Annotated in this window: 89 protein-coding genes, 3 tRNA genes and 2 pseudogenes (2 of these 94 running past the window's edge); 49 read left to right on the top strand and 45 right to left on the bottom strand. The window is 72.9% G+C overall.

What is annotated here, in order from left to right; genetic code table 11:
* From WMF31_RS20615 to WMF31_RS20605, 3 genes are all read left to right on the top strand, one after another.
* Positions 1-1,392, top strand: the 3' portion of a protein-coding gene (locus tag WMF31_RS20615) for a hypothetical protein (RefSeq protein ID WP_436603590.1). 54 nt of this gene lie to the left of the window's left edge; 1,392 of the gene's 1,446 nt are visible here — the last part of the coding sequence; the start codon falls outside the window, past its left edge; the stop codon is at positions 1,390-1,392.
* Positions 1,393-1,506: 114 nt separating this feature from the next.
* The gene (locus WMF31_RS20610) at positions 1,507-2,277 is read left to right on the top strand and encodes a PP2C family protein-serine/threonine phosphatase (RefSeq protein WP_436603589.1); all 771 of its coding nucleotides are present in this window, start codon (positions 1,507-1,509) and stop codon (positions 2,275-2,277) included.
* Positions 2,278-2,443: 166 nt separating this feature from the next.
* A complete protein-coding gene (locus WMF31_RS20605) occupies positions 2,444-3,226 on the top strand; it encodes a hypothetical protein (RefSeq protein ID WP_436603588.1) in 783 nt (260 codons plus the stop codon).
* A 10-nt stretch (positions 3,227-3,236) separates the two neighbouring features.
* Here the strand turns inward: WMF31_RS20605 and WMF31_RS20600 are convergent, their stop codons facing one another.
* Complete coding sequence (locus WMF31_RS20600) at positions 3,237-4,742, bottom strand: PGRS family protein (RefSeq protein WP_436603587.1); 1,506 nt, start codon at positions 4,740-4,742, stop codon at positions 3,237-3,239.
* A 369-nt stretch (positions 4,743-5,111) separates the two neighbouring features.
* Between WMF31_RS20600 and WMF31_RS20595 the strand changes: the two genes are divergently transcribed.
* Positions 5,112-5,594, top strand: a complete 483-nt coding sequence (locus tag WMF31_RS20595; protein WP_436603586.1) for a hypothetical protein — start codon at positions 5,112-5,114, stop codon at positions 5,592-5,594.
* Positions 5,595-5,654: 60 nt separating this feature from the next.
* Here the strand turns inward: WMF31_RS20595 and WMF31_RS20590 are convergent, their stop codons facing one another.
* The gene (locus WMF31_RS20590; RefSeq protein WP_436603585.1) at positions 5,655-7,514 is read right to left on the bottom strand and encodes an acyl-CoA dehydrogenase; all 1,860 of its coding nucleotides are present in this window, start codon (positions 7,512-7,514) and stop codon (positions 5,655-5,657) included.
* A 282-nt stretch (positions 7,515-7,796) separates the two neighbouring features.
* Here WMF31_RS20590 and greB point away from each other — a divergent pair, with 282 nt between their 5' ends.
* Together greB and gloA are read left to right on the top strand one after the other, a co-directional pair.
* Positions 7,797-8,270: a transcription elongation factor GreB gene (gene greB / locus WMF31_RS20585; protein ID WP_129347849.1), complete on the top strand. Its 474-nt coding sequence runs from the start codon at positions 7,797-7,799 to the stop codon at positions 8,268-8,270.
* Positions 8,271-8,313: 43 nt separating this feature from the next.
* Entirely contained in the window at positions 8,314-8,709 is a 396-nt protein-coding gene (gene gloA / locus WMF31_RS20580; RefSeq protein ID WP_436603584.1) for a lactoylglutathione lyase, read from the top strand.
* A 50-nt stretch (positions 8,710-8,759) separates the two neighbouring features.
* Here the strand turns inward: gloA and WMF31_RS20575 are convergent, their stop codons facing one another.
* On the bottom strand, positions 8,760-9,659 hold the full coding sequence (locus WMF31_RS20575; RefSeq protein ID WP_436603583.1) for a hypothetical protein: 900 nt from the start codon (positions 9,657-9,659) through the stop codon (positions 8,760-8,762).
* A gap of 334 nt (positions 9,660-9,993) precedes the next feature.
* On the opposite strand from WMF31_RS20575, the gene WMF31_RS20570 reads away from it, so the two are divergent.
* A complete protein-coding gene (locus WMF31_RS20570; protein ID WP_436603582.1) occupies positions 9,994-10,305 on the top strand; it encodes a YciI family protein in 312 nt (103 codons plus the stop codon).
* A gap of 37 nt (positions 10,306-10,342) precedes the next feature.
* On the opposite strand, the gene WMF31_RS20565 is transcribed toward WMF31_RS20570, so the two are convergent.
* Positions 10,343-12,859, bottom strand: coding sequence for a hypothetical protein (locus WMF31_RS20565; RefSeq protein WP_436603581.1), 2,517 nt, complete (start codon positions 12,857-12,859; stop codon positions 10,343-10,345).
* Between the two features lie 412 nt (positions 12,860-13,271).
* Here WMF31_RS20565 and WMF31_RS20560 point away from each other — a divergent pair, with 412 nt between their 5' ends.
* Both WMF31_RS20560 and WMF31_RS20555 read left to right on the top strand, forming a co-directional pair.
* Entirely contained in the window at positions 13,272-13,880 is a 609-nt protein-coding gene (locus WMF31_RS20560) for a hypothetical protein (protein ID WP_436603580.1), read from the top strand.
* Between the two features lie 96 nt (positions 13,881-13,976).
* Complete coding sequence (locus WMF31_RS20555) at positions 13,977-15,125, top strand: P1 family peptidase (RefSeq protein WP_436603579.1); 1,149 nt, start codon at positions 13,977-13,979, stop codon at positions 15,123-15,125.
* Between the two features lie 125 nt (positions 15,126-15,250).
* On the opposite strand, the gene WMF31_RS20550 is transcribed toward WMF31_RS20555, so the two are convergent.
* Positions 15,251-15,667, bottom strand: coding sequence for a hypothetical protein (locus WMF31_RS20550; RefSeq protein ID WP_436603578.1), 417 nt, complete (start codon positions 15,665-15,667; stop codon positions 15,251-15,253).
* 76 nt (positions 15,668-15,743) lie between these two features.
* Here WMF31_RS20550 and WMF31_RS20545 point away from each other — a divergent pair, with 76 nt between their 5' ends.
* A complete protein-coding gene (locus WMF31_RS20545) occupies positions 15,744-15,992 on the top strand; it encodes a P1 family peptidase (protein WP_436603577.1) in 249 nt (82 codons plus the stop codon).
* Positions 15,993-16,022: 30 nt separating this feature from the next.
* On the opposite strand, the gene WMF31_RS20540 is transcribed toward WMF31_RS20545, so the two are convergent.
* Positions 16,023-16,166, bottom strand: coding sequence for a hypothetical protein (locus WMF31_RS20540; RefSeq protein ID WP_436603576.1), 144 nt, complete (start codon positions 16,164-16,166; stop codon positions 16,023-16,025).
* A gap of 22 nt (positions 16,167-16,188) precedes the next feature.
* Between WMF31_RS20540 and WMF31_RS20535 the strand changes: the two genes are divergently transcribed.
* Both WMF31_RS20535 and WMF31_RS20530 read left to right on the top strand, forming a co-directional pair.
* Positions 16,189-16,698, top strand: coding sequence for a MarR family winged helix-turn-helix transcriptional regulator (locus tag WMF31_RS20535; protein WP_436603575.1), 510 nt, complete (start codon positions 16,189-16,191; stop codon positions 16,696-16,698).
* Entirely contained in the window at positions 16,695-17,252 is a 558-nt protein-coding gene (locus WMF31_RS20530; RefSeq protein WP_436603574.1) for a cytochrome c, read from the top strand. Before WMF31_RS20535 ends, WMF31_RS20530 begins: the two co-directional genes overlap by 4 nt.
* A 77-nt stretch (positions 17,253-17,329) precedes the next feature.
* Here the strand turns inward: WMF31_RS20530 and WMF31_RS20525 are convergent, their stop codons facing one another.
* On the bottom strand, positions 17,330-18,616 hold the full coding sequence (locus tag WMF31_RS20525; RefSeq protein WP_436603573.1) for a glycosyltransferase family 4 protein: 1,287 nt from the start codon (positions 18,614-18,616) through the stop codon (positions 17,330-17,332).
* Between the two features lie 325 nt (positions 18,617-18,941).
* On the opposite strand from WMF31_RS20525, the gene WMF31_RS20520 reads away from it, so the two are divergent.
* The 3 genes from WMF31_RS20520 (at position 18,942) to WMF31_RS20510 (ending at position 23,879) form a co-directional block, all read left to right on the top strand.
* Positions 18,942-20,411 carry a hypothetical protein gene (locus WMF31_RS20520; RefSeq protein ID WP_436603572.1) on the top strand — a complete coding sequence of 490 codons (1,470 nt, stop codon included), beginning with the start codon at positions 18,942-18,944 and terminating at the stop codon, positions 20,409-20,411.
* 420 nt (positions 20,412-20,831) lie between these two features.
* Positions 20,832-22,193 carry a TIGR03013 family XrtA/PEP-CTERM system glycosyltransferase gene (locus WMF31_RS20515; RefSeq protein ID WP_436603571.1) on the top strand — a complete coding sequence of 454 codons (1,362 nt, stop codon included), beginning with the start codon at positions 20,832-20,834 and terminating at the stop codon, positions 22,191-22,193.
* Positions 22,194-22,340: 147 nt separating this feature from the next.
* Positions 22,341-23,879, top strand: a complete 1,539-nt coding sequence (locus WMF31_RS20510) for a hypothetical protein (protein ID WP_436603570.1) — start codon at positions 22,341-22,343, stop codon at positions 23,877-23,879.
* 2 nt (positions 23,880-23,881) lie between these two features.
* Here the strand turns inward: WMF31_RS20510 and WMF31_RS20505 are convergent, their stop codons facing one another.
* Entirely contained in the window at positions 23,882-24,571 is a 690-nt protein-coding gene (locus WMF31_RS20505; RefSeq protein ID WP_436603569.1) for a PA14 domain-containing protein, read from the bottom strand.
* A gap of 261 nt (positions 24,572-24,832) precedes the next feature.
* Between WMF31_RS20505 and WMF31_RS20500 the strand changes: the two genes are divergently transcribed.
* Positions 24,833-29,275 (top strand): PAS domain S-box protein, encoded by a 4,443-nt coding sequence (locus tag WMF31_RS20500; protein WP_436603568.1) that lies wholly within the window; start codon positions 24,833-24,835, stop codon positions 29,273-29,275.
* A gap of 112 nt (positions 29,276-29,387) precedes the next feature.
* On the opposite strand, the gene WMF31_RS20495 is transcribed toward WMF31_RS20500, so the two are convergent.
* The 3 genes from WMF31_RS20495 to WMF31_RS20485 all read right to left on the bottom strand — a co-directional run bounded on the left by WMF31_RS20495 (position 29,388) and on the right by WMF31_RS20485 (position 29,847).
* Positions 29,388-29,464, bottom strand: a tRNA-Asp gene (locus tag WMF31_RS20495).
* Between the two features lie 184 nt (positions 29,465-29,648).
* Positions 29,649-29,725: transfer RNA gene (locus WMF31_RS20490), tRNA-Asp, on the bottom strand.
* A 50-nt stretch (positions 29,726-29,775) separates the two neighbouring features.
* Positions 29,776-29,847, bottom strand: a tRNA-Val gene (locus WMF31_RS20485).
* A gap of 271 nt (positions 29,848-30,118) precedes the next feature.
* On the opposite strand from WMF31_RS20485, the gene WMF31_RS20480 reads away from it, so the two are divergent.
* The 3 genes from WMF31_RS20480 (at position 30,119) to WMF31_RS20470 (ending at position 33,156) form a co-directional block, all read left to right on the top strand.
* A complete protein-coding gene (locus WMF31_RS20480) occupies positions 30,119-31,102 on the top strand; it encodes an ATP-grasp domain-containing protein (protein WP_436603567.1) in 984 nt (327 codons plus the stop codon).
* The gene (locus WMF31_RS20475) at positions 31,099-32,226 is read left to right on the top strand and encodes a carboxylate-amine ligase (RefSeq protein WP_436603566.1); all 1,128 of its coding nucleotides are present in this window, start codon (positions 31,099-31,101) and stop codon (positions 32,224-32,226) included. The genes WMF31_RS20480 and WMF31_RS20475 overlap by 4 nt, the downstream gene beginning before the upstream one ends.
* A 126-nt stretch (positions 32,227-32,352) precedes the next feature.
* Positions 32,353-33,156: a hypothetical protein gene (locus WMF31_RS20470; RefSeq protein ID WP_436603565.1), complete on the top strand. Its 804-nt coding sequence runs from the start codon at positions 32,353-32,355 to the stop codon at positions 33,154-33,156.
* Between the two features lie 87 nt (positions 33,157-33,243).
* On the opposite strand, the gene WMF31_RS20465 is transcribed toward WMF31_RS20470, so the two are convergent.
* The gene (locus WMF31_RS20465) at positions 33,244-34,674 is read right to left on the bottom strand and encodes a serine/threonine protein kinase (RefSeq protein WP_436603564.1); all 1,431 of its coding nucleotides are present in this window, start codon (positions 34,672-34,674) and stop codon (positions 33,244-33,246) included.
* Positions 34,675-35,204: 530 nt separating this feature from the next.
* Between WMF31_RS20465 and WMF31_RS20460 the strand changes: the two genes are divergently transcribed.
* Positions 35,205-36,830: a hypothetical protein gene (locus WMF31_RS20460; RefSeq protein ID WP_436603563.1), complete on the top strand. Its 1,626-nt coding sequence runs from the start codon at positions 35,205-35,207 to the stop codon at positions 36,828-36,830.
* Between the two features lie 71 nt (positions 36,831-36,901).
* Positions 36,902-37,486, top strand: a complete 585-nt coding sequence (locus WMF31_RS20455) for a GNAT family N-acetyltransferase (RefSeq protein WP_436603562.1) — start codon at positions 36,902-36,904, stop codon at positions 37,484-37,486.
* Positions 37,487-37,923: 437 nt separating this feature from the next.
* Here the strand turns inward: WMF31_RS20455 and WMF31_RS20450 are convergent, their stop codons facing one another.
* The 6 genes from WMF31_RS20450 to WMF31_RS20425 all read right to left on the bottom strand — a co-directional run bounded on the left by WMF31_RS20450 (position 37,924) and on the right by WMF31_RS20425 (position 45,782).
* Positions 37,924-39,198 (bottom strand): outer membrane protein assembly factor BamB family protein, encoded by a 1,275-nt coding sequence (locus WMF31_RS20450; RefSeq protein WP_436603561.1) that lies wholly within the window; start codon positions 39,196-39,198, stop codon positions 37,924-37,926.
* Positions 39,185-40,489 (bottom strand): hypothetical protein, encoded by a 1,305-nt coding sequence (locus tag WMF31_RS20445; protein ID WP_436603560.1) that lies wholly within the window; start codon positions 40,487-40,489, stop codon positions 39,185-39,187. Before WMF31_RS20445 ends, WMF31_RS20450 begins: the two co-directional genes overlap by 14 nt.
* A gap of 31 nt (positions 40,490-40,520) precedes the next feature.
* Positions 40,521-44,033, bottom strand: coding sequence for a sulfatase-like hydrolase/transferase (locus tag WMF31_RS20440; RefSeq protein ID WP_436603559.1), 3,513 nt, complete (start codon positions 44,031-44,033; stop codon positions 40,521-40,523).
* Positions 44,030-44,506 (bottom strand): transcription elongation factor GreA, encoded by a 477-nt coding sequence (greA, locus tag WMF31_RS20435; protein WP_129347867.1) that lies wholly within the window; start codon positions 44,504-44,506, stop codon positions 44,030-44,032. Before greA ends, WMF31_RS20440 begins: the two co-directional genes overlap by 4 nt.
* A gap of 95 nt (positions 44,507-44,601) precedes the next feature.
* Positions 44,602-44,916 (bottom strand): hypothetical protein, encoded by a 315-nt coding sequence (locus WMF31_RS20430; protein WP_436603558.1) that lies wholly within the window; start codon positions 44,914-44,916, stop codon positions 44,602-44,604.
* Complete coding sequence (locus WMF31_RS20425; RefSeq protein WP_436603557.1) at positions 44,913-45,782, bottom strand: outer membrane protein assembly factor BamD; 870 nt, start codon at positions 45,780-45,782, stop codon at positions 44,913-44,915. Before WMF31_RS20425 ends, WMF31_RS20430 begins: the two co-directional genes overlap by 4 nt.
* 141 nt (positions 45,783-45,923) lie before the next feature.
* On the opposite strand from WMF31_RS20425, the gene WMF31_RS20420 reads away from it, so the two are divergent.
* Entirely contained in the window at positions 45,924-47,459 is a 1,536-nt protein-coding gene (locus WMF31_RS20420; RefSeq protein WP_129347870.1) for a sigma-54-dependent transcriptional regulator, read from the top strand.
* 21 nt (positions 47,460-47,480) lie between these two features.
* On the opposite strand, the gene WMF31_RS20415 is transcribed toward WMF31_RS20420, so the two are convergent.
* Positions 47,481-48,983, bottom strand: coding sequence for an ATP-binding protein (locus tag WMF31_RS20415; protein WP_436603556.1), 1,503 nt, complete (start codon positions 48,981-48,983; stop codon positions 47,481-47,483).
* Positions 48,984-49,351: 368 nt separating this feature from the next.
* Here WMF31_RS20415 and WMF31_RS20410 point away from each other — a divergent pair, with 368 nt between their 5' ends.
* The 3 genes from WMF31_RS20410 (at position 49,352) to WMF31_RS20400 (ending at position 56,300) form a co-directional block, all read left to right on the top strand.
* Positions 49,352-50,908: a methyltransferase domain-containing protein gene (locus WMF31_RS20410; RefSeq protein ID WP_436603555.1), complete on the top strand. Its 1,557-nt coding sequence runs from the start codon at positions 49,352-49,354 to the stop codon at positions 50,906-50,908.
* A 148-nt stretch (positions 50,909-51,056) separates the two neighbouring features.
* Positions 51,057-52,046 (top strand): hypothetical protein, encoded by a 990-nt coding sequence (locus WMF31_RS20405; RefSeq protein ID WP_436603554.1) that lies wholly within the window; start codon positions 51,057-51,059, stop codon positions 52,044-52,046.
* A 105-nt stretch (positions 52,047-52,151) separates the two neighbouring features.
* Complete coding sequence (locus WMF31_RS20400) at positions 52,152-56,300, top strand: MYXO-CTERM sorting domain-containing protein (protein ID WP_436603553.1); 4,149 nt, start codon at positions 52,152-52,154, stop codon at positions 56,298-56,300.
* 158 nt (positions 56,301-56,458) lie between these two features.
* Here the strand turns inward: WMF31_RS20400 and WMF31_RS20395 are convergent, their stop codons facing one another.
* From WMF31_RS20395 to WMF31_RS20385, 3 genes are all read right to left on the bottom strand, one after another.
* Complete coding sequence (locus WMF31_RS20395) at positions 56,459-56,707, bottom strand: hypothetical protein (RefSeq protein ID WP_242516258.1); 249 nt, start codon at positions 56,705-56,707, stop codon at positions 56,459-56,461.
* Positions 56,708-56,760: 53 nt separating this feature from the next.
* Entirely contained in the window at positions 56,761-58,041 is a 1,281-nt protein-coding gene (locus WMF31_RS20390) for a hypothetical protein (RefSeq protein WP_436603552.1), read from the bottom strand.
* A 227-nt stretch (positions 58,042-58,268) separates the two neighbouring features.
* Positions 58,269-59,630, bottom strand: a complete 1,362-nt coding sequence (locus WMF31_RS20385) for a hypothetical protein (RefSeq protein ID WP_436603551.1) — start codon at positions 59,628-59,630, stop codon at positions 58,269-58,271.
* Positions 59,631-60,021: 391 nt separating this feature from the next.
* Between WMF31_RS20385 and WMF31_RS20380 the strand changes: the two genes are divergently transcribed.
* Together WMF31_RS20380 and WMF31_RS20375 are read left to right on the top strand one after the other, a co-directional pair.
* Positions 60,022-61,971 carry a L,D-transpeptidase gene (locus WMF31_RS20380; protein ID WP_436603550.1) on the top strand — a complete coding sequence of 650 codons (1,950 nt, stop codon included), beginning with the start codon at positions 60,022-60,024 and terminating at the stop codon, positions 61,969-61,971.
* A gap of 265 nt (positions 61,972-62,236) precedes the next feature.
* Positions 62,237-63,262: a tetratricopeptide repeat protein gene (locus tag WMF31_RS20375; protein WP_436603549.1), complete on the top strand. Its 1,026-nt coding sequence runs from the start codon at positions 62,237-62,239 to the stop codon at positions 63,260-63,262.
* A gap of 90 nt (positions 63,263-63,352) precedes the next feature.
* Here the strand turns inward: WMF31_RS20375 and WMF31_RS20370 are convergent, their stop codons facing one another.
* The 8 genes from WMF31_RS20370 to WMF31_RS20335 form a co-directional block, all read right to left on the bottom strand.
* A complete protein-coding gene (locus WMF31_RS20370) occupies positions 63,353-63,811 on the bottom strand; it encodes an ATP-binding protein (protein WP_242516259.1) in 459 nt (152 codons plus the stop codon).
* Positions 63,812-63,828: 17 nt separating this feature from the next.
* Positions 63,829-64,413: a SpoIIE family protein phosphatase gene (locus WMF31_RS20365; protein ID WP_129347881.1), complete on the bottom strand. Its 585-nt coding sequence runs from the start codon at positions 64,411-64,413 to the stop codon at positions 63,829-63,831.
* Complete coding sequence (locus tag WMF31_RS20360; protein WP_436603548.1) at positions 64,410-65,105, bottom strand: anti-sigma regulatory factor; 696 nt, start codon at positions 65,103-65,105, stop codon at positions 64,410-64,412. Before WMF31_RS20360 ends, WMF31_RS20365 begins: the two co-directional genes overlap by 4 nt.
* A 70-nt stretch (positions 65,106-65,175) precedes the next feature.
* The gene (locus tag WMF31_RS20355) at positions 65,176-65,595 is read right to left on the bottom strand and encodes an STAS domain-containing protein (RefSeq protein ID WP_129347883.1); all 420 of its coding nucleotides are present in this window, start codon (positions 65,593-65,595) and stop codon (positions 65,176-65,178) included.
* Positions 65,595-66,941 carry an STAS domain-containing protein gene (locus tag WMF31_RS20350; RefSeq protein WP_436603547.1) on the bottom strand — a complete coding sequence of 449 codons (1,347 nt, stop codon included), beginning with the start codon at positions 66,939-66,941 and terminating at the stop codon, positions 65,595-65,597. Before WMF31_RS20350 ends, WMF31_RS20355 begins: the two co-directional genes overlap by 1 nt.
* A gap of 566 nt (positions 66,942-67,507) precedes the next feature.
* Positions 67,508-68,197, bottom strand: coding sequence for a hypothetical protein (locus WMF31_RS20345; protein ID WP_436603546.1), 690 nt, complete (start codon positions 68,195-68,197; stop codon positions 67,508-67,510).
* Positions 68,198-68,418: 221 nt separating this feature from the next.
* The gene (locus WMF31_RS20340) at positions 68,419-70,872 is read right to left on the bottom strand and encodes a DEAD/DEAH box helicase (protein ID WP_436603545.1); all 2,454 of its coding nucleotides are present in this window, start codon (positions 70,870-70,872) and stop codon (positions 68,419-68,421) included.
* A 39-nt stretch (positions 70,873-70,911) separates the two neighbouring features.
* A complete protein-coding gene (locus tag WMF31_RS20335) occupies positions 70,912-71,445 on the bottom strand; it encodes a hypothetical protein (RefSeq protein WP_436603544.1) in 534 nt (177 codons plus the stop codon).
* Positions 71,446-71,651: 206 nt separating this feature from the next.
* On the opposite strand from WMF31_RS20335, the gene WMF31_RS20330 reads away from it, so the two are divergent.
* Entirely contained in the window at positions 71,652-73,106 is a 1,455-nt protein-coding gene (locus tag WMF31_RS20330) for a hypothetical protein (RefSeq protein ID WP_436603543.1), read from the top strand.
* 41 nt (positions 73,107-73,147) lie between these two features.
* Here WMF31_RS20330 and WMF31_RS20325 read toward each other — a convergent pair whose 3' ends face one another.
* Positions 73,148-74,194: a hypothetical protein gene (locus WMF31_RS20325; RefSeq protein WP_436603542.1), complete on the bottom strand. Its 1,047-nt coding sequence runs from the start codon at positions 74,192-74,194 to the stop codon at positions 73,148-73,150.
* 204 nt (positions 74,195-74,398) lie between these two features.
* Between WMF31_RS20325 and WMF31_RS20320 the strand changes: the two genes are divergently transcribed.
* The 3 genes from WMF31_RS20320 (at position 74,399) to WMF31_RS20310 (ending at position 79,032) form a co-directional block, all read left to right on the top strand.
* Positions 74,399-75,805, top strand: coding sequence for a TolC family protein (locus WMF31_RS20320; RefSeq protein WP_436603541.1), 1,407 nt, complete (start codon positions 74,399-74,401; stop codon positions 75,803-75,805).
* A gap of 66 nt (positions 75,806-75,871) precedes the next feature.
* Positions 75,872-77,461, top strand: coding sequence for a 3,4-dehydroadipyl-CoA semialdehyde dehydrogenase (locus tag WMF31_RS20315; RefSeq protein ID WP_436603540.1), 1,590 nt, complete (start codon positions 75,872-75,874; stop codon positions 77,459-77,461).
* 53 nt (positions 77,462-77,514) lie between these two features.
* Positions 77,515-79,032: a protein kinase domain-containing protein gene (locus WMF31_RS20310; protein WP_436603539.1), complete on the top strand. Its 1,518-nt coding sequence runs from the start codon at positions 77,515-77,517 to the stop codon at positions 79,030-79,032.
* A gap of 48 nt (positions 79,033-79,080) precedes the next feature.
* On the opposite strand, the gene WMF31_RS20305 is transcribed toward WMF31_RS20310, so the two are convergent.
* Complete coding sequence (locus tag WMF31_RS20305) at positions 79,081-81,819, bottom strand: dynamin family protein (protein WP_436603538.1); 2,739 nt, start codon at positions 81,817-81,819, stop codon at positions 79,081-79,083.
* A gap of 315 nt (positions 81,820-82,134) precedes the next feature.
* Here WMF31_RS20305 and WMF31_RS20300 point away from each other — a divergent pair, with 315 nt between their 5' ends.
* The 13 genes from WMF31_RS20300 to WMF31_RS20240 all read left to right on the top strand — a co-directional run bounded on the left by WMF31_RS20300 (position 82,135) and on the right by WMF31_RS20240 (position 101,489).
* The gene (locus WMF31_RS20300) at positions 82,135-83,388 is read left to right on the top strand and encodes an AAA family ATPase (RefSeq protein WP_436603537.1); all 1,254 of its coding nucleotides are present in this window, start codon (positions 82,135-82,137) and stop codon (positions 83,386-83,388) included.
* Entirely contained in the window at positions 83,385-83,978 is a 594-nt protein-coding gene (locus WMF31_RS20295) for a hypothetical protein (RefSeq protein ID WP_436603536.1), read from the top strand. Before WMF31_RS20300 ends, WMF31_RS20295 begins: the two co-directional genes overlap by 4 nt.
* Before the next feature lie 85 nt (positions 83,979-84,063).
* Positions 84,064-89,751 carry a pentapeptide repeat-containing protein gene (locus WMF31_RS20290; protein ID WP_436603535.1) on the top strand — a complete coding sequence of 1,896 codons (5,688 nt, stop codon included), beginning with the start codon at positions 84,064-84,066 and terminating at the stop codon, positions 89,749-89,751.
* A 205-nt stretch (positions 89,752-89,956) separates the two neighbouring features.
* On the top strand, positions 89,957-90,400 hold the full coding sequence (locus tag WMF31_RS20285) for a Uma2 family endonuclease (RefSeq protein ID WP_275938778.1): 444 nt from the start codon (positions 89,957-89,959) through the stop codon (positions 90,398-90,400).
* 678 nt (positions 90,401-91,078) lie between these two features.
* Positions 91,079-92,746 (top strand): L-lactate permease, encoded by a 1,668-nt coding sequence (locus tag WMF31_RS20280; RefSeq protein WP_436603534.1) that lies wholly within the window; start codon positions 91,079-91,081, stop codon positions 92,744-92,746.
* Between the two features lie 247 nt (positions 92,747-92,993).
* Positions 92,994-93,896, top strand: a complete 903-nt coding sequence (locus WMF31_RS20275) for a M20/M25/M40 family metallo-hydrolase (RefSeq protein ID WP_436603533.1) — start codon at positions 92,994-92,996, stop codon at positions 93,894-93,896.
* A 582-nt stretch (positions 93,897-94,478) separates the two neighbouring features.
* Entirely contained in the window at positions 94,479-95,294 is an 816-nt protein-coding gene (locus WMF31_RS20270; RefSeq protein WP_436603532.1) for a trypsin-like serine protease, read from the top strand.
* Between the two features lie 207 nt (positions 95,295-95,501).
* Positions 95,502-97,211 (top strand): SIR2 family NAD-dependent protein deacylase, encoded by a 1,710-nt coding sequence (locus tag WMF31_RS20265; RefSeq protein WP_436603531.1) that lies wholly within the window; start codon positions 95,502-95,504, stop codon positions 97,209-97,211.
* 307 nt (positions 97,212-97,518) lie between these two features.
* Positions 97,519-97,971 carry a hypothetical protein gene (locus tag WMF31_RS20260; protein WP_436603530.1) on the top strand — a complete coding sequence of 151 codons (453 nt, stop codon included), beginning with the start codon at positions 97,519-97,521 and terminating at the stop codon, positions 97,969-97,971.
* A 10-nt stretch (positions 97,972-97,981) separates the two neighbouring features.
* Entirely contained in the window at positions 97,982-98,458 is a 477-nt protein-coding gene (locus WMF31_RS20255; protein WP_436606578.1) for a lanthionine synthetase C family protein, read from the top strand.
* Between the two features lie 275 nt (positions 98,459-98,733).
* A complete protein-coding gene (locus tag WMF31_RS20250; protein WP_436603529.1) occupies positions 98,734-98,955 on the top strand; it encodes an MbtH family NRPS accessory protein in 222 nt (73 codons plus the stop codon).
* 502 nt (positions 98,956-99,457) lie between these two features.
* A complete protein-coding gene (locus WMF31_RS20245; protein ID WP_436603528.1) occupies positions 99,458-100,366 on the top strand; it encodes a hypothetical protein in 909 nt (302 codons plus the stop codon).
* A gap of 70 nt (positions 100,367-100,436) precedes the next feature.
* On the top strand, positions 100,437-101,489 hold the full coding sequence (locus tag WMF31_RS20240) for a trypsin-like serine protease (protein WP_436603527.1): 1,053 nt from the start codon (positions 100,437-100,439) through the stop codon (positions 101,487-101,489).
* A 34-nt stretch (positions 101,490-101,523) separates the two neighbouring features.
* On the opposite strand, the gene WMF31_RS20235 is transcribed toward WMF31_RS20240, so the two are convergent.
* Genes WMF31_RS20235 through WMF31_RS20220 form a run of 4 tightly spaced genes read right to left on the bottom strand, consistent with a single transcriptional unit; the run spans position 101,524 to position 104,504 of the window.
* Positions 101,524-102,915 (bottom strand): DUF4349 domain-containing protein, encoded by a 1,392-nt coding sequence (locus WMF31_RS20235; RefSeq protein WP_436603526.1) that lies wholly within the window; start codon positions 102,913-102,915, stop codon positions 101,524-101,526.
* A gap of 7 nt (positions 102,916-102,922) precedes the next feature.
* A complete protein-coding gene (locus WMF31_RS20230) occupies positions 102,923-103,588 on the bottom strand; it encodes a nucleotidyltransferase domain-containing protein (protein WP_436603525.1) in 666 nt (221 codons plus the stop codon).
* On the bottom strand, positions 103,563-103,754 hold the full coding sequence (locus WMF31_RS20225; protein ID WP_436603524.1) for a hypothetical protein: 192 nt from the start codon (positions 103,752-103,754) through the stop codon (positions 103,563-103,565). The genes WMF31_RS20230 and WMF31_RS20225 overlap by 26 nt, the downstream gene beginning before the upstream one ends.
* Positions 103,755-103,769: 15 nt before the next feature.
* The gene (locus WMF31_RS20220; protein ID WP_436603523.1) at positions 103,770-104,504 is read right to left on the bottom strand and encodes a GlxA family transcriptional regulator; all 735 of its coding nucleotides are present in this window, start codon (positions 104,502-104,504) and stop codon (positions 103,770-103,772) included.
* A gap of 90 nt (positions 104,505-104,594) precedes the next feature.
* Here WMF31_RS20220 and WMF31_RS20215 point away from each other — a divergent pair, with 90 nt between their 5' ends.
* The 3 genes from WMF31_RS20215 to WMF31_RS20205 all read left to right on the top strand — a co-directional run bounded on the left by WMF31_RS20215 (position 104,595) and on the right by WMF31_RS20205 (position 106,028).
* A complete protein-coding gene (locus WMF31_RS20215) occupies positions 104,595-105,227 on the top strand; it encodes a glutathione S-transferase family protein (protein WP_436603522.1) in 633 nt (210 codons plus the stop codon).
* A 127-nt stretch (positions 105,228-105,354) separates the two neighbouring features.
* A complete protein-coding gene (locus WMF31_RS20210; RefSeq protein ID WP_436603521.1) occupies positions 105,355-105,774 on the top strand; it encodes an outer membrane protein assembly factor BamB family protein in 420 nt (139 codons plus the stop codon).
* Positions 105,775-105,911: 137 nt separating this feature from the next.
* Positions 105,912-106,028, top strand: coding sequence for an AraC family transcriptional regulator (locus WMF31_RS20205; RefSeq protein ID WP_436603520.1), 117 nt, complete (start codon positions 105,912-105,914; stop codon positions 106,026-106,028).
* A 63-nt stretch (positions 106,029-106,091) separates the two neighbouring features.
* Here the strand turns inward: WMF31_RS20205 and WMF31_RS20200 are convergent, their stop codons facing one another.
* Both WMF31_RS20200 and WMF31_RS20195 read right to left on the bottom strand, forming a co-directional pair.
* The gene (locus WMF31_RS20200) at positions 106,092-107,306 is read right to left on the bottom strand and encodes a cytochrome P450 (RefSeq protein ID WP_436603519.1); all 1,215 of its coding nucleotides are present in this window, start codon (positions 107,304-107,306) and stop codon (positions 106,092-106,094) included.
* 558 nt (positions 107,307-107,864) lie between these two features.
* Positions 107,865-108,839: an aldo/keto reductase gene (locus WMF31_RS20195; RefSeq protein WP_436603518.1), complete on the bottom strand. Its 975-nt coding sequence runs from the start codon at positions 108,837-108,839 to the stop codon at positions 107,865-107,867.
* A gap of 67 nt (positions 108,840-108,906) precedes the next feature.
* Here WMF31_RS20195 and WMF31_RS20190 point away from each other — a divergent pair, with 67 nt between their 5' ends.
* Complete coding sequence (locus WMF31_RS20190; protein ID WP_436603517.1) at positions 108,907-109,521, top strand: TetR/AcrR family transcriptional regulator; 615 nt, start codon at positions 108,907-108,909, stop codon at positions 109,519-109,521.
* A gap of 749 nt (positions 109,522-110,270) precedes the next feature.
* On the opposite strand, the pseudogene WMF31_RS20185 reads toward WMF31_RS20190, so the two are convergent.
* From WMF31_RS20185 to WMF31_RS20155, 7 genes and pseudogenes are all read right to left on the bottom strand, one after another.
* Positions 110,271-110,468, bottom strand: a pseudogene (locus WMF31_RS20185) (JAB domain-containing protein); the annotation flags it as partial.
* A 32-nt stretch (positions 110,469-110,500) separates the two neighbouring features.
* Positions 110,501-111,106, bottom strand: coding sequence for a hypothetical protein (locus WMF31_RS20180; protein WP_436603516.1), 606 nt, complete (start codon positions 111,104-111,106; stop codon positions 110,501-110,503).
* Between the two features lie 4 nt (positions 111,107-111,110).
* The gene (locus WMF31_RS20175) at positions 111,111-111,362 is read right to left on the bottom strand and encodes a hypothetical protein (protein ID WP_129347913.1); all 252 of its coding nucleotides are present in this window, start codon (positions 111,360-111,362) and stop codon (positions 111,111-111,113) included.
* A 279-nt stretch (positions 111,363-111,641) separates the two neighbouring features.
* Entirely contained in the window at positions 111,642-112,247 is a 606-nt protein-coding gene (locus tag WMF31_RS20170; RefSeq protein ID WP_436603515.1) for a Uma2 family endonuclease, read from the bottom strand.
* A 318-nt stretch (positions 112,248-112,565) separates the two neighbouring features.
* The gene (locus WMF31_RS20165) at positions 112,566-113,192 is read right to left on the bottom strand and encodes a JAB domain-containing protein (RefSeq protein WP_436603514.1); all 627 of its coding nucleotides are present in this window, start codon (positions 113,190-113,192) and stop codon (positions 112,566-112,568) included.
* Positions 113,189-113,365: pseudogene (locus WMF31_RS20160) on the bottom strand (sigma factor-like helix-turn-helix DNA-binding protein); the annotation flags it as partial. The gene WMF31_RS20165 and the pseudogene WMF31_RS20160, both read right to left, overlap by 4 nt.
* Positions 113,366-113,567: 202 nt before the next feature.
* Positions 113,568-113,990 carry an HNH endonuclease gene (locus WMF31_RS20155; RefSeq protein ID WP_436603513.1) on the bottom strand — a complete coding sequence of 141 codons (423 nt, stop codon included), beginning with the start codon at positions 113,988-113,990 and terminating at the stop codon, positions 113,568-113,570.
* Positions 113,991-114,506: 516 nt separating this feature from the next.
* Here WMF31_RS20155 and WMF31_RS20150 point away from each other — a divergent pair.
* Positions 114,507-115,343: the 5' portion of a WYL domain-containing protein gene (locus WMF31_RS20150; protein WP_436606577.1), read on the top strand. Its footprint extends 243 nt past the window's final position; only the first 837 of its 1,080 coding nucleotides appear in the window; its start codon is at positions 114,507-114,509; its stop codon lies beyond the right edge, outside the window.

The following is a 115,343-nucleotide window of genomic DNA, read 5'->3' as shown; positions in this document are numbered from 1 at the left end:
GACGCGCTCCGGGACGAGATGAAGCAGGGGACCGCGCGCGGCGCGGGGCGTCATGAGCTCACGCTGGTACTCAACGGCGACGTGTTCGACTTCGACGCACCGCGCGTCATCGATCGGAAGAGCGTCTTCCACGACCTCCCGCGCAGCGCCGAGCACGCCGTCCCGGCCATGCGAGCGATGCTCGCGGACCACCCGGTGTTCACCGAGGCGCTCGGCCGGGTCGTCGCGGATGGACACACCGTCGTGTTCATCTCCGGCAACCACGACGTCCAGCTCACGCTGCCCGAGGTGCGCGACCTGGTCCGAGCGCGCGTGGTCGACGCGGCGCTCGCCGCGCTGGGCGGAACGCCGGGCGAAGGTGCGCGCGAGGCGCTCGCGGCGCGCGTCGTGTTCCGCGCCTGGTTCCACAAGACGCCCGACGGGATCATCCTGGAGCACGGTAATCAGTACGACGCCTATTGCAGCTACCGTTATCCGATGCTGCCGTTCGGGCGGAAGCCCGGCGAGATCCAGCCGACGATGGGCTCGCTCGCGTGCCGGCTGCTCGCCTCGCGGATGGGCTATTTCAACCCGCACGTCGACTCGTCGTTCATGCTGTCCGCGTTTGGCTACCTCGCGCACTGGGCCCGTTACTACATGTTCTCGCGCCGCTCGCTCGCGCTGGCCTGGGCCCTCGGCGCGCTCCGGACGGTCGTCGAGCTCGTGCGCCGGCGCGAGCCGGAGCGGCGCGCCCGGCGGCGCGCGTGCCTCGCGGCGGCCGCGCGGGAGACGGGGGCCCCGCTCCGGGCGGTGGCCCGCCACGCCCACCTGTTCGCGCGGCCGGCCGAGGACCGGCTCGGGCTCGTCGCGCGCGAGCTCTGGCTCGACCGGGCCGTCTTCGGGCTGCTCGCCGTCGCGGTCGCCCTCGTGTGGCTGCTGCTCGCGCCGAGCTGGCTCGCTCCCGCCGCGCTCGTCGCCCCGGCGGGGCTCGTCGCGTACGAGCGCCTCGTGCCCAAGCTGCCGCTCGACGCGACGTGGAAGCGGGTCAGCCGCGCCGCGCGCCAGGTCGCCCGCGCGCACCGGGCGAGGGCGGTGGTGTTCGGTCACACGCACAACCCCGAGGGCACCTGGGAGGGCGGGCTGTTCTTCGGCAACACCGGCTCGTGGTCGGCCGCCTTCGAGGACGTCGCGTGCACCAAGCCGGTCTTCGCGTCGCGCCCGCTCGTCTGGCTCAGGTCCGAGCCGGGCTCGGGCAGCGCCGCGCGCCTCTCGGGAGGGCTCGTGGCCTGGAAGAACGGCCGCTTCGAGGCGCTCACCACCAGCGCCCCGCCGGCGGCCGGGCAGCGCAGCGAGCCGCAGGGCGCTTCCCGCCCGCCCTTCCAGTCGCCCGCGGCCGCGGCGCTGCGCACCTGACCGCGCCCCGGCTCACCGCGCGAAAGCCCCGCTTCCTGGCTTGCGCGGTGCGCCCGGCCGCTGGATGCTGTCCGGGACGGTATCGCCCCACGCGTCCGTCGACGAGGAAGCCCCGTGAACCGCCCGCTCCGCATCGAAGCCGCCGGAGACAGCCATGTTGGCCGCCAGCGCGAGCACAACGAGGACAGCTTCTCCGTGGATCTGGACCTGGGCCTCTTCCTCGTCGCCGACGGCATCGGCGGCGCGGCCGGGGGGGAGATCGCGTCCCGGATGGCGGTCGACATCGTCCAGTCGTGCTGCCGGGAATGCGCGATCGAGGGCCCCCAGCCGGAGCAGGACGAGGTGGCGTCGCCCCTCGGGCTGCGCCTGGTCTCATCCATCTGGCGCGCCAACGAGCGCATCTTCGAGGAGGGGCAGCGCGATCCGCGCCTCTACGGCATGGGGACCACGCTCGCGGGCGTCCACGCCGACGCGGGCTCGGCGTGCATCGCGCACGTCGGCGACAGCCGGGTCTACCGCTACCGCCAGCGCCGGCTCGAGCGGCTCACCGAGGATCACTCGCTCTGGAACGAGCACCTGCACAACGGCGAGCAGCTCCCCGACGATCTGGACCCGCTGCTCGCCCGCAACGTCGTGACGCGCGCGCTCGGGATGGGGAAGACGGTCGAGGTCGCGACGCGCTTCGAGCGGCCGCAGGCGGGCGATCTCCTTCTGCTCTGCTCGGACGGGCTCTCCGGCCCGGTCCCCGAGCCGCAGATCGCCGAGGTGCTCGCGCGGGGTGACGACCTCGCGGCCGCGGCGCGCTCGCTCATCGACCTCGCCAACCAGCACGGCGGCCCCGACAACGTGACCTGCGTGCTCGTGCGGTGGAGCGCGGCGGTGTAGGGCGGCGGTCCCCCGCTTCGTCGACCACCGCGGCGGGTGCCCTCTCCGCGGCCGTGACGCGGGCGGACCGCGATGCGGTGGCGCCTGACCGCGAAGCGCGGAGGAGGCTCAGGCGTTACACTGCGCATCCGGCGCGGACAGGGCTCACGCTGGAGGACCTCGGACGATGCAGCGAGACGACCACCGGCGCGCGGCCTTGAGGGCCCTTCAGGACGGACTCCGTGAGCTCGAACGGAACGAGGAGCGCCGCGCGGCCCACAGGGCGATCCGCGCCGGCTGGCTTCGTTACATGGGCCCTCGCTACGGCAACGACATCTGCTCGATGTGCGGCGCGCCTCTCGAGCGGGGCACGGCGTACATGCACTGTGCTCCGTGCCTCGCGACGCGCGGCATCGACGAGCAGGCGCTGCGGCGCGCCTGCGCGGCGGCGATGGAGGGGGACTGGCCGTTCCAGGAGCGCCGGCTCGACGAGCGGCGCTGGGCATACGGGCTGATCGCGTTCTGGCGCGATCACGTCGATCCGGTGGAGTCGAGGGCCGTCCCGTACCGGAACAACACGCTGGAGTCCGCGTTCTACTTCATGAAGCAGCGCCTGTGCGAGGCCGGGGTCGCGGAGGTCTGGACGGTGCCTGACGAGAGCCAGCGCGGGCTCGATCCGGCGATGGTCGTGCGCGCTCGCGGCGAGACGCTGGCGATCGGGGTCGCCACCCAGCGGCGCATCGCGACGGCCGGCGAGGGCCTCCGGAGCGCGCACGTCTCGATGTTCGACGAGTTCCTCCGGCTCGCGGGCGAGCAGGGGGGGTTCCTGGTGGTCGAGAAGCTGAGCCGGCGCGCGCGGCGCGACGCGCCCGTCAAGGAGATCCCGGTGATCACCGCGGGAGGCCGGCGCGTGACGCAGCTCCGCTGCATGCAGGAGGACCGCGGCTGGCCGGCCGACCCCCTCGCCTGATGGGGGAGCGTTATTCGATGTCGTAGATCTTGGCCTTCACCCCGTCTCCCCCGTTGAACTCGGCCGTGGCCCCGCGCCCTCCGATACCGGCCTCGCCGACCGTGATGGTCACCCGGTCGAGGGACGGCTCCCGGATCCGGTAAGCGATCGCGATCGAGTGGCCGCCGAGGCCGCCGCCGCCGTGGCCGCCGGTCCCGCCGTTGCCGCCCCGACCGCCGCGACAGGCGGCGTTCAGGTCCGCGGCCTTGCCCAGGATGCCGCCCTCACCGCCATCGCCGCCCGCGCCGCCCCGCTGGCCTGGGCTCCCATCCCCGCCGTCGCCGCCCCGGCCCGTGATCAGCACGACGTCCTCGAACTGGGTCGAGGCGCTCAGCGCGGCGATGGCGACGCTCACGCCGCCCGCGCCCCCGCCGCGGCCGCCGAGCCCGCCGCAGCCGCCCGCGCCGCCCGAGCCACCGCCCGCGCCGCCCGCCGACGCCGCGAAGGGGCACATCAGCGCGCCCGCGCCGCCCCTCGCGCCGCCGCCCCCGCCGCCGCCTTGGCCCGGATCCCCCGGCGTGCCGTCCTCCCCCGGGATGCCCTGGTACCCCTCCAGCGTGAACAGGCCGATCCCGGTCGCCCCCCGGCCCGCATAGCCGTCGATCCCTGCCGCGCCCTGCTTTCCCGGCGTGCAGGCCGCCGTCTCGGTCTCGCCCGCTCCGTCGTTCGACGGCCCGTACGGGCCCCCGCTGTCGCCGTCGCCACCGGACGTGATTCCCCCCGTGCCCCCCTTGCCGCTGCGCGAGTCGTCCGATCGGTCGTCGGGCGCGCCGCACGAGTTGGTCACCGCGGCGCCGCCGAGGACCGTCGAGGCGGTGCACGCGGCGTTGCCCACGTTGCCGTTCGCCCCCGCGGGCGCGCGCTCGCTCGCGACCTCCTCGCCCGGCGCCCCCGGCGCCGCGTCGCCCGCTTGCAGCGTGCTCCGCTTGACGATCATCGGGACCGCCCGGGTGATCACGGCGATGGACGACGCGCCGGCCAGGTCCGTGCGGGCCGGGTCGATCGAGCGGGCGAGGACGTGAAGATCCTCGAGGATCGTGTAGTCGACGGCGCCGTTGACCGAGAGCGGCACCTCGCCCTCGGGCGCCGTGAGGGTGGTCTTCACCCGATCGCCCACCCAGCGCCAGTCGTGATCGCAATCCAGCCCGCCGTAGAGCGTGTATCCGCCGGGCACGAGCACCGCCTCATCGAACGTCTGGGCGCAGAGATAGATCCGCTTGCCCCTGGGCCAGGCGCGGTCGATCGCCTCCGTGATGGTCCGCACCGGCGAGCCCGGGCTCCCCGCGTTGCCGTCGTCCCCCTTGACCGAGACCCATATCCCGCACTGCCCGTCGACCCGCTCTTCGTTCTCGCTCGGGACACAGGCCGACCCCTCGTCGCTGAACGTGTCGTCTGCCCCGCAGCCGGTCGTCGTCGCCGTCACAGCCGCGATGAACCCCGCCCATGCCAGTACGTCAATCTTGAATTGAATTCCCATACTCATCTTATTCCGGTCAGCGCGGCGCGCTTGCCAGGCAAAGCGACATGATGTGTTCTTGATGACGTGAGCGTCACATCAACCCAAGATTCCGGTCAGCGCGGCGCGCTTGCCAGGCAAAGCGACATGATGTGTTCTTGACGACGTGAGCGTCACATCAACCCAAGATTCCGGTCAGCGCGGCGCGCTTGCCAGACAAAGCGACATGATGTGTTCTTGATGACGTGAGCGTCCTGCCGGCTCCGGGTCGAGGCGGCGCTCGCTCCGGAGGGCGCCGCGGGCTCGGGCGCTGCGGGCTCACGAGGCCGCGCCGGGGGGCGCGCCCTGCGGCCTGCCTCCGCCGGGGGTTTCGTGCGAGCATGGGCGTCCATGGACGCGAACCTCAGGGACAGGGTGCGCGAGCTGCTCGAGGCCGGCGGCGGAGAGCCGCTGGAAGGCGGCCGCTTCCTGCCGCTCGTCACGCTCGAGTCCGGCGCGCGGGTGGGGCTCGACAGCGCGGGAACCTGGGTCTTCGCGCCCGACGGCGGGGCGGCTCAGGTCTTCGCGCCCGGGCGCGGGCAGGTCTTCTTCGAGGTGCTGGAGTCGAGGCGGGACGACTTCGACGCGGGCATCGAGGCGGCGGCGAGGGCCGCCGGCCTGCCCGCCGAGGAGGTCGCCTTCTCGTTCCCCGCGACCGACGTCGTCCGGGCGGTGCTCGCGAAGGGGCTGCCGACCATGACGCGGCTCGCGCTCTCGTGGCTCCGGCTGACGGAGGTGCGCGCGCTCCGCGCCGAGATCGCGGCCGTCTCGCGCGACCCGACCATGCCGGCGGCCATCCGGGACCTGGCGGAGCGGCTCACGGTCCCCGAGTGATCCCCCTGCGTGCCCCACCCCCCGGGGGCGTGCCCGAGGGGGCCGGTGTGGGTGGGGCGATCAGACCGTGGCGAACGCGTCGGCCGGGATGTCGAGCGCGGAGGAGTCCTCGCGGCCGAGGAGCTCGGCGGAGAACTTCGCGTGCGGCAGGACGTTCGCCGCGAAGTAGAGCGCCGCGTGCTTCTTGCCCTCGTAGAACGCGCGGTCCTTTGCGCCGGCGTCGCCCGCCGGGAGCTGCTCCATCGCCTTCAGCGCGATGACGGCCCCGTCGAGCAGGAGCCAGCCGATCGCGAGCTCGCTCATCATCTCGAGGAAGCGGTTCGCCGCGAGCGGCACCATCGGCATCTTGCCCATCTGGAACCACGAGAGCAGCCGCATCGCCGTGCCGGCCACGGCCTCGTGCGCCTCGCGGAGCTCCTTCACGCTCGCGGCGAGCACGGGGTGCTTCTCGTTCGCCTTCACGAACTCGGCCACGTCGTTCAGGAAGGCCTGCAGGTTGGCCCCGCCGGCCTGGCCGAGCTTGCGCCCGACGAGATCCATCGCCTGGATGTGGTTCGTGCCCTCGTAGATCGAGAAGACCTTCGCGTCGCGGCAGTACTGCTCGACCGGGTAGTCCTTCGTGTACCCGGCGCCGCCGAACGTCTGGATCGCCGTCTCGCAGATGCGGAAGGCCTGGTCGGACGAGTACGCCTTGACGAGCGGCACGAGCAGATCGACCTGCCCCTGGTTGTACGCGGCCGCGCGATCGTCCTTGCCCTGGTGGACCGCGACCGCGTCCTGGTGGCGCGCGAGCTTGATGATGAGCGCGCGGATGCCCTCCACGCGGCTCTTCATGTCGAGCAGCATCCGCCGCACGTCCGGGTGGTCGATGATGGGCACGCGCGGCGCCGTCGGGTCCTTCCACTGGAGGATCGACGAGCCCTGCTTCCGGTCCTTCGCGTACTCGAGCGCGTTCAGGTACGCCGACGACGCGACCGACACGCCCTGCAGGCCGACGGAGATGCGCGCGCCGTTCATCATCCGGAACATCTGCGGCATGCCCTGGTGCTCGACGGTGCCGACGAGCTCGCCGAGGCAGCCGTCGCTCTCGCCGAAGTTGAGCACGCACGTCGACGAGCCATTGATGCCCATCTTGTGCTCGATGTTGCCGACGAGGACGTCGTTCGGCTCGCCGAGCGAGCCGTCGTCGTTTACCCGGATCTTCGGCACGATGAAGAGGCTGAGCCCCTTCGTGCCCGGCGGCGCGCCCTCGACGCGCGCGAGCACGAGGTGCACGACGTTCTCGGTGAGGTCCTGATCGCCGCCGGAGATGAAGATCTTCGTGCCGCGGATGAGGTACCGGCCGTCAGCTTGTCTGATCGCGACCGTCCGCGACGAGCCGACGTCCGAGCCCGCGTGCGGCTCGGTCAGGCACATCGTCCCGCCCCACTGCCCGCCGTACATCCGCTTCAGGTAGATGTCGCGCTGCCTCGGCGTGCCGAAGTGCTCGATCACCTCCGCGGCGCCGTACGAGAGCCCGGCGTACATGTTGAAGGCCACGTTCGCGCCGCTGAGGAACTCCTCGACCACGGCGTAGAGCGTGAAGGGACCGCCCTGGCCGTCGTACGCGGGCGGCACCGAGACCGACTTCCAGCCGGCCTCGTACAGCTTGTCCCACGCCTCCTTGAACCCCGGCGGCGTCTTGACCTGCCCCCCTTCGATCCGACAGCCGATCCGATCGCCGACCGCGTTCAGCGGGCCGCAGACCTCGCACGCGAACTTGTAAGCCTCGTCGATGACCATCGAGATCTCGTCCCGCCCCCACGCGTCGTACGGCGCGTTACCGAGCAGCTCGTGCAAGCGGAACTGCTCGAAGAGGAGGAAGCGGATCTCTCGGAGGTCGGCCTTGTAGCGGTTCTGGTGGGTCTGGGCATTCGACATGGGAGGACCTCCTCGGTGCCACAGCGCCGGGCGCTGGCAGCCGGTTCCCTTGCCGGTCTTCCGCGCAGCTGCAGCATAGTTGTGCATTCGGGTAGCATGCCGCCGCGCCGCGTCAACATTCGTCCTCGTTGAACGCGCCATCTTGCTGAAATTCAGAGGGAATTGGAGGGGCCCGCGGGCCTCCGGGGGCCGCGGCGCGGGCCGTCCGGGCTCCGGGGCGGGGAGGCGCCGCGGCGGTGGATCTGGTGGGCGGCGCGGCGTAGGCTCGGGCGCGCTCGAACCATGTCCGACCCGGCATACATCACGCCCAGCGGGGCCAGGAGGCTGTCCGAGGAGCTCGCGCGGCTCCGCTCCGTGGAGCGGCCGCGCATCGTCCAGGAGGTCGCGGACGCCGCGGCGCAGGGCGATCGATCGGAGAACGCCGAGTACATCTACGGCAAGAAGAAGCTGCGCGAGATCGACCGGCGGATGCACTTCCTGACCAAGCGGCTGGAGAAGGCCGTGGTGGTCGATCCGTCGGCGCAGCGCGGCGACAAGATCTTCTTCGGCGCGACGGTCGAGATCGAGGACGAGGACGGCGGGCGCCACACCTACCAGATCGTGGGCGAGGACGAGATCGACAGCGCGGTCGGGCGCATCAGCTGGCGCTCGCCGGTCGGCCGCTCGCTCCTCGGCAAGCGCGCGGGGGACGTGATCACGGTGCGCCGCCCGGCGGGCGAGACGGAGATGGAGATCATCTCGGTGCGGTACGTCTGAGCGCCGCGCGGGCGCTCGCTCCGGAGGAGGAGACAGAGTCGGCATGAGGATCTTGCATACGATGCTGCGGGTTGGCGATCTCGAGCGCTCGATCCGCTTCTACAGGGACGTGCTCGGGATGCAGCTCCTGTCGCGGAAGGACTACCCGGAGGGCAAGTTCACGCTGTGCTTCCTCGGCTACGGGAAGAACCCCGAGCACGCGGAGCTCGAGCTCACGCACAACTGGGGCGTCGAGAAGTACGAGATCGGCACCGCGTACGGGCACATCGCGCTCGGGGTGGACGACATCCGCGCGGCCTGCGAGCGCATCCGCGCGGCGGGCGGCAAGATCACGCGCGAGCCGGGGCCGATGAAGCACGGCACGACGGTGATCGCGTTCGTCGAGGATCCGGACGGCTACAAGGTCGAGCTCATCGAGGAGTCGAGCCGGGCCCGCTAGGCGGGGCAGGCGACCCCGCCCGCGTCGCGGGCGGGGCGCCGCGCGCGCACTCAGGCCGTGGCGACCGGCCCGGCGTCGTTCGCCGGCGCGCCGTCGGCCGCGGCGGGCGCCTCGTCGGCCGGCGGCTTCGCGGCCGCCTCGGAGGCGGCGGCCGCGGCCGCGGCGGCCTTCTCGGCGTTCGGGCGGCGGCCGCGCGGCTTCTGCAGGAGCGACGGCGCGAGGTCGCCGTCGCCGCCCTCGTGCCAGCGCAGGTAGGCGACGGCGCGGCGACACTCCTCGTAGGCCCGGGCCACGAGGGAGATCGCGCGAGCGCGGCGGTCGGCGGCGTCGGTGATCTTCGGCGCCGCGGACGAGCCCTTGCCGGGCTTCGCGGCGAGCGCGGCGAGCAGGCGCACGCCGAGATCCGCGGCCCGCTCGAGCTCCACGTCCTCGACCGCGGTCTTGGCGCGGACCTTGTCCCAGGAGCCGCGGAAGAGCTCGGCGAGGGCGATGAGGTCGCTCGCGAGATCCGCGTGGCCCTTGCCCTTGCGGATGTCGGCGACGCGCTGCTTGTCGAGCAGGTCCCTGTACGCGAGCGCCTCGGCGGCGACGAGGAGCCCCTCGCGCAGGCCGGCGGCGTCCTCGGTGAGCTTCTTCGTGTCGAGTTCGCTCGCGGGCGTGCTGTAGAGCAGGTCGGCGTACCAGGCGGCGAGCGCGTAGTCCTCGAGCTCGTCCAGCGTCTCGATCGGGTGGTTCGGGAGATCGCGGACAATCTCGTCGCGCATCTCGCGCAGGTGGGGCAGGGCGCCGAGCACGGAGCTCACGGCCTTGGGGACCTCGACGTAGACGGTCACGAGGTCGTCGGGGCCGAGCTCCAGGAGCTTCGGTTCGACGCGGCCGTACGCCGCGAGGGCGGCGGCCGGCGAGGTGGGGAGGATCGGAGCAGGTGCTGCTTTCGGGGGTCGCGCCATACAGATGTCTCCAGCGGAGGGCGCGAACACTGCCAGACGGCGGCGCGAAGGGAAAGGGGCAGACGGCGACGCGACGGGAAACCGGGGGCGCGCGGCGGCGAGGAGGTCCGGTCGCGTCCAGCCGAGCCGTGGCGCCGAGCACGCCGCGACCGGGAGATCAAGTCTGGAGAAGGGGACAGGGATACATTACGACTCGGCCGCCGGGATTCTCGCTGCGATCGCGTCTCCATCGCAGGCTCGAGGTCGCGGTGCATGACCGCGGCCGCACGCAGGCGCGGCGCGACCGCGTCGAGAGGAACGAGGGACGGCCTCGTCTGGCCGCCTTGGAGGAACCATGTACGCGATCGCGATCATCCGTTACCGGCGCCCGCTCGACGAGGTGTTGACCGCCGTCGACGAGCACCGGGCCTATCTGAAGGGGCTCATGGATCAGGGGCTGTTGCTCGCGTCCGGTCCGCTCGACCCCCGCACCGGCGGGGCGCTCCTGCTCCGCGTGCCGGACGGGGCGGCGGCGGCGGCGACGCTGGATCAGATCCGGGACGGCGACCCGTTCACGCAGCGGGGGCTTGCGCAATACGAGCTCTTGCCCTGGGTGCCGGTGTTCGGGAAAGAGGAGCTCGACAGGGTCTTCGCCCCGAAGCCCTGAAGCGCTCGCCGCGGCGCGCTCCTGCCCCGCCGAGCGGCTACGGCAAGCTGAAGGCGAGCACGCCCGCCTCGTCCGCCGCGCGGGCGCTGCCCGGCGTGACGCGGATCTCGACCGCCGTCCCCTGGGCGACGGCGGCCACGTCGTAGCCGGCCTTCGGCTGAAGGCCGGTGATCACGTGCCTGGCCGTCGTGCCGGGCACCCGGTAGGACAGCGACCCGGCGCCGGGCTGCGGCGCGGCGCGGAACAGGACGACCGTACCCGCCACGAGCGCCCCCTCGAAGCCTGTGCCCTGGTCGCTCGCGACGTGCGCCGCCGCATCCATCCTGGCGCCCGCGTCCGCGCCCTGCAGCACGTGCAGGAAGCGCACATCGGCAGGGTGGGACGGGTCCTCCGCGACCAGGCGGTGGGTCGTCGGCTCCATGAGGGCGCGGCCGTCGACGTCCTCGACCGGCACGGCCCGCAGGCGGCCATTCCGCGGCAACAGGCTCTGGAGGAACAGCGTCTGTCCGCGCGGCGTCGACACCCTGGCCGTCCGGCCCGTCACCGCGGGCGCCGCGGTCGTCATCAGGTTGAACCGCTTGAACCGACCGGCGGTGCGCGACGCGGCGCGATCGTAGACGACGACGTGATCGGGCTCGAGCCAGACGATGGACCGGCTCGCGTGGACGATGTCGCGGGCGGCGTCCGTCGGCGTCCAGGGGTTCGGGCGGGTGTTGTACAGATCCGTCGCGATCCCCTCGGCGAACACGTACCCCGCGCCCCGGCTCATCCGCACGGTCGGATCGCCTGCGGCGCGCCCCTCGCGAAACTGGCCGCCGCGCGCGACGAGCTCCTTCTCGAACCAGCGCACCCGCGACGGCGTGTCGTTCTGCAGGGAGAGGGTGTTGTGGTACTCGGTGGTGGTGCCGATGAGGTTGTTGGAATAGCTCGTGTGCTCCTTGGTCAGCCACTCTCCCTTGCGGTAAAACTCGAACTGATTGCAGTCGCCGAGCTGGTGGTTGATGGTGGCCCAGCCGCACCGCCAGGTGAACCACCGCGCGTCCCTGGTCCAGCCCGTGCGCGCGAGGACGCTGCCGCGCCCCGGCGCCCGCTCGAAGAAGACCGTGGGCATCGCCGGGCGAGGGTCCGCCGGGAGCGGCGCGGCCGGATCGAAGAGCAGGAAGCTCAGGATGGCCCGGCTCGGGGCCGGCGAGCCCCAGATGTCGGACGTCCGCGCGTGGAGCTCGCCCGCGCCCCCCTGGAAGGCGTTGGCCACGATCCACCGTGATTTCTGCAGGCGCGCCTCGTTGCCCGTGAGGTAGTCGAAGACGCCCAGCGAGCCGAACGCCTCGATGAAGCGCGGCTCGATCCAGGCGCGGAGCGTGTCGCCGTAGTTCGCCGCCTCGTACACCGGGCCGAGATCGGGCATCGACGCGTACGTGACCGGGCTCGGCGCGATCGAGTGCAGGAACCCGTCCGTGAACCTGTCCCAGTACCCGCTGTGCAGCAGCGAGATCTGCGGTCCGGACAGCGCGGCGGCGCCGTAGCCCGCGGTGTGGAGCGACAGCAGCGCCTGGTGCAGGGCGCACAGGCTCCCGCCGTAGAGGAGCCCCTCGACGGGCAGGCCGCCGCTCGCGGCGCCGAGCCCGTCGGCCGGCACGCCGAGCCGCTTGGCGGCGATCTCGGGGCGCTCGAAGGCGGCGAAGGCCTGGTAGAGCCAGGCGCCGGTCGCGTTCGCGCGGTAGCTGCGCAGCGTGTTGCCGAGCGACTCGGGCGGGACGCTCGGGTCGACCGGGCGATCGTCCGCGTCGTCCATGGCGAGCGACATCATCGTGACCTGGCGCAGGTGGCCGAGATAGTAGTTGTTCGCCGCCCACCGGAGCTGGAGCGCGTCGGCGAGCAGCGCCGGATCGTTCATGACGCCGATCGGGTGGGGGTGCTCGTTGCCCGCCCGGGAGGCGCGGAGGTTGTCGTCCGCCCACCGGAGGAAGACCTGCCGGATCTTGGCCTTGTCTCCGGCGCTCAGCACGGGGCGGCCGCTCGCGTCCGCCGCGCGGTAGATCCAGTCCACCGTCAGCGGGAACCCTTCACCCCACCAGCGCGAGCGATCGCCGGTCGCGAACCCGGGGTCGCGGAACGGCTCGCCCTCGGCGCGCCCCTTGCTCGCCGCCTCGATGGCGACCATGAGCAGGTTGCGCGCCCGCTGGGCGTGCTCCGGCCGCGCCGCGACGTCCGGATCGATGAGCGACATGAAGGCGAAGAACTCCGCGTACGCCTCGGTCGGGTACTGCACGTAGGCGTTGGTCCCGCCGTCCGGCCACGTCGGGCTCGGCCGGCCGTTCGGGTAGAAGCGGCTGTCGTACACGGCGATCGCGCGCTGGAGCGCGGGCACCATGGCGTCCCTGTACATCCGATTGCCGCTGTCCGCTGCCCAGCCACGCAATCTGGGGAGGTGGTCGGCCGTGAGCCAGAGTCGCGGGTGGCCGGTGACGGGCGCCGCGCCGGCGCTCGCCGCCGCGCCGACAAGGCCCAAGGAGAGCGCCGCGGTGGTGAGGAGGAGTCGAATCGGTCGCATGCTGCCTCCCGGTGTTGCTCGGCGCGAGGAGCCGCGCCGGCCGGTGTCCGCCGATGCCGGTCAACGTCGGTCAACGCCGGCCAGCGTCGGTCCAATTCGGTCCAATTCGGTCAACGTCGACCAGCACACGCCATGCCGAGTACCCGCGTGCGCGCCGCGCGTCACCCGGAAACGCTCCGGGCGTCCAGGGTGTAGTCGACCGCGGCGGCGACGCTCCCCGGAGTGAGCGCCACGCGCTGGTTGTCCCGGTCTCCCCTGCTGTAATCCATCTTGCGAAAGGGCGCCGGCGCCGATGTGTCGCGCAGGTCTCGGACGACGCCGAGCGCACGAGGCCGACGGCGGCGACGCGAATCCATCACACACCTCGGCGGACCTGCCGCTAGAATGAAGCAGGTCAGGAGCGCTCCGCAGCATGCCGACGACAGCAGCCTTCGCCCCGTTCCTCGGCGATCCCCGGATCGTCGGCGAGGGTAACCTCGTGAAAGGCACCTTGATCAGCTCCCGCGCACAGGCCATGCGGCAGAGCTACGGAGCGCGGGTCGTGGCGGATCTCAGCCGCAAGCTCTCGCCGCAGGCGGCCCGCCACCTCACCGATCCACCGCTGCACTCGTCATGGAACGACCTCGCGCCGCTCATCGAGATCGACTGCGCGCTGCTGAACGGGCTCTTCGGCGGCAGGCTCGAGCGGATGCGCAACTTCGGGGCGGAGGTCGCCCGGAACGATCTGACGACGGTCTACAAGACGGTATCGGGCTCGCCGTCTCTCCTCGTCAAGCGCATCAGCCTCGTTTACAAGATGTATTTCAAGTACGGCGACATGAGCGTGACGACCGTCAGCGATGTCTCCGGGACGGTCACGCTCTCGGGCGGCGGGCTGCCCTTCTACATGTGCAGTCAGGGGATCTCCGGGTGGCTCGAGGCGGGCCTCCAGCTCTCGGGCAGCCGGCGAATCGCGGTCGAGCACACGGCGTGCAGGCACCACGGCGCGCCGCGGTGCACGTGGTCGCTCGGCTGGGGCTGATCCGGACGGACCGAGTCCGCGCGGCCGCGCGGGCCGGTGGGAGGTGCGGGGGAGGGGAGAGGACCGCATACTTCGCGGACCGGGGAGGCGAGCGAGATGGGGGAGACAGGCCGGGCGGGGGACACGCCGGGGCCCGGCGCGTCGGCGGGCGGGCGCGCGCGTGCCCGGGATCTCGGCGTGGCGCCGGGGATCTTCGACCCCGGCCCGCTGAACGCGATCACCGACGTGGCCGGCGTGCGCGTGGGGCACGCCACGGTGATCGAGGGGGATTCGGTCCGCACCGGCGTCACGGCCGTCTTCCCGCATGGCGGGAACGTCTACCTCGATCGCGTCCCCGCGGCGCTCCACGTGGGGAACGGGTTCGGCAAGCTCGTGGGCTCGACGCAGCTCCGCGAGCTGGGGGAGCTGGAGACGCCGATCCTGCTCACGAGCACGCTCAGCGTGTTCAGGGCGGCCGACGCGCTCGTGGCGTGGATGCTGGAGCAGCCGGGCATGGAGCGCGTGCGCTCGCTCAACCCGGTCGTCGGCGAGACCAACGACGGCCTGCTCAACGCGATCCGGCAGAGGCCCATCACGGCCGAGCACGTGCGCGCGGCCCTCCTGTCCGCGCGCGAGGGGCCGGTGCCGGAGGGGGCCATCGGCGCGGGGACGGGGACGGTCGCCTTCGGGTGGAAGGGGGGGATCGGCACCGCGTCGCGGCGGCTGCCTGCGTCGCTCGGCGGGGCGTGCGTCGGCGCGCTGGTCCAGTCGAACTTCGGCGGCGTGCTGCAGATCCTGGGAGCGCCCGTGGGCAAGGAGCTCGGCCGTCACGCCTTTCGCGCCGAGGTCGACGCGGACCGGGGAGACGGCTCGATCCTGATCCTGATCGCGACGGATGCGCCGCTGTCCGATCGCAACCTCGAGCGCCTCGCGGCCCGCGCGATCCTGGGCCTCGCGCGCACGGGCTCCTCGGCCGCGAACGGGTCCGGGGATTACGCCATCGCCTTCTCGACGAGCGCTTCGGTGCGGCGGCCCTCCGGCGCGAGGCGGCTCGCGTCGACGGAGCTGGCCAACGAGGAGACCTCGGCGCTGTTCCAGGCCGTGATCGAGGCGACGGAGGAGGCGATCTACAACGCGCTCTTCATGGCGACGACCACCACGGGCAGCGGCCGCACCGTGGAGGCCATCCCGCTGGATCGCGTCCGTGAGGTGCTGTCCAGGTACGGAGTCGGCCGGGAGGGGGACGCGCCGCCCGGCCGCCCCTGAGCCCCGCGCGCGAGGCGCGCGCTCGCCCCTCGCGCCCCGGTCACACACCCCCTGCACGAACGGCGACCCGCGCGTGGCGATCCACGACGGGGGCGCGGCGCCGGGCCTGCTCCGCCGCCGCGCGCCTACTCCGAGACCAGCGACGCCGTGGCGCTCGGCGCCGGGGCCTCCGCGCGCAGGCTCGCCGCCGCGTAGCCCACCCCGACGGCGGCCAGCGTCAGCGCGGCCCCGAGCATCATCGGCAGCGCGTTGCCCATCCTCGAGGAGCGCCGGGGCGGCGGCGCCGCCGGCGCCTGCGCGGCGCGGGGCGTCTCCTCCGGGGCGCCGAACGGGAACACCTGGATGTGCGGCACCGGGATCATCACCGGTCCCTCGGCCTCCGCCTCCCCGGCGCGCCGCAGCGCGTTCAGATCGATGAGCCCTGAATCATCGCCCGACGCCCAGCCGGACGGAGCGCCGCGCGACCCCGGCGCATGCGCCCTGTGCCCCTCGCCGAACCGCCGCCGGCCACCATCCACACCCCTCAGCTCGCGCTCAACCATCGCCATCGCCTCCTTCGTGCGCCCACAGCGCCAGCGCCGGAGCGGTCATTTAGTTTGATCTCAAAACAATTTTAGTTTGAGGTCAAACTATTGTCAAGGGCCTGGCGGGAATGTCTACCTCGCTCGGGTCCCCGCGGCGCTCCACGTGGGGAACGGGTTCGACAAGCTCGTGGGCTCGACGCAGCTCCGCGAGCTGGGGGAGCTGGAGACGCCGATCCTGCTCACGAGCACGCTCAGCGTGTTCAGGGCGGCCGACGCGCTCGTGGCGTGGAGGCTGGAGCAGCCGGGGATGCCCGAAGCTCCTCGGGCAGCGACGCCTCGATAACCCCACGGCCGAGCGGCGGAGAAGCCGCTATCACGCCATCCTTTCCAGCGAGGCGGACGCCGCGAGCTCGAATCGATCGAGATCTACGATCCTCAGGACGCGATCGCGCGCGCCGTTCACGGCGAGGAGGCGGCCGTCGGGCGAGATCGCCGTGATCGTTGCGGAAGCAACCATCTGGTGCTACGTGCTCCACCCGATGGTTGCGCGCGCATCGAACCCCGACCAGGGCGTGAGCTGCGCCGCTGCGGCGCCGGACGTCGAGCGGCTGCGTGAGGCCGTCCTCGCCTTCGTCCGATCGTTCGGCCTGCTCGCCGGGGACCGGACGCCGTGCGGCAAGCCGATCCCGATCTCCTACGCGCATGCCCTCCTGTTCCTCCTCGAGGCCGGGCGACGAGATGAGCTCCCTACCCAGCAACGCCTCGGCGGGGCGCTCCGGATCGACAAGAGCAATGTCGCCCGCCTCTGCGCGAAGATGGAGCGCGCCGGGCACATCGTGCGGCGTCGTTCGCCGGAGGACGGTCGCGCTCGCCTCCTCGCGCTCACGGCGCGCGGCCGCCGCCTCGCCGAGCAGGTGGACGGCGCGAGCCGTGAGCGGTTCAGTCGCCTGCTCGGCGCGACCCCCGCGCCGCTGCGCGCTTCTCTTTCCGCATCGCTCGAGGCCCTCGCCACGGCGGCCTCGACGCTCGATCCCGAGGTGCCCGAATGAAGTCTCTCACCATCTCCTTCGCCGTCGCTCTTCTCGCCACCGCAGGTTGCCGCAACGAGGAGAAGCACGCCGCGCCCGCGCCCGTCGCAGCGCCGGGTGACTCCGCGAGCGTCCAGCAGGCCCTCGACCGCATGGATACGCGGGCGCCGGTGCCGCTCCTGCCCATGATGGCCAACCACCAGAAGCAGAACATGCGCGACCATCTCGTCGCCGTGCAGGAGATCGTGGGGGGTCTGGCGAGCGATGACTTCGGCGCGATCGAGAGGGCGGCGAGCCGGATCGGGTACTCCGAGCAGATGAGCGCCATGTGCTCGCACATGGGCGCGGGCGCCCCTGGCTTCACCGACCAGGCAGTCGCCTTCCACAAGACCGCCGACACGATCGCGGACGCGGCCCGGAGCAAGGACCGCGACGCTGTCGTCCGAGCGCTCGGCGCGACGCTCGGGACCTGTACTGGCTGCCACGCGATGTGGAAGCAGCGGATCGTGGACGAGCGGACCTGGTCCCAGATCACGGCCGGCACGCCCGGCGCCCCTCACGGCATATCCCCCTGAATGGACGCCTGATGAGCTCGATCCCGACGGTCGACGCAACAGGACCTCGGCGCTCTCGCGCTGGGAGACGTGGCGCGTCAGGCGGCCACCCGCCCGGGCTCCCCGAACGCCGCCCGCGCGAGCACCCGCCGCAGCGCCTCGGCGCTCTCCTCCCACGACGGCGGCGCCGCCTCGGCGAACGCGCGCTCGTCCCAGGGCCGCGCGAGCGCCTCGCGGAGCGCCCGGCCGAGCGCCCCGACGTCACGCGGGGGGACGAGCAGCCCGGTGCGGCCCGGCTCCACCACGTCCGGGATGCCCCCCACGCGCGTGGCCACCACGGGCCGCGCGGCCGCGAGCGCCTCGAGCACCACGTTCGGGGTCCCCTCCGCCCAGCTCGGCAGCGCCAGCAGATCGGTCGCGGTGACATGGCGGGCGACCGCGGAGAGCGGCCGCTGCCCCGAAACGAAGATCCGGCCGCGCTCCTCGCGCCGGAGCGCCGCCTCGCGCTCGCGGCGGGCCGCGGCCAGCTCCACCATGCGCCGGTCCGGCCCGTCGCCGACGACCACGAGGTGGACCGGCTCCCCGGGCTCGCCAGCGGCCGCGCCGAGCGCCTCGAACGCGTCCAGGAGCTCGTGGATGCCCTTCGGCCGGGCGACGTGGCCGACGAACGTGATGATGCGCCCGCGCTCCGGCAGCCCGAGCTCGAGCCGGGCAGCGCGCCGGTCCCCCGGGCGGAAGAGCGCGCGGTCGACCCCGTTGCGGACGAGGACCGCGCGCTCCTTCGGGGCGCCGAGCGCGGTGAGCGCCTCGACCATCGGGCGGCTCACGCCGACGGCGCACGCGGCCGAGCGGAGCGCGCCGCCGACGAGCGGGCGCACCGAGCGCCAGCGGGCCACGACGTTCACGTCGGTGCCGTGGGCCTTCACCGCATAAGGCAGCCCGAGCAGCCGCGCGAGCAGCGCCGCGGCGCACGCGTCGGGGTAGAGCCACGCGCCCATCACCACGTCGAACCGCCCGCGCAGCCGCGGGACGTGCGGCAAGAGCCCCGCCAGGTAGAGCGGCGCGTTCACGGGCGCCAGCACGCGACCCGCGCCAGGCAGGTACGGCGCGCGCGGGTGGATCACCGGGACCCCGTCGATCTCGTCGCGATCGGGCACCGCCGTGAGGCGCCCCGGCCGCGTGCGCTCGCCCAGGAGCGACACGCCGGGATGATACGGAATCGCCGCGAGCACCTCCACCGCGCAGCAGCGCGACAGCGCCGCGAGCTGCTGACGCTGGAACGCGCACGCGAGCGGCTCGACCCGGTTCGGAAAGATGCGCGTCACCCAGAGGACGCGCGGCGATCTCGGCAGCTCCCCCTCATCCCACCTCACGCCAGGCTTCATGCGTCCAGTTCCTTCGAACAGGACCGCTCCGCTCCCAGAGGGACAGACGCGGACTCCTGCGTACGCCCCGCCCCGCGCGCGCACGTCCGTGCCGCGCGCACCCTCCTCGCACCCGGCCGGGCATCAGTCCGACCCGCACCCGGTTCGTCCAGGTCGCCGTCATGGCCGTGCGCTGGCGCCCCCGCGCCCGCAGCGGTCGCATTTGTGATGTTGCAAACATCACGAAGCGTGGGACGCTCCGGACGCCGGGGGGAGTTGCCGCGGGATGCGGCGGGAGCGGGCGGTCCCGCGCCGCGGGGCGCGCCGCCCGGCAGCGAGGGGGCGTGTGTTCTCGTTCGTCTTGCCGATGCTGGACACCGATGTCACGGCGCGCGCGGCCGTGGAGCACAGCGTGGCGTCGCACGTCGGGGACGTGGGCACGGGCGCGCTGCTGGCGGGCGTCGAGGGCTCGGTCGAGGGCTCTCTCCGCGACGCGATGTCGCGCTACGGGTTCCGCGCCAACGGGAGCTACGAGCGGGTGCTCCAGGTCTCGCTGGGCCCGGGGCGATCCACGCCGTCCGACAGCGTCGCGGCGCGCCTCGGCGGGGCGGCGGGGTGGACGCTCTCGCCGTTCGCGGATCTCTCGATGGACGCGGCCGGCTACCTCGCGACGCGCCTCGGCGTGCGCGCCGCCGACGAGCTCGCCGCGCGCGACCCCTTCCTGTTCGGCAACCGCCTCCAGTACACGCTCTCCGGCGGGCCGGCCCTTTCCATCACCACGTCCCGGCGGTCCACGGTGCGCCTCGGCGCCGGCTACGAGCAGGCGGGCGCGCTCTCCGCCGACGACCCCGCCGCGGTCGGGGTCGACGCGCGCGCGGGGCGCGCCGAGGTGAGCACCTCGATCGAGCTCGGCGCCCTCGACACGCTGACCCCCGAGATCCGGTACGAGCTCACGCGGTACTACCACGCCCTGCTCGACGCCGATCTCACCCGCGGGCCGGCCCGGATCCACGCCGGCTCGGCGCTCGTGTCCGAGTCGCACGAGCTCACGCGGAACGTCTCGACGCGCGTCTCCGGCGGCGTGACCGTCGCGAGCCCGCCGCCCCTCCTGCCGTCGCGCGACGCGGTGATTGCGCCCTCGGCGCGGGCCGGGCTCACCTACGTGAACGAGCGCTATCGGCTGACGGCCGGCTATGCCTATGCGTATACCTCGCTCGGACCGAGGATCGGATTCGGCCACGAGCACGAGGCGTCGCTCGAGGCGAGCTTCCGGCCCGTGCGGGGCGGCGCCTACCGCGATCTCGTCGTCACGGGCGTCGCCCGGCTCTCGGCCGGCAGCGCGCCTGTCGCCGCGAATCCACCGCTCCACGTCGACCTCGGCGCGCCCGCGCCCTCCATGGAAGGGACGCTGTCCACGACCACGGCGGTCGCCGGCGCGGAGATCGAGTACCCCCTCGCGCGCGGGATCGCGCTGCGCGGCGGCTTCGACCTGGAGTATGTGCGCGCCGCGCTGGATCCGGCGCCGGCGACGGGCCAGTCCGGCGGCTCGCTGCGGAGCATCTTCACGGCGAGCCTGTCGGGGACGCTCTCGACAGACCCGCAGCGGACGGTGCGCCGCGATCCCGACAGCGCCTGGGATGACGAGCGCCGCAACGCCATGATCCGGGAAATGCCGTCCGGGCGCCCTCGACCGCCCGAGCCCGGCCACGGGAGCGACGCGCCGCGAGGACACGGCGCCTCCGACGAGCCCCCCGGCGAACCCCCGGCCGCGCGCGCTCACCAGGCCAGCGCGCCCGCGCCGCGCGACGATCGATAAGAGCGCTGGACGAGATCGGGAGGTCTCGAGAGGCGCCCTGAACCCCTCCGCGACACGCGACGCGCTCCCCGCGAGACCACACGTGCGCCGCCGCGATCGAGCCCGGCGCGCGCTGCGGAAGCGACGCACGACGTCCGTCGCGAACGGCCTCACTCCTGCACCTCGACGACCGGCGCGCGGATCCGGCGCGCGCATATCCGGTGCGGCAGGCGGCGAAGGTGCCGTTTTCGCCGTGCCAGGATTCGCGTGCAGCGGTTGAGTCCGCCGTCATGAAACAAGATTCGTCTTCGGCATCTGGCGATCTGCCCTGGTCCGCTCTAATGTGGTCTCACCTGCAACCGTGTGTGCTCTGGTAGGAGGTAATGCGCCAGCAGCGCGCGTGACCGCCCGGGGCCGACGGGCTGGGCGAGGGGAGGGACGATGCTGGAGCTGTTCCGGTCACCGCGCCGGACCATGGTGTGGTTTGTCGAGGCCAGCCTGCTCTCGTTGCTGGTGTGCTGCGCGCCGGGCGTGCTCGTGGGCTGGGAGCACGCGCTCGACGGAGAGCGCTTCGGGCGGACGCTGAGCATCTCGCTGGTCGCGCAGGCGTCTCTTTATTATCACGGCCTCTACGGGCCCGAGCCGCCCAGGGCGCGCGCGCTGTTCCTGACCATGTTCCGGGCGCTCGGCGTGGCAGCGGCGGTGCTGTGGCTCGCGTTCTGGATCGTGCCCGATGCGCAGATGGGCGACGGGGTCGTCCTGATGTCGCTCGGGGCGGCGGCGCTCGTGCTCCCGGCGTGGCGCGCGGTGTGCCATCGAGTCCTCCAGAGCGAGAGCTTCTCCCGGCTCGCGGTCGTGCTGGGCGCGGGCGAGCTCGCCCGCTCGTGCGCGCGGATCATCCAGAAGGACGGCGACGTCCTGGGGCTGCGCTTCGCCGGACGGCTCGTGCGGGACGACGAACCGATCGACGACCCCGACGTCGCGGGCCGCTACCGGGACCTCCGGCGCCTGGTCGAGCAACGCGGCGTCTCGGCGGTGATCGTGGCGACCGCCGACCGCCGCGCCGCCCTGCCGATCGAGGAGCTGCTCGAGCTGAAGCTCCGCGGCGTCGAGATCGAGGAGGGCATCGAGCTCTACGAGCGCGTGACCGGCAAGATCTTCGTGCGCGAGCTCAAGCCGAGCCAGATCATCTTCTCGCACGGGTTCAGCGTGCGGCGGCGCACGCTCGTCGCGAAGCGCATCTTCGACGTCGTGTGCGCGACCGCGGGGCTCTTGCTCGGGCTACCGCTGATGGCGCTCACGGCCGTCGCCGTGAAGCTCGACTCCAGCGGGCCGGCGCTCTACTCGCAGATCCGGACAGGCGCCTTCGGCAAGCCGTTCAGGATCCACAAATTCCGGTCGATGAGGACCGACGCCGAGAAGAACGGGGCCGTGTGGGCCATGGAGAACGATCCCCGCGTGACGCGCGTCGGGCGGTTCATCCGGAAGACGCGGCTCGACGAGCTGCCGCAGCTCTGGAACGTGCTCGTCGGAGAGATGAGCATGGTCGGGCCTCGGCCCGAGCGCCCCGAGTTCATCGACGCGCTGGAGAAGCAGATCCCCTTCTTCCGGCAGCGACTGTGCGTGAAGCCGGGCGTGACGGGGCACGCGCAGGTGCGCTGTCGCTACGGGGCGTCCGCCGAGGACGCGCTGGAGAAGCTCCAGTACGATCTCTATTACATGAAGAGCTTCTCGATCTGGTTCGATATCTCCATCCTCATCGACACCGTGAAGGTCGTGCTCTGGCGGATCGGCGCGCGGTAACCCGACGCAACACGCGGCGAGCGCGGGAACGTGGAAGGCCACCGCGTGCACCGGCTGCGCTCTTCCTCGCCTTGCACGTTGGCGCGGCCTCTGCAGAGAACACCCGAGGTGGTATCGGTGAGCGTCGAGCGCCCGGGGAGATCAGCCATGAAAACGCGGAGGAGCGCAGGCCTTGTCAGCTCGGTTTTCCTGGTCCTCGGCTGCGCGGAGCTGGATCAGCCGCCGCGCGAGAGCGCCGCTGTCGCGGAGAGCAGCTTGAACGGCTCGCGCTTCCAGTTCATCGAAGGCGGGTCCGTGCCCTACGTGCTCGGCTTCTCGCCCGAGACCGGCCAGATCCTGGGCGGCTCCCACCAGATCCTCATCCCGAGCCACGGCGGCCGCGAGGCCATCGACGGCGCGAACCTGCCCCAGCACCTGCACCCGGAGCTCCAGGGCGCGCGGCTGAAGCTCGATCTCGCGATCCGGCAAGGCGAGGCGAAGACCCCCGCGTTCGCCTCGAACTGGTGGCCGCAGCGACAGAACGGCATCGCCGATCGCTGGAACTCGGCGAACAAGAACTACTCCGATCGGACATCTGACCCGGACAACCTGTCTCCTGTCGAGAAATACGATCTCCTCTTCCATCCAGGACAGCTGAAGGCGCTCCCGAGCATCGCCAGCTGGAGCTCGGCCGACCTCCGGAGGCCCCCGCACCTGCGCAATCCGCCGTACGTGCAGCCCGCGGTCGTCGTCGCCGGTCCGGCCACGGCCTGGGAGCTACAGCACCACGGGCTCTACCAGGGGGTCTACCCGGAGTACTGGTGGGGGCACTGCAACGGGTGGTCGGCCTATGTCGTGGCCGAGGACGCCGGGCCGCGCCGCGACATCCGGGTGAAGCGCGCCGGCGAGACCGTGGCCGAGTGCACCGCGGGGGAGGCCGGCTGCGTGCTCTTCCGCATGGCGGACATCGAGGCGCTCATGAGCGAGGTCTACTTCAGCGACTCCGTGACCTTCTCGGGGCGGCGCTGCGAGACCCGGGCGGATCGGACGCCGCGCGACGTCTACGGCAGGCCCATCGACCCCGCCTGCCGCGACATCAACCCCGCCACGATGCACATCGCCATGACCGGGCTGCTCGGGGTCGGCGCGGCGCCGCTCAACAACACCGAGGGCGAGCGGCAGCGGCTCATGTTCGTCGTCGACCACAACTGGGACGCTGAGGTGTGGAGCTTCCCCGTCAAGCAGTTCTCGATCGACGTCATCGAGGAGGTGGCCCCCCAGGAGGCCGCGCGCCTGCTGTGCAACGGCGCCTACCACGGCGCCAACTGTTACTATTACATGCTCAACCCGAACGCGCGGCGCTTCGTGCGCGTCGCCGGGCGCTTCTGGATGATCTCCGACTCGGTCACCGGCGACACGCTCCTCCTCCCGCCCGCGCAGCGCGACGTCCCGCTCTCGGTGTCGGAGCTGCACTACGTGCTCGAGCTCGACGAGGACCTCACGATCCTGGGAGGCGAGTGGATCAAGAACCCCTCGATCGCGAACGGGATCAACGGCAAGGAGCTCCACCCGGATTATCTCTGGATGCCGGTCCGGGCCCAGGGCGCGGGCGAGGACAGTGATGATCTCGGCGGCGCCGAGGACAACCCCTACATCTCCTACGCCAAGGTCAAGGCGCTGCTCAAGCTCGCGCAGCGCGGCGGCTGAGATCAAAGCACCCGGGAGACGTCGAGGATCTGCCGCGCGCCATCCGGGGGCGTCACGAAGAGCTGCAGCGCGATCTCGAAGCGCGGCCCCTGGAAATAGCCGACCCGGATCCGGTGCTTTCCGGGCTGGAGCACGACGGCCCCCCGCGCGCTCGTCGGCGGATGCCGTCCGTCGTTCTCGATCACCAGGTGTTCATCGATGAAGAGCCTGGAGCCGTCGTCGGAGAGCACCTCGAACTGATGCGCACCGCTGCGCGAGGTCACGAGCTCTCCCTCGTACATGATCTGGAACCACTCGTTGCGTCCCCCGGGGACGCCCGGGAATCCGCTCTGCCAGGAGCGCGGCGAGATGTCGAGCCGCGAGGCGTAGAGGACCGCCACCGGGCTCAGAGACACGGTGTTCCGGAGGTGCGACGTGCCGTCGGGTACGAAGTACACGAGGCCGCGCAACGCGTTCACGCCGGAGGACAGGGGCCCGCCGAAATCCGTCGCCTGCTCGATCACCACCACCCCCGGCGGGGCCGCGGGCACCGTGTCGATCGTGACCACCGCCCCGCTCACGAGGGCTGGCCCGGATCGCCGCGTCACGCCGCAGCGACCGACCAGCACCACGGTGACCACGGCGACGCACGCCGCCGCGGCGACCTTGACCGCGACGGATGTCCTCCTCCACCAGACGACGAATCCTGTCATGGGGGCGCTCCCTGTCCCGGCGGCCGGATCCACCGCGCGGCGCCTATGCACGCGAAGGACACGTGATTTGTCAAGGAGAAGCGACGTGCCCGCGCGCCTTTCGGCGACGAGGCGCGCTCCGGTCCGCGCTCGCGCCACCGCGGTCCCGAGGCGGACGGGGGATGAATGTCGGGGAAATCCCTCCTGTCGCCGTCACGCGTGCTCGGACCCGACGCCTGCTGGCTGTTGCGCCCGACGTGTACTAAGCGTCGGAGCGCTTTGATGCGACGTGACGGCGAGAACCGGGAGGCTGCTGCGGGAGACGCGTCGCGCCAGAGGGCGCGCAGGGCCGATGGCGTCGTCGTCGCGCTCGGCGCTTCGGCCGGCGGCTTCGAGGCGCTCAGGAGCTTGTTGTCGGCGATGCCGCCCGACAGCGGCCTCGCGTTCGTGCTGGCGCACCACGATCCGCAGCACGCGAGCGCGATGCCGGAGCTGCTCGCGCCGCACACGGCGATGCGCGTGCAGGAGGCCGTGAACGGGCTGCCGATCGAGCCCAACCACGTCTACGTCTTCCCGTCGAACGCCGCGCCGACGATCCAGGACGGCGTGTTCCGGCCGGGCAGGCTCGGCGATCCGCGGGGGCACCGCGCGGCGCTCGACGCGCCGCTCGACGCGCCCATCGACGTCCTGTTCCGGGCGCTCGCCGAGGACCGGAAGCAGCGCGCCGTCGCGGTCGTGCTCTCCGGCTCGGGGCACGAGGGCGTGACCGGGCTCAGGGCCGTCCGGGAGCACGGCGGGCTCGCGATCGCGCAGCACCCCGCGACGGCCCACCACCCGGAGATGCCGCGGCACGCGATCGCGGCGGGGCTCGTCCACTACGTGCTCGCCCTCCGCGACATCCCCGCCGCGCTGCTCGAGCACGCGCGGCGCGTCGCCCTGGAGGGGGATCGCGCGCGCCTCGCCGAGGAGGAGATCGCCGCGCGCCTGCCGGAGATCTGCGGCCTGCTCCTCGAGCGCGCCGGGCGCGATTTCCGCGAGTACAAGCGGACCACGCTGCTCCGGCGCGTGCAGCAGCGGGCGCAGGTGCTGCGGGCCACGTCGATCGCCGACTACGTGGCGCTGCTCCGGCGGGACGCTGACGAGCCCGCGCAGCTCGTGCGCGATCTCCTCATCGGCGTGACGGAGTTCTTCCGCGACGCGGACACCTTCGAGGCGCTGCGGCAGGAGGTCGTGCCGGCGCTGTTCACGGATCGCGGGGCGGACGGCCACGTCCGCATCTGGGTGCCCGGCTGCGCCACGGGGGAGGAGGTCTACACGATCGCCATGCTCCTCCAGGAGCACGTCGAGCTCCTGCCCGGGGCCCCGCGCGTGCAGATCTTCGGCACGGACGTGGACGACCGGGCCATCGAGGTCGCCCGGCAGGGGCGCTACCCCAGGGACGCGACGCAGCACATCGCGCCGCACCGCTTCGCGCGCTCCTTCGTCGCCGAGGAGGGGGGGACCTGCTCCGTGGCCAAGGCGATCCGCGACCTGTGCATCTTCTCGCGGCACGATCTCATCACGGATCCGCCGTTCTCGCGGCTCGATCTCATCTCGTGCCGCAACGTGCTCATCTACCTCGGGGGCGAGCTCCAGAAGCGGCTGCTCGAGCTGTTCCACTACGCGCTCGTCGAGGGCGGCTACCTCCTCCTCGGCCCGTCGGAGAGCGTGTCGCAGAGGAGCGAGCTGTTCCGCGCGATCGACGCCAAGCGGCGGATCTTCCAGAAGAAGCGCGCCGTCGGGCACGCGCCGCCGCGGCTCTTGCTCGGCGAGGCGGCCCGGGCGGAGCGGCGCGCGGGCGAGCCCCTGCGCCGCGGCGCCTGGTCGCCCGAGCAGAGCATCGAGCGCACCATCGAGCGGCGCCTCCTGGAGCGCTACGGGCCGCCGTGCGTCGTCGTGAACGAGCAGGGCGACATCGTGTACCTGTCCGGCGCGACGGGGAAGTACCTCGCGCCCTCGACGGGGGCGCTCGACGTCAACGTCTCGAACATGGTGCTGCGGGCGCTGCGCCCCGAGGTGCGGTCGGCCGTGCACCGCGCCGTCAGGATGCGCGAGCAGGTGGTCCACGAGAACATCGCGGTCGAGACCATCGCCGGGACGCAGCGCCTCAACCTCGTCGTGCGGCCCCTCGGGGATCTCGAGGACGACCTCGGGCTCTTCGTCGTCCTGTTCGACGAGCTACAGCCGCCCGCGCGGGGCGAGGCGCCGCCCCCCGGGCCGAAGCGGGAGAGCGCGTCGCTCGTCGATCAGCTCGAGCACGAGCTCCAGGCGACGCGGGAGAACCTCCAGACCACGATCGAGGAGCTCGAGACCTCCAACGAGGAGCTCAAGAGCTCGAACGAGGAGCTCCTCAGCATGAACGAGGAGCTCCAGAGCCTGAACCAGGAGTTCGAGGCGCTGAACGGCGAGCTCCAGGCGAAGCTCCACGAGCTCGACGCGGCGAACAGCGATCTCCAGAACCTCCTCCTGAGCGCGCAGATCCCGACGGTGTTCCTCGACGAGGAGCTCCGGATCCGGAGGTTCACGCCCGCCGCGACGGAGGTGTTCCGGCTCATCGACAGCGACGTGGGCAGGCCCATCACCGACATCGCGGCCCGCTTCGACGCCTCGTCGCTGGCCCCGGACGCGCGCGGCGTGCTGCGGACGCTCGCCCCGAGGCAGCGGGACGTGATCCTGGAGGACGGGCGGCGCAGCTACATGATGCGGATCCTGCCCTACCGCACGCTGACGAACGTCATCTCGGGCGTGGTCGTGACGCTCGTGGACGTGACGAGCGTGAAGGACGCCGAGGTGCAGCGCGGCCGGCTCGCCGCGATCGTCGAGTCGGCCGAGCAGGCGATCATCGGCGCGACGACCGACGGGGTGATCACGAGCTGGAACGCGGCCGCGGAGCGGATGTTCGGCTACAGCGAGGCGGAGGTGGTGGGCCGCTCCATCCACCTCATCGTCCCGCCCGAGCGCGCGGGCGAGGTGCGCGCCGTCCTCGATCGGGTGATCGGCGGCGAGCGCCTCGACGCCCTGGAGACGCTGGGGCTCTCGCGCGACGGCCGCCGCGTCGACATCTCGATCAACGTGGCGCCCATCCGCGACGCCGGCGGCCAGATCATCGGGGCGTCGACGATCGTGGACGACATCACGCGGCGCAAGCGCGCCGAGGAGGCGTTGCGCGCGAGCGAGGAGGATTTCCGCGCGCTGTTCGAGAGCGCCGTGGTCGGCAAGATGCAGTGCGAGCCCGCGACGGGCCGCTTCGTGCGGGTGAACCGGAGGTTCGCGCGCATGCTCGGCTACGAGCCGTCGGAGCTCCTCGGCAAGACGTTCCTCGAGGTCGCGGCGCCGGAGGACGCGAGCACCATCGCCGAGCTGTACGCGAAGCTGCTCCGGGGGGAGGTGAGCGACTTCGCCCAGGAGAACCGCTACCTGATGAAGGACGGGCGGCGCCTCTGGGCGAGCACCACGGTGACGGCGATGCGCGACGGGGCGGGGCGCGCCGTCCACACGATGGCGGTGGTGCAGGACATCACGCAGCGCAAAGAGGTGGAGGCGGATCTCATCAAGGCGCGCGAGGCCGCGGAGCACGCGAGCCGCACGAAGGACCATTTCCTGGCCGTCCTCTCGCACGAGCTACGGACGCCGCTCACCCCGGTGGTCACCGCCGCGGCGCGGCTGCTCCGCCGCGACGATCTCGTCGACGACGTGCGCCGCAGCGTCGCCATGATCCAGCGTAACGCCGAGCTCGAGGCGCGCCTCATCGACGACCTCCTGGACCTGACGCGCGTGGTCCGGGGCAAGCTCGAGCTGTTCACGCAGACGGTCAGGGCGCGCGCGGTGCTGGAGCACGCGCTGGAGATCTGCGCGGACGAGATCGACGCCAAGAGCATCCGGCTGACGCTCGACGTCGCCCCGGGCGAGCACTGGATCGCGGTCGACGTCGCCAGGCTCGAGCAGGTGGTCTGGAACCTCCTGAAGAACGCCGTGAAGTTCAGCCACCCCGGGTCGCGGATCGGGCTCGCTTGCCGCGACGAGGGCGGGCAGGTGGTCATCGAGGTGCGGGACGAGGGCGTCGGCATCGAGCCGGAGATCCTGCCCCGCATCTTCGACGCGTTCGAGCAGGGGAACGCGGCGACGACCCGGAACTTCGGCGGGCTCGGCCTGGGGCTCGCGATCTCGCGGGCGATCGTGCAGCTCCACGGGGGCACGATCACGGCCGCGAGCCCGGGGCGCGGGGCGGGGGCGACGTTCCGCGTCGCGCTGCCCGCCGCGGAGGGCCCTGCCGCGACGGCGCCGGCGCAGGCGAGCGCCGCCGGGGTGGCCGCGCCGAGGCGCGCGCTGCGCATCGCGCTCGTCGAGGATCACGAGGACACGGCCGAGATGATGAGCGAGCTGCTCACGCTGAACGGCCACACCGTGCGCATCGCCCGGAGCGTCCGCGCCGCGCTCGACCTGGTCGGGGCGGAGCCGTTCGATCTGCTCGTGAGCGATCTCGGGCTGCCCGACGGCAGCGGCACGGACCTGCTCGCGTCGCTCCGGTCCGCCGGCCACGAGATCAAGGCGATCGCGCTGAGCGGCTACGGGATGGAAGAGGACCACCGCAAGACCGCGGACGCCGGCTTCCTGGAGCACCTCGTCAAGCCCGTGAGCTTCCGCGACCTGGAAGCGGCCATCCAGCGCGTGATGGGGCCGCGGTAGCGGGCGGCGACGGGGCGCGAGCGCGAGCGACGAAGGGGCGCGCGGTCGCGGGCGGTGACGAAGACGGGGAGGGCGCGCGGTCGCGCGTCACCCGAGCGATGCGGGAGGAAGTTGGCGGGGTGGACGGGACTCGAACCCGCGGCCTCCGGCGTGACAGGCCGGCGTTATAACCAACTTAACTACCACCCCAGACCCGCTCTCGATCGAGAGCTGGACGAGCGTGCGCGGCGTCGAGCACCCCACCCGCGCGCGGGCAGACTGTTCGAGCCGACCCCCTCAGAGCGCGGCGCCGCCGCTGCGCTGCGCACGAGGGCACAGGCGCGACGAAGGAGGCTCAAGGGGACAGGCGACTCCAAGAGATACGGAAGAAAGCTGGCGGGGTGGACGGGACTCGAACCCGCGGCCTCCGGCGTGACAGGCCGGCGTTATAACCAACTTAACTACCACCCCAGACTCAAACTCGCATCCACACTGCTTGCCCAGGTCCCTAACCCAGGGGGTGGGCGGGACAGGGGTCGAACCTGCGACCACCGGCTTGTAAGGCCGACGCTCTGCCGCTGAGCTACCCGCCCCGTCGGAGAGGTGCGCGACTCTACTCGCCGAGCCGCGTCCGTCAACAACTATTTTTGCGAGGGCTCCGTCCCCGGCCCCCCGGCCCCCCGGCCGATCGCGCCCGAAGCGCGCTCGGACGAGCCGACAGGCAGGGCCATTTGCCCGCGGGCAGAGCCAGGTCGCTCGTACACTTCTAACGTAAAATTCCTGAGAATCCGCGGTAGGCTCCGCGCCCGCGGCGGTGGCCGCAGGCACGCGTCGGTGCGCGTGGGTGGAGGAGACAGGGAACGTATGGCGGAGAAAATCGGCATCCTCGTCGGATGGGAGCAGTCCTTCCCGCAGGCCTTCCTCGAGAGGTGCAACAAGATCCCGGGCGTCCGGGCGGAGATCGCGAAGATCGGCGGCACGCCCGAGCGCTTCGAGAGCCCGTATCGCGTGCTCATCGACCGGATCAGCCAGGAGGTGAAGCACTACCGCTACCACCTGAAGGCCGCCGCGCTCGGCGGAGCGTACGTGATCAACGACCCGTTCTGGTGGAGCGCGGACGACAAGTTCTTCGGTTACTCGCTGGCGTCGCAGATCGACGTCGCGACGCCGCGCACCGTCATGCTGCCCCAGCACGACTACATCCCGGCGATCGTCAAGGAGCGCAGCCTCCGCAACCTGGAGTACCCGCTCAACTGGGAGGCGATCGTCGATTACGTGCGCTTCCCCGCGATCCTCAAGCCCGCGGACGGCGGCGGCTGGAAGGACGTGTCGGTGGTGCGGGACCGGCAGGAGCTGCTCGCCGCCTACAACGCCTCGGGGCAGAACGTCATGACCCTGCAGGAGTACATCGACTTCGACGACTACGTCCGCTGCATCTGCGTCGGGCAGGAGCGCATCCTCCCGATCCAGTACGATCCGAAGGCGATCGGCCCCACCGGGCTCCGCGGCTGCTACGTGCAGCACGACGACGAGCGGTGGCTCCCGAAGGCGCTGCACGATCGCGTGATCGAGGACGCGATCAAGCTCAACAGGGCGCTCGGCTACGACATGAACTCGGTCGAGTTCGCGATCAGGGACGGGATCCCCTACGCGATCGACTTCACGAACCCGGCGCCCGACATGCACATCGAGCACCTGCGGGAGCGGTACTTCAACATCGCCGTCGACTGGATGGTGGAGCTCGCCGTCCAGCGCGCGCGCGGCGACCGGCGGACGCGCGACAGGTATCCCTGGTCGAAGCTCGTCCGCCCCGGCGTGGAGAGGGCGCGGCTCGGGGCCTCGACATGACCGACGTGGAGGGGCTGCTCGACGGCCAGTTCACGCTCGGCATCGAGGAGGAGTTCCAGATCGTCGACGCGGAGACGCGCGAGCTCCGGTCGTACGTGAGCGAGCTGATCGAGGGGGGCAAGGGCCACAGGCTGCTGCGCGAGCGGGTCCGCCCGGAGATGCACCAGTCGGTCATCGAGGCGGGCACGGGGATCTGCCGCGACATCCGGCAGGCGCGGGGCGAGCTCGTCGAGCTGCGCGGCAGCCTGAAGGTGCTCGCGCAGCAAGGGGGGATGCGCATCGTCGCCGCCGGGACGCACCCGTTCAGCGACTGGAAGACGCAGGAGATCACCGACGGCGAGCGCTACCGGGGCATCGTGGAGGATCTGCAGGACGTCGCCCGCGCCAACCTCATCTTCGGCCTGCACGTGCACGTGGGCGTCCGGGACCGCGAGGTCGCGATGGCCCTCGCGAACCAGGTCCGCTACTTCCTCCCGCACATCCTGGCGCTGTCGACGAGCTCGCCGTTCTGGCTCGGCCGCCCCTCGGGCCTGAAGAGCACGCGCTGCGAGATCTTCAAGCGCTTCCCGCGCACCGGGATCCCGGGCCGCTTCGAGTCGTACGGCCACTTCCAGCGCTTCGTCGATCTGCTCGTCAGGACGGGCTGCATGGACAACGCGAAGAAGATCTGGTGGGACGTGCGCGCCCACCCGTTCTTCGACACGGTCGAGATCCGGATCTGCGACATGCCCACGCGCCTCGACGACACGGTCGCGCTGGCGGCGCTCGTCCAGGCCCTCATGGGCAAGCTCTACCTGCTCTACCGGCGCAACCTCGGGTTCCGCGAGTACCGGCAGGAGCTCATCGAGGAGAACAAGTGGCGCGCCGTGCGCTACGGCATCGACGGGCAGCTCATCGACTTCGGCAAGCAGGAGCAGGTCCCCGTCCGCCTGCTCGTCGGCGAGCTGCTCGAGTTCGTGCAGGAGTCGGCGGAGATCTTCGGGACCCAGGACGAGCTGGCGCGGATCCGGGGGATCCTCGACGAGGGGACCAGCGCGGATCGCCAGCTCGCGGTCTACGCCCGGACGGGGCGCTTCGAGGCCGTGGTCGACGACCTGATCGAGCAGTCCAGCGTGGGCCTGTAGCGCCCCTCCCGGGCCCGCGGGGCGCCCCGGGGATGCGGCCGGCGGGGAGGGGCGCCGGCCAGCCCCCGCGGGGAGCCCCTCGGGCGAGAATTTCTGCTCGCGCGCCGGCTCTGCTACCGTGCGGCCGTGGGAATCGTTCCTCATCGCTGCGTCGCGGCTCTCTCGGTGAGCTGCCTGCTCGCGCTGTCCGCCACCGTGGGCGCCGTGGGCTGCGCGTCGACCGAGTACGTCAACGAGGGCCCGGGGCAGCCGACGCCGCGGGCCTCGGGCTCGCTGCCGCCTGGCTCGGTGGGCGTCTGCAAGCAGCCGTTCACGAAGCGGCCGCCCATCGTGAGCGAGGAGCTCTGGGCGCACGCGAAGGTGTGCACGCCGCGCACGCCGGCCTCGTACATCCGGCTCGGCTACGCGAAGGACGGCTCGGCGGGCGCCGATCCGGAGGCGGAGCAGCTGGTCGAGCGGGTGCTCGCGGCGCTCGCCGAGGGGACGGACCCCGACGACGGCAACAACAAGATGACGAGCGCGATCCGGGCCGTGCGGGCCTACGCGGCGAAGAGGGACGAGCTGCGCGCCCGGATCGTGCGGGAGTCGCCCGCCGAGCGCGCGTGCGACGTGACGTACCTGCTCAACACGACGTCCGCGGCGCGGAGCAAGCTCTCCGGGGGCGACGCCTGCACCGCCGAGGTGTTCGACCCGGAGGCGCGCGCGGACCGGTGCCTCTTCGACACGAAGCGGCCCGAGGGGCTGTGGCTCTCGAGCGGCTGGTCGTGCATGACGTTCACCGGCGCGCTCGGCAACGAGGCGTCCTGCCACCAGCTCTGCGGCTACGACGACTACTGCACGCGGCAGGTCTATTGCGCGGCCGGCGACGTCAACCTGCTGCTCTGCGCGCTCGGGGTCTGCTTGCCGGAGCCGGGGGTCAAGGTCGACTGACCTCCGGCGGGCCCGCGGACGCCCGGCGCCCCGCGCTCCAGGGCCGCGCCCGTCCGCGTCCGCCTCGCCGGCGGCCGCGCGCTCCGCCTAGTCCGAGAGGAGGGCGCTGAGCCGCTCGAGCCCGCGGCGGAGCAGATCGCGCCCGTCGCGCAGCGCCTCGCCCCCCTCGCGCAGGACGTCGTGCACCTCGCCGGGCACGGGCAGGAGCCCGGCGCGGGCCGCGAAGGCGGCGCCGCAGAGCAGCAGCAGGAGCGTGGTCACGCCCAGGAAGACGCGGCGGCGCCACCGCCGCCGGGGGCGGGGCGCCGGGGTGACGAGCGCCGGCGGCGCGGACGTGATCGGCGCGGCGCGCCTGGAGGACGGCGGCGCGGCCGCGGCGGACCTGGGGGGCGGGTCGTCGAGGGCGACGGGGAGGATGCCGGCGAAGGTGGCGGGGAGGGGGGTGCTCCCGGGGTGCGCGTGCCTCCCGCGCCGGTCGCCCCGCTGCGAGGCCGCGGCGCGGGGCTCGACGCGCGACGACATGCGGCCGTCCGCGAGCTGGATCGCCGCGGCGAGCTTCCTCCGGCGCTCGTCCACGATGCCGCCGAGCGTGTCGCGGATGAAGCGCCCGACGTCGCCGTCCGTGACCGGGGTGCCGAGCGAGATCGCGATCTGGTCGAGCGTGCGCTGGAACGACGCGCAGTCGTTCCAGCGGTCCGCCGGGTCCTTGGCCAGCGCGCGCTCGATCGCCACCGCGAGATCGAAGGGGACGTCCGGCACGAGCTCGCGCAGGGGGACCGGGGCGAACTTGAGGATGTTCTCCATGGTCTTGGCGTCCGTCCGGCCGCGGAACGGGTGGTAGCCGCTGAGGGTCGTGTACAGCAGGACGCCGAGCGAGAAGATATCGGAGCGCCGATCGACCTTCCCCGACGTGAGCTGCTCCGGCGAGAGGTACGGGATCTTGCCCTTGAGCTGGCCGACGACGCGCGTCTCGTGCAGGCGGCCCGTGGCCTTGGCCACGCCGAAGTCGACGATCTTCACGATGCCGTCGAAGGACACCATCACGTTCTGCGGCGAGATGTCGCGGTGCACGAGGTCGACGAGCCTCCCCTGGTCGTCGCGGAGCTCGTGCGCGGCGTGCAGGCCGGCGCAGATGCTCGAGGCGATGCGGAGGAGGATCGGCAGGGGGATGCCCCCGGTCGATCTCACCTGCTTGTTCAGCGTGGAGATCGTGTCGCCGTCGACCCACTCCATCACGATGTAGAGCACGCCGTTCTCGTCGCCGAGCTCGACGATCTCGACGGCGTGGGGGTGCCGGATGCGCGACGCGAGCCGCGCCTCGTCGAGGAACATCGCCTCGAACGCGGGATCGTCGCCGAGGTCCGGCAGCATCGTCTTGATGGCGACGATCTTCTGGAAGCCGCGGGACCCCACGAGGCGCGCCGCCCAGACAGCCGCCATCCCGCCCCGGGCGACCGGCATGAGGATCTCGTAACGGCCCAGCGTGTCTCCAGGCTTGAGGTCCGACAGGATCTGCACGCAGTGGTCCTAGATAGGGAGGCGGAGTTGGAGGGGTAGAGATCGAGTGCCCGCCGTTACGTTGGAGGCTCGTGGCCTCGGCGTCTGCCGGAGCGGCGCAGCGCCGCCGCTCTCGGACGTCACGAAGGAGGTCCCGTGGAGCCAGGGTGCCACGAAGCGGACGCCAACCTCAAGTTCGCGCGCGAAGGCGCCGGATGGGGTGGATCTCGTCGGCTCCCGGGGCGAAGCGCTCGGACACAGGAGCACGGCGCCGTCACCGTGCGAGGCGGCGAGGGCAGGCGCACCGCGCGGGAGCGGCGCAGGCAGATCGCAGCCGGGGGCGCGAGCGCAGGAGGGCAGGGGAGCACAGCGGCACCCGTGCTGCGGAAAGGGACGACACGGAAGCGGTGAGACGGGCGCGGCGCGGCGCAGAACGGAGAACGGAGCGCTGCGAAATGGAATGATCGCGCGGGGAAGGACGCCCGCGCGCGATGGAGACGGCGGTGCTGGAGTCGTGATAACAGGGGGAGCGACCTGCTCGACGAGGCCTCATGGAAGACAGCCAGCGCTCGATCCCGCCACCGCACGACGAAGACGACGAAGACGTGCACTGGGCGCTGTCGACCGCGACCGCCCTGTGGGGCCGCGGCGAGCGCGAGGAAGCGCTGAGGTGGCTGCGCCGCGCCGCGGAGCAGGCCTCGGACGCCAACGCGGACCTGCGTGCGCTGGAGCTCTTCAAGGCCGCCGCGGAGGTCGCGCAGAAGATCGCGGCGAGCGACGCGGCCCCGGCGGCGGCGGGCGCCGCCGCGCCGACCGCGAGCGCGCCGCCGCTCTCGTCGGGCGCCACGGCGACGAGCACGCCGCCGCCCTGGCCGGGCGCGCCGGTGGCGGCAGCGCACGCGGCACATCCGTCGCGGCCGCCCGCGGGCGTGGACGCGGGGCGGACCGAGCGCGGCGGCGCAAGCGCGAGCTCGCCCCCTCGGGCGCCATCGGTCCGCGCGCCTGCGGGCAGCGCTCCGCCGGCGCCCTCCTCGGCGAGGCCGCCGCCCCGCGACGCCGGCGCGCTCAGGCCTGGGGCGGGGCTCGGCCGCCCGCCGCAGCCGGTCGCGCCGGGGTGGGGCGCGGTGCCGGCGAAGCCCGTGGCCGGGCGCGGGGCTCATCCCGCCGCGGCACCGCGGGTCGGCGACCCTCCGGCGGGGGCCACCTCGACGGCCGTTGCGCACGGTCGGGCCGCCCTGGCCAGGGCGGGCGCGCTCGTCGGGTTCGCGGCGTCGAGCAACGAGCGGATGTCGTCGACCACGGCCGTGACCGAGGAGGTGCCGGCGGTCAAGCACCTCCCGGCCAGCGCGAGCCAGGAGCGGGGGCAGGGCGCGCCGGGCGCTGCGCTCCAGGGCGCGAGCGCGGAGCAGCCCCCGATCGAGGGCGAGCTCGCCGCCGATCAACGCGAGACGGTGCCGACGGACCTCGCCGTCGCCCTCATGCATCAGGGGGCGACCCCGGTCGGCGTGAGCTCGTCGGAGGTGACCGAGCGGCGCGAGCGGGACTGGAGCGACAGCGACGACGAGGGCACCACGCGGCGGACCTTGAGCGGCCAGGTGCAGCGCGCGCTGCGGGCGCATCGGACCGAGGATCCGGACGAGGAGACCCCGTTGCTCGGCCAGGGAGAGCGCGCGGGGAACGGTGAGCGCGGCGCGGCGCGCGCCGCCGCTCCGGCGGGCGCGCCCATGGGGGCCGAGGCGCTCGACGAGCGCGCGGGCTGGGTCGCGCCGGACGGAGGAGACGACGACTCCGCGGACCAGCACGGCGAGCCGACCTTGACGATGGCCTCCTCGGGGGCGGCGCAGGGCCAGCGCGCCGAGGGGCCGGCGGCGTCCTGGCTGCGCGTGGCGGCCAAGGACAACCGGGAGAGCGCCTCGGCGGAGCCGTCGTGGGGCGAGCGCGAGCCGCCGTTCGACGGGGCGTGGCAGGCGCCTCCGCCGAGGTTGCCCGCGGCGCAGATCGAGCCGCTGCCGGCGCTGCGCATGGCGGTGATCGGCATCTCCAGCGCCGGGGAGCTCCGGCTCGTTCCGATGGACGGGAGGAATGCGCCGCCGAGGGGCGCGGCGCTCGGGATCTTCGTTCCGCTGAGCGCCGCGGACGGCGAGACGATCGCGCGGCTGCTCCAGCTGCGCGGCTGAGCCGCGGCCGCGCCGGGCTGCGGATCGGCAAGAAGTGGGGTGTCCCTGGGCATCGGCGGTAGCCTTGGGGCATGCATGACGAACGGACCGCCCCGCGGCGCATCCGCATGACCGGGCTCCAGGAAGCTCAGCTGCCAGCGCTCGTCGCGCTGGAGCAGGCCTGCACGGCGATGTACCACGACATCGGCTTCGATGCGGCGGAGGTCCCGGCGCGGACGCTCTCCGATCTCGTCGCGCTGACGCGGCAGCACGACGTGCGCGTCGCCGAGGTGGACCATGAGGTGGTCGGCTACCTGGCGTGGCGCGACGAGGCGCCCGGGGTCGCGTACCTCGAGGAGCTCTCGGTGCACCCGGACCACCAGAGGCGCGGCATCGCCACGCGGCTGATCGAGGAGCTCCGCGAGCGCGCAGGGGAGCTCGGCATGCAGCAGATCGTGCTGCGCTCCTGGGAGAGGGCGAGCTGGGCCCAGGCGTTCTACCGGAAGGCGGGCTTCGCGCGGCTCGGCGACGACGCGCCCGCGAAGGTCAGGGCGTGGCGCAGCGAGCGCAAGGCATCAGGGCGGCCGCTGACCCGGCCCGGCGAGGTCATCCTGTGGGCGACCATCGCGCCGAAGCCGTTCGAGGAGCCGGGCGACGGAGACCTCGGCGCAAGCTGAGCTCGGGTTCGCCTCAACCTGGGTCGGGTTCGCCTCAACCTGGGTCGGGTTCGCCTCAACCTGGGTCGGGTTCGCCTCAACCTGGGTCGGGGTCCGGCATCCGCCGCGTGAGTTGACATAATGTTTCTTATGCGATCCAAGTCTGGCCGAGGGCAGGGGCGTCTCCCCCGGTTTTCCTAAGCAAATCCAGGAACTTGGCCCCACGGCGCGCCGGACCGGTCGGGCGCGCCTCGGCCGCCCCGAAGGTCACGGCGCGCGCTCTGGCCGGAGCTAGCCCTCACCCAACACCACGGGGCCACCCACCGGACGGACGTCCTTCCGAACGCTCGCGTACGCAGCAGCCCCCGTCCCGCAGCCCGAGACGACGGTCGGCCACGAGCCGCGCCCGCTGGCGCACGTCCACCAGGACATCCGTTCAGCGAAACAGCGGCCCCCGTTCAGCCCTTCGGGAGCGGCGGCGGCTCGACATCGAGGCTCAGCAGCGCCCCGCCGTTGGTCAGGACGAAGGCGCGACGGCCGTATGCCGCCGGCGTCATCGCGATCCCGCCGCCGGTCTCGATCCCGTCGATCACGGCCCCGTCCAGCGGAGAGAACAGGAAGATCCCGTAGCGCGTGGTCGTCACGAGCAGCGCCCCGGAGAACGCGACCGGGGCCGAGATGCCGCCCTCGGGCAGCTCCCGGTGCCAGATCGTGCGGCCATCCGCGGGGTCGATCGCCCACAGGCCCGTCAGACCGGACGACGCGAGGAGCACCTTCCGCTCGGGCACGATCGGACCACCACCGCTCCGCGGCGGGTGGGCTGGCTGCTGCCACAGCAGGAGCTCGGTGACGCCGGCCGCCGCCTCGTTCACCCAGACCCGCCCCCCGTCCTCGGCGTCGAGCGCGAAGACCCCGCCCGCGTAGCCCGCCACGAAGACCACGTCGCTGGAGCCGATCTGGCCGAAGACCGGCGTGGTGTCCGTGTCGAGGTACTTCGGCGTCTCACCGCCCGCGCGCTGCTCGGCCTCGCCGGCCAGGTCCATGTACCACTGCTCGGACCCGTTCTTGAGGTCGTACGCCGCCACGACCCCGTCGGAGAACGCCGCGTAGACCTTGTCCCGCCCGAGCGCCGGACCGGCGTGCCCGGAGATCTCCATCCCGAACGCCGGCGTTCGGTGCTGGTGCCAGCGCATCGCCCCGGTCGCCGCGTCGAGCGCGATCAGCGTGTCGTTCGCGTTCGTGACGTAGAGCACGCCGTCACGCAGCACAGGCCGCCGCGTGACCTCGGCGTTGGTCATGAAGCGGTAGATCAGCGCTCCGTCCGACGCGCGCACCTTGTAGAGCGCGCCGTCGTTCGAGCCGAAGTAGACCGAGTCCGACGCGGCGTCATAGAGCGGCTCGCTCTGCACCGGGCCGACCGTCTCGAACCGCCAGAGGACGTCCATCGTGTCGGCGCGCACCGCGTACAGGCCGTGATCGCGCGATCCGACGAAGACCCGCCGGTGTGGCGCGTCGATCTCGGGACGGCCGCGCTCGTACGCCTCGCCGACCTTGCGCGTCTCGGCGGTGAGATCGCGGCGCATCGTGATGCCCAGCGCGCCCCCCGGATGGTGCAGCCAGAGCGGCGCGTCGGGCGCCGCGGCGACGCCCACGTTGCCGCAGCCGCTCAGCGACCCGAGCCCGAGCGCCAGGAGCGCGACGCCGGCCCCCGCCGCGCGGCTATTTCTGCGCATCGCCCGCCTTCTTCTCCGCGTTCTCCCGCGCCCGGCGGATCAGCTCCTCGATCTCCTCCGGCGTCATCGACGGGCCCTTCGGGCCGCCGAGCATGGCGCGGGGCGGCGCCGCGGCGGGATCGATCTTGCGCAGCATCTCCTCGATGACGGCCTCGAGGAACTGGAACGAGCGGCCGTCGGCCGACGGCGCCTGGAGCTTCTCGTGCGCGCCCTTGAGCAGCTCCTTCGCCTTCTCGCTGTCGCCCTTGGCCAGGTGGATCCGCGCCTGGTGATACAGCGCGAGCTCCTTGTAGCCCTTCGTGTCGATCCCCTCGAGCTCCTTGAACGACGCGAGGGCGCCGTCCAGATCGCCCTTGCCCTCCCGCGCGAAGCCGATGCCCTCGATGGCGCGCCCCTTCACGTCCGGATCGGCCGCCGCGAGCGGCGACGAGACCACGGCGCTGTACGCGTCGAGCGCGTGGGCGTAGTCCTTCTTGTCGAGCAGCACCCCGGCCTGCCCGAGCTTCGCCAGGATCGCGGCCCCGGTGCCGGCGTGCTCGTCGACGACCTTGTTGTACGCGGCGAGCGCGGTGTCCGACCGCTCCTCCGCGGTCTTGAAGGTCCTCGTGACGTCGAGCTCCTTCTCCTCGTCGGAGCGCGTGTCCTCGGCGAGCACCCTGCCCCGGTCCGCGGCCACGGCCGCCGCGAGCGCCGCCGACGACGCCGCCGCCTCTTTCTCGGAGCGCGACATGTAGAAGAGCGCGCCGCCGAGCGCGACGAGCCCCGCCAGGAAGCCCCACTGGACGATGTGGAAGTTGTTCTTGACCCACCGGCCGGCGCCGCTGGCCATGCGGCTGAGCGCGTCCTCGACCATCTCGCCCGGCAAGAGCTGGACCGGGCGGCGCTCCGCGGCCTGCTCCCGGCGGCGCGCGAGCAGCTCCTTCGCGCGGGCGTTCTTGTCCTTGGGCAGCTCCTCGCCGGCCGCCTTCTTCTTGCGGCGACGCGCGACGGCCTCGTCCCGGCGGCGGGCCGCGCGGTTCGGCGCCGCCTCCGCCGCCTCGTCCGCCGCCTGCGCGGACGCCTCCTCCGCGTCGCCGACGCCGAGCGCCTCGGCGACGCGCTGGGCGGCCTCGCGGCTGCCCTCGTCGTCGCCCTCGGCGCCAGCGCCCTTCACCACGGGAGCGCCGCGGGGCGGGCGCGCCGGGGCCGCCTCCGCGGCCCCGCCCTCGTCGCCATCGCTCCGCGTGGCAGCGTCGTCACCCTCACTCCGCGCGGATTTCTCCTCGGCCTGCTCTCGGTCCTTGTCCGACACGCGGCGGACTCTAGCCGCGCGCCTTGCGGCGTCAATCTGGCCGGTGAGCGTCCGGCGCTCCATCGCCCGAGCGCGGCCGCGCGCCGGGCTCCTCGGGCGACCAGGGCGCAGGCGGCGGGGGCGGGATCTCGTCGCTCAGCGGGACGACCGCGCACGCGGACACCTCGACGTTCTGGGTCGCGTACACCACGAAATTGCCGAAGTGGCCCGGCTTCGCGCCCGCCGCGGGCGGCAGCGTCGCGAACGCCTCGGTCGGCTCGCTCCCCGGAGGGATCGCGAGCGTGACCGCGCGCTCCGGATCGAGCTCCGGCGCCCTGGCCGGGACGAGCGAGTTGCCGTCGCGCTTCGGCGGGAGCACCCCGCGCTTGGGCGCGCCGAAGCGCACCTCGCCGGGGCGGCCGTCGTCGGTCCGCGCGCGGCAGAGCACGCGCACGCCCTTGCCGTTGCCCGCCTTCGGGATCACCACGGCGAGCCCCACGCCGCTCTTCGCGAAGCGGCGCAGGCGGCCGAGATCGCGCTCGCGCGGCCCGCCGAGCAGGTCGAGGATGTCGGCCCGCAGCGCGAACCCGAGCCCCCCCGGCAGCGGATCGGGCGTGCCCAGCATCCGCAGGAGCGGCGCCCGGAGCTCCGGGCCGGCGCCGAGCTTCACCAGCGCCTCCGCGATCGCGACGCGCGCGGTCTGGTACGGCTCCTGGCCGAGCCGCTCGGCGAGCGCCGGCCGCGCGGCGTCCTCGCCGATGGCCGCGAGCGCGGCGGCGGCGTACGGCCGGAGGCGCACGTCGCCGAGCGCGGCGATGAGCGGCGGCAGCGCCGCCTTCACCCGGATCTTCGCGAGCGCGTCGATGATCTCGCGCGTCCGCTCGAACGGGGTCGGCTCGCCGTCGGCGGCGCCGTCGCCCCGCTCCGCGCCCCGCACCGCCTCGCGCAGCCACGCGACGAGCACGTCGTCGCCGCGGCGATCGCCCGACTCCGCCAGCGCGAGCGCCGCGAGGCGCCGCCACGTGCGGTCGCGATCGACGACGAGGTCGCGGGTGAGCGGCGCGCCCTCGCCGAGCCGCGTGAGCGCGAGCGCCGCCCAGCGCCGCACCTCGTCGTCCTCGTCGCGCACGAGCGCGAGCCGGAGCGACGGCGCCGCCTCGGCGCGGCGCAGATCGAACAGCACCTCGCCCGCCTTGCGGCGGATCGCCACGTCGGCGTCGTCGAGCAGCGCCGCGACCTCGACCACGGCGTCGGCGTCGCCCGCGATGCCGCGGCGGAGCGCGTCGGGCCACCCCTTGCCCTCCCTCCGCAGGCCGCGCACCTCGTAGCGCCCGTGCGACGCCTCGACGGAGCGCAGCTCCGCGCGCATCGCCGCGAGCTCCGCGGGGCGCAGCGCGGAGATGTCCTCCTGCTGGCGCGGGTCGGTCGCCACGTCGTAGAGCGCGCACGCGCCGATCTTGCGCGCGCAGACGAGCCGCAGCGTGCCCTTGGCGAGCAAGGTCTGCGTCTCCGTCTCGGAGAACGCGAACCCCGGGAGCGGAGGCGGCCCGCCCGGCGGCGCCGCCCTGCCCTGCTCCGCCGCCTCGTCGCCGCCCGCGAGCAGCGGCCCGAGATCGGTGCCCCGCACGCGCGCGGGCCGCGGGATGCCGAGCCCCGCGAGCACCGTCGGCAAGAGATCGACGAGCTGCACCGGCGCCCGGACCGCGCGCGGCGAGAGCAGCCCGGGCGCGCTCACGATGAGGGGGACGCGCGCCTGCTCCTCGTACACCGTGGTCCCGTGGTACCGGCCGCCGTGCTCGCCGAACTCCTCGCCGTGGTCGGCCGTGACGACCACGACCGCGTTCGGCCGCCCCTTCCGGATCTCCGCCACGATCGCGCCCACGCCCGCGTCCGCCACCGCGATCTCGGCGTCGTAGCGGTCGATGTCGCGATCGCCGAGCGGGTGCTCCGGGTGCGCCTCGTACGGCTCGTGCGGCTCGAAGAGGTGCACCCAGAGGAACGCGCGCTGCTCCGGCGCGAGCCCGGCGAGGTACGTCCGCACCTGCTCGACGCGCAGCGACGCGCTCGCGAACTCGATCTTCTGGTACTCGAAGTCGAGCGCCCGATCCCGCAGCGCGCCGAAGCGCTCGCCGTCGATGAAGAACACGGCCGGCGGGTAGAAGCCCGCCGTCTTGTAGCCGTAGCGGCGGAGGTGCTGCGCGAACGTCTCGGAGTCCTCCCCGAGCCCCTGCAGCACGAGCGGGCGGATGTACTTGCCCGTCATGAGCGACGACACCGCGTAGGACGTGTGCGGCGTCGGCGTGTACGCCGCCTCGAAGCGCACGCCCTCGGCCGCGAGGCGATCGATGTTCGGCGTGATCTTCCGCTCGTAGCCGTACGCGCCCACGTGATCGGCCCGCAGCGCGTCGACGCTGATCAGCACGATGTCGCGCCCGCGCAGATCGATCGCGTGCCCGCTCGCGCGCTCGTCGAGCGGCGCGGCGTCGAGCGGCTCCGGCGGCGAGAGCACGGCGGCGAGCTCCACCACGTGGCCGAGCAGCGGGCCGTGCGTCGCGTAGATCAGCCGGATGTTGTCCGCGAACGAGAGCCGCTCCGCCGCGCCGGGCGCGAGCGCGGCGCCGAACGCGAACAGGACGAGGGCGAGCGCCGCGCGCGCGAGCCGCGGCGAGCGCCGCACGTCCCGGTCCCCGTCGCGGGCGGCCCGCGCGGGCAGGGCGGGCGTCGCGAAGGTCGCCACCACGAGCGTCAGCGCCGCGAGGCCGAGGTGGAAGGCGGGGTAGAGCCGCGGCAGCACGCGCGCGTTCGCGATCTCGAGCAGGACGACCGCGCAGGCCACCGCGAGCACGAGCCACCGGCCGAGGTCCGCGGCGCGCGCCCGCCGGAGCGCCCGGGCGACGCGCGGCGCGAGCGCGAAGGCCGCGCCGGCGCCGACGAGCGCCACCGCCGCGATGAACGGCGCGCGCCGGCCCCCCTCGAGCATGCGCCCGGTCGAGACCCCGAACGCCACGGCGCCGCCGAACGCCCCCGCGAGCAGCGTCGCGACGGCGCGGAACGCCGCGCGCTCGGCGCGCATCGTGACCTCGAGCACCGCGCCGAGGAGCGCCGCGCACGGCGCCGCGGCCGCGAGCGCGAGCGGCAGGAGATCGCGCAGGGCGCGGGCGAGCTCGTACGGGCCGACGAGCTCCCGCCACCGCAAGGCCCCGACGACCAGGAGCTCGGCGGCCGCGAGCGCGGCGAGCGCGAGGTAGGCGTCCGCCATGCGCCACCCGATCTCGGTCTCCAGCTTGCGCGGGGGCGCGTCGGAGCCCCCGCTCGCGAACGTGGCGCGGCTCGCGGCGGGCGCCGGCGTGGACGGGCGCGCCGGCCCGGCCTGCGGGCGCGGGGCCGCCGGAGGCCGGCTCAGCCCGGCCTGCGAGGCGGACGCGCCCGCGAGCGCCTCCGCGCCGACGGTCGTGCCAGGCCGGCTCCCCAGGGCGGCTCGACCGGAGGGCGTCGGCCCCCCGGGGAACCGGCCGCCCCCATGGCCCCGCGGGCGCATCGGAGCAGCCCCGTTGCGATCGGTCATGCGTAGGAGACTTCGAGGATCTCGTACGTGCGCGGCCCCGCCGGCATCATCACGCGGACCTCGTCGCCGACCTCGTGGCCCAGCAGCGCGCGGGCGAGCGGCGAGGCGACCGAGATGCGTCCGACCTTGAGATCGGCCTCCTCGGGCCCGACGATCTGGAAGCTCTGCTCCTCGCCCGTGTCCACGTTCGCGAGCTTGAGCTTGGCGCCGAACTGGACCTTGCTGCCGCTGAGCTTCGACGGATCGATCACCTCGGCGCGCGAGAGCGTCTGCTCGAGGAACGTGATCCGCGCGACGATCATGCCCTGCCGCTCCTTGGCGGCGTGATACTCGGCGTTCTCGGAGAGATCGCCGTGCTCCCGGGCTGTCCCGATGTCCTTGACCACCTGCGGCAGGTCGATCTCTTTCAGCCGTCGCATCTCCTCACGGAGGCGCGCTTGTCCCTCGGGCGTCATCGGTACTTTCTCGGACATGGTGGGGACGCTTTTAGCATGGTCGGCGGCCGGTGGACGACGGCCCGGGCGCGCGGCCGCGGGAGCGCTCCGGACGCCCTGGCCCGAGGCCGCCTCTACCCGCGCCAGCGGACGATCTTCCGGGGCAGCCGCCGCGCGTGGGCGTCCGCTGACCTCGTCGCGCTGCGCACGAGGGCCGCTGCGCTCCGGCAGAGATCCTCGGGGCGCGGCCCGCCGTGCGGGACGGCGGCCGCGTCGACCGTCGCCGTGGCCGCGCCGCTCGCCTCCACGACCCGCACCTCGATCGGGACATCCGCGTCGGGGAGCCGCACGAGGCCGCGGTAGACGACCTCGCCGGGCGCGTGTCCGGCGTCGGAGCGCTCCAGCACGTAACGGGCGCCGGAGGACGGTCGCCCGGCGGTCTGCGTCACGGCCGCGCCCCCGCGCTCGCAGGATCCGACGCCGCCTTGGCGCGCGTGGCGGGCGCCCGGCGCTGCCCGCCGGCGCCCATCTCGTCGAGGAACCTCTGCGCCGTCACGGCGAACGGCCCGCCCCAGTCCCGGATGACCGACTCGAACACCGCGCGCGCGTCGTCCGTCCTCTTCATCTTGAGGAGCGTCTCCCCCTTGAGGACGAGCGCCTCCGGATCGAGCCCGGAGCCCGGGAACGTCCGCAGCGCGTAGTCGATCCGCGCGAGGGTCGCGTCGAACGCATCCCGCTTGAGGTAGTAGCGCGCCACGTACAGCTCGTGGCGCACGAGCCGCCCCGTCACGACCTCGAGCATGTACGCCGCGTCCTCGCGGTAGCGGCTGCGCGGGAACTGCCGGAGGAACGTCCGGATCTCCCGGTAGGCCTCGAGCGTGGTCGCCTGATCGCGCTCCTCGGCCGGCGGCAGGAACACGGTGTCGTCGATGTCCAGGAAGAGCGCCTTCGCCATCCTGTACTTCGCGTACTCGACGTTGCGATCCGTCCGGTGCTCCTGGATGAACGCGCGGTACGCGGCGATGGCGTCCGTGTACTTGCCCTGCTCGAACTCGAGGTCGGCGATCCTGAGGTCGGCGAGGCGGGCGTAGCGGCTGTAGGCGAAGCGCCGCTTGACCTCGGCGAAGAGCGCGCGCGCGTCCTCCCAGTCCTTGGCCCGGAAGGCGGCCATCGCCTCGTTGTAGGCGGCGCGCGCGTCCTCGGTGTACGTGAGGGTGGCCGTGCTGCCGTCGTTGAGTTCGAAGTCGCAGCCCACGAGCCCGCCGAGGGCAGCGAGGCACCCGGCGAGGGCGAGGACAGCGGCGGAGGGTCTCATCGAGCAGGCCTCGTAGCCAATCCGGCGCCCGCGCGCCAGGGCTTCCGCCGGGGGCGACGCGCTCGGCGCCCTGGTTCCCGCGTCGTGGCGTGCGTGCTCCCGCGTCGTGGCGTGCGGCGGAGCTGGGGTATGGTCGGCTCCATGCCCGCTCCCCCTCCGGCGTCCTCGCCAGCGGCCCCCGCCCCGACGCTGCACCCGGGCGGCGCCGCCTCGCCCACGGTGCTCGTGGTGGACGACGAGCGCAACATCCGCCGCACCCTCGCGCTCGTCCTGCAGGGCGAGGGCTACCAGGTCGCGGAGGCCGCGAGCGCCGAGGCGGCCCTCGATCTGCTCGCGCACGGCGACGGCCCCGTCGACCTCGCCCTGGTCGACCTGCTCTTGCCCGGCATGAACGGCCTCGATCTCCTCCAGCGCGTGCGCCAGGACGACGCCACCCGCGAGCTCCCGGTGATCGTCATCAGCGGCCACGCGACCGTCAACGACGCCGTGAAGGCCGTCAAGCTCGGCGCCTGCGACTTCTTCGAGAAGCCGCTGAACCGCGAGCGCGTCCTCGTGGGCGTCAAGAACGCCCTGCAGAACTCGCGGCTCGCGCGGGAGGTCGAGGACCTGAAGGCGCAGGTGCAGTCGCGCTACGAGATGATCGGCCAGAGCGCCGCGATGCAGCGGCTGTTCAAGGAGATCGATCGCGTCGCGCCCACGAAGGCGAGCGTGCTCATCACGGGCGAGAGCGGCACGGGCAAGGAGCTCATCAGCCGCGCCATCCACCGGCTCTCGCCGCGGGCGCGGGGCCCCTTCGTCCGGGTCAACTGCGCCGCGATCCCGCGCGAGCTCATCGAGAGCGAGCTGTTCGGCCACGAGCGCGGCGCGTTCACCGGGGCGAGCGGGCCGAAGCGGGGCTTCTTCGAGCAGGCCCACGGCGGCACGCTGTTCCTCGACGAGATCGGCGACATGGACCTCGCCGCCCAGGCCAAGGTGCTGCGCGCCCTGCAGTCGGGCGAGATCTGCCGCGTCGGCAGCGAGCACAGCCGGCACGTCGACGTCCGCGTGCTCGCCGCGACGAACAAGGATCTCTCGCGCGAGGTCGCCGCGCTGCGCTTCCGCGAGGATCTCTTCTTCCGCCTGGCGGTGTTCCCGCTCAAGAGCCCCGCGCTGCGCGACCGCATGGAGGACCTGCGCGCGCTCGCCGACGCGTTCATCGCGGCGTTCTGCAACGAGAACGGCCTCAAGCAGAAGGCGATCGATCCGGCCGTCTACGCCGCGCTCGAGCGCCGCAGCTGGCCGGGCAACGTGCGCGAGCTCAAGAACGTGATCGAGCGCGCCGCGATCCTCTCCGGCGATGTCGTGACGATCGCCGATCTCCCGGAGGATCCGCACGAGAACCCGTTCGAGGACGACGTGCAGGGCGCGGCCGGGGGGGGCTCGATCGCGCCCCCGCCCCCGTCGCCCTCGTCCGGAGGCGCGGCCGAGCCGCCCGCGGGCGCGGCCCGAAGCGAGCCGGAGCGCCCCCGCCTCACGCTGCGCGAGTTCCGCGATCGGGCCGAGCGCCGCTACATCGTCGAGGTGCTGGCGAGCCTCGACTGGAACATCTCGCGCGCGGCCGTGGTGCTCGGCGTCGAGCGCACGAACCTCCACAAGAAGATCCGCGCCTACGGCATCAAGCGGGGCGAGGCGCCGTAGGGATCTGCCACGCGGCCCCGCTCACCTCAGCGCCCTGCGGACGGCGCGCAGGAGCGACTCGGCCGTGAACGGCTTCGCGAGCACCGCGGCTCGAGGGGCGGCGGCGCGCGGATCGTCGAGCGCGTCGCCCGTGTAGCCCGACATGAGGAGCACCTTCATCTCCGGCCTGAGCTTCACGAGGCGCTCGGCGAGCTCCCTGCCGGACATCTCGGGCATCAGCACGTCGGTGAGCAGGAGGTCGACGCGGCCTCGCTGCTCCTCGCAGATGCGCACCGCCTCGCGCGGCCCGCGCGCCGTCAGCGTGGTGTAGCCGTGCTGCGCGAGGATCCGGCACGCGAGCGCGACCACCGCGTCCTCGTCGTCCGTGACCAGCACCGTCCCCCCCGCGCCGGGGCGCGGCGCGGCGCCGGCCGCGCGCCCGCGCCGCGAGGACGCCTGCCGCGCCGCGAGCGGCAGGTAGATCTCGACCCGCGTGCCCTCGCCGGGCCGCGACGCGAGCTCGATGTGGCCGCGCCACTGCTTGACGATCCCGTACACGGTCGCGAGCCCGAGGCCCGTCCCCTTCCCCCGCGGTTTCGTCGTGAAGAACGGCTCGAAGGCGCGCGTCCGCACGTCGTCGCTCATCCCGATCCCGGTGTCGCTCACGACGAGCCGCGCGTACCTGCCAGGCGGGATCGCCGGGTGCGCGTCGTGCACCCCCCCGGCGGCGCCGACGCGGACCGCGCGCGCCTCGATCGACAGCCTGCCGCCGCCCGGCATCGCGTCGCGCGCGTTCTGCGCGAGGCTCGTGACCACCTGCTCGAGCTGCCCTGCGTCCGAGAGCACCCGGCAGCCCACGGGGCCGAGCTCGATCGCGAGCTCGACCGCGTCGCCCATGGCAGCGCGGAGCGCGCCCTCCATCCCGCGCACGACGTCGCGGAGGTCGAGCACGACCGGCTGCGCGAGCCCCCTCCGGCTCACCGTGAGCAGCTGCCGCGTGAGCGAGGCCGCGCGCTGCGCGGCGCGCTGGATCTCGGCGAGATCCTTCTGCGCAGGGCTCTGCTCGTCGAGCTCCTCCATCACGAGGCTCGTGTAGTTCAGGATGATCGCGAGCAGGTTGTTGTAATCGTGGGCGATCCCGCCCGCGAGCCGCCCCACCGCCTCCATCTTCTGCGCCTGGCGGAGCTCCTCCGAGAGATCGCGCCGGCGGTCCTCGGTGCAGCGCGACGCGGAGAGGTCGACGATCGCGCCCACCACGAGCCGCGCCCCGCGCTCCTCGGTGACGGTCTCGGTCCTCAGCACCCGGGCGGCCGAGCCGTCCCGGCGCATGAGAACGCCCTCGATCCCGGAGGCGCCCGAGGGCCCCGCGCCCGCGCCGCCCGCGACGCACGGGAGCGTGAGCTCGCGGGCAGCGAGCGCCTCCTCGCGCGAGCCGTAACCGAGCAGACCGGCGAGCGCCTCGTTGCAATCGATGAGCTCGCCGTCGAGCGCGGCGACGTAGAGCCCCGCGGGCGAGCAGGCCGCGATCAGCGGGCTGTGCTCCACCGGGTCTCTCGAGGATCGTCCGCTGCTCATCGGCGCGCCGCCAGCGTGGGATCGTACAACGGAAGCGCGGATTTTCCTCTCTCGCAACGCCGTTCATGCCGGCACGAGCGCGGCCGTCGTGGGCGGGACGACCTGTCCCGCCGCCACGCCGCCACGCCGCCACGCCTTGCGGGAGCGGCGGCCTGCCGAGATTCCTCGTCGCGTCGCGCCGGCGCGCGTGCGCGCGGGCGAGGCGCGCGACGCCGACGAGCCCATCGTGACGTGACCGACCCGCCCGCGAGCTCGCGCGCGATGCTCCGCGACCCGAAGACCGAGGAGACGATCCTCGAGCTCAACGCCGCCAGGGGAAGCGTGCTAAGTAGCCGCGCGTGAACGCCGACCCCGGCAGCGCACGAGCGGACGGAGCCCTGCGAGGACCGCTCCCTCGCGAAGACGAGGACAGCCACGGCGGCCGCTCACCGGGCCGCGCCGCAGCCGCACGAGGAGGCGCCGCCGGGCGCAAGTACGTGGTCGAGGAGGTGAACCGGGCGCTCGTCGCCGCCGCGGGCCGGCCGCGCACGGTGCTCGACGTCGGCTGCGGGATCGGGCTCAACGGGGCGGCCATCAGGCGCACGGGCGCGCGCGTGACGGGGATCGAGATCGCGCCCGACGCGCTCGCGCGCGCCGGCGCGGCGCTCGACGAGGTCGTCGCCGCCGACATCACGAGCGACGATGCCGTGCGCGGCGCGCTCGGCGATCGGCGCTTCGACCTGCTCCTGTTCGCCGACGTCCTCGAGCACACGGCCGACCCGCTCGCCGTGCTCCGCCGCTTCCTGCCCCACCTCGAGGAGGACGGCCACGTCATCGTCTCGCTACCCAACGTCGCCGCCTGGCCGGTGCGCCTCGGCCTGCTCGCCGGCCGCTTCGACTACGCGCCGAGCGGCATCCTGGACGACGCGCACCTCCGCTTCTTCACCCGCGCGTCGGCGATCCGCCTCATCGAGCGCGCCGGGCTCGAGGTGCTCCGCGTCGCGCAGAACCCGATGATCGTCCGCGCCGCCAAGGAGCTCATCCTGCGCGGCCTCGGGTCGGGCGGAGACCCCACCGATCTCGCCCGCTCGCTCCCCTACAAGGCCTACCACGCGCTCGTCCGCCCGCTGGAGGACGTCGTTGCCGAGCGCGCGCCCGGCCTCCTCGCGTTCCAGAACGTGATCGTCGCGCGGAAGCCGCCGCGCCCCCGCCGCATGCGGCTCACCGTCGGCATGCTCACGATGGACGAAGAGGGAAGCATCGGCGCCATGATCGGCGAGATCAGGAAGGTCGCGCCCGACGCGGAGATCCTCTGCGTCGACAGCTCCACGCGGGACAGGACCCCCGAGATCGCGGCGCGGCTCGGGGCGCGCGTGCTCCGGCAGGTGCCGCCGCGCGGGCACGGCCCGGCCATGGAGCTGCTCATGTACAGCGCCGCCGCCCGGGGCGAGCTGCTCATCTACCTCGATTGCGACTTCACCTACCCCGCCGAGAACATCGCGGAGCTCCGGCGGCTCGTCGAGGAGGAGGGCGCCGACGTCGTGAACTGCGCCCGCACCCGCGCGAGGCCCGCGGCCATGCCCGTCCCGAACTACATCGCCAACCGCGCCTTTGCGGCCATGGCGCACGCGATGCACGGCATCCCCACCTGCGACGTCCACAGCGGCATGCGCGCCTACCGGTGCTCGGTGATCCGCGCCTTCGATTTCGATGGTGAGGGGGACGCGCTCCCCATCGACACGCTGCTCTTCCCCGCCAAGTGCGGTTATCGCGTGGTGGAGATGCCCATCGAGTACAACGAGCGCGTCGGCACGTCGAAGCTGCGCAAGCTGGCGGGTACGGTCTGGACGATGATTCGCCTTCTGCGCGCGCTCCCCGTGGGCGCTCGGCTCGGCGACCGCTACGAGCGCCGCTGAGCGTCCGCCGGGCGGCGCGCGGCCGGACGCGACCGGGCGAACCGAACATGATGCATTGACGACGCGGCGCGGTGTCGCCCCTCCCGCGTGTTCAATGCATCGCCGTCGCCTATACTCGGTTGTCCGTTCAACTCCCGAGGAGGCCCCGATGCGGTTTGCGAATGGTGTTTACGTACTAGGTGTGTCCGCGCTGACGAGCGCCGCCGTGGTCGCCGGCTGCGGAGGCGACGACGGCGGCGCGACGAGCTCGAGCTCGCCCGGATCCAGCGGTGGGCAGGGCGAGAACTGCGATCTGCACGACGCCGTGTGCACGGCCGTCGCCTCGGACTGCATTGCCGTCCACGACAATCAGGGCGCGACCCGGTTCGGGCTGCGCATGGCGCAGCTCACGATCACGAAGCCCGACGTGCTCGCGACCGGGTTCGTCGCCAACCTCGTCGCCGAGGGCTTAACGATGAAGTTGCCCCAGTGTTATCTGAATGGCACAGGGACCTTCTCCTGGTTGCTCGAGTTCGACACGATGACCGGCAAGCTGCGCACCGGCGGCGCCTTGCCCGCGGATGACCCGCGCCAGGGCTATTGCTTCGCCAACATGACCGTCGGCGAGTTCGAGATCGCGCCCACGGAGATCGACGCCCCCTTGACCGACGGGGCGTGGACCGGTGAGGTCGAGAGCCTCAACGTCCCGATCTTCCTGGATGCGGGCTCGGCGCCGATCATCCTGCCGCTGCACCAGGTGAAGCTCTCCGACGCGGCGGTGTCGGCCGACAACAACTGCATCGGACGCCGCAACGACGCGCTGGACCCGCAGAACCTGTGCCTCCCCGACGAGGAACACCCCGCGTTCATCAACGGCGGGAAGCTCGCCGCCTTCATCACGCTGGAGGAGGTCGACAAGGTGATCGTCCCCGACGTCAACCAGAGCCTCTGTGTCGTGCTCTCGGGCAATATCGGAGAATACGGTAGCGGTGAGACGCCCAATACCTGCAAGCGGGACGAGAACGGCCAGATCGTGCTGAAGGGCGACTGGTGCAGCGCGACAAATTCGGCTGCGACGGCCGAATGCGCAGACGCCTTTGCGCTCGGCGGCGAATACGCCGCGAGCGCGGTGAAGATCACGGGTCTCTGTCCGCAGTAGCGCTTGCGGGCGGCTCTCCGGACAGCGTACGATCTGCCGTGGCGTTGCGACGCCCGCTCGTCGCGGGCCCTGCGCTGCGGGTCGTGCTCCTCGGGAGGGTCCCTTATGCCCCGCGTCATCAAGCATCTCGCCGCCGTCGCGGTTCTCCTCGTCATCGCCGGGTGCGCCGCTTCGGGCGGCGGGTGCGCCGGCTGTGGAATGACCCCTTTGCCCGCGGGCTTCAAGCCCGCGGATCGCATCGAGAACGCAGGCGCGGCCCGGCTCACGCGGTCGGGCATCGAGTTCCTGGAGCAGAACCTGGGAGTCCTCGGGCGCGCGCTGCTCGGCGGCGGGGACGGGGGGATCGTCACCTTCTCTATCCCGAGATCGCCGGGCTCCGTGCTCGGCGGGCTCATCGATTACGTCATCTGTCCCGACGGCGCCGATCCGGGGGCGACCCCCCCGGCGTGCGTGGCCGAGATCGACGTGGCGCGCGCAGCGCTGCAGATCGATCCCACGGCGCCGCACCACCTGCGCATCCGGGGGCCGCTCCCGGTCCGGCTGCAGCGCCTGCCCATCTTCCTGGACGGCGGCCTCCTGGGTGAGAGCACCCAGTACGCCACCGTCAATGGCAACGACGCGTGCCCGCCCGAGGAGCAGACCTTCACGAACATCGACGTCGAGGTCGATCTCTCGATCGAGATCGACGTGAACCCGCAGCACGCGCGGCAGGGCTACTCGCGCGTCAAGGTCGTCCGGCTATCCATCGACGAGGATCGGCTCGCGTCGAGCCTTCACCTCCACTGCGGCGGCAGCTGGGTGGGCGATGCCTTGGACTTCGTGAAGCCGATCCTCACCACCGTCATCGGCTCCATGTCCAGCACGCTGAAGGCCCAGCTCGACCAGCAGCTCTGCCAGAAGGCCGATCCGACCCAGGACCCGGCCTGCCCTGACGGCACCAACGACATCGGGGGCGTCTGCCGCTACGGCACGCAGTCGAGCGACGAGTGCGCCTCGATCCTGCTCGGCGTCGAGGGGCACCTCGATCTGGGCCGGCTGCTCGCGAGCATCTCCCCCGGCACGACGGGCGGCTTCAACCTCCTGCTCGCGGGCGGCGGCGCGAGCACGCGAGATGACGGCTCCGATCTCGCCTTTGGCGATCTCAACCCCGTGGACGGCGGGCTCACCCTCGGCCTCTACGGCGGCGTCGAGCCGCTGCCGACGTCGGGGTGCGTGCCGCTCTCCGACATGCCGTTGCCGACGAGCATCCCGATTCCTGATGAGCTCGTCGCCAACACCGCCCCAGGCTGGCCTGGCGACCTCCCCGGCCCCCACATCGGCATCGCGATCTCCGAGCGATTCGCGAATTACGCCTTGAACGGCGTTTACAGCAGCGGCTTGCTCTGTCTCGGGGTCTCCACGGATACGGTGCCGCTGCTCAACTCGGGCACGCTGGGCCTCCTGGCCGGGTCCGTGAGAGACCTCACGCTCCAGCGCGAGTCGCAGCAGATCGCGCTCGTCATCCGTCCACAGGAGCCGCCCCGGGTGACGTTCGGCAACGGCACGAGCGCCAGCGACGATCCGCTGATCCGCGTCCAGCTCGATCGGGCGAGCTTCGATTTCTATGTCTGGTCGCTCGATCGGTTCACCCGGTTCATGACGGCGACGTTCGATCTCGACGTGCCCATGAACCTCGCGGTCACGCCCGAGGGGCTCACGCCCGTCATCGAGACGATCCGGGTCGCGAACGGCCGGGTGACGAACAACGGGCTGCTGCGGGAGAGCCCGGAGTCCATCGCGGAGGCGCTGGGCGCCCTCCTCAGCGGTCAGGTCGGCCAGCTCATCGGGAGCGGGCTGCCCTCGATCGACCTCGACGGGCCGCTGTCGGGGCTCGGGCTCTCGCTGATCCTCCCCGAGTCGGCGTCGGGCGCGGGCTCCCCTGGCCTGCGGAAGCTCACCAAGGGGCAGGACAATTACCTCGGCATCTTCGCCGCCTTCGACGTGACGGCGCAGCAGCGGTCGCCGCGGAGCGAGACGCAGGCGGAGCTGAGCCACAAGGAGGTGCAGGCCGAGGGGCTCCGGCTCTCGACCATGACCCGCGACAACGGGCCGACGGCGCGGCTCGTGATGAGCTCGCCGCTCGACGACGGCACCCGGATCATCGAGTACTCGTATCGCATCGACAGCGGCGCGTGGCGCCCGTTCACGCGCCAGCGCATCGTCGACCTGCGCGACGACTGGCTGCGGCTCCCGGGGCGCCACGTGATCTCGGCGCGGTCGCGCATCGCGGGCGCTCCCCTGTCGCTCGATCCCACGCCGGCGACCGTGGAGATGGTGGTCGACGTCGATCCGCCGATCATCGCGATCGGCGCCGAGGTGGACGGCCGGGTGCCGCTCGAGGTGCGCGACCGGGTGTCGGACGCGGAGCGCGCGAAGGTGCGCGTGCGGCTCGACGGCGGGGCGTGGTCGCCCTGGGCGACGGCGGCGGAGATGACGGCGGTCGAGGTCGGCGACGCCGTCGACATCGAGGTCGAGGCGGTGGACGAGGAAGGCAACCTGGGCACGGCGCGGCAGGCGATCCTCCGCGGGCGGGTCCCGATCGATCCGTCGGCCGGCTGCGGCTGCGCCGTGGCCGGCGGTCCGAGCGACGGCCCGTCGAGCGGCCTCTGGCTCGGCCTCGCTGCGGTCGCGGCCGCCGTGCGGCTGGCACGGCGCAGGGGCGTCCAGGGCGAGCGCGGCGGCGTCCAGGGCGCCCCCCCTCCCCGCGCGCTCGGCCGATGGGGGCGGGGCGCCCTGGCCGGCGCCGCCGTGATCGCGCTCTTCGGCGCGCACGCGGGCTGCTCGTGCGGCGACGAGCCGACGACCGTGGAGGCGGGGTGCGTCGCGCCCGATTGCACGACCCTGGAGCACGGGCTCATCGGCGCCTACACGTCGGCCGCGGTCGCCGCCGACAAGCGCACCGTGTGGGTCGCGGGCTACGCGGAGGCCGACTGGCGCAACGCGTTCCAGTGGGGCGATCTCGTGGTCGGCACGTGGGACGGCGCGTCGGTCGCATGGGAGGCGATCGACGGGGTGCCCGCGGAGCCCGCCGTGGACGCGACCCGGTTCGACGTGGAGGGGTTCCGCGGGGGCCAGACCGAGCCCGGCGACGACGTCGGCCTCTGGACTTCGATCGCGATCGGCCCGGACGGCGAGCCCGCGGTGGCCTACTACGACCGGACGAACCGCGGGCTCAAGTTCGCGCAGCGGCAGGGCGACGCCTGGGTGGTGAGCTCGGTGCAGCGGGCGCCGAACAGCGACATCGGCCGCTATGCGAAGCTCCTGTTCGTGAACGGCGTGCCTGTCATCGCCTACCTGGCGATCGAGCCGGGCGACGACGGCGCGGTCACGTCGAGCGTCCGGCTCGCGACCGGAGAGAGCGCCACGCCCGAGGAGGGCGCGTGGCGGTTCGAGGACGTGGCGAAGGACGAGGCGACGCCGTGTCGCGCGTTCCTTTGCGGCGCGGGGGCGCGGTGCATCCGGACGACGGGGCGGTGCACCGAGCCCCTCGCCAGCGGCGACTGCCAGCCGGGCTGCGGCTCCGGGCAGGCGTGCATCGACGAGGGCGGCTCCCCGGTGTGCGCGGCGATCTCCGACGGGAGCCGGCTCGACACCTACCCCGAGGCGATCGGCGACTACATCACGATGGCGCCGGACGGCTCGGGCGGGTTCGGCCTCGCGTTCTACGATCGCGTCCGCGGCAACGTGATGATCGCGGCCAGGTCGATGGGGCAATGGGAGACCCGGGTCGTGGACGGGGCGACGCCGGACGGGACGGACACCGGCGACGTCGGCATCGGGACGTCGCTGTTCATCGATCGCGCGGGAGACTGGCACCTCGCCTATGCGGACGGCCTCTCGGAGGGGTTGCGCTACGCGCGGGTGAAGGGCGGCACCGAGGTGGTGCCGTCCGAGGTGGTGGACGATGGGCTCGGGATCGACGGAGTCCCCTTCGAGGACGGGCAGCACCTCGTCGGCGACGACGCGAACGTGGTCGTCACGGCGGCCGGAGAGGTGCGCATCAGCTACCAGGACGCGACGAGCGGGACGCTGCGGCTCGCGATCGGGGCGAAGAGCGGCGACGGCCACAGCTGGCGCGTGCGGGAGATCGAGCAGGAGGGGTTCGCGGGCGCGTTCTCGCGGATCCTCGAGGTGGACGGGCGGATCCTGATCGCGAACTGGTGGCGCGTCGGCGGGCGGACCGCGGAAGGAGACGTGGCGATCGTCGAGCCCTAGCGCGCTGTCCCCCGAGCCGTTCCCTGGTCTCGTGAGGAGGGAAGAGGTTGAACCGCAGAGGCGCAGTGGGCGCAGAGGAGAGAGAAAAAGACCTTTGTGTCCTCTGCGGTTCCTTTATCTCGTGGATCCAGGGTCGAACCTGGGGGACGAGCGCGCCCTCAGGCGCTCAGGGACGCAGGGTGGATCTCCGCCGTCGCCGGGCCGCTCACGCGCGCGCGCTCCACGGCCACGATCTCCAGCAGCTCTTGCCGGGTCACCTGGCCGCTGTCGAGCAGCGCGCGCATGTAGCCGTCCATGTATCCCTGCGTGCGCGAGAGGCGAGGAGCGCTCTCCCCGCGCTCCCGCGCAGCCAGCATCTCGTTCAACATCCGCCTGAGCCCCGCCACCGTCTCGGTCTTCGAGCGCATCGCCATCACCTCGCCCGATCGGCCTAGCGGAGAGGGCGCGCTCAGGCCAAGTTTCAGGCGCGAGGCAGCCTGCCCAGCGCGAGGTCCGCGGCCGCGCGGTCGATCCCGGCGAGCGCGACGGACGGCCCCTTCCGCGGGACGAGGACCACACGGCAGCGGCCCCGGGTCGCCGTCTCGAGGTGGGACAGCCCGAAGTCGAGCGCCGCGCCGACGGCGAAGACGAGCGCGCCCATGCCGAGCAGCTCCGGCGAGCCCGCCCGCGCACCGTCGACGAGCAGCGACACGCCGAGATACGTCCCCAGCCCCAGCGCGACGAGCCCCGCGTAGAGGCCGAGCCGCGGGTAACGCACCTCGCGCGTGGCCCGGAGGAGCGCCTCGACCGGGATGTACGTCTCCTGCTCCCGCAGCGCCCGGCCAAACAGCTCGGTCCGGCTCCGGACGATCACGCCCCTCGGGCTGATCTCCAGCGCGGCCGGCCGGCGGTACCGCAGCAGGCCCCGCCCCGCGAGCCGGACGAGGTGGATCACGAGCAGGATCCCCGTCGCCGCCAGCAGCACGAGCTGCACCGGCCCGCGCGGCGGCGGCGCGAGCTCGCCGGCGAGCCGCGCCGGATCCCCGGCGTCGCGATCCGCGCCGCCGGCCGCCCACGGCGCGCCGCCGCTCGCCCCCGCGCCCTCGCCGCCGCCGGCCGCGGCGCCCGGCGCGCGGCTCGGCCGCCTGCCGGGCGACACCGCGTCGCGGAGCAGCGAGCGCACGATGGGATCGCGCACCTCGTCGACCAGCGCCGCGGCCTCGGCGCGCGCGTCCGGCGACGTGCTCCCGCGCAGCGCCGCCGCCGCGAGGATCGCGCCCGCGCGCCCGAGCTCCGGCAGCGCGCCCTGGTCGGCGCGCCGCACGAGCGCGGCGATCGCGCGCCAGAGCCCCGCGGCGCGCTCGCCCAGCGCGGCGTCCAGCGCGATCAGCGCGTCGACGGACGTGTAGGTCGAGAGCCAGACGAGCGCCTCGGCCACGCGCCCCTCCGCCTCCGGCCCCTCGGGCGGCGAGAGCGCGACCCCGCGCGCGAGGAGCGTGGCCAGGAGCACGCGGGTCGCGCTCCCCGCGCCCTCGCTGGTCCCGCGCTCGAGCGCGCGGATGACGTTCCCGAACCGGGTCTCGGCGTCGGCGGCCGACAGCCCCGCCCGGTCCACGAGCTCCGCGATGCCGGCGGCGAGCGTCGTCCGCCGCTCGTCCGCGGCGGCGAACGCCGCCGTGTGGACGACCCGCGCGAGGTCGTCGCCGTGGGGGTGTCCGGCAAGCTCATCGAGCACGGCGTGCGGAGAGTGATCGGGCGTCATCGGCGCGGGCAGGTCGGATAACTGAACGCCGCCCCTTTGGCTAGTGTTCCGCGCGGGCAGGCGCCTTGTGGCAGGGCGCTCTGGAGGCTCACCTCCAGGGCTTGCGTCCCGGCGAGCCCATTTTTGTGGCTCGCCTGCACCTCGGCCCCTCCGGTGAGCTCCCAGAGCGCCCTGCCACAAGGCGCCGCAGGGTCCACCGCCCGTGCGGCCGCGCCCACACCGTTCCGCTACTTCCGTTGCGCTGCGCTCTGGTCCCGCAGCGCCTGCTCCACGAAGCCCATGATCAGCTTGAGCTGCCTGTTCGTGACGTGGAGCCTCGCCCAGATGACCTTCCCGTCGGCGTTGAAGGTGACCTCATCCAGCGCCTCGATCCTGGTGAACCCCAGATCGAGGGTCCGGATCGCATTCAAGGTTTGCGTGAGCTCTCGCGCGTGATCCCGCGCTTCTTCTGGGGATCCGTCGCCCGCCGTGAGCGCCAGATCCGCACCGCCATCCCGGGTCGGCGTGACCGTGAGCCGCATCCACGCGAGGCTGCGCGGCAGCGCGTACACCCCGCGGAAGGCGTTCGCCGGCGTGAGCAGGGAGATCACGATGCCAGCCTGCGATGATTTGTTGAAGGATTTCATTGCCTTCAACTTCGACAGCTGATCTTCTTCATCAGCAGGAAGGACGACGAGCAACCGCCTGTCCGGCACCATCGCGAAGAGGCGCGGGTTGCGATCCGCGGTGGCCCGGGCGGCGGGGACGGGGGCGTCCTCGATCCACGACCCGTTCGTCCGCTCCACGAGGACGTCGATCGCGGCGCGCATGACCTCGGTGGGAGCCCGATGGTCCATCACGGCGACGACCTTGCTGGAGTCGCGGAGCTGCGGCCCGGCGATGAGGAGGTGGTCGATGTCCCGGATCGGGTCGACGCTGGTGTCCCTGAAGAAGGACTGCCACTGGGGGATGCTCGTCAGGATCCGGCCGAACCACTCGCCGAGCGCGTGGCTGCGCAGCCGGTCGCCGGCGATGAGCACCTGCACGTTGGGGTCCTTCGACGCGAGCTTGCCCGGCGCCCCTGCGACGCTCAGCGGATCGCGCAGCTTCGGCTGGTCGTCGCCGTCGCCCGCGCCCCCCTTCCCGGACGCGTCCGGTCCCGCATCGCCCGGCGGCTTGCGGCCCGCGTCCGGGGCGCCCGCGTCCGGAGCCTTGGCCGCGGCGCTCGCCGACGGCGCGGGAGGAGGCGCAGCCGGCGGCGGTGTCGTGGGCGCCTGGGCGCCGGCTCCGGATGGCACCTCGGCTCCGTTCGCGGACGGCGCTGCCGCGACCGCGCTGGGATCGTCCGCGAGCAGGTCGAGATCGATCGGAACGATCGTCTCGCCCGCGTCGTAGTCGGCCAGCTCACCTTGCAGCGAAAACATCGCGTCGAGCCACGCGAACAGCGGGGTCGGGAGCAGGGGCAGGTGCAGGAGCAACGCGACGGCCAGCGCGGTCGCCAGCGCGCGCTGTGACGCGGCGCGAAGAAACGGGAGGGGCCCGGGGGGGCGATCCATGCGCCGAGGCGCCGTCGTGTTGTTCAAGCCACGCCACGGAGTCCGTTCCGCCACGGCGGTACCCTAGCAGCAGCCGTCCGAACGGCATCCATGCTGCAAAGTCGGCCATCCGCGTCACACGGCGCGGCGCCGCGGCGTGGCACGACCTTCGCTCAGGGGAAGGCGAAAAGCGAAAGGCGGAAGGCGAAAGGCGGAAGGCGGATGCCGGCAGGCGGAGCGCCGATGGCCGGCCGCCGATCGCCAATGGCGACCGGGATGTGGGCACGGCGGACAGCGCCTGCGACGCCACCCACCGCCGCGAACCGCCGAGACCGCGCCCCGCAGAGAAGTGGATCGACACATGAGCGACCAGGTACTAAGACCGCCGGGCCGACCCGACCCTACGGGCGGCTCAAGAGACCGCGAGGAGCCGGCACGCCGGTCCTCGCCCAACGCTGTGGATGCGATGAACCGCTCTCAGGCGCCCCGCCCTTCCGGGCAGAAGGACCTCGCACGATCGCCATCGCACAGGAGCGGCAACGTCCGCACCGGCGATGCGCGGAAGCTGCAACCTGCGCCGGGCGCCGGCCGCTCCGAGGGCGATGCCCGGCGCGCGTCGTTCGCCTCCAGCGCGCTCGGGTTCATCGCCGCGGCCACCTTCGCGGGCACCGCGGCGTGGGCGAGCGGCTGCCAGGGCGAGGCGCCGCCCGGCCCGTCGACCGAGGGCGAGCCGCCCGCGCGGACGTCCCTGCCCCGCCCGACGCCGACGTCCTCCGCGCGCGTGACCGCGTCCGCCGAGCCCGCTCCGAGCGCCGCGCCGTCCGCGGAGCCGGAGCCGGAGCCGCCCGCTCCCGAGGAGCCGTACACGGGGCCGCTGCTCGGCGCGATCACGCCGGTGGCGAACGTCTACGCGAAGATGGAGTTCTCCAAGGAGCGGCTCGGCTACATCCGCCTCGGCGGCAAGGTCCCGGTCGATCCGACCCCGATCAAGGGCGGGAGCTGCGCCAAGGGCTGGTACCGCCTCCTCGACGGCGGCTACGTCTGCGGGCGATCGGGCACGACCGACATGAAGCACCCGCACGTCCGCCTCGGCATCACGCCCCCGAGCCTCGACGACGTGCTGCCTTACAAGTACGCGTTCAACACGACGCACGGCACGCCGCTCTACCGCTCCGTCCCCTCGAAGGACGAGATGGCGCGCTACGAGCCGTACCTCGAGTCCTCGAAGCGCAAGAAGAAGGAAGAGGAGAAGCGGCGCGCCGAGGAGTTCTACGAGCAGGCCGAGAAGGAGGTCGCCGCCGCGGCCGCCGCGCGCCCCGCGGCGAGCGCCGAGGGCGCCGCGAGCGCCTCTGCGGTCACCGGCGAGGCCCCCGCCTCGGCGGTGGCCGCGGTCGCCGGGGAGGCGGCGGCGGCGGAGGACAAGGCGGCGGCCGTCGCCGCGGCGGCGTCGCTCGGCATCCTCGATCCGGCGCCGGTCGAGGAGGAGCCCGAGAAGCCCTGGTGGGAGAACGTCGACGAGAAGGGCAAGCCGATCAACGTCACGCTCGCCGATCTCGACAAGGACGCCGACTCGACGATCGCGAAGCGGATGGTGAAGGGCTTCTTCGTCGCGGTCGACAGGACCTTCGGCTGGAACGGTCGCAGCTGGTACAAGACGACCGCGGGCCTGGTCGCGCCGAGCGACCGCATGTACATCATCAAGCCGCCCACCTCGCAGGGCATCGACTTCCCCGAGGGCGCGGAGTCGGTCGGCTTCATCCTCAAGAAGTCGGCGAGCAAGTACCAGTTCGACGCCGACATGAAGTCGGTCTCCGTCGTCGCCGGCAAGCTCGAGCGCTTCGCGGCGTTCGGCCTCACGGGCGAGGTGCACAAGCACAAGGGCACCAACTACCGGAAGACCATCGAGGGCTGGTGGATGAAGGGCACCGACGGGACCTACACCGCACTCGGCGCGCCGCCGCCGGACCTCGCGCCGGGCGAGAAGTGGATCGACATCAACCTGTCGCGCAAGACGCTGGTCGCCGTCGAGGGCGACAGGCCCGTCTACGCGGCGCTCATCTCTCCGGGGCGGCGCTCGAAGAACAAGAAGAAGGATCACCCGACGCTCACCGGCGTGTTCCGTATCCGCGAGAAGCACATCGCGACCACGATGGACGGCGACGGGACGGTTGCGGGCGATCTGCCGTACAGCATCGAGGACGTGCCGTACGTCGCGTATTACGACGGCTCGTACGCGGTCCACGGCGCCTTCTGGCACTCGGACTTCGGCCGCGAGAGGAGCCACGGCTGCGTGAACCTCTCGCCGCTCGACGCGAAGAAGCTCTTCTTCTGGAGCGAGCCCAAGCTGCCCCGCGGCTGGCACGGGGTCTGGGCGACGAGCGAGAACCGCGGCACGCTCATCTCCATCCACGAGTGAGCGACCGCGCCGTCGCGCTCCCACCACCAGCGAGCGACCGCGCCGTCGCGCTCCCACCACCAGCGAGCGATCTCTCCATCGCGCATCCCACGAGCGAGCGAGCCCTCCCTCACCCGGGCGCGCCGGCGGGCGAGCGCCTGCCCTGACCCGCCGGCGGGATCGCGGGATTTCCGGGGTCGGACGGGACTGGAACAGCCTGGCCGATCGCTTTGAGGGGGCTCCCTCTTGACTCGGGGGCCCCCTTCGCACACTTGTTGGAGCCGCCATGGACCAGTTCTCGGCGCATCTCGATCGCGGGTGGGATCTCGTCCAGCGCGGGGATACGCGCGGAGCGGAGGCGTCGGCCCGGCGGGCGCTCGAGCTCGATCCAAACTCGCCGGAGGCCCACAACCTGCTCGGCTTCGTCGCCGCCCTCGAGGGCGAGGGCGAGGAGGCCATCGAGGCCTATCGCCAGGCCATCGCCCTCGACGACACGTACCTGGAGGCGATGCTCAACGCCGCGGAGGTGTACATCCACCCGCTCGGCGACTACGACCAGGCGATCGAGATGTGCGACCAGGCGCTCGACCTGGCCGAGGTCGACGAGGAGATCATCGACGCGCTCCTCCTCAAGTTCGACGCGCTCCTCGGCAAGGGCGACCTCGACGAGGCCGCCCAGGTCGCCGCCAGGATCCCCGAGGGCCCCTACGACAACCCGAACCACACCTTCCTGGTGGGTCGCGCCTTCTATGAGATCGGCCAGGCCGACAAGGCGGCGGCGCTCATCGAGGAGGCCGCGCAGAAGGATCCGCGGCACGCCGAGGCCCACTACTACCTCGGGCTCATCCGCGATGAGCGGGGCGACGTCCGGGGGGCGACCCAGGCCTTTCTGCGCTCGCGCGAGCTCGATGTGGAGCTCGGCATGCCCCCCTGGGCGCCGAGCCGGGACGGCTTCATGGCGCTGGCCCAGAAGACGATCGCCGCGCTCAACCCCGTGCTGCGGCGCTACGTCGACGGCGCGGAGCTCTACATCTCCGACGTGCCAGGGATGGAGCTCGTGGCCGAGGGCGTCGACCCCCGCGCGCTGGTCCTCCTGGACGGCCTCAACGCCGATGAGCGCGAGCGGGGCCTGCGCGGCAGCGCCGAGGCCCACCCGTGCTCGCGGGTGTTCGTCTACGCGTTGAACGTCGCGCGCCTCGCGGGGAGCATCGAGGCGCTCGACCGCGAGATCAACCTCGCGCTCGAGCGCGAGATCACCGCGACGTTTCTCGAGGCCGAGCAGAACGAGCGGACCGAGAAAGAGCTGAACTAGCAGCCCGTTCGCCCCGTGACCCCGCGCCGCGCGCACGCGCGGGGCTCGCCGGCGGCGCGGGGTCACGGCGCGCGCCGCGCGACCGGACGCCTACTTCCACTTGATGGCGATGATCTCGGTGCTGATGCCGGGCGACGAGCGGATGACGACGGAGCTCATCAGCCGGTGCACGGCGCCGAGCCCGAGCCCGAGCCCCTGACCGGGCATCCTCGGCACGAGCCGGGCGCCGGACGACGAGGACGGGCTACGATCGCTCTTCGGCCCAACCTCTTCCAGCATCGCCAGCTTCGGGTCCAGGCCCGGGCCCGAGTCGCGCACGATCACCTCGACGCCCCACCGGCCGCCCCCTGCCTGCTGGTCCTCGCGGATCGCGCGGATGTTGATGCTGCCACCCCCGCCGTGGCGCACGGCGTTGGACACGAGCTCGGCGATCGCGATCGCGAGCTCGTGCTGCGCGCGCTCCGAGAGCCCCGCCCAGCGCGCGATGTGCGCGCCCTCCGCGGCGCAGGCGAAGCGGTCCTCCTCGCGCGTGACGGGGATGCTGAACACGGGCGGGATCCTCTGCGTCACGCCGGGGTCCTGTCGCGGAGCATGGCGACGACGCACGTCGCGTCGTCGAACGACTTCTTGTGGGTCTCGACGATCTTGCGCGCCATCTGCTCCGGATCGAGATCGCGGAAGGCCGCGAGATCGAAGCCGCTGGCGACGCCGTCCGAGTGCAGCAAGACGACGTCGCCAGGCGACATGGGGAAGCGAAAGCTCCGGAGCCGACGCACGCGCCGCCCGAGGATCCCGGCGGAGCAGAAGATCGGCATGGCCGTCCGCGAGATCGCCTTCATCGCGATGTTGCCGACGCCGGAGAACTCGAGCTCGCCCGCGCTCTCGTCGATGCGCAAGAGCGCCGCCGCGGCGCCGCGCGTCGACGCGATGTGCTCGCCGGCCCCGAGCAGGAGCTCCTCGAGCGGCATCGACGCGTGCTCCTCCACATAACGACAGAAGGCGGACGCCGCCTGCGCCGCGTGAGGCCCGTGCCCGAGCCCGTCCGCGAGGCCGATGAGCACCCAGGGAGGCTGTCGGACCACCACCGCCTCGTCGCCGGCGATCTCCTCGCCGGCGGCGATGCAGCAGGCCGTCCCGATCGCGACCGTCATCCGAGATACTTCCTGACCGTGACGGTCGTCCCCGCGCCGGGGGCGGTCTTGACGTCGAACGCGTCCATCAGCGCCTTCGTGCCACGGAGCCCCGCGCCCATGCCGTGGCGCGAGCGGTACTTGCCGCTCAGGATCTCCTGCAGGTTCGAGATCCCGGGACCGTGGTCCTGCGCGACGATCTCGATCGCGCGCATCGGCGAGGTGAGCGACCGGACGATGACCTGCCCGTTGCCGGCGTACCGGACGATGTTGCGCCCGAGCTCGGAGATCGCCGTGACGATCTTCGTCTGCAGGACATCGCTGACGAGGTGCTCGATGCAGAGCTCGCGGCCCGCAGACCGCGCGCGCAGCACGTCCTCCTCGTTGCGCACCTCGATGGTGATCTCGCGCGGCGCAGGCGCCGCGTGATCGAGCTCGCCGAGCTCGGTGATGCACCGATCGAGCTGCGCCTGGTCGCGGACGAACAGCTTCACCCCGCGCTTGACCTCGACGAGCAACCGCCGGAGATCGCCCTCGCGCGCGTAGAGCGGATCGACCCTCGCCTGACGAATGCCGCAGTCGATCACGCTCTTCCTCACCGCGGGCGAGAGGAACTGCGCCAGCACCGTCTCGATCTGATCGGTGATCGACCGACCGACGAGCTGCGGTGTGGGCGACAGAGCGCCTCGCGCCGACGACGGAGAACCCGGCATGCGCGTCGAGAGCGGTCCGGGGGACCGGCTCGACGGCGGCCCCGTGGCGCCGCCGCTGGAGGGCGGTCCGTCACGAGGAGGCATCTTCATGCGACACCTCGTTCGTGAGCTCCGGAGGCACCAGGTCGTCCTCGGCGGACGGCGCGAGCATCTCGACGGCGCGCTCCAGGTTGAGCGCCGTCACGACGCCGGGGATCTCGAGATCCATCTCCACGAGGGCGATCGCCACCGCGGGGCGCAGGCCGCACACCGCCGTCCGGACGCCCATCAGCCTGGCGGTGAGCGCGATGTCACGGATGGCGCGGGTGAGATAGCTGTCGAGAATCTCGACACCGGAGAGGTCGACGATGAGACCGCGAGGCGATCGGGACTCGATCGACCCCGTCACGTCGTCGCGCAGCTGCTCCACCTGGCCGTCGGTGAGCCCGCCCTGCACCGAGACGATTAAGTTCCCGAAGAGGCCCACGATGGGGACCCTACCCGCTTGCATCAAGTGGACGTCTCCTTCCTCGCGCTGAGCTGCAGCTGGTTCTTGGTCATGGGACCGCTGCCCGACGGATCGAAGGCGGCCTCAGGGCCGCCGGGGGTGAACGGGTGTCCTGCCGGCTGCTCACGGCCGTTCGCGGCGCCGCGACGGCCGATGAGGGACGAGAGCGTCGGCTTCTGCCCGGCGAGCGCGAGGCTCTCTCGCAGCGCGTGCTTGAGGTTGCGCGCGGCGCGCACGGCGCCGAGATCGATGCCGAGCTCCACCATCGTCTGCGCGACCGCGGGGCGGACGCCGGTGATGCGGCAGCGCGCGCCGAGCAGCTCGACCGCCTTCATCAGCTTCATGAAATGATCGGCCGTCCGCGTGTCGATCACCTCGACGCCCGTGACGTCGATGATGACGTAGCGCGACTGGCGACGGACGATCTCGTCGAGCAGCCGCTCCATGATCTGTGCGCTCCTGCGCGAGTCGACGACGCCGATGATCGGCAGCGCGAGGACGTCGTCCCAGAGCTCGAGGATCGGCGTCGAGATCTCGTCGATGGCGTAGCGGAGCCGCTCGACGAGCTCGCTCTTGGCGCTCTCGCTCTCGACGAGGTCGCGGTTCTTCGCCTCGAGATCCTCGATGAGGCGCTTCTTCTCGGTCGCGTCGCGGAAGACCGCGACCGCGCCGGAGATCGTCCCGTCCTTGCCCCGCATCGGGCTGGCGCTGACCGTGAGGAACAGCCCCGGCGGCGGCCCCTGCTCGACGCGCGGCTCGGCGAACACCGCTGGCATCCGGACCGATCGCGGCTCGGCGTCGTCCGCCTGCGCCCCCGAGGCGGGGGCGAGGGTCGGCGTGCCGGCGCCGCTCACGCCCGCGCCACGGCGGAGGACGATCGCGTCGGGCTCGGCGGGCTTCCTCGCGAAGAGCTCGATCTGATCGACCGTCTCGCCGCGCAGCGCGCGCGCGAGCGGGTGCTCGGACATCGGCCAGGGCGTCGCCTGATCGGGGAAGAACAGCGTCGCGTCCGCGGGCTCAGGTCCGTCGCACGCGGCGAGGTTGAACGGCGCGCGGCCGAGCATGCGCTCCGCCGCCGGGTTGCGCATCAGCAGCTCGCCCTTGTCGTCCACCACGGCGACGCCGTCGGCCATGCTGTCGAGCACCAGCTTGAAGATGCCCGCCTGGCGTCGCAGCTCCTCCTCCGCGCGGGCCAGCTGCTCCGCGCGCTCGCGCGCCTCGCGCTCGGCCCGATCGAGCAGCGCGGACCGCTCTCGCGCCGCGCGCTCCTGCTCCTCGAGCTGCTGCTCGAGCGTCGCGACGCGCTCCGTGAGCCGCGCAATCTCCTGCCGCAGAGCCTCTTCGCTCATCGCGCCATCTCCATCGTAAGCCCGCTCCCGCCTCGCGCGGGCAGCGCGGTTCTCCAGGATGCGACGCGGCGAATCACCTTGCGAGCTCTCTCGAAATACGCGGAGTGGGAGGATGATGAGCCGCGCGAGGCGAGCAGGACGCTCGCCGAGAGCGCCTCGCTCTCCCGCGTCCCGTCCGTCCTTCGCATGCTCGTTGCGCTCATGTCGTCTCCTCGCGGGGTGCCATGTCCCGAAGGGGATCCGTGTTCAGCACCAGTCGAGAAACACAGCTTATCGCTAACCGGACATCCCAGCGTCAAGCTTCGCGTCAACCCTGCGCGTCACTTGTGGCGACGGCATCCGTAGTTGCCCAGACGAGGTAGCCCGTATCCTCACAACCTCGCCCGTGCCTTGCGTCACGATTGACGTTGCCAGCAGATCGTGCCGCAGCGCATCGCGGTCGAGCTCGACCGGCGAGGGCCCCCGCGCCCGGGGGGGCGCGTGACGAGGAGGCCCGAGCCCGCGCGCGCATCCGCGCCTGGCGGCCCCGGCGCGCACGTGCGCGACGGACCTGGGGGGACAACCCGCTAGTCGCCGAGGCTCTGGCGCTCGCGGGCTCGCCGCCGCTTGGTCTTGCGCTTCGAGTCGGCCGGCCGCTCGGGATCGGGCCTGCTCTCGCCGCTCGTCGGCGCGCCCGCGTCGAGCCAGCGCCAGAGCGCCATCTGGTCGGCCGTCGCCCCGTGGCGGATGGCGCGCTTCAGGATCTTCTTGGCGAGGACCAGCTTGCCGCAGCGGGCGAGCGCGTGGGCGTAGCTCGCCGCGATGTCGGCCTCGCCCGTCTGCGCCTCCGTGGCCTGCGCCAGGAGCGGCAAGGCGTCGTGCGGGCGGTTCAGGGCGACGTCGTAGAGGTGGCCGAGGTTATGCGCGTACCACGGGTTGTCGGGCGCGATGGCCAGCGCGCGCTCGTAGGCGCGCGCGGCGTAGCGGTAGTTGCCGAGCAGCGACTGCGCCAGGCCGAGCACCGCCCAGGCGCCGTCATCCTCGTCGTGGAACCGCAGCACGCGGCGCGCGAAGAGCGCGGCGCGCCACGGGTCGTGCTCGACGCCCATCTCCGCGAGGTGACGGTGCGCATAGATCCACGGCTCGCTCCCGGGCGCCGTCGCGCGGGCCAGGCGGGCGAGCAACGGGAGGACCCTGTCCGCGTCGAGCCTGTCGGCAAGCGCTCGGTCGATGTCCCGTCGAAGCCGGTCGATGTCCTCCGCTCCACTGCGCCCCATCCCTTCCGTGATACGACCAGTGGGCGAGCTTGGCTAGCGCGTTGCGAGCCGCGGAGCTTCCGCGTGGACGCGTGGACGCCATCGCGCGCCGCCGCACACCAGCGCACGCCGGCGGGCGGCGTCTGGCGCGCGCGTGCCGCGTGGAGCCCGCCTCGTCGCCGCACCTCGCGGGCGGGCGAGGCGCCGGGCCGCGCGACCAGGCCGCGCGGCGCCCCGAGCGATCAGGCGTCCTCTGCCACCTCTTCGGCGCTTGACGTGCGCTCACGAGCCTGCTCTGCGTGCGCCTCTTTGCCCGCGATGGTCGCGCCGTTCAGCGCCGCCACGACCCGCGCGAGCTCGGCCTTCGGGACGCTGACGAACGCGTTGCGCTCGCGCACCCGGATGCGCCGGATGTCGCCCTTGGCCATCCCGGCGCGCTCCACGAGGGCGCGCTGGAAGTCCGCAGCGCGCGCGCCGTCGCGGCGCCCGAGGTTGATGAAGACCTCGACGAACTCGCCGTCCACCTCCTCGCGAGGCAGCTCGGCGCGCGGCGTCTCGCCGGGCTCGCCGCTCTCGACGTCGCCACCGGGCTCGCCCGCGAGCGAGGCCGCGGCGCCGCCGCGCGCCGCGGACGGGCCGGGCGGCGGCGAGGGCGGCTCGCCCAGGATCGGCTCGTCGTCGCCCTCTTCCTCCGGCGGCTGCCACATCGTGAAGTCGGCGTGCCGCGAGAACGGCTGGCTGGACGCGCCGCCGTGAGGCCTGCCCGACGCGCCCGGGGGACCGGCGATCGCAGAGCCGCGGCGCGCGGACAGCAACGACGCGGCGCCGGGCCGATCGCGCAGGCGCTCCCCGGGGCCGCGGGCCACATCGCCCCGCGGCGGCTCGATCCGCATCAGCGGCTCGGGCCGCGTCAGCGGCTCGACCGAGACCGGCGCCTCGTCGCGCGGCCTCGACCCCTCGGCGTGCCGGCGCGGCTCGTCGGTCGCGAGCGCGTCGCCGCCGCGCGGCCCCCGCCGCGCCTCGTCGCGCCGGAGGCGCAGCGATCGACGGTCGCGATCGCGCGCGCGGTCGCGCTCAGCCTCGCGCGCGGGCTCGCGCTCGCCCTCGCCCTCGCGCGCGGGCTCGCGCTCGCTGCTGCGCTCGGTCTCCGGCGAGCGGGGCTCGGCGGCTTCGGGCGCGCGCGCCGTCGCCTCCCGCTCCCGGCGCTCGCCTTCCCTCCGCTCGCTTCCCCTCCCCTCGCCTCCCCGCCCGCCGCGCACCGCGGGCTCGGGCTTGGTCGAGGGGGCCGCCGCCGCGCGCTGCGGCTGCTGCGCGCGCCGCGCGGCGCTCGCCTCCTCCTGCGCCGTCGGCCGCGCGCCGAGGTGATCGCGCAAGAGGCCCGCGACGATCGCCTCGGCCTGGTCGTGCGTGAGCAGCCGGCGCGCGAGCGAGAGATCGTCCGGGTGCGTGCCCTTCGGCAGGAACGCCTCGGCGAGCATCGCGACGAGGTCGGCCTCGGCGCGCGTCTTGAGCTCCCCCTCCGTGGGGATCTGCTTCTCGAGCGGCCGGATCTTGTACGTCAGCCGCAGGATGTAGAGCGGCCCGACGTCCTGCGGCGTGATCAGCGAGATCGCCGTGCCGGTGCGCCCCGCGCGGCCGGTGCGGCCGGTGCGGTGCACGTAGGCCTCGGCGTCCTGCGGGAAGTCGTAGTTGATGACGTGCGTGAGGTGCGAGATGTCGATCCCGCGGGCGGCCACGTCGGTGGCGACGAGGAAGCGCAGGCGCCCCTCGCGCGTCGCGCTCATCACCTTCTCGCGGTCGGACTGCGGCAGATCGCCGTTCAGCCAGTCGGCGTCGTAGCCCTGTCGCCTCAGCGTCGCGGCGACCGTCTCCGTCTCGTCCTTCGTGTTGCAGAAGACGACCGCGTTCTCCGGGTTCTCCACCTCGAGGATGCGGATCAGCGCCGTCGGCTTGTCGCCCGTGACGAGGTAGACGTAGTGCTGGATCTGGAGGGCGCCGACCGCGTCGCCCGAGAGCGTGATGAACTCGGGCGAGCGCAGCTTGCTGCGCGCGATGCGCTCGATGTCGGGCGGGAGCGTCGCCGAGAACAGGAGCGTCTGCCGCTCGGGCGGCAGCTCGGCGAGGATCGCGGTGAGCTCGCGCTCGAAGCCCATCGAGAGCATCTCGTCGCACTCGTCGAGCACGAGCAGCCGGATGTGCTTGGCGACGATCGTCCCGCGGCGCAGGTGATCGAGCACGCGGCCGGGCGTGCCGACGATGACCTGCGCGCCCGCGGCGAGCGCGTCGATCTGCCGCTGCATCGGCGCGCCGCCGTACACGGCGACCACCTTGACGCCCTTGCGCTTGCCGAGCCGCTCGACCTCCGCGGAGACCTGGAGCGCGAGCTCGCGCGTCGGGCAGAGCGCGAGCACCTGCGCCTGCGCCTGCGACCGCTTGACGGCGTGATCGACGATCGGGATCCCGAACGCCGCCGTCTTTCCGGTGCCGGTGCGCGCCTGCACCACGGCGTCGCGTCCGCGCGTGACCGGCTCCCAGACGGCGAGCTGGACCGGGGTCGGGTGGACATAGCCGATCTCCGCGAGCGTCTCGCGCAGCTCGGCCGACAGGGGCAGCACGTCGAAGGTCGGCGGCGGCTGGAGCTTTTCTCCGGTCTGCGCTTCGCCCGCCGATGGGGCAGGGGGAGAAGGAACGGTCATATCGGTCATATCGTCCTGCGTGATCGCCGCGTCGGGGTATTATCTCGGGGACACGGGCCCAAGCTGGCCATCGACAATCGCCCGGACCCTGCGCCGGAGCGGAGCCAGATCGCCCGCCTCGCGCCGCGCTGCGTGCTCCTCCGCATAGCGGAGCCGCTCGATGGCGTCGAGAGCGCGCTTGTCCTCCTCGGAGCCCCGGCACGTGGCGGCGACTCCGTCCCGGTAGGTCCACTCCGGCGCGAGCCCGCTCCGGAACCGGGCGAGGGCGGCGTCCTCACCGTCGGTCCCCGGGGCGGCTTCCCTGGCCCGCTCGACGGCCCGGACGAGCGCCAGCAGGCCCTCCCGGCAGCTCCCGTAGGGCGACGGCACGGTGGGCAGGAAGAAGACCTGCTGGATGATCTGGAGGGTGCTCGCGACGATGATGAGCGCGGCGACGCCGAAGTAGGCGACCTGGGCGATGCGCCGGCCGAGGGCGCGAGGCCCACCGGGGCGCCGCCCCCCGCGGGGCGCTCCCGCGTCGGTCCCTGGCGAGGCCGAGGCAGGAACGAGGGGCGCGGGGGCTTGGGCGGGCATGGAAGCGGCGAGTCCTTGGGCGTGGGCAATGGGGGTTCGTCGAGGGGTCGAGGCGCGGCGGGCAGGCCCCTCCTTTCCTGTCGTGAGGCGGGGCCCGGCCGCCGCGGGGGGAGCGGGGATCCGCTTCCGCGGTCCGCTCCGTGCGGGCCAGTGCTATCACCTCGTCGCGGGCGCGACGAGATGCTGTTGGACCGGAGCTGCGCGACGTGACCGAGAAGACCGCCGCCCGCCGCGCCGTCGCGGCGCTCTGCGCGCTCTCGCTCGCCGCGCTGGCCCTGCCGGAGGCCGCGTCGGCCCAGCCGCTCAGGGACAACAGCTACGCGATCGACCTCTTTCAGGGGCCGATCCTGGCGCCGCTGCGCGTCACCGGGATCGCCGGCGCCTACGCCGCCTACGCCGAAGGGATCGCCGGCATGGTCGCCAACGCCGCGGCCCCCGCGCTCCGCGAGCCCTTCAGCACGAGCTGGCTGGAGGCCGACGTCGCCGCCTCGATCTCGATCCCCATCGAGCTCTTCGAGAACAACGACTTCGACAACAGCGGCGACATCGACCTCGACTACTCGAACTTCGTCTACCTGACGCTCGGCGGCCAGCTCCAGGCGGGCGATGTCGGCGTCGGCGTCAATGCCGAGCTGCAGCGCTACCGGCTCACGGACGCGGACGGCGCCACGACCACGGTCGTGATCGGCAAGTACCACTTCCTCGGCGGGATCCGCCTGCTCGGCGACGCGCTCGTGGTGGGCGCGGGCGCCCGCGCGGTGACGCTCGGCCTCGGCGCCGAGGAGACCAACCTGACGATCGCCGGCGTCGCCCCGGAGCTCGGCGTGCTCGTCCGCCCCGACTGGGCATCGTACCGGCTCGGCGCCACGTTCCGGTGGCCGGTCAACGGGGGGCGGCTGCTCGGCGCGGGCGTGACGCGCGACGAGCGCGGCGTCCGGCATGGCGGCGGGCTGGTCCTGCCGAACGAGGTGGTCCTGCCCTGGGAGCTCGAGGTCGGGCTCGCCGTGCAGGTCGGCCCGCGCCCGCTCAACCCGGCGTGGATCGATCCGCGCGCGCAGGAGCGCGAGCTCCGCCAGGCCATCGCGCGCAGGCGGGCGGCGCGGGAGGCGCGGAGGGCGGCCGAGCTCCGGGGCATCGACGACCCGGAGGAGCGCGCCGCGCGCGCGCGCGCCTTCGCGCAGGAGCGGGCGCGCGAGGACGCGGCGGACGCGCGCGAGCTCGCCGCGGGGCCGGCCGTGCTCAAGCGAGAGCGGCGCGCCCGCTACTGGAACTGGCCGCGCGAGCACCTGCTCATCACCGCGGAGCTCCTCGTCACGGGGGACGTCTCGAGCGGGGTGAGCCTCACGCGATTCCTGGCGCAGAACCAGCCGGGCAGCGCCTCCGTGGTGGGGACCTCGGGCGCGCACGTGAGCTTCTCGCCGCGGTTCGGCATCGAGACGGAGCCCATCCCCGGCCGCGTGCACACGCGGTTCGGCAGCTACTACGAGCCGAACCGCCGCGGGCACGTGGGGCGGCAGCACTTCACGTTCGGAGCGGACGTCCGCGTGCTGTCGACGTCGCTCTGGGGGCTCATCCCCGAGACCGCCTTCACGCTGCAGGCGTCCATGGACTTCGCCCCTCGCTACGACAGCGTGAGCGCCGGCATCGGCATCTGGCATTAGAGCGGCGGCCGCTCTGCGGCGCTTGTGCGAGACGCGGAGGGTCACGCGGGGAACGCGCGGCGGCGGTGCTCGGAGAGGAGCGCGCGGAGGTGCGTCATCCGGGCGGGATCGCGCCGCCCGAACTCGTCGAGCGCCGCGGCGACCGCGACCGGCGCGCCGCCGTACGGCAGCTTCCGGAGCGCCTCGATCGCGAGCGCGATCGCCCGCGGGCGCAGCACCTCGTCGAGGCAGAGCCGCACCGGCGGCGGCCGGGGGGCGGCCTCGCGGTAGCCCGAAGGCCGCGCCGGCTCCGCGGCGGGCGCGAGGCCGTCGGCCTTCGCCTGCAGCGCGGCGAGGATCTCGCGCTCGAGCGCGCTGCCCTCCTCGCGATCGCCGACGCGCTCGATCGTGAAGATCGTGTGCGGCGCGCGCCGCCGCGCGCCGCCGAGCCAGCCCTTGCGCCAGCGGACCGCCGTGGCCCTGCTGATGGTCGCCTCGCCGCGCGCGACGAGGCCGGTGAAGGCGCTGAGCATCAGCACCTCGAACGGCGTGAACGCGCGGCCGCCCTCCGCGCCGGCGAGGCGCGAGAGGTTCGCGGCCACGACGGGGAGCCCCGCCTCGATCGCGTCCGAGGCAGAGAGGAGCGTCGAGCCCGCCCTCGTCGGGTGGAGCTCCCTCAGGCTCACGCCCTCGCCGGCGCCGTACCAGCCGAAGAGCGTGCTCACCGTGCCCCAGCGCGCGCCGTCGGCGGAGCGGTAAGCCCACGTGGTGCCCCAGAGCTCGCACAGCGAGCGCACGATCCACCGCGAGAGCCTGAGGCCGGCCGAGAGGAACACGACGAGCATCGCCGCCGCCGCGAGCGAGCCGCCGGCCGACTCGGCGAGCCCCGCCAGGAGCAGCGCGTAGAGCGCCGTGTACGAGAGCAGGAGGCCGCTCGTGATCGCGCAGAGGAACAGCTCGATCCTCGGCGCCCCGCCGCGCCGCTCGCGTCGCCGCCAGACGGCGCGGATCGGCGGCTCGCCGCAGCGCGCGCAGGGGCCAGCGGCGCCGCGGCGCCGCCTCTCACCGCAGCCGAGGCAGATGTCGTTCGGGGGCGATCCGCTGGGCATCGGGTCCGATGCATAGTGCCGCATCCGCGCCCCGTTGACACGATCTGGCCGGCCGCGCCGACGCCCCGCCCACGGTCTCGCACAGGCGCGCAGGCGCGGGATCGCGCCCCGGCCGCTTCGGGCTTGTCGTCGCGCGCTGGACAGCGCATCGAGTCGCGCATGCTCCGCCGCCGGTCCCGCATGCTCGCTGCCTGTCCCCTCGCCTTGCTTGCCCTGCTCCAGGGGGTCGCGCTCGCCCAGCCTGCTCCTCCCCAGACGCAGCCCTCGCCGGCGCAGCCCCCGCCGGCGACGCCGGCGCCGCAGCGCATCGCGGTGGACGACCCGGCGCTCGCGCCGGTCCCGCCGGCGCCGCGCATGCTCGCGAGCTGGGACGAGGCGCGCGCGATCATCGATCAGCGCTCCGCCGACCTGGTCATCGCGGTGCACGAGGTCGCCCGCGCCGAGGGGCTCGCGCGGCGGGCGCTCGCCGCGGCGCTGCCGAGCCTCGACGCGACCGGCCGCGTGAGCCATCAGCTGGCGGGCGACGAGGCCACGAGGTGGCCCGCCGGGACCCCGACGGGACCGGGCGCCGCGGGGGGCGCGGACGTCGAGCGAGCGCCGACGACCCTGTCGGGCTCGCTCACGCTCCGCCAGCCCATCCTCGCCCCGCGCGCCTGGTACGGCATCGGCACCGCCGAGCTCTCCGTCGAGGTCGCCAGGCTCAGCCTCGAGGACCGCCGCCGCGTCGTGCTCGGCGCGGTCGCGGACGCCGTCGTCTCGATCGTGACCGCCGAGCGGGCCAGCGAGGTCCGCCGGGTCGGCCTGCGCAGCGCGCTCGAGCTGCTCGAGCTGACGCGGCGGCGCGAGCGCCTCGGCACCGGCACCAAGCTCGACGTGGTCCGCGCCGAGCAGGACGTCGCGCTCGCCCGCGCGGCGCTCGTCGCCGGCGACGAGGGGCTGCGCAAGGCGCGCGAGGCGCTCGGGGCCGCGCTCGGCCTGCGCGGCGAGGTCGGCGTCCCGCAGACCTTCTCGCTGAACGGGATCGCGGCGGAGATGCGGTCGCGGTGCACCGGCGGGCGCTCGGACCAGCGCGCCGACGTCCGCGCCGCCCGCGCCGAGCTGGAGATCGCGGAGCGCAACCTGACGGACACGAAGCTCGCGTTCGCCCCCTACGCCGAGCTCTCGAGCTCGCTCGAGGGCCAGACGTCGCTCGGGGACGACACCCAGGTCCGGAGCCGCTCCTGGGGGTGGTCGATCAGCGCCGTGCTCACCGTCCCCATCTGGGACGGCGGCGCGCGTTACGGCGACCTCCGGGTGAACCGGGCCGCGATCGAGCAGCAGCGGGCGCGGATCGGCGTGGTCGAGCGCGCGGCCGAGCTCGAGATCACGCAGGCCGCGCGCGCGGTCGCCGTCGCCGAGCAGGCGCGCGCGGTCGCCGAGCAGGCGCGCGATCTCGCGCGCGAGACCGCGCGCCTCACCCAGGTGGCGTTCGAGGCCGGCACCGTGACGAGCTTCGATCTGGTCGAGTCCGGCCGCAGGCAGCGCGAGGCCGAGCTCGAGCTCGCGCTGCGGGAGTTCGACGTGGTGAAGGCGAAGATCGCGGCGCTGCTCGCGTCCGCCTCGTGCAGGTAGGCGCGGGCGGGGGGCGGTGCACGCCGGGGTTGTCTGGCGCGGCTGCCAGGGTAGGCTACGCGGCCGATGGAGCGGCTCGAGAGCTACGTCGCGGGAGAGTGGACGCCCGGCCGGGGGCCGGCGCACGTGCTGGTCAACCCCGCGACGGAGGAGCCGCTCGCCGAGACGAGCACGGAGGGGATCGATCTCGCGGCCGCGGTCGCCTTCGCGCGCGCGGAGGGCGGGCCTTCGCTCCGGGCGCTCACGTTCGCCGAGCGCGGCGAGCTGCTCCGCGCCATGTCGCGCGCCGCGCACGCGCAGCGCGACGCGCTCCTCGAGGTCGCCGTCCGCAACGGCGGCAACACCCGCGGCGACGCCAAGTTCGACGTCGACGGCGCGATCGGCACGCTCGCCTACTACGCCGACCTCGGGGCCCAGCTCGGCGACGCGCGGCTGCTCGCCGACGGCGACGGCGTGCAGCTCGGGCGATCGCCCCGCTTCTTCGGCCAGCACGTCCTCGTGCCGCGCCCGGGCGTCGCGGTGCACATCAACGCCTTCAACTTCCCCGCGTGGGGGCTCGCGGAGAAGGCCGCGTGCGCGCTCCTCGCGGGCATGCCCGTGATCACGAAGCCCGCGACGAGCACCGCGCTCGTCGCGTTCCGGCTGATGAAGATCTTCACCGAGCGCGCCCCGCTGCCGCGCGGCGCGCTCTCCTTCCTCGCCGGCCCGCCGGGCGATCTCCTCTCGCACCTCGGCGGCGAGGACGTCGTCGCCTTCACCGGCTCGAGCGCCACGGGCGCGACCCTCCGGCTCGTGCCGAACCTCGCGCGGGAGAGCGTCCGCATCAACGTGGAGGCCGACAGCCTGAACGGCGCGGTCCTGGGCCCGGACGTCGCGCCCGGCTCCGAGACGTACGCGATGTTCCTCCGCGACGTCGTGCGCGACATGACGCAGAAGGGCGGGCAGAAGTGCACGGCCATCCGGCGCATCTTCGTGCCCGCGGCGGTCCTCGCCACGGTGCAGGGCGATCTGGTCGAGCGCCTCCGCGACGCGCGGGTCGGCGACCCGGCGCAGGACGGCGTCACGGTCGGTCCGCTCACCACCGCCGAGCAGCTCCGCGGCGTGCGCGCGGGGATCGAGCGCATCGCGGCGGGCGCGACGGTGGCCATCGGGGGCACCGGGCCGTTCGAGAAGATCGGCGCGCCCGAGGGAAAGGGGTACTTCGTGCCGCCGACGCTGCTCGTGGCCGCGGACCCCGACGGCGCGCCCGCGGCGCACGAGCACGAGGTCTTCGGCCCGGTCGCGACGCTCTTCCCCTATGACGCGGGGGCGAGGCACGCCGTCGCGCTGCTGCGGCGGGGCCGCGGGAGCCTCGTCTGCTCCGTTTACAGCGACGACCGCGGCTTCGCGGCGGAGGTGCTCCTCGGCGCGGCGCCGTACCACGGCCGCGTCCTGCTCGGCAGCGAGCGGATCGCCGATCAGGCGCCCGGCCCCGGCACCGTGCTGCCGCAGACGATCCACGGCGGCCCCGGCCGCGCCGGCGGCGGCGAGGAGCTCGGGGGGCTGCGCGGGCTGCACCTCTACGCGCAGCGCACCGCGGTGCAGGGGTCGCGGCCGATCCTGGAGGCGCTCCTCGGGACCCGAGCCGATCCCCGGCCCGCTGCGGCGAAGCCGTAGATCCCGAAGGCCGGGGTAGCTCTTCGAGAGGACTCTATGCTGAAGTCTCGGTCATGAGCGCGGGCCCGCAACTCATCGGCCAGACCATCGCAGGCCGCTTCCGCATCACGGGCTTCATCGGCGAGGGCGCGATGGCGGCGGTCTACCGCGGCGAGCAGGACGCGGAGCCGCGCGACGTCGCCATCAAGATCATGCACCCGCAGCTCCTCGGCGACGCGACGTTCGTGACGCGCTTCCACCGCGAGGCGAAGGCGGCGGCGCGCCTCCACCACCCGAACACGGTGCACATCGTCGACTCCGGCGTGGACGGGCACCTCCCGTACATCGTGATGGAGCTCATCTCGGGGCAGGACCTGTTCGACCTCCTGCTCGCCGAGCAGCGCCTCTCCGAGGCCCGCGCCGCGCGGATCATGATCGGCATCACCGAGGCCCTCATCGCCGCGCACAAGCGGGGCATCGTGCACCGCGACCTCAAGCCCGAGAACGTGATGATCCTGCGGGATCCGGCCGAGCCCTCGGTCGAGCGCGTGAAGGTGCTCGACTTCGGGATCGCGAAGATGGTGGAGGGCGGCCCCCGGAGCGGCGAGGACGGGCCGAACAGCGCGCCGATCAGCGTCTGGGGCTCGGTCACCACCGTGGGCGTCGTCGTCGGCACGCCCGCGTACATGTCCCCGGAGCAGTGCCGCGGCGACGCCATCGACGGGCGCAGCGACGTGTACGCGTGCGGGATCCTGCTCTTCTTGCTCGTCACCGGACGGCTCCCCTTCCAGCCCACGTCCGTCGCGTGGGAGGTCGCGCTGGACCACGTCCAGAAGCCGCCGCCCGCGCCGAGCCTGTTCGTGCCGCAGCTCCACCCCGGCCTGGAGGCGACGATCCTGACCGCGCTCGCGAAGTGGCCGAGCCAGCGCCAGCAGAGCGCGCTCGAGCTGCGCGACGAGCTCGAGCGGCTCCTCCCCACCCTGTCCGAGTCGCTGTCCCCGGTCGGCGTGCCGGGCGCGCTGCAGGACGCGCCGACCGTCGAGTCGCCCATGATGCCCGTGTCGATCCGGAGCTCCATGCTGGCGTCGCCGCCGATCCGCGAGGTCGATCTGCCGCCGCCCGCGCAGCGGGGCGAGCGGCTGGCGCAGGCGCTGAGCCGCCCGGACGCGGCGGGGCAAGCGCCGCCGTCCGGCAGCGATCTCGGCCCCGAGACGCTGGCCACGCCGGGGATGGGCGCGGTCGCGCGCGCGCCCTCGCCGGCGCGGGGCAACCTGCCGCCGAGCGATCCGCCGTCGAGCGACATCGTGATCCGCGACCGGAAGGATCTCGCGCCGCACCTCCCCGCCGCGCCCGGCCTCGCGCCGGCCCCCGGGCCGGAGGCGAGGGAGGCGCCCGCCGCGCCCCGCGCCGCGGCGCGGCCGCGGCCCGCGCCCGAGGTCGTCGTGACCGCCGCCGCGCCGGCGCCGGTCCGGCGGCCCGCGCGCCGCCCCCCCGCGCGCGCGACCGACATCTGGCTCGCCCGGCTCGTGGTGCCCGTGGCGATCGTGATCGGGCTCCTGCTCGGGGTGCTCGCGTTCTTCCTGAGCCGCTGACGCGGCCGACCCGGCCCGCCGGATCCCCGCGGCGCCGCCCCGCCGCGCTCAGGCCACGGCCGGCGCCGGCGGCGCCTCGAACGCGGCGCGGAGCGCCTGCGCGCGCTGCTCGACGGCCGCCGACGCCGGCGGCGGCACCGGCTCCTCCGCCTCGGCCGACAGCGCCATGGCGAAGGCGTCGATCGCGGCCTCGATCACGCCCTCGATCGGGCGCGCCGCGAGCTCGTCCGGCGCGTCGTGCACCGCCACCATGCCCATCAGCACCGCGCGCACCTGGGCCGCCGCCCGCGGCGACGGCTCGGCGGCGGGCCGCGCCGCGTCCTCGCCGGCGCCCTCCGCGCCGCGCCCCCCAGGGCCCACGCCGTCCCGCGCCGCCCGCGCGATCTCGGCCGACAGCGGCCCGCTCAGCCGCGCCACGAGCCGCTCCTGCACGTAGGCGCGGAGGCCGGGATCCGTCCGCTTCCGCTCCTCGGGCAGCGCCGCGATCGGCCGCAGGTCCGCCGCGAGCTCCCGTCGCGCCGGCTCCAGCGCCTTGTCGATGGCCGCGGCGATCGCCCGCCGCTCGCGGCGCAGGTACGCCGCGCTCTCGCGGCGCCGATCGGCCTCCGCGCGCGCGCGGCGCACCGCCTCGCGATCCTCGGCGGCGCGCGCCGACGCGGCCTGGGCGAGCTCGGCCGCGATGCGGCCCGCCTTGCGCCGGAGCGCGCGCTCGCGGAGCGCGTCGCTCGCGTCGACGATCTGCTCGTCGAAGAGCGCCTCCACCTCGGCCCACCCCGAGGCCGCGAGCGCCGCCTCGTCGCCGAGCCGCCCCTTGAGCGACAGCCGCGCCGAGAAGGCGATCGGCGGCGCGAGCGAGGTGATCGCGCTCGCCGCGAGGCTGTCGCGCACGTGCGCGAGCACCTCGCCGAGGGCGTCGGGCCTGAGCCGGTCGGCCTTGTTGGCGAGGATCTGCACCGGCACGCCGAGCGCGCCGATCTCGGCGAGCACCCGCCGCTCCGACTCCTTCATCGCCTGGGGCGCGTCGAGCAGCCAGACGGCGACGTGGGCCTCGTCGAACGCCCGCCGCGCCTCCGCGATGTGGTCGGGGTCCGGCGCGTTGAAGCCGGGCGTGTCGAGGATCTCGACGCGCTTGAGCCGCTCGATGGGCGCGTAGATGAAGACCCGCGCGACCCTGTCGCCCGCGGCCGCGAGCGCGCGCAGCGTGTCCTTCAGCGCCGCGTGCGGCACGACGCGGTCCTGGCCGCCGCGCACGACGATGCGCGCGAACGGGTCGGGCGCCCACGCGACCCAGTGGAGCGTCGCGGTCGTCGGCAGGACGCCGGTCGGCGCCACGTCCTCGCCGAGCAGCGCGTTCAGGAACGTGCTCTTGCCGGCGTTGAACTCGCCGACCACGGCGGCCCGGAGCGGGCGCTCCCGCTCCACGACGAGCGCCTCGGTCGCGGCGAGCAGGTCGAGCCGGTCGAGGAGCCTGGCCGTGCGCGCGAGCTCGCGCAGCACGTCGCCCCACGCGGCGGCCGCGGCGCGCGGCCCGGCCGCGCCGCTCTCCTCGGGGAGCCAGCCGCGCAGGATGGAGCGGCGGAGGTCGTCGGCCCACGCGGCGCCGTCGCCGGTCACGGCGTCGAGCGCGTCGAGCGCCGCGGCCCCCTGCCCCTCCGCCGCGAGCGCCGCGGCGTCGCGCAGCCGGAAGAGGTCCGGCGAGAGCAGCGGCGCCGCCGCGCCCCCCGAGGGCGATCGCGCGACGCGCGCGGCGAGCGCCTCGAGCGCGCCGAGGTCGCGCATCTCGACGGCCATGCGGAGGAGCGCCGCCGCGGCCGCGCGGTCGCCGGCGGAGAGCCCGCGCGCGAGCGCCTGCCGCGCGTCGTCGCGCCGCCCCTCGGCGAACGCGAACGCCGCGGCCCAGGTCGGCGCGTCGAGCGCGCCGGCCGCGCGGACGACGCGGCGCACGCGGTCGACGACGAGCACGTCGCGGGAGGCGGCGACGAGCGCGGCGCAGAGCTCGTCGGCGCCGGGGACGTCGAGCACGAGCGCGCGGAGCCCGAGGTCGAGCACCCGCGCCACGTCGGCGGGCGCGAGCGCCGCCGCGCCGAGCGCGCCCGCGGCGGCGCTGGCGGCCGCGGCGCTCGCGGCGGCGCTCGCCTCGGCCAGCGTGAGCCGGGCGAGGACGAGGGCGGCGCGCCCCTCGATCGCGGCGGGCTCGCCCAGGGGATCCGCGGCGGCGCGCGCGCCCTCGAGGTCGCCGCGCGCGAGGGCGCACTCGGCGCGGCGGAGGGTGACGTCGCGATCGGGCGTCGCCGAGAGCGGCGCCGGGATGCGGTCGAGCCAGCGCTGCGCGCGGGCCGGGTCGCCCGCGGCGAGGTCGAGATCGCACAGGTCGAGCAGCGCGAGCCGCGCCGCGTCGCGCTCCTCGGGCGCGGCGGCGGCCCGCTCGAGGGGCGCGGCGGCGGCCCGCTCGAGCGCGTCGCGCGCGCCGTCCCAGCCGGTGCGCTGCCCCGCGCGCCCGAGGCGGAGCCACACGTCGGCGCGCCAGGGCACGCGCCGCGCGAGCTCGGAGAGCGCGGCGACGACCTCGTGGTCGATCCACGCCTCCTCCGCGGCGTCGGCCCAGAGCGCGAGCCCGACGGCGGAGTCGGGCAGGACGGAGAGGATGGAGCGGGCGTGCTCGCGGGCCTCGAGCGGCATGCCCTTCGCGAGCGCGGCCTCGGCGGCGCTGCGCTCGTTTTCGAGGCCGAGCGCGAGGATCTCGACCCGGCCGAAGAATCGGTTCAGCGCCTCGACGAGCCTCGCCATGGGCGGGATGAAAGCCCTGGCGGAGGGCGGTCGTCCAAGAAAAAACGAAGGCGGGCGGCGGCCGTGGCGCGGCGGGAGCCGGCACGGCGCACGCCGGAGGGCGCGCGGCGCCCTGAGTCGCCTCGCCGCGAAGCCAGCCGGGCGACCGCGGCGCTGCGCGCAGGCCTCGGCGGGATGCGCCGCGTACGGCGCCGACGGACGGACGGGTGTTGCTACAAAAGGTACCCCGTTCCCGGACGCATGGAGTACCACGAGCTGCGGGCCGGCCACCGCGGGGCTCGGTGGCGCTCGTCCAGCGCGGGTAGAGCACTCGTCATGCCAGGCAACCGGATCACCGAGATTCACGTGGAGGGGCTGCGCTCGCTCGCCGATGTGCGGCTCCGGCTGGATGGGCTCACCGTCCTCATCGGGGATAACGGCAGCGGCAAGAGCAGCCTGATCGAGGCCTGCGCGCTGCTGCAACGGGCGGCCAGCGAGAGCTTCTCCGAGGACCTGAACAAGATCCACGGCGGTGTCGGGAGCCTGCTTCGCGCCGGCGCCGAACACCTGGAGATCGGACTGGTCCTCGCGCCGGAAGGGGGCTCCTGCGAAAGGTTCGAGTACTCCTTCTCGCTCGACAGGAGCGGAGTCATCCTGCGCGAGCGACTCGACTGGGTCCGCGGCGAGCTCGATGACAGCGACGCTGTCGCGGAACAGCGTATCGGCATCATCTCGCGCGAGGGAGGGCTCCACAGGAGCAGCTCGTTCAGCTTTCTGATCGATGAGAAAGGAGCTGCACCCGTCGAAAGAACCATCGATCCCAGGCGACTGGCGCTCTCTTCCTTCGGCGAGTTCCCCCCGCACTGGCTCATACGTGAAGCGCTGGCCGCGCTTCGCGCGATCGACGTCCACGTTCCCTTTGACACCACGGCGCGCTGGGTGCAGCGCTCGCGCGGCCAGCCTTCACCGTTACGCGGCGCGGCGACGATCGAGCCGGCGGAGGCGCTCTCGCGCTTCGGCGCCAACCTCCCCAACGCGTGGAGCGCCCTCAAGAACGATTTCTCCGACGCGCACTGGCGGGAGACGATGGACTACGTCCGTCTGGGCCTCGGGCCCGACGTCGAATCCATCAACGTGCGCGCCGATCCTGGCGGCGGCTCGATCGCGCTGCGGCTCAAGCACGCCGGAATCGACGAGCAGATCCCCTCGTTCGCGATCTCGGACGGCACGCTCGCGTACCTCGCGTTCGTGGCCCTCTACCGGCTCAACACGAAGAAGAGCCTCATCGCCTTCGACGAGCCCGAGACCCACCTGCACCCCGAGCTGCTCCAGCGCGTGCTCGGGTTCTTCGAGGCCATGGCGAAGGATCGGCCCGTGCTGCTCGCGACGCACTCCGACCGGCTGCTCGACGGCCTGTCCGATCCCGCCGGTTCGGTCGTCCTCTGCGAGCTCGACGAGCGCCGCGCGACGCGGCTCGTCCGCCCGGACCCGGAGGCCCTGCGGGACTGGCTCACGGACTACCGTGGGCTCGGCGACGTGCGGAGCGCCGGCCACGCGGCCTCCGTCATCACGCGGCGAGAGGGAGAATGACCTCGCTCGCGGTGATCCTGTACGAGGATCAGCGAGGCCCGGAGAAGGAGTTCGGCCTTCACAACCTCGTCGTCGCGTGCGTGGCCGACGACACCGGCAAGGACCGCTTCGCGCTCCGAAGAGAGCTCGACGGCCGGCCGATGAAGGGGGTGCAGAACCTGCTCCGGAGCTGCCGGAGGGACATCTGCCGGCTGAGCTCCAGGGGTCAACAGGTCTTCGCGCTCATCGACGATGACGCGATACGCCACCAGCTCAAGCACGAGGGCGTCAGCGAGAGCGCGGAGGATGCCGCGGTGGTGCGCGCCATCAAGGAGAAGTGCGGCGCGCCGGAGCGGCTTCACGTGGTCCTGCTGAAGGAGAACACGGAGACGGTCATCCAGGCTGCCGAGCATTGCGACAAGGGCCTCACGCGGTCGCTCGTGGCGCAGGCGCTCCAGAAGGACGTCAACGCCCGCGACGCGATCTTCAACAGGATTTCGTGGCAGTCGGATCGCGCCGTGCGCGACTGCATCCGACAGCGCGTGGAGGCGATCCAGGAGATCGTGAAGGCGCTCATCACGCTCGTGCGTGGAGGCGACGGCAGCATCTGAACGTGGGCCGGCGCTGTTCCGGGGGCAGCGGGGTACACCCCCGCGCGATGGCGCGCGCTCGTTGCTTGTTTGATAGAGTGGCGCGGTGCCGCCGGACATCGTCACAGGGCGCGTCGACGCGCTGGTCGTGACCGCGCTGGAGGCCGAGCTCGAGGCGGTGCTCGCGCTCGGCGACGGCGGCCGGGACGGCTGGCGCGAGGCGCGGGATCGCGGCGGCTTTCCGTACTGGCTGCGCGAGATCCCGGGCGAGCACGGCCAGCCGCTCCGCGTGGCCGCGGCGTGCTCCGGGCGGATGGGCGAGCGCGCGGCGGCGCTGCGGGCGCAGGGGCTCATCGACCAGCTCGACCCGGGGTGCCTCGCGATCGCCGGCGTCTGCGCGGGCCGGCGCGGCGAGGTGTCGCTCGGCGACGTCGTCGTCGCGGACCGCGTGTACAGCGCCGGCGAGCGCGTCGCGCAGGGCGACGCGGGCGGGCTCTTCCATGTCGTCGAGGCGTACGATCTCGAGCGGACGTGGGGCCTGGACGCCGCGCGCTTCGCGCAGGAGTTCGAGCGGTCGACGGCGCTCGCGCGCGAGCGCCCGCCGTCGAGGAGGTCGCAGGCGCGCTGGCTCCTGCACGCGCTCCACGCCTTCCAGGCCGAGGGAGGTCCGCCGCCCGCCGCGCACCCCGAGCGCGCCCGGCGATGCCCGGGCTGGACCGAGCACCTCGGCGAGCTGGAGGCCCAGGGGGTGCTCCGCATCGGCGACGGCGGCCTCGAGCTCACGGAGGCGGGCGTCGCGGAGGTCCGCCGCGATCGCCTGCTCCACCCGGACGGCCCGCCGCCGCCCCGGCCGTTCCGCGTGCACATCGGCCCGATCGCCGCGGGCGAGGCGGCGCACGCGGGCCCCGGGCTCTTCGAGCGGCTCGTGCCGGCCGGGCCGAGGGTGCTCGGCGTCGAGACGGAGGCGGCCGCGATCGCCCACGTCGCGGGGCGCCTCGGGCGCCGGTCGATCATCGCGAAGGCGGTCTCGGATCACGGCGACCACGACCGCGACGACGGCTTCCGCGCGTTCGCGTGCCGCGCCTCGGCGGAGCTCCTGCTCGCGTTCCTGCGCCGGCACCTGGAGCCCGCGCGCGACGGGCACGCCGCGCGCGACGGGCACCCCCCGCGCGACGGGCACCCCCCGCGCGACGGGCGAGGCCGGAGGCTGCCCCGCCTCCCGGCGCGCGCCGGAGGCGTCCACGCGGGGCCGCGCGGCGACGACATCGTCCTGCCGGGGGAAGGGCGCAGCGACGATTTCCTCTCGCGCGTCGAGCGCGTGTGCAGGCTGCGCGAGCCCGAGGGCGTCGAGATCGAGTGGTTCGACGCCCCCCTCCCCTTCGGCTGCTACCTGCGCGTCGCGGTCAACGAGGGCGGCATCATCCGGATCGCGCCGCTCGCGGCGCTGGAGAGCGGCATCTCGACGGAGGCGGTCTCCGCGTTCCTGGAGAGCATCGACGCCTCGTACCGGCGCGACGATCCCGGCCTCGTGTCCACGCTGGTCTACGGCGGCGAGCCCGCGCCCGAGGCGCTCGTGCGCTACGCGAGCGCGCGGCGCGTGCGCCTCGTGCGGTTCCTGGAGTACCAGGGGCTCATCGATTTCCGCGGCTACCTCGCGTGGCAGAGCGCGCGGCTCGAGCGGGACCCGACCTACCCGCCGGCGCTCTACGTCGACCAGCGGATCGCGATCACGGTGGGCCAGGAGGAGACGCTGCACGAGCGCGCGCTCGACGCGTTCGCCGAGCTGCTCGACTCGGATCACGGCCGGTTCGTGCTGGTGCTCGGCGACTTCGGCACGGGCAAGACGTTCCTCTTGCACGAGCTCGCGCGGCGCATGGGCGAGGCGGGCGGCCCGCTGACGCCGGTGCTCATCGAGATGCGCGCGCTCGAGAAGGCGCGCGACCTGAGCGCGCTCGTCGCGCAGCACCTCGCGCTCGCGGGCCTCGGCAAGATCGACCTGCCCGCGTTCCGGCACATGCTCGCCGAGGGGCGGATCGCGCTGCTCTTCGACGGCTTCGACGAGCTCGCCTTCCGCGTCACGTACGACCGCGCGGTCGAGCACTTCGACACGCTGCTCCAGGCGGCGCAGGGCAAGGCGGCGAAGGTGGTGGTCACGAGCCGGAGCCAGCACTTCGTCTCGGAGCAGCAGGTGAAGACCGCGCTCGCGGAGAAGGCCGCGCTCCTGCCCGGCTACCGGCTCGCGCGGCTCCGGCCGTTCACGGGGGCGCAGATCCGGCGGTTCCTCGTGAACCGGCTCGGCGGCGAGGAGGCGGCGGACGCGCGCCTGCGGCTGCTCGCGGACGTGAAGGACCTGCTCGGCCTGTCGGCGAACCCGCGGATGCTCGGGTTCATCGCCGAGATCGAGGAGGCGCAGCTCCGGCAGGCGAAGGCGGGCGACGGGGAGATCACCTCGGCGGGGCTGTACAGGCTCCTCCTCGACCGGTGGCTCGTCTGGGAGTACGAGCGCGCGCACCCGCGGGGCGCGCAGCCGGGGCTGTCGGTGGCGCAGCGGTGGCGGGCGGTGACGGAGCTCGCGACGCGGCTCTGGCACCGGACGGAGCAGAGCGTCAACGTGCGCGAGCTCTCCGCGGAGCTCATCGCGGCGCTGCAGGCGCTCGGGCGGCACGAGCTCGACGCCGGAGTGACGGCGCACCAGATCGGGTCGGGGACGCTGCTCGTGTGGGACGACCAGGAGAACTTCCGGTTCATCCACCAGTCGGTGCTCGAGTGGCTCGTGGCGCGGGAGGCGGCCGAGGAGGTGCAGCGCACCGGCGAGGCGGCGGCGCTCGCGCAGCGGGAGGTGAGCGACCTGATGGCCGACTTCTTCGGGGCGCTCGCGGGGCGGGAGGCGGCGGCGGCGTGGGTGCGCGGGGCGCTCGGCGGCGCGTGGGGGGCGGTGGCCGCGGCGAACGCGCTGCGGATCGACGGGCGGATGGAGCTCGGGGTGCGCGAGCGGATGAACCTCGCGGGGGCGGACCTGCGCGGGCAGGACCTCTCCGGGAAGGATCTCAGCGGGTGCGATCTGCAGGGCGCTGACCTGCGGGAGGCGAAGCTCGTGGGCGCCGACCTCCGCGGGGCGCGGATGGCCGGGGCGCTGCTCGACGGGGCAGACCTGACGCGGGCGACGCTCTGCGGGGCAGACCTGAGGGGCGCGACGGCGGCGCGGGCGCGCTTTCTGGGCGCTGAGCTGACGGGAGCGAAGCTCGCATCGGCGAGGCTGCGCGGCGCGAAGCTCGTGGGCGCGCGGGGCGCCCGCTTCGAGCGGTGCGACACGTTCGGCGCGGCGATGCCCGAGGCGGCGACGTTCGCGCCGAGCTGGATGCAGGCCAGCCGGTGCAGCGCCGTGGCGTTCAGCCCCAGCGGCGCCCTGCTCGCCTCCTGCCACGTCCGATCGATCGCGCTGTGGGACGCGGCGACCGGGAGCACGCTGCGCACGCTGGGCGGCCACGCGGACTGGATCACGAGCATCGCCTTCAGCCCTGACGGCGACACCCTCGCGTCGGGCTCGGACGATCACACCGTCCGCCTCTGGGACGTGTCGACGGGGAACGTGCTCTGCGTGCTCAGGGGTCACACGAGCGAGGTGACCAGCGTGACGTTCAGCCCTGACGGCGAGGTGCTGGCTTCCGGCTCCTCCGACGCCACGGTCCGGCTCTGGGACATGGCCAACTTCCGCCAGCGCAGCGTGCTCCAGGGGCACCTGCAAGGCGTGAAGTCCGTGGCGTTCAGCCCTGACGGCGAGGTGCTGGCCTCGGGCGCTCACGACGCCACGATCCGCCTCTGGAAGGTCGCGACCGGCGACGTGCTTCGCGTGCTGAGCGGCCACCGGGGCGGCGTGCTCAGCGTCGTCTTCAGCCCTGACGGCGAGCGGCTGGCCTCCGGTTCCATCGATTGCGACATTGGTCTCTGGCAGGCGTCGACGGGCGAGGCGCTGCACATGCTGCAGGGCCACACGCGGCATGTGAAGAGCGTCGCGTTCAGCCCCGACGGCGCCACGCTCGCCTCAGGCTCGGGCGATGGCTCGGTGCGGTTGTGGCATCGGTCCGGGATCACGTCGCACGTGCTGGAGGGCCATTCCGCCTCCGTGACCACCGTGGCGTTCAGCCCTGACGGCGCCACGCTCGCCTCGGGCTCGAGGGACAGGACGGTTCAGCTCTGGCACGGTTCGACCGGCAGAGCCCTGCGCGTGCTGGAGGGCCCCCCGGGTGTGTCCATCTCCATCGCCTTGAGCCACGACGGCGCGACGCTCGCGGTCGGCGCCGAGGACATCGGTGTTCAGCTCTTCCGGGCGTCGACCGGGAACGCGCTGACGTCGTTGAAGGAGAGCGGGATATCCCTCTCGGCGCTCGCCTTCAGCCCTGACGGCGCGACGCTGGCGTTCGCTGCGCTCGACCACACCGTCCGGCTCTGGCGGTTCGAGGCGGACCACGCGATGCGCGTGCTGAAGGGGCACTCCCATCATATCACCGATGTCGCCATCAGCCCTGATGGGGGAAAGGTCGCGTCTGGCTCCTTCGACAGGACGGTGCGGCTCTGGCGCACCGGGACGGCGGAGCTGCTTCGCGTGCTGGAAGGTCATGAGGACGACGTGAGGAGCGTGGCCTTCAGCCCCGACGGCGCGACGCTCGCCTCCGGGTCGGTCGATCGAACCGTTCGGCTCTGGAAGGTGGCGGGCGAAGGGCCGGCTCGCGTGCTGGCGCGTCACGAGGATGTCGTCCGGAGCGTGGCCTTCAGCCCCGACGGCGCGACGCTCGCCTCCGGGTCCTACGACAGGACCGTGCGGCTCTGGCCGCTCGTCGGTGACGCAGCGCCATGCACGCTGCGCGGCCACGCCGGCCAGGTGACGAGCGTGACGTTCAGCCCCGACGGGACATGGCTCGCGTCGGGCTCCGCCGACGGCGACGTTCGCCTCTGGCGCGCATCGACAGGCGATCTTGCGCGCGTCCTCGAGGGGCACACGGCCAGGGTCGAGCGCGTGGCCTTCATGCCGGATGGCGGTACGATGCTCTCGAGCTCACTCGACAGCACCGTTCGTTTCTGGGACGTGCGCACCGGCGCGTGCCTCGCCGTGCTGCTCGTGTTTCCCGAGGGCTGGATCGCCTTCCGCCCCGACGGCCGGTACAAGCTCGGCGGCAACGTCGCCGGGGGCTTCTGGCACGCCGCGAACCTCTGCCGCTTCGATCTCGGCGAGCTCGACGAGATCGTCCCCGGCCTGCGCATCCCGGACGACGAGCCGCTGATCCCCGCGGCGCCGGACCGCACCGCCCCGACCCCTGCGGAGAGAGGCGTCCAGCGGACCCGGCCCATCCGCCTCTTCTTCAGCTACGCCCACCAGGACGAGGCGCTCCGCGACGAGCTGGAGACGCACCTCGCCCTGCTCCGGCGCGAGGGCCTCCTCGAGGGCTGGCACGACCGCCGCATCGCCGCCGGCGACGCGTGGGCGGGGCAGATCGACAGGCACCTCGCGGAGGCCGACGTGATCCTGCTCCTCGTGAGCGCCGACTTCCTCGCCTCGGACTACTGCTTCGACCGGGAGATGAAGCGGGCCCTGGAGCGCCACGACGCCGGCAAGGCCCAGGTCATCCCGGTCCTGCTCCGCCAGGCCGACTGGCGCAGCGCGCCGTTCGCCCGGCTCAAGGCGCTCCCGGAGGACGAGCGGCCGGTCACCCTCTGGCAGGACCGCGACGCCGCGTGGACCGACGTGGCCATGGGCATCCGGCGCGCGGTCGAGGCGCTCCGCGGGCAATCCGCGTAGCTTGCCCGCACGCCGCCGGCGCGCGCGGCGCGTCCGCCCTCCGGCCGGGGCGGCGCCCTGGGACGCCGTGTCCCCGGCGCGCACGGCGCGTCCACCCTCCGGCCGGGGCAGCGCCCGCGGGGAGGGTCCGCTGTCCGCGTGCGCGTGCGCGTGATCCGCGTGCGCGTGCGCGTGAAAGGAGCGGCGACGGAGCCTCGAGACCAGCATCGCCGCCGACCTCCACGGCCCCTTTCAGAAGCGGCGCAACGGCCCAGGGGGGTGGTGGATCCTCGTCGAGCCGGGCATCGAGCTGCCTCGCGCCCCCGAGGTCTCGCCGGACATCGCGGGGTGGCGGCGCGAGCGGCTGCCTCGCCTGCCGGTGACGGAGCCGATCCGCGTCGTGCCCGACTGGGTCTGCGAGATCCTGTCCCTCCGGACGCGCGCCTACGATCTCATCGTCAAGCGGCGCTTCTACGCCGAGATCGGGGTGGGCCACCTCTGGTACGTGGACGCCGAGGCGAGATCGCTCGCGGTCAGCCGCCTCGTCGACGGCAGGTGGCTCGAGCTCGGCGTCCACGGCCCGACGGATCGGGTGCGCGCCGAGCCGTTCGAGGACGTGGAGATCGAGCTCTCCGTCTGGTGGGAGGACCTCGACATCGAGAGCGGCTGAACGCCGACGCGATGTCGCGACATGCCCACCTGCCTCGCCGGCCAGGCCCCGGCCATGTTGCGACATGCCCACCTGCCTCGCCGGCCAGGCCCCGGCCATGTCGCGACATGCCCGCCTGCCTCGCCGGCCAGCCCCCGGCCATGTCGCGACATGCCCGCCTGCCTCGCCGGCCAGCCCTGGGCCATGTCGCGACATGCCCGCCTGTCTCGCCAACCAGCCCCCGGCCATGTCGCGACATGCCCGCCTGCCTCGCCGGCCAGCCCTGGGCCATGTCGCGACATGCCCGCCTGTCTCGCCAACCAGCCCCCGGCCATGTCGCGACATGCCCGCCTGCCTCGCCGGCCAGCCCTGGGCCATGTCGCGACACGCCGGCCTGCCCCGCCCCGTTCGCCCTCACCGGCAGGGCCCTCCCCACCGCTCCCCGCGCATCTCTCCCGCGCCTCCAGCGGCGACGTTCGCGCGGCTCGCCCTGACCGCGGCGAGCTCGGGTGATCCAGGAAGACCTCGATTCCGATCCTGAGAGCCGCGGCCCACCCGCGATCCCCCAGCGATGGGCGGGCTCTCCAGGCCGCGCCGGATCGCCGCAACGCCTGGCGTTGGCGCGCATTTCCGGATATTCGCGATTCGAGGAGCCCGCTGACCGCCGCATCAGCGTCGATGACGACTCCCGCCGGAGCCATGCTCGCAGCGCTCGCCTCGATCCCCATCCTCACCGCCCTCGTGCTCCTCGCCGGCCTGCGGTGGCAGGCGTCGCGCGCCATGTCGGTGTGCGCGCTCGCGGCCGGCGCGATCGCCCTCTTCGCCTGGCGGGTCCCGCCGATCCGGGCGCTCGCGGCGGTCGTCGAGGGGGGGTTCATCACGATCAGCATCCTGCTCATCGTCTTCGGCGCCCTCTTCCTGCTCGCCGTGATGAACGCGTCCGGCGCGATGGGCGCCCTCCAGACCGCCCTCGCCGCGGTGAGCCGCGATCGCCGGGTGCAGGCCGTGCTCATCGCCTGGCATTTCGGCTCGTTCATCGAGGGGGCCGCGGGCTTCGGCACGCCGGCGGCCATCACCGCGCCGCTGCTCGTCGGGCTCGGCTTTCCGCCGCTGGCCGCGGTGGTCGTCGCGCTCGTCGGCGACAGCACGGCCGTGTCGTTCGGCGCCGTGGGCACGCCCATGATCGTCGGCATGGGGCAAGGCCTCGTCGGGCTCGCGGAGCGCGCCGGCGCGGGGGCGCTCGCTCCGGACGCCGCCGCCATCGGGCAACGGATCGCGCTCCACGACCTCGCGCTCGGGACGTGCATGCCCGTGGTGATGGTGCTGTCGCTCACCGTCGGCTTCGGCGGCCGGAGCGGCCTGCGCGACGGCCTCCGCGCCGCGCCGTTCGCGCTGGCGACGGGGCTCAGCCAGGCCGCCGCCGCGGCGGCGGTCGCCTGGGCCCTCGGCCCCGAGTTCCCGAGCCTCGTGGGCGCCACCGCGGGGCTCCTGGTCGCGCTGCTCCTGGCCTCGCGCGGGCTGCTCGTGCCCGGGCAGACCTGGGACTTCCCGCCCGCTGCGGCGGAGGCCGCGGCGCTCCCCGCTCCGGCCGACGCCACAGCGCCCCCCGGGGCGCCTCCGCCCTCACGCGAGGCGCCGGCGCGGCCCGGTCCGAGCGTGGGCCGCGCGCTCGTGCCTTACGTCGTCCTGGCGGCGCTGCTCTCCCTCACGCGCGTGCGGGCGCTGCCGTTCGGCGCGGCGCTCGAGCGCGTCGCCGTCGGGCCGGGAGAGCTCTTCGGCACCGGCATCTCGGCCGCGCTCCAGCCGCTGCACTCGCCCGGCGCGGTCTTCGTGGTCACGACGCTCGTGGCCGCGCTGCTGCTCGGCCTCTCCCGCCGCGCGCTCGGGCAGGCCGTCGTCGAGGCGGGCGGCGTCGCGGCCCGGACCGCGGTGCCGCTCGTGGCCGCGGTGGTCACGGTGCGCCTGTTCATCCACTCGGGCGTCAACGCGGAGGACCTCCCGGCGATGCCGCTCGCGCTCGCGGACGTCGCCGCGCGCAGCCTCGGCGGCGTGTGGCCGATCGTGGCGCCATGGGTCGGCGCGCTGGGCTCCTTCATCGCGGGCAGCGCCACGTTCAGCAACATGCTGTTCGCCCTGTTCCAGCACGGCGTGGCGGTCGACGCCGGCCAGGATCCGGTCGCGATCCTGGCGCTCCAGGGCATGGGCGCCGCCGCGGGCAACATGGTCTGTGTCCACAACGTGGTCGCGGCGTGCGCCGTCGCGCGCATCCTCGGCCAGGAGGGCCAGGTGATCCGGCGGACCGCGGCGCCCATGGTCGCCTACATCGTGCTGGCCGGGCTGCTGGGCTGGGCGCTCCAGGCGAGCTGACCCGGCGCCCTGCCTCGACCTACCCCCTGCCCCGCCGGCGGGCCTCGGACGTCGCCGCGACCTACCCCCCTGCCCCGCCGGCGGGCCTCGGCCAGCAAGCAGAGCTGCCGGTCGATCCTGTGCGCCCAGCGATTGGGGGCGGGACACGCCGAGACGAGGTAGTCCGCATCGGTCGTGGCGACGCTGCGGCGGAACCTCGGCGAGGGGTGGAGCTATACTTCACCGGGGGCACAAGGAGACCTCCGCGATGGAGCTGCGACGCACGAAGGCCGTGAGCCACCAGGGCAGCCTGATCGATGCGCTCGCATCGGTCAGCGAGGCGGAGCTGCGCGACGCGGTCGTCGCGCTCGCGAGGCCGCGGCACATGCTCCGCCAGCGCGCCGAGAACCGCCGGGCGGCGCGCTACGTCGCAGGCGCGCTGGAGGAGCGGGGCTACGCCGTCGAGATCGAGGGCGAGCTCGGCAACGTGGTCGCGCCCCCGCGGGGCCCGAGCGATCGCCCGATGATCCTCGTCGGGGCGCACTACGACAGCGTGCCCGACACGCCGGGCGCCGACGACAACGCGAGCGGGATCGCCGCGATGCTCGCCTGCGCGAGGGCGCTCGCGCGCCTCGATCCGGCCCTCCCCGTGGGCTTCGTGGCCTGGAACGGCGAGGAGGACGGGCTGCTCGGCAGCGTCGAGTTCGTGGCGCGCCGCCGATCGCAAGGGGAGGCGCCGATCGCCGCCGTGCACGTGCTCGAGATGGTCGGCTACGCGAGCCGCGAGCCGGGCTCCCAGCGGATGCCGGTCCCGGTCCCCGGCGCGCCGGAGGTCGGCGACTTCATCGGGCTGCTCACGAACCAGCGCTCGAACCACCTCGTGGAGCTCGCCGCGAAGCAGGCGGAGGCGATGGTGCCCGAGCTGCCGGTCGTGGGTCTCAAGGTCTACCTCGGCCTCGAGGGCTGGCTCCCCGTGCTGCACCGGAGCGATCACTCGCCGTTCTGGAGGGCGAAGATCCCCGCCATGCTCTGGACCGACACCGCGGAGTTCCGCAACCCGAACTACCACCGCCCGACGGACACCCCCGAGACGCTCGACTACGGCTTCATGCGGCGCGTGACGCAGCTCGCCATCGCGACGGTGGCGCGGCAGGTGCTTGCTTTCTACTAGCGCTCCTGCGGGAAGTCGGGCCGAGAGGCGAACCGCCATGGCGCCAAGGGCGCCAAGCAACCAGGGAAGTAGAAGGGGAAAATGGGGGGACAACCCTTCCCCTCTCTTCTTGGCGTCGTTGGCGCCATGGCGGTTCTTCTGCTGATCCGGGGCAACTTCCCGCAGTAGCGGTGCTTCGAGCGAGCTCGACCGACGGATCCGGCCGCGCAGCACCTGGTCAGGCAGAACCGCGAGTCCAGGAACCTGCGTATTCCGACCTGGCGGTCGCGGCGGCGCCGGTTGGTCCAGGTGCTCCTGGCCCAGGGCGACGCGGGCATGGGCGCTGGGCGGAGGGGCTCCGCCCGTCCCGCATCGTCCCCCGACCGCACACGACGTTCATGGAAAGCCCGCCAATCGCACGTTGCGCGAACACCCATGTCTAGGCCAAGCTTCGACGACGGCCGGCGCGCGCCTCGGCGACGCGGCGTTACATTCCATTCTTTGAACGATGTGGAGCCTCGAGCCGTGAATCCTCGACGGCAGGCGGCCATCGTTCGATGAGCCGCACGGCGTCGGCCAACTTCCATGCCAAGGGGGGGATCCATGCAGAACAGAGCACGACTCGTTTCTGGTGTGGCGGCGCTGCTGGCGATGACGGCCGTCCCGGCGATGGCCATCACCGATGGGGAAGAGGACGGCGACGGTCATCCGCACGTAGGATTGATGGTCGCCCAGGACGCCGATGGAACGCCGCTGTGGCGCTGCAGTGGCACCCTCCTGTCCCCCACCGTCTTCCTGACTGCGGGACATTGCACGGCGCCGCCCGCGGCGCACGTGGAGATCTGGTTCGACGCCGACGTCCAGTCCGGCATCCCAGGCAACGGCTATCCACTGAGCGGAGATGCGAGCGGCACACCGCACACCCACCCGAGCTACGACCCAGCCGCATTCTATCTCTACGATCTGGGCGTCGTGGTGCTGACTGAACCGATGGTCATGGAAGAATATGGCATGCTACCGACGCTCGACCAGCTGGACAGCCTGAAGACGCGTCGAGGCCACCAGGATGTCACGTTCACTGCGGTCGGCTACGGGCTGCAGAAGAGCTTCCCCGACGCGGCGTCCTGGAAGAACGAGGCGGATCTGGTGCGCTACGAGTCCGAGCCCCGCCTGATCCAGATCAACGGCGGGCTGGTGGGAGACTTCTCGCTCTTGCTCTCGAACAACGCCCACACGGGGGGCACCTGCTTCGGCGACTCTGGCGGTCCCAACTTCCTCGGCTCGGGCCCCGATGAAACGAATGTGATCGCCGGCGTGACATCGTTCGCCCTCAACGGCAACTGCAGTGGAACGGGCGGCGTCTACCGGATCGATCGGGAGGACGATTTGAGGTGGCTTGCGGGATTCCTGGACCGGTAACCGCATCTCCGCGAGGATCGGACTGCCCGCTCCGCCCGGCTGCGACGAGCCGACCATCGACCCAGGCTCGCCTCCCGCGTCCTCGGCCGCGGGGGCCGAGGTCCCCCGCGGCAGCCCTGGACCTCCCGGGCCATCGGGCCGAACATCCGCGCGGTGGAATGGCCGATTCTTTGTGGCTCGGCGCCGGAGCTGGCACCATCGCGCGACGTGATCGCCATCCCCAAGACCCTCGAGAACGCGCTGCGGGATCGCTACGTCGTGCCGTTCGTCGGCGCCGGCGTGTCCATGGCCGCGCAGGACCGGAACGGGGAGCGGGTGTTCCCGAGCTGGGCAGAGCTGCTCTCCGGGGCAGCGACGCGCCTCCGCGAGGACGGCAAGCGGCCCGAGGCCAACGTGGTGGAGGGGCTGCTCGAGAAGCGGACGCCCGACTACTTCGAGGCCGCCCGCTACGCGCGCGAGGGCATGGGGCCGGGCTGGTACCGCTACCTCCGCGAGGCGCTGGATCCGCCGAGCCATCGCATCGATCCCCGCTCGCTGTCGCTCGCGCGCGCGGTCTGGCAGCTCCCGAGCAAGCTGGTGATCACGACCAACTACGATCAGATCCTCCGCCACGCGCTCGACGACCCGAACGATCTGGTGCAGCTCAGCGTGGACGCGACGGCGGAGCTGTCGGCCATGCTGCGCGACGAGATCGATCGGCCGACCGTCTGGCACCTGCACGGCTTCATCCAGCAGCCGCAGCGGCTGATCCTGACGCCGGACGGCTACCGCGAGCTGTACCCGAGCCAGGAGGACGAGGTGCGGTACCGCGCCGCGCTCCAGGCGTTGCGCCACCTGCTCGCGGCGCGCACCTTCCTGTTCATCGGCTTCAGCCTGGACGACGCGGTGTTCGGCAACCAGATCGCCTGGGTCCAGGAGGCGTTCGGCGGCGCCGTGGGGCCGCATTACATGCTCGTCCGGGCGCACGAGCTGCGCGATTCGCAGCGGCGGCTCAAGGACCTGAGCTGCATCGAGTTCTTGCCGTTCGAGGGCTTCGGCGCCCCTCTCGTCGCGCTGGTGCAAGCCCTCGGGGCCGCCGGGCACGAGCGCTACGCGGCGGCGCCGCCGGCCGCGGACGTTCCTCGGGCCCCCGTTCCTCGGGCCCCCTCGGCCCGAGCGTCCGCTCCGGCCGAGCCCACCTCGCCGGTGAACGAGGCCGCGCCCGCTCAGCCCGTCGCGGCGCGCGCTCATCCCGCTCCCGCGCCCGCCCCGCCCGCGGCCGCTCCCCCGCCCGCCCCGCCCGCGGCCGCGATCGCGCCCGTCGCCGCCGATCCACCGGCGAGCGACGGCGCCATGGATGTGGCCCTCGTCAGGCAGAGCTACCGGCTCGTCTACCAGTACCAGCGTCGCGTCTTCGATCGCCTGGCAGAGCTGTCCGATGGGCTCGCCGCCGTCGGGCTCACCTTCCAGCGCTGGGATCCGACCCTGTTCTCACGTCACGCCAAGTCGAGCTCGGAGTTCTTTCGGCGCAAGTACTGGGCCTGGGATTTCCTGCCCGCGTATCGCCTCCAGCTCGTCTGGCAGTCCTCGGCCAAGATCTCGCGGAGCCTGGTGCTCGAGGTGGTGTCGGACTCGGGGTTCACGCACATTCGAGGCGAGGAGCCGGATCCGACCAGGTTCGGCGACGTGCGCGCGGCGCGCTCGGAGCTGCAGATCAGCCTGCTGCGGTCCCCCGTCCCGAACCTGTCGTGGACCCAGCTCTGGTCGTCCTTGAGCGTCGAGGACGACACGATTTACGACGGAGGAGATCACGAGCTCGACGCCGGCGGGAAGCCGTGTACCTACCGGTACCTCAACGTCGCGCTCGAGGATGCGCTGGACCGAGATGCCTTCAGGGAGCGCGTCATCGCGCCTGTCCGCGCCTGGCTCGATCGCTGACGGGGCCGGCGACGAGGTGTCCTGGACCGGCGCGCCCGCGCGGGGGTGAAATTTCCCACGAATCAGCCAGCTCACCCCGCCCGCAGGAGAGCGAGCTGCCAGCGGACCGCAGATAGCGAGGAATGAGGCAGAACGTTCACGTCCACGATTGTGTCGTCGACGACCACGGCCACGGCCACGTCCACGACCACGGCCACGGCGATGGTCACGTTCGCGTGCCGCGACGGAGCCGCAGGGGGGCCACAACATTTGGAATTTGTACGAGTTTTAACCCGTTCGGTGATCTAGGATGGACAGGGTGGTGCCCGTGACGCCCCCAGGACTCGAGTGGTCGACCCCCGAGCCGGTGCCCGACGGGACGTGGCACCGCCGTGCGACCGTGCCGTGCGACCACCCGGAGTGCCCCGAGGGCGTCCTCGAGGTGCGCGTGATCAGCACAGACAACGGCCCCCTCGCGCCGGACGTCGAGGCCCTCGTCGCGCGCGTCGTCCCCGAGCGCGCGCGCATCGTCGCGGCCGCCCTCGCCCACCTCGGTGAGGCGGTGAGGGCCGACCCCGAGGCCTTCGGAACGGGCGCGGAGGGTCGTCCGGATGGCGACGTCGTCAGCGAGCCCGCCTTCGTCGTCGACGGGACCGAGGAGTGGCTGGTGCACTTCGCCGAGTGCTCGCTCCCCGTGGGCGAGCCGTACGGGATCGCCGTCCGCATGCGCGAGGACGAGCCGGTCGCGGTCGAGGTGCTCGCCGACGCGGCCGAGCTCTGAGCGAGCGGCGCTGTCGTCGCGCCTCGCGCGCACCCTCGAGGCCTCCGCGCTCCGGGGGGCGTCCGGGGTCAACTGGCCCGCGTTCGTCGACCAGCCCCCGGACAGGCCGCTGCTCGTGCAGCACTGTCACGGGGCGCCGGGCATGGTGACCGCCCTGGCCGCCCTCGATCTGCCCATCGACGAGCTCCTGAACGGCGGCGGCGAGCTGACCTGGGCCGCCGGCCCGCTGGTCAAGGGCGCCAACCTCTGCCACGGCACGGCCGGCAACGGCTTCGCCTTCCTCAAGCTGTTCGAGCGCACCGGCGACGACCGATGGCTCGCCCGCGCCCGCGCCTTCGCCATGCACGCCGTTCGCCAGAGCGAGGCACAGGCGGAAGAGCTCGGACGCCGGCGTTACTCCCTGTGGACCGGAGACCTCGGCCTCGCCTGCTTCCTGTGGGAGTGCGTCCGGGCGAGCGCCAGGTTCCCGACCGTGGACGTGCTCTGAACGCCTCCGGATCACGCCGGGATGATCCTCATCCGCGGCGCGCCCCTCGCGCTCGGCCTGCGCAGGACGCGCCCGCGAAGACCGACCTGGCCCCCGGCGGGAGCGCGATGGCAGGACACGGGCATGGATCCCGGAATGACGCCGCCTCGGGCCGGAGACGGCAGGATCTTGCGATCCGCGCCCGGGGGTTCCAGCTCGCCTGCGCGAGGGCCGAGATTATAGTGCGCCCCCGCAGCGCAATCGGACCGCCCCCTCGAAGGTGAAGAGGTGAAGAGATGAAGAGGAGCCTGGGAGTGCGACAGGGCGCAGCCACCCATCGCGTCGTCGTGGATCACGGGGAACAGTACGCCGTCTGTCCGGTCGAGCGCGCGATCCCACGCGGGTGGCGGGAAGCCGGCAAGCAGGGATCCATCATGGAGTGCCTCGCCTATATCGACCAGGCATGGTCGCGCCTGCGCGCCCCGGTGGACCCAGGCGCCCCGGCGCAGATCGCCTGATCCGGAGGAACGCGCGAATCGGGGGAACCAGAGCCAGGCGGCGGCGCGGCTCGGGCCGTCGCGCCAGGGGCTGCTCGACGAGATGGATCGGGACGGGCGGAAGTGAGCCCGGCCGCGCGCGGCGGCGAGCCGGTCATTCGGCGGGAGCCAGCGCGACGGGCGGCTGGCGTCTCCATGACACGCGGCGGTGACAGTGTCAGGGGAGCGTGTCAGCGAGGATGTCACGCGCGCGCGACAGCGACGCGCCCGGCGCGTCGACCGCTCGACGCCGCGGACACGCGCGCTCCTCGCCTGATCGCGCGCGATCAGGTCTCCCGCCCCCCTGACACGGGGCAGCGCGAGCGCTGATCTCGCCGGGGCGCGTATGGCATGTGCGTTGCAGTCGCCTTCAGTCCGAACAGGGAATCCACCTGCAGAGGCCCCGGGCGGCTCGCGCAGCGAGGGCTTCATGTCCCCGAGGCCTCCGGATCTCTTCACGAACCCATTCACACAGGGAGAGAACATGTCCGCACGAAACAGCATCATTCTGAAGTCCGGGTTGGTCTGGCTCACGCTCGCGCTCGCCGCGTGCGTCGCTCACGACGACGGCGGAGGTTCGGACGACACCAGCGGTCCGGAGGCGGAGGCGGTCGGCATCTCCGACGAGCCCTCCCCCGCGGACAGCCTGCCAGAGGCTCAGGAAGAGGCACAGCGCACGGAGCTGGCGACGCTGGAGTTCCCCGATCGACGCAGCATCCGGTTCTCGGTCGACGAGGACGCCCACGCCATCGTCGTGGAAGAGCACGGGCCGGTCGCGGAGGGGGTGGGCATGCCCCTCCTGATGCGCGCGCCCATGAGAGACCTGGACGCCCTGCAGGTCTACATGGCGCTGACCCCCGCGGACCGGGAGGTGCCGCGCGCGCTGTACGAGCTCGGCGTCCCCGAGGGCGCTCGACCGGCCCTCGCGCAGCGCGCGCTCGTCGACGCGCTGGCGCCGATGCCGGCGCACGTGGTCAGCTACCGCCTGGTCGACACGGACCAGGACGCGGAGTACATGCCCTCGCTCTGCGGCGCCAACGGCAGTACCGCCTTCCAGGCGCTCTGCAGCACGTCGAACGCGCCCGAGCAATGGTGCGCGTCCGGCAAGCACACCTGGCATGGACGCGAGAGCAGCGGTAATTACAACAAGAGCGAGGGGCTCACCGTCTCGTGTCAGGCGAGCGTGCAGACGACCCATCGGCGGAAGGTCGCCCTCACCTGGTGGGAGAACACCTTCAACATGGACACCGACCAGTACTGGCACTTCACGCGCGTGGAGAACTACGCTCCGGCGTCGAAGTACAAGCGGTACGTTCGCATGGATCGCTACAACCCCACGAGCGTCGACACCTCGGTCTCGTACATTCGCTCCTGGATCGGCTTCCGCAACTGACGCTCGATGAGGCGAGGCCGCGCGCTCCTCGGCCCTGAAGGAGCGCGCGGCGCCCGCCGTGGGGGTCTCGATGAAGGCTGGACGTGCCGCCGGAGCGCTCGCCGCCCTCGCGCTCGTCGGCTGCTCGGGCGACCTCGACCTGGCGCCTCCGCTGCCAGGCGTCGCGCTCGAGGCGGCGGACATGGACGGTGAGCCGGATCGAGCGCACGGGGCGGTGTTCGCCCTTCGACGCAGCGACCCCTCCGGGCCGGCCACGGGCCCGGCGGGTCCCCGGGTGATCTGCTCGGCCGTCTTGCTGTCTCCGGATGTGCTCATGACGGCCCGGCACTGCGTGGCGCGCGTGGAGTCGACCGTCGTGGCGTGCGGTCATTCGCCCTTCGGCGCGCTCCTGCCCGCGGAGGGCCTCGCCGCCTCGAACGAGCCTGTGCCGCGCGAGGGCGCGGCCTGGTTCCCCGCGTCGGAGATCGTCGTGCCGGAGGACGGCGACGACGCGTGCGGCTTCGACGTCGCGCTGATCGTGCTCGAGCGACCGGTGCCCGCCGCCGTCGCAACGCCGGCGAGCCCCAATTTCGAGGCGCCGGTGAGCGCCGGCGATGCCGTCACGGTCGTGGGTTACGGGCGATCGGCGGGAGCCGACGCGCCGGCCGTTCGAACGGCGCGCCCGGACCTCGAGGTCGTCTGCGTCGGCGCAGAATGCGGCGATGGCGTCGCCGGCTCGGAGTTCATGACCAGCGGGGGGCCGTGCGAAGGCGACTCCGGGGGCCCCGCGCTGGACGCCTCCGGCCGGGTCGCCGGGATCCTCGCGCGCGGGAGCGACCCGTGCGCCACCCCCATCTTCGCCTCCGTGCCGGCCTGGCAGGAGCTCCTCCTCGATGTCGTCGACCGCGCCGCCGAGTACCGCCGCGACCCCGCGCCCCACGGCGGCGCGGGCAGCAGCGCCGGAGCGGACGTGAGCAGCGCGGGCGCGGGAGGCTCCGACGATGGGTCGTCGGTCGGGTGCAGCCTCGGCGAGCCTGCGCCGCGGCAAGGTCGCGGCGCCGCGGGGTGGAGGCTCGCGTTCTTCGCCGCCGCGGTGGCCGCCCGTGCGCGGCGCCGCGCCGCGCGCGCGCCGCGCGCTCGCTGACCCGGGGGCGCGCGCCGTGGCGCATCGGGGCGTGCTACGTGTCCGGGAATTCGCTCTTTTCGAGCTCGAGGAGCCGCGCGAGGTTCGCGGGATCGGTGCGCGACGGCGCGAAGCCGATCCACCGGAGACCGCTGGCCCTCGCCTTTTCCCAGGTCGCGCGGCATGCCGCGAACCAGTCACGAACGAGCTCGTCCCGGCTCTCCCGGTACTCTTCCGGCCGGTACATCATGGATCGATAGGACTGGAGCATGACGAGCGTCTTGATCGTCGACAAATCGACGTCGCGCGGCCTCTCGTCCGACCAGACCAGCATTCCCTTGGTCAGCTCGTAGCTCACCTGCGCGTTCGGATCCTCCGTGAGCGCCTCGATCTTCGCCCGGTCGGCGGGCGGGAACAGATCGTTCGAGTCCCTGTCTTGCGGCGGCGGCGGGGCATACGACCCCTGCGGCGGCGGAGCGTACGGCCCATGGGCCGGCGGCGCGCCGTGCGCCGGCGGCTGGGCGCCCGGGTGAGGCTGCGCGGCGCCCGCCCGGAGCGGCCGGCCGGGGCTCGCCGCGGCGCGCCGCCGGACGACGCCGCGGAGCGCGTAGTACAGCGCCGCGCCGAGCGCCGCGAGCAGCAGCAGCGTGGGGCCCGCGGTCGCGAGGAGGACCGCGCTGCCCACCGCGAAGGCCCCCGCGTTCTCGATCCCCTCCCTGGCCGCGCGGGCGATCTTGCCGCCGGCGCCCGCGGCCTCCTCGCCGTGGCGCGCGCTGACCGAGATCTTGACCGTCGCATACGCGATCTGGCCCTCGAGCAGCCGCTCCTGCGCCTCGATCTGCTCGATCGTCTCGCGCACGCCGCCGAGCTGCTTCTCGACGGCGACCACGTCCGCGAGGCTGCCGGTCCTGTCCGACAGGAGGTCGAGCAGCCGCTTCTCCTGGGCGCGGGCGTTGCGGAGCCGCGCGCCGATGTCCGCGCGCTGCTCGGTCACGTCCTCCGCCTTCTCCGCGTCAGCGACCACCTCGCCGATCGCGGCCACCGCGGCGCGGAACGCGCCGACCCTCGCCGAGGGGACCCGCGCCTCGAGCGCCGCGCTGCGGTGCGCTCCGAAGTACACCCGGGCGTCGCTCACGTAGCCGCCGTGCTCCTCGACCGCGGTCCGGAGCCGCTGCATGGCCGGCTCGAACGCGTCGACCTGGATCGTCGTCTCGACGGTGATCCGCATCGCCCGCTGGGCGAGGGGCGGCACCCCGGGCGGCGACGCCTGCGCCTTCAGGTCGAGCGCGGCCGCCTGCACCGCCGCGGGCGCGGCGGCGGAATCGCCCCGCGCCGCGCCGGGGCTCTCGGACCTGGCGCATGCGGCGGCCAGGGGCATCGCGGTGAGACAGGCGACGGACAGCATCGCGCGCAGGCGCGCGCTGCGAGGCGGGGCGCTCCAGGGCATACCCGTCCTACGGCGCAAGGCCGGCGATCTTACACCCGCGCTCGCCCGGTCCGCCCGCGCCCGATCCCCCTTCGGGCGCGCGTCGCGCGCGGGCGGCGTGGTCGCGGCGGCGGAGGAGCTCGAAGGGGGCGGCGAACCGGGTCGCGTCGAACAGCGCGATCTGCGGATCGGCGCTCAGCTCCGCCGCCGTTCGTCGAGCGTGGCGCGGAGCACCTGGAGCATGATCCGATCCTTGGGTCGGGTAAGCTTCTCCTTGACCGCGATGAGCCGTTCGAGCGTGATCGAGCGTGATGACGCGTATCGGAATTCCACCGAGATCCAGCTCTTCGCTATCGGCCAAGAGCTCCTCGTACGACGTCCCTTCGTCGATTGTGCCCAGAAGATCGAGCGTTCCCCTGTTGGTCGCCAGCAGCTGGTGCCCAGTGGAGGCCAGATGAGAGGCGCCTGGCGAAAGCCTCCTCTGGAGATCTACCCGGTAGACGGCATCGAGCTCACGCAGCGCGCCGAGCAGCCGTTCGATATTGTCCGGCGTGCGAGCGTGTACGACGTCGAGATCGAACGTGTTGACGGGGGCTCCCTGGATCACGGCGGCAACGCCACCGACGACGATGAAGTCGACCCGGTAGCGGGCGAGCACGCCGAGGAGCTCAGCGATCTTCGTCGGTGCGGGCATGCGGTTCTCGCGCGCGCCTGCTCTCGCGGGCGAGCGTGACGAAGTCGATGTGGGCCTGGAGGGTGGCGACCCGATCTGCTGGCGTGAGGCTCAGCATCCAGCGGATGAGCGTGAGGTCGACGCCGTCCTCATTGTAGACCGGAGGTGTCGCTTCAGGTTCGGCCATCGTGGGTGGAGCGTATCACGCACTGCTGCGATGGACGAGCCACGCGCCTCGCGACGGACCGCGGCGCGCTCCAAGCAGGCATGCGACGCCAGGCGTCGCGCCGGCCGTCATCGCGCGAACCCGTGCTGGAGGTTGGCCGGGCCATGCTCCGGGGTTGACCGCGCAGGCTTCGACGATGGCTGTTCCCGCATGGAATGATGGCCGACCCATCATTCCATGCAGCGGGAGGTCCGTGCCGGCGACGGCCTGGCAGGCGGCCTCGAGGCGCATGGCCGCGACCACCTTCGCCGGCGTCTGCCCGAGCGCGGCCGTGTACGCGCGCGCGAAGGTGCGCGGGCTCATCCCCGCCTGCGCGGCCAGGCGCTCGACGCGGAGATCGCCGGCGAGGTGGTCCGCCATCCAGGCATGCAGGTCGGCGAAGGTGCCGCCCTCGGCGGCCTGCGCCGCGAGCGGCGCGCTGAACTGCGACTGCCCGCCAGGCCGCTTGAGGAACACGACGAGCTGCCGGGCGACCGCCATCGCCGCGCGGTGCCCGAGGTCCTCCTCGACGAGCGCGAGGGCGAGGGCGAGGTCGATGCCGGCGGAGATGCCGGCCGAGGTCCAGATCGAGCCGTCGCGCAGGTAGACGGAGTCCGCGTCGACGCGGACGCGCGGGTGGCGCTCCGCGAGGAGCGGCGCGGAGCGCCAGTGGGTCGCCGCGCGGCGACCGTCGAGCAGGCCCGCGGCGGGCCAGGCGGGGGCGGCGACCATCTGGCGCCGCGCCCAGCGGGGCCGGCCTGTGGTAGCCTCCGCCGCGCCGCCAACCGACCGGCTGAAACGAACGGAGAAAGAGACACCACCATGGCCATCGTTCTTTACCACCACCCGTTTTCGCGCGCCGCCAACACGGTGTGGATGCTCGAGGAAGTCGGCGTCGAGTACGAGCTCAAGTTCGTCGACATCATGGCCGGCGACCAGAAGAAGGAGGACGTCACGAAGCTCAATCCGATGGGCAAGCTGCCCTTGCTCGTCGACGGCGACACCGTCGTCACCGAGTCCGCGGCGATCGGCCTCTATCTCGCGGATCGTTATGCCCCGGGCCGCCTCGCGCCGAAGCTCGACGACGCGGCGCGCGGCACGTATTTTCGCTGGTCGCTCTTCGCCCCCTCGGTCATCGAGCCCGGCTCGATGGCCAGGGCCGGCAACTGGGAGTTCCGCGCCGGCTCCGCCGGCTGGGGCAACTACGACGACATGATCGCGACGATGGAATCGGCCATCGCTGGCCGTGATTTCGTCCTCGGCAAGGAGTTCTCGATGGCCGACGTCATCTTCGGCGGCACCATCGCGTACATGCTCGACTTCAAGATGCTCGAGCCGCGCCCGAGCTTCACCGGATATGCCGAGCGGGTCAAAGCCCGCCCGGCGTACGCGAAGAGCGAGGCGCGCAACAAAGCCGTGATGGACGAGCGCGGCCTCAAGATGCCTGGGGCTTAGAGCGCCCTGAAGGATTGAAGCGGAGCGCCTCGGCGAGCGCGCGGCTCGCGACCGCGCGCGCTCGCAACTTGCCACGCCGCCCCCTGGCTGATAGCTCACTGAGCGCGAGCAGGAAGAGAGGCGACGGATGAGCGAATACCGGACAACCGCGGCGGCGCCGGTGCTGGTGGCGGCGTTCCTGGGTCAGATCTTCGGGGTGGATCCCGTCACCGGGCGCGTGCTCTGGGAGCACAAGCAGGACGGGGCCGGGTTCTCGTCCACGGCGCTCCTGATCACGCCCGCGGCGATCTACGCCGCGACGATCAGCAGCGTCGTCTGTCTGCAGTACCCGACGGGCGAGCTGCTCTGGCAGGCGCAGACCGCCACGCAAGGCCGCGCCACGCTGCTCCTGGAGGGAGACCGGCTCTTCGTCGCCAAGCAGGGCGAGATCGAGTGTTTCTCGCTCACCGGCCAGAGCCTCTGGCACAACCGCTTCAAGGGCAAGGGGATCGGCCCGGTCGCCCTGGGCGTGCTGGGCAGCGTCGCCCAGTCCGACGACAAGGACTGACGCGCGCCGCGGCGCCCAGCTCCGGCGAGAGCCCGTCCATCGGCCGGAGGGCCACGCGCGCCTGCGCTCGCCGCCCTGTTGCTTGGGCAGGTCGCGGGCGAGGTGGAAACGGCCACGGGCGAGTTTTCACGCGGGGCGTGCCGCCGTCCAAGATCGCCGCGCGCGTCGGCCTCTACGACCAGAGCCAGCTCAACCGGCATTTCAAGCGCATCGTTGGCATCACGCCGGGACAGCTCGCGCGCGCCGTGGTGTGAGCGCGCCTCGCAGCGCTCGGCTCGCCCCGGATCGAAGCGGCGCCCAAGCCAGGAGGTCCTCGATCAGGGCAAGACGCCGCGGACCGGCAGCCGCGATGGGGTTCGCACGAAGACCATCGTGCTCCACTCAATGGTGGGGTTGACCAGATCGATTCGCTTGAATCGAGCGAGCAAGGATTCGAGCGCCACCCTCGCCTCCAGGCGCGCGAGGAGGTGGGCGACGCAGAAATGGACGCCGTGCCCGAACGCGACCGACGCCCCCGTCCCGGTCTTTGGCACATCGCGGTCCATATTGAACTCATCGGGGTCGGGAAACGCGGCCTCGTCGCGGTTGGCGGACGCGAGGATGACGGTCACTGGAGCGCCGGCGGGCACCTTGACGCCGCCCACCTCCGCTCCGGGCATCGCCTTGCGGAAGAGGTTATGGGTAGGCGGGTCCCACCGGAGCATTTCTTCGATGAATCGAGGGATGAGCGCCGGGTTTTCGCGCAGCCGCTCCGTGTCCGCGGGGCGCTTGGCGAGGGTCATGATCGATTTGCTGATCAACGTGGATGTGGTGTCGAACCCCGCTGGAACCAGGACGAAGACGAAGGACATGAGCTCTTCCGGGGTAAGCTTATGGCCGTCGATTTCGGCCTGGAGGAGCGCGCTCACGAGATCGTCGCCGGGCGCTCGCCGCCGCGCCTCGAGGACGTCCCCGAGGTAGCGCTCCATCTCGGCGACGGACGCGCGCACGCGCTCGGCATGCTCGGGGCTCTGCGGGACGGGCGTGACGCTGAGCATATCGTCCGTCCACCGCTTGAAATTGGCGTGGAGGGAAGGATCCAGGGTGAGGAGCTCGCCGATGACACCCGCTGTCATCGGGACGGCGTAGTCGGCGACGAAATCGGACTCACCCCTGGATTGTAGGGCGTCGGTGAGGCGCTCGGCGATGGAGCGGACCCTGGGCTCGATGCTCGTGATGATCCCGGGACCCAGGGCCCGGCTGACGAGGTTCCGGAGCTTCGTGTGCTCCGGCGGGTCCATGGAGAGCAGGGAGTGCGCCCCCGGCTGCCTCGGGAGCCAAGGCGGGTGAAAGGCGTCGACGTTGCCAGCGGACGAGAATTTTTGAGGGTTCTTGAGGACGGCGATGACATCGGCGTACCGGCTCACTGCCCAGGCGCCCAGCGGCTCGAGCACGCACACCGGCCCGGAGCGGCGCATCTCGGCGTAGGTGGGGAATGGGTCCGCCTGGAAATGGGGGGCGAACAAGTCAAACTTCCGCAGCTCTTGGGTCATGGGAATAGCTCTCCTGGGAGATATTCTACACGATGCGATCCGCTTGCTGACCAATCGCGTGTGAAAGCGACATTCCCATCAAGCTCGCGAATGGTCGCACGGTGACGTGGATCTCCGACCGAGCCGGACACAAGTCGAGCGGCCTGATCCACCATGACAAGCGCGCCGCGCGCAAGGTCGCCGAGCTTGGGATGGGTGACTTCGCCCCCCTGGACGAGGCGATCTCGGAGCTGAGAGGCAAGGGCGGCTCGCGAGCCGCCTCGCGTCCAGGGAGGCTCGCAGCGCGAGCACGCCGTTCACCTGCCGCACGCCGCTCTTCGTCGACGGCGGCATGGCGCAGGTCGGAGCGCTCGGCGCCTGGTTCATGCCGGCGCGCCACGGGATCTCCGTCCGCTGCGGCGCGCGTGCACTTCCACGTCGTGGTCGCGGACGCTCCCGATTCAATCGGTAGAGCCTGCGGGCACTGCCAAAATCCACGGGGAAGCGACGGATCGCGACGGTTCAGCGCCGCAGAACAGTGCCGCCAGGGTGTCCGGCGCGCTGAGCGACCCGGATCGCTCAGCGCGCCGCGTACTTCATGACGAACGAGGGGTACCGATCGCCGACGATCGCGCCCGGCGCGAACGCAGCGTCGAGCTGCGCGAGCTCGTCCGGGGAGACGCGCACGTCGAGCGCCGGGAGGTTCTCGTCGAGCCGCGCGCGCCGGCGGATGCCGACGAGCGGCACGATGTCGTCGCCGCGTGTGCGCAGCCACGCGATGGCCAGCTGGGCTGGCGTGCAGCGTTTCCGGGCGGCCAGGTCGACGAGCGGGCGGGCGGCGCGGACATTCTGCTCCAGGGCGTGTCCTTCCATCCGCGGCGCCACGAAGTGCGCGCCAGGGCTCGGCGCCGTCGCGCCGCTGAGCAGCCCGTCGGCGAGCACGCGGTAGGCGACGATGCCGATCCCGAGCTCGCGCGCGGTCGGCAAGATCTCTGCTTCGATGAAGCGGCACGCGAGCGAGTACTCGATCTCGAGCGCGGTGATGGGGTGCACGGCGTGCGCGCGGCGCAGGAGATCGGCGCCGACCTCGGACACGCCGACGTGACGGACCTTGCCCTCGCGCACGAGGTCGGCGATGGCGCCGATCGTCTCCTCGAAGGGCACGTCGGGATCGGGCCGCCCGGGCTGGTAGAGGTCGATCTCGTCGACGCCGAGGCGCTGGAGCGAGTAGGCCGCGAACGTCTTCACCGTGGCCGGGCGGCCGTCCATCCCGAGGAACTTCCCGCCCGGGGTACGCAGCATGCCGAACTTCACGCTCACGAAGGCCTGGTCGCGCCGGCCCTGGATGGCGCGTCCGATGAGCGCCTCGTTGTGCCCCATGCCGTAGAAATCGGCGGTGTCGAGGAGGTTCATCCCGGCGTCGAGCGCCGCCTGGATCGTGGCGATGCTCTCGGCGTCGCTGCCTTCGCCGCGGCTGGGCGACATCCCGCCGCAGCCGAGGCCCAGCGCGCCGACGAGCGGGCCGTCCTTGCCGAGATGCGTGCGCGGTATCATGGGCATCGTTCGAGCCATCAATCGACCCTCCTATGTTAGAGCGAACGCTCTATCAATGGTTCGCCGCATGCGCACTGTCAACCCCGACCAGCACGAGAAAAAGCGTCGCGAGCTCCTCCGCGCCGCCCAGCGCCGCTTCGCCGCCGAGGGCGTGCAGGCCTCCATCGCGAGCATCTGCGCCGAGGCGGGCGTCAGCCCTGGGCACCTCTACCACTACTTCCCGAGCAAGGAGGCCATCCTCGAGGGCCTCTTCCAGCTCGTGCTCGACGAGGCGGCCACGCACCTGTCGGGTGACGTGCAGGACGCGCGCGACCTCCCCGCGCTCGTGGCCGACCTCTACAGCAGCGGCAAGGGGCCGTCGCTCCTCTTCGACCTGCTCGCCGAGTCGCAGCGCAACGCGGCGATCGCGGAGCGGCTCCGGCGCCACAGCGCCGAGATGAAGCAGCTCCTCGCGAGCGCGATCGCGCGCGGGCAGGCCGCCGGCCTCGTCGACGACACGCTGTCGGCGCCGGACCTCGCGACCCTGCTGCTCGCCGTGCTGGACGGCAGCAAGGCGATGCGGCTGCGCGATCCAGCGGTCGACCGCGGCCACGCGCGCGAGATGCTGCTCGCGCTCGTGTCGCGCGTGCTCGGCACGTCCGGTGGTCGGCCGGGTGCAGGCGTGGGGCGGCGACGAGCATGAGATCCGGGGGAGACATCGGGCTTCGCGGCCGCTTCTGGTGTCGGTGACGTGCGAGGCCGCGCTGCGGGGGGGAGCGGCTCCCCTGCCTCACCCCTCCCGCGACTCCCTGGGCGACCGAGCGTGCGCTGGCGGTTTTCGGCTGGATGCGCAGGGCCGCAGCGCGCGGGCGGCGGGGCGCTGCCGGGGAGGCCCTCTCGCGTCCGCCCACGCCCGCCCGGGCCCTGGGCAGCCGCTGCCCCCCGCCCCGGCATCGTCGACCCCGGCGAGAGCCACAAGGGGTCGCCCGATGAGAGGCTCGTGCGTGGCGCGCCGCTGGACGCGAACGGGACGCAGGCGAGCACCTGGTGCGTGTGCCGGTCGACGGGCCATCGAGGGTCGTGCCTGAGGCAAGGCCTCATCGCCGAGGGAGGGCAGAAGACCCGCCCCGCGAATTTCGACGACCGTCCCGGCGCCGGTGTGCTGTTGACGGTGAGCCGCCGGATGGAGAAGCTCGCACCATGCGTAGCGCGCTGATCGTCGGTGACCTCCAGGTCGGGATTCTCGACAACTACCCGTTCACGAGGGCCGTGGTGCCGCCGGTGACCGAGCTGTTGCCGCGAGCCCGCGCCGCCGGGGTGCTGGTCGTATTCGTGCGTACCGCGTTTCGGGCCAACGGCGCGGACCTGGCGGGTGAGGTCTTCGCGGCCTTCCACCGGGCCGGTGACCTGTTCCACGAAGGGTCGCCGGGTACGGAGGTCGCGCTGGAGGTCACCGCGGACGAGCAGGCGCGTCTCGCGGACGCGGCCGTGGGTGTCGAGCGCCGCGATCCAGAGCTCCTCGTGCACGAGGGACGCGAGCCTCGGGCCGAAGTACCGCGCCACGCGGGCGGCGTCGGTGAGGAGCGCGCCCCGGCGCGCGCGGGCGGCGTGGGTGCGGCGGCCGAGCTCGAAGGCGGCGGCGAGGCGGGCGATCTGGGTGCGAGGCCCATCTCTCCAGCAAGCTATTGCGAGCCGAGCTTCGCAGCGGCCTCAGCTTGCGCGCGAGTGAGGAGGTCATCGACGCGAAGTTTCTCAGCCCACATGTTCAGGTATTGGTCGTTGATCTCGGCCCCGCTGACTCGAAGCACCTCGACGATGTCACGCCATTGCTTGGACGAGACTTCACCACCTTCACGGTACCAGAGCAGCTTCCGGAGGATGGTATCTTCGGGAGCCTTGACAAACAGCTCCTCTCCGCTGGCGCGGACCTTGACTTTTCGCCGGCGACTGAACTCGACCTCATCGTAGGGGCTCGGCCCGAGAGCGAAGATATCGATCTTCGTCACCATCGGCAGGTAGAAGATGTTCGCGCAGCTCCCGCGGGTCAGGGCGTCGCGAAGCACGTCTTGATCCACCTCGAAGTCCGGACCGAGGAGCTCCGCAAACGCGCGCACATGACGGGGCATCATCGCGACGACCAGATCGATATCGTTCGTCGCGCGCGGCTCACCTTGGAGGGAGCTCGCGAGGCTGCCGCCGATGAAGTACTCGCAGCCAAGGCTCTCGAGCGCGGCGGCGACGCGCAACGCCACGTCGAGCGCGGAGACGACATCCGTCGAGCTGCTCATGACATCACGCGGCGTCGGCCGGCACGTGGCCGAACAGCCGGCGCGCGCAGTCGTGCCCGTACAGCCTCACCGTGAGGCGAACGCGAAGCTCGTGGTCGTCCGCCCCTGGGTGGCGAGCGCGGATGCTCGCGAGCGCGAGCTCACGGACCGCCTGGCTCAGCCGCATCGCGGCCTCGAGCCGCTTCTCCGGAGGCATGCGCCGGAGCAGCTCGTGGTAGCGTGCGTCCGCTTGCGGCGAGGTGTCGACCATCGACATACAGCATGAGTTTAGCAGAAACCGCTCGCACGGGAAGGGCTCGCCGCTGGTCCCTCGCGAGCCAGGGTGTCGTTCCGGCGGGGTGCTCTCCCTCGCCCCATGCTCGCTCCCGGCTGACGTCCGAACTCCTTGCCAGATCCAGCGGAGCCGGCCTCCCATCCTCCTGCCGCGCAGGAGCGCACGCGTCGCTCGAAGTCGGCCTTGAATTACCCGTGAGCCCAGGGGAATCCCGCTATTGACCTCGCCAGGCAGGCACCATTGACAGCGGCCTGCGATCCTTCATCGGATCCAGATCGCCGCCAGATCGAGCTCCACCGCATCGAACGGCTCGGCCCTCACCTTCGCGTCCTCTTCGTAGGTCTCGAGCAGCACCCACCGTCCGCCCTCGAGCCGGTAGACCTCCAGCGTCCGCAGCAAGGGGCTGAGCAGCCAGACGTGCCCCACGCCTTCGCGCCGGTAGATCCGCATCTTCTTGCCCCGGTCGACGCGCTCGGTACGCGGCGAGATCACCTCGCACAACCAGTCTGGACAAACGTCGTAGTGCGCCGGCGTGTCCTCGTCCCCGAGGGCGTCCGGCATGCGCTCCCGCTTCCACCCGGCGAGATCGGGTACCACCTTGTCGGGCCGCGGCCCGAGGTGGAGCTCGGGTTCATCCAGGAGCACCCAGCCGCCGGGCCCGCCGTCGCCGAGGTCGAAGGCGCTGCCGAGCTTCATCGTGAGGCGCGATGCGCTCCGCGTGTGGGGGCGGCCGGGCCGCGGGAAGGTGAAGAGCTCCCCGTCGAGGATCTCTGCCACCCTCTCGGGCGGCACCGCGTCGAACGCTGCCTCGACCTCCGGTGCGTTGCGATCAGAATCCAGGTTGCGCGGCAGCACGCCGGTGCTCATGACCGACCCTACCACGAGAGCGTGGTCCCAGCCGGGGCGAGCGCCTGTTCCCGCGCCGTCCGAGGTCGTGCGCCTGGCTCACGATGCCGGGCCCCCCCGTGTGGACGCCGGCGCGCCGGCGGTCGCCGGAGGGGGCGCGTGGTGCGGGCCTATCTCCAAGCGGTGCCCTCTGGGTCGGGTCCCGCGGTGGCTCGACGTGCTCCAGCGCCGCGTGCCGCTGCCCCATGGCCTGCGGAGCTGCCGGCCGGGGCGGAGCCTGGCGGCTGGATGCGCAAGGGCGGGGCGCGGCGCCGCAGGGGCGCTGCGCCCCGCGAGGGCCTACTCGTGGACGGCGGCGTAGCGGCCGCTGGGGGTGACGATGACGTGGGCCTTGAGCGGGACGTGCAGTTCCTCGGAGAGGTGGCGCAGCTCCAGGGTCATGTCTTCGTCCTCGGGGGTGGGCGTGGGGTCGCCGCTGGGGTGGTTATGGGCCAGGACGAAGCTGTGGGCGGCCATGTCCAGCGCCGTGCGCAGGACGGTGGAGCGGCCGACGTAGAGGGCGTCGTCGGAACCGCGGGCGAGCAGGCGCGTCTCGCGGACGCGGCCGTGGGTGTCGAGGGCGGCGATCCAGAGCTCCTCGTGGACCAGGGAGGCGAGCCTCGGGCCGAAGTAGCGCGCCACGCGGGCGGCGTCGGTGAGGAGCGCGCCCCGGCGGGCGCGGGCGGCGTGGGTGCGGCGGCCGAGCTCGAAGGCGGCGGCGAGCCGGGTCGCGTCGAAGAGGGCGATCTGGGTGCGCTCGGCGAGGGCGGCGGGCGAGAGGCGGCCGAGCGAGGGGAGAGCGGCCGTGCCGAGGAGGCGCGGGCCGACGCCGGGCAGGCCGAGCACCATCTCGAGGAGGGCGGCCTCGGTCGCGGCCGGCAGCTCGGCCGCCGTCTCGGCGGGGGCGTCGACGGGGGCGCGGCTCATCGGGGGCATCGGGGCCACCTCCGAGAGCGGGTCAGGGCGCGGGCGAAGAGGCGGCGCGCGAGGCGGAGGCGGGTGGCGACCGTGGGGCGCGGGAGCGAGAGGGAGGCGGCGATCTCGCGCGAGGACAGGCCGGTGGCGGCGAGCGACAGGATCTCGCGCAGCTCGGGGCGGAGACGGTGGAAGGCGCGCGGCGGGCCACCGTGGCTGAGGGCAGCACGGCTCTCGAAAGATGCATGTCGGCTCGGCGAGCACGCTGGGCCTCGTGTGGCTACGAGGGCGCGGCCGGCGCCGGCTCACGCCGTGCCCCCTTGACCGGCCGTCCTGGGCCCCGCAGTCGTAGCGGCAGCGCCAGTCAAACTGGAACACCGTACCGGCCTACTTCGGCACCCTCACGGAATGACCGAAAATGCCACCGACAACAGCTCCAACGAGGACACCGGCCGGCCCCGCTACCAAACCTCCAGCCACAGCACCGGCCGTAAGCCCGTGGACGGTGTTGTTGCCACGAATCTGAGCTTTCTTCTCACGCGAGTACGGAGCCCGCGTCTTTCCGTGGAGGGCTCGAGCCTGCCACGTCGAGCCGTCGCGCTTCCGCCGGTTACACGAGACGTGCGCCGGGAGGAGGTTGTTCAGACGATCCGTTCCACCCCGAGCTCTGGGCACCGAATGCTCTACCTCCCAGCCGCCGCGTGCGTATGGCAGCCCGTAGTTATGGAAGGTGAGCACACCGTGGCAGATGTGGCAATTTCCGTCGGTTTTGAAGAAGATATATAGCAGCCGTTCGGTACTGTACGCCATGGTAACTCCGTCGGGTTCGAGTCGGACACCGCGATACCTCCGCCGATGAGGGGGGCATCCACGGAAGGCTTCTCCATTGCCGCTGCCTACCTCTTGGGTGCCCGGGTGGGCGACGGCGGCGATCGTTTATGTGGGTCTACGGGGACGGTCTTCGGTCCGGGCTTCGGGTAGTGCCGTTCGCCGGGCGGATTCGGTACGGGGGACGGTGGCGATCGTTTGTGCGGATTCACGGGCACGGTCTTGGGTCCAGTCATGTCGGGCTCCTCCTTCGAGCGCTGATCGGCGATCACTCATCCTCGACACGCCCCGTGGCGGCTCACATGATCCGCTGGAGCGCGACGCTCGGGTCGCGTCGTCGCGCCCTCGAAGAGGACCGTAAGCTCGGGAGCCCGGGCATGCTACACGATTTCCCGATGTGATCGCTACGCGATCACACGATCGCGAGGCGATCGTGGCGGAGCGCTCGATCATTTTTCTGTTGTGATCGCCACGTGATCACACGATCATCTCGTGATCATGACGGCGCGTGACGACGAAAAAGGCCGTACGGGCACGCTCGAGCGTGTGCTCGCCGTGCTGGACGAGCTTCTTCAGGGCAAGGAACACGATCGACGGTCCATCGCGGAGCTAGGCAAGGTGGAACCGTCGACGGCGGATCGTGATATCCGCCTGCTCACGAAGGTGCGGGGCGTCAGCGCAGTCAAAGAGGGTAAACGCAAGGTGCTGCGCTTCGACCAGCAGAAACTCCTCTCGGGATCGCCTGCTCCGAAGGATGCCGCCGTCATTGCGGCCTGCCTGGGCACAAGCCTCGCGAGCATCTTCGATGGCACAAGCTATGAGCCCGGAATGCGCGATGCGCTCTTGTTCATCCTGAATCGCGCCAAGAAGGGCAAGAAATTTCAAGACATCGATCGCAAGTTCATCTTTGTGCGCCGAGGCGGTGAGGCCGCGCTCTGCGAGAAGGCCGGCGAACTCGACGACGTCATCGATGCGCTCCTGCGTTCCCGGTACGCGACAATCGACTATTGCCACTTCAGCGGCGAGCGAGAAAACATCCGGATCAAGCCGCTCTCTCTCGCAATCTACGACCACCAGCTCTACGTCATCGGACGGTCTGACACCAAGCCACCCTACCCGTACCGATTCTCGCGCATCATGGGCGTCGATGTCGACCGAACCGTCTTCTCATACCCACCACGCCTGGACTATGACCCCGACCAGGTCTTCCAGCACAGCTTCGGCATCTTCATCGGTGCCGAAGCCGACGCTGCCGACGTCGAAGTGCTGCTGGCGCCACGATGGAGCACGTACGCAGCGGCGCACCGCTGGCACCTCACGCAGAAGATTGAAGTT

The organism is Sorangium sp. So ce1036 (genome assembly GCF_051369805.1).
Taxonomy (GTDB): Bacteria; Myxococcota_A; Polyangia; order Polyangiales; family Polyangiaceae; genus Sorangium; species Sorangium cellulosum_F.
Note: the sequence above shows the minus strand (reverse complement) of the source record. Positions and strands in the feature narration are given on the sequence as shown.

Bases quoted from the DNA above. Each gene is read 5' to 3' on its own strand.
- WMF31_RS20605 (WP_436603588.1), top strand. From the start codon at position 2,444: ATGCAGCGAGACGACCACCGGCGCGCGGCCTTGAGGGCCCTTCAGGAC.
- WMF31_RS20600 (WP_436603587.1), bottom strand. From the start codon at position 4,742: ATGGGAATTCAATTCAAGATTGACGTACTGGCATGGGCGGGGTTCATC.
- WMF31_RS20595 (WP_436603586.1), top strand. From the start codon at position 5,112: ATGGACGCGAACCTCAGGGACAGGGTGCGCGAGCTGCTCGAGGCCGGC.
- WMF31_RS20590 (WP_436603585.1), bottom strand. From the start codon at position 7,514: ATGTCGAATGCCCAGACCCACCAGAACCGCTACAAGGCCGACCTCCGA.
- greB (WP_129347849.1), top strand. From the start codon at position 7,797: ATGTCCGACCCGGCATACATCACGCCCAGCGGGGCCAGGAGGCTGTCC.
- gloA (WP_436603584.1), top strand. From the start codon at position 8,314: ATGAGGATCTTGCATACGATGCTGCGGGTTGGCGATCTCGAGCGCTCG.
- WMF31_RS20575 (WP_436603583.1), bottom strand. From the start codon at position 9,659: ATGGCGCGACCCCCGAAAGCAGCACCTGCTCCGATCCTCCCCACCTCG.
- WMF31_RS20570 (WP_436603582.1), top strand. From the start codon at position 9,994: ATGTACGCGATCGCGATCATCCGTTACCGGCGCCCGCTCGACGAGGTG.
- WMF31_RS20565 (WP_436603581.1), bottom strand. From the start codon at position 12,859: ATGCGACCGATTCGACTCCTCCTCACCACCGCGGCGCTCTCCTTGGGC.
- WMF31_RS20560 (WP_436603580.1), top strand. From the start codon at position 13,272: ATGCCGACGACAGCAGCCTTCGCCCCGTTCCTCGGCGATCCCCGGATC.
- WMF31_RS20555 (WP_436603579.1), top strand. From the start codon at position 13,977: ATGGGGGAGACAGGCCGGGCGGGGGACACGCCGGGGCCCGGCGCGTCG.
- WMF31_RS20550 (WP_436603578.1), bottom strand. From the start codon at position 15,667: ATGGTTGAGCGCGAGCTGAGGGGTGTGGATGGTGGCCGGCGGCGGTTC.
- WMF31_RS20540 (WP_436603576.1), bottom strand. From the start codon at position 16,166: ATGGTTGCTTCCGCAACGATCACGGCGATCTCGCCCGACGGCCGCCTC.
- WMF31_RS20535 (WP_436603575.1), top strand. From the start codon at position 16,189: ATGGTTGCGCGCGCATCGAACCCCGACCAGGGCGTGAGCTGCGCCGCT.
- WMF31_RS20530 (WP_436603574.1), top strand. From the start codon at position 16,695: ATGAAGTCTCTCACCATCTCCTTCGCCGTCGCTCTTCTCGCCACCGCA.
- WMF31_RS20525 (WP_436603573.1), bottom strand. From the start codon at position 18,616: ATGAAGCCTGGCGTGAGGTGGGATGAGGGGGAGCTGCCGAGATCGCCG.
- WMF31_RS20515 (WP_436603571.1), top strand. From the start codon at position 20,832: ATGCTGGAGCTGTTCCGGTCACCGCGCCGGACCATGGTGTGGTTTGTC.
- WMF31_RS20510 (WP_436603570.1), top strand. From the start codon at position 22,341: ATGAAAACGCGGAGGAGCGCAGGCCTTGTCAGCTCGGTTTTCCTGGTC.
- WMF31_RS20505 (WP_436603569.1), bottom strand. From the start codon at position 24,571: ATGACAGGATTCGTCGTCTGGTGGAGGAGGACATCCGTCGCGGTCAAG.
- WMF31_RS20500 (WP_436603568.1), top strand. From the start codon at position 24,833: ATGCGACGTGACGGCGAGAACCGGGAGGCTGCTGCGGGAGACGCGTCG.
- WMF31_RS20480 (WP_436603567.1), top strand. From the start codon at position 30,119: ATGGCGGAGAAAATCGGCATCCTCGTCGGATGGGAGCAGTCCTTCCCG.
- WMF31_RS20475 (WP_436603566.1), top strand. From the start codon at position 31,099: ATGACCGACGTGGAGGGGCTGCTCGACGGCCAGTTCACGCTCGGCATC.
- WMF31_RS20460 (WP_436603563.1), top strand. From the start codon at position 35,205: ATGGAAGACAGCCAGCGCTCGATCCCGCCACCGCACGACGAAGACGAC.
- WMF31_RS20455 (WP_436603562.1), top strand. From the start codon at position 36,902: ATGCATGACGAACGGACCGCCCCGCGGCGCATCCGCATGACCGGGCTC.
- WMF31_RS20450 (WP_436603561.1), bottom strand. From the start codon at position 39,198: ATGCGCAGAAATAGCCGCGCGGCGGGGGCCGGCGTCGCGCTCCTGGCG.
- WMF31_RS20440 (WP_436603559.1), bottom strand. From the start codon at position 44,033: ATGACCGATCGCAACGGGGCTGCTCCGATGCGCCCGCGGGGCCATGGG.
- greA (WP_129347867.1), bottom strand. From the start codon at position 44,506: ATGTCCGAGAAAGTACCGATGACGCCCGAGGGACAAGCGCGCCTCCGT.
- WMF31_RS20425 (WP_436603557.1), bottom strand. From the start codon at position 45,782: ATGAGACCCTCCGCCGCTGTCCTCGCCCTCGCCGGGTGCCTCGCTGCC.
- WMF31_RS20420 (WP_129347870.1), top strand. From the start codon at position 45,924: ATGCCCGCTCCCCCTCCGGCGTCCTCGCCAGCGGCCCCCGCCCCGACG.
- WMF31_RS20405 (WP_436603554.1), top strand. From the start codon at position 51,057: ATGCGGTTTGCGAATGGTGTTTACGTACTAGGTGTGTCCGCGCTGACG.
- WMF31_RS20400 (WP_436603553.1), top strand. From the start codon at position 52,152: ATGCCCCGCGTCATCAAGCATCTCGCCGCCGTCGCGGTTCTCCTCGTC.
- WMF31_RS20395 (WP_242516258.1), bottom strand. From the start codon at position 56,707: ATGCGCTCGAAGACCGAGACGGTGGCGGGGCTCAGGCGGATGTTGAAC.
- WMF31_RS20390 (WP_436603552.1), bottom strand. From the start codon at position 58,041: ATGACGCCCGATCACTCTCCGCACGCCGTGCTCGATGAGCTTGCCGGA.
- WMF31_RS20380 (WP_436603550.1), top strand. From the start codon at position 60,022: ATGAACCGCTCTCAGGCGCCCCGCCCTTCCGGGCAGAAGGACCTCGCA.
- WMF31_RS20375 (WP_436603549.1), top strand. From the start codon at position 62,237: ATGGACCAGTTCTCGGCGCATCTCGATCGCGGGTGGGATCTCGTCCAG.
- WMF31_RS20365 (WP_129347881.1), bottom strand. From the start codon at position 64,413: ATGACGGTCGCGATCGGGACGGCCTGCTGCATCGCCGCCGGCGAGGAG.
- WMF31_RS20360 (WP_436603548.1), bottom strand. From the start codon at position 65,105: ATGCCGGGTTCTCCGTCGTCGGCGCGAGGCGCTCTGTCGCCCACACCG.
- WMF31_RS20355 (WP_129347883.1), bottom strand. From the start codon at position 65,595: ATGCAAGCGGGTAGGGTCCCCATCGTGGGCCTCTTCGGGAACTTAATC.
- WMF31_RS20350 (WP_436603547.1), bottom strand. From the start codon at position 66,941: ATGAGCGAAGAGGCTCTGCGGCAGGAGATTGCGCGGCTCACGGAGCGC.
- WMF31_RS20345 (WP_436603546.1), bottom strand. From the start codon at position 68,197: ATGGGGCGCAGTGGAGCGGAGGACATCGACCGGCTTCGACGGGACATC.
- WMF31_RS20340 (WP_436603545.1), bottom strand. From the start codon at position 70,872: ATGACCGTTCCTTCTCCCCCTGCCCCATCGGCGGGCGAAGCGCAGACC.
- WMF31_RS20335 (WP_436603544.1), bottom strand. From the start codon at position 71,445: ATGCCCGCCCAAGCCCCCGCGCCCCTCGTTCCTGCCTCGGCCTCGCCA.
- WMF31_RS20325 (WP_436603542.1), bottom strand. From the start codon at position 74,194: ATGCCCAGCGGATCGCCCCCGAACGACATCTGCCTCGGCTGCGGTGAG.
- WMF31_RS20315 (WP_436603540.1), top strand. From the start codon at position 75,872: ATGGAGCGGCTCGAGAGCTACGTCGCGGGAGAGTGGACGCCCGGCCGG.
- WMF31_RS20310 (WP_436603539.1), top strand. From the start codon at position 77,515: ATGAGCGCGGGCCCGCAACTCATCGGCCAGACCATCGCAGGCCGCTTC.
- WMF31_RS20305 (WP_436603538.1), bottom strand. From the start codon at position 81,819: ATGGCGAGGCTCGTCGAGGCGCTGAACCGATTCTTCGGCCGGGTCGAG.
- WMF31_RS20300 (WP_436603537.1), top strand. From the start codon at position 82,135: ATGCCAGGCAACCGGATCACCGAGATTCACGTGGAGGGGCTGCGCTCG.
- WMF31_RS20295 (WP_436603536.1), top strand. From the start codon at position 83,385: ATGACCTCGCTCGCGGTGATCCTGTACGAGGATCAGCGAGGCCCGGAG.
- WMF31_RS20280 (WP_436603534.1), top strand. From the start codon at position 91,079: ATGCTCGCAGCGCTCGCCTCGATCCCCATCCTCACCGCCCTCGTGCTC.
- WMF31_RS20275 (WP_436603533.1), top strand. From the start codon at position 92,994: ATGGAGCTGCGACGCACGAAGGCCGTGAGCCACCAGGGCAGCCTGATC.
- WMF31_RS20270 (WP_436603532.1), top strand. From the start codon at position 94,479: ATGCAGAACAGAGCACGACTCGTTTCTGGTGTGGCGGCGCTGCTGGCG.
- WMF31_RS20250 (WP_436603529.1), top strand. From the start codon at position 98,734: ATGAAGAGGAGCCTGGGAGTGCGACAGGGCGCAGCCACCCATCGCGTC.
- WMF31_RS20245 (WP_436603528.1), top strand. From the start codon at position 99,458: ATGTCCGCACGAAACAGCATCATTCTGAAGTCCGGGTTGGTCTGGCTC.
- WMF31_RS20240 (WP_436603527.1), top strand. From the start codon at position 100,437: ATGAAGGCTGGACGTGCCGCCGGAGCGCTCGCCGCCCTCGCGCTCGTC.
- WMF31_RS20235 (WP_436603526.1), bottom strand. From the start codon at position 102,915: ATGCCCTGGAGCGCCCCGCCTCGCAGCGCGCGCCTGCGCGCGATGCTG.
- WMF31_RS20230 (WP_436603525.1), bottom strand. From the start codon at position 103,588: ATGCCCGCACCGACGAAGATCGCTGAGCTCCTCGGCGTGCTCGCCCGC.
- WMF31_RS20225 (WP_436603524.1), bottom strand. From the start codon at position 103,754: ATGGCCGAACCTGAAGCGACACCTCCGGTCTACAATGAGGACGGCGTC.
- WMF31_RS20220 (WP_436603523.1), bottom strand. From the start codon at position 104,504: ATGGTCGCCGCCCCCGCCTGGCCCGCCGCGGGCCTGCTCGACGGTCGC.
- WMF31_RS20215 (WP_436603522.1), top strand. From the start codon at position 104,595: ATGGCCATCGTTCTTTACCACCACCCGTTTTCGCGCGCCGCCAACACG.
- WMF31_RS20210 (WP_436603521.1), top strand. From the start codon at position 105,355: ATGAGCGAATACCGGACAACCGCGGCGGCGCCGGTGCTGGTGGCGGCG.
- WMF31_RS20200 (WP_436603519.1), bottom strand. From the start codon at position 107,306: ATGACCCAAGAGCTGCGGAAGTTTGACTTGTTCGCCCCCCATTTCCAG.
- WMF31_RS20195 (WP_436603518.1), bottom strand. From the start codon at position 108,839: ATGATACCGCGCACGCATCTCGGCAAGGACGGCCCGCTCGTCGGCGCG.
- WMF31_RS20190 (WP_436603517.1), top strand. From the start codon at position 108,907: ATGCGCACTGTCAACCCCGACCAGCACGAGAAAAAGCGTCGCGAGCTC.
- WMF31_RS20180 (WP_436603516.1), bottom strand. From the start codon at position 111,106: ATGAGCAGCTCGACGGATGTCGTCTCCGCGCTCGACGTGGCGTTGCGC.
- WMF31_RS20175 (WP_129347913.1), bottom strand. From the start codon at position 111,362: ATGTCGATGGTCGACACCTCGCCGCAAGCGGACGCACGCTACCACGAG.
- WMF31_RS20170 (WP_436603515.1), bottom strand. From the start codon at position 112,247: ATGAGCACCGGCGTGCTGCCGCGCAACCTGGATTCTGATCGCAACGCA.
- WMF31_RS20165 (WP_436603514.1), bottom strand. From the start codon at position 113,192: ATGAGCCGCGCCCCCGTCGACGCCCCCGCCGAGACGGCGGCCGAGCTG.
- WMF31_RS20155 (WP_436603513.1), bottom strand. From the start codon at position 113,990: ATGGCGTACAGTACCGAACGGCTGCTATATATCTTCTTCAAAACCGAC.